Origin of the sequence: Prevotella sp. P4-51 (assembly GCF_002251455.1) — a bacterium.
Classification (GTDB): domain Bacteria; phylum Bacteroidota; class Bacteroidia; order Bacteroidales; family Bacteroidaceae; genus Prevotella.
Map to the genome: position 1 here is coordinate 1 of NZ_NPJM01000069.1, position 115343 is coordinate 115343.

Here is a 115343-nt window from a genome sequence, read left to right on the forward strand (position 1 = left end):
TGCCCTGACAAGACAAGAATCGACCAAAATTACGATAAAACTCCGAAAATAAGCAAACGATGGCAACCTCGGAAGGCATACCCTCGTCTATAGATATTGAATTCTTAGAATTAAACGACAACCCCTAAAATAAAGGCGTTTAGAGCTGCTTTAAGAGGAGTAACGGATATAAAGTTCTTTCTTTTCAGACTTACAAAACTATATGCCTAATCCCCTTGGTTTATCGGGTGAGCCCCGAAGTTGGCGTGTATAATGTCATTGAAATTACACACATAAAAAAGACGTGGAGCAAGTCCTGTCACTCGTTCCACGCAATAGAGGCTCTCGCATTGCCCGAATAGTCGAAACGAGCAACGTCCAGCCCCACGCTGTGCGTATATGTAGTTGCCATTACATATCTAAGAGTCATCATGAATGATGACAAAAGGATACAATTCTGGCTGTGTACAATACACCCGATGGGGCGTTTCGTTGCTTTGTCTTTGACTATTCTGAGAAATTTGCGAGATTTCTATTGCGTCAAAACCAAAGCGCAGTAAACGCCTTTATATGTATGCGCCCACCCATAAACCGCTCCACCTTATCTATAATTAGACTTAGTGGCACAGTTGGCTGGACGATGCAAAGTTAATTATTATAATTGAATTAGCAATTTTTTTTGGGGAAAAAATTCGGTTGTCATTGATTTATTTTCTCAATTTGTTTGATCCGACAAATGCGTAGGTATGATGTTGAAAGAAAATGATTAAAGAAGAAGGTAGCCAAAATCTTATTTCTATCCTTGGTTACCCCTAACTAAAAAATGGAAGGTTTTCGTTAAGCCAGATGAGTAGAATAAAGCTCGCTTGTCTATGCCTCTATGGTGTGGGTCGTCGCTGCAGATGTGTCGGTTGTTGTTTCTTGGAATTGGAGCATCCATCTGCGAGCTGCTTATGAGACATGCACCACTATCCTAATTAAGCATGTGTCAGGCATACAGAAAAAGCGCATCGCAGACTTAGATAGCCTGCAATGCGCTCCATGCACGCCCGTGGTCACACGGGCAACTTTTTACTATTTTATGTATTTACTATTTACCCTTTTGCCTATCGGTTGAGATAGCGCTCGGCCTCGAGCGCGGCCTTGCATCCGCTGCCGGCGGCTACGATGGCCTGACGGTAGGTGGGGTCGGCACAGTCGCCGGCGGCAAATACGCCCTCGACATTGGTGCATGGCGATGCGCCCAGGGTCTTGATGTATCCCTGCTCGTCCATGTCTATCTGTCCGCGGAACTCGTCGGTGTTGGGCTTATGGCCGATGGCGAGGAAAAAGCCGTCGATGGGCAGATCGTAGTGACGCTCATCGGCTTCGCCACGTCGTGCCACCAGGTGGGCACCCTCTACACCGTTGTCGCCATAGAGACCTTCGGTGTTGTGCTCGTAGAGGATTTCTATCTTTGGATTTTCCTCGACGCGGCGGCGCATGATGTCTGATGCGCGGAGGTAGGGCTTGCGCACAATCATATAGACCTTGGTGCAGAGGTTGGCCAGATAGGATGCCTCTTCGCAGGCGGTGTCGCCGCCGCCCACTACAGCCACCACCTTCTTGCGGTAGAAGAAGCCGTCGCAGGTGGCACATGCCGACACACCCATGCCGTTGTACTTCTGCTCATCGGGCAGACCCAGGTATTTGGCGCTGGCGCCGGTGGCTATGATGATGGTGTCGGCCTCTATCTGAGTGCCGTCGTCGATGGTCACGATGTAGGGACGCTTGGACAGGTCGGCAGCCGTCACCACGCCGTCGCGGATGTCGGCACCGAATCGCTCGGCCTGCTCGCGCAGTTCCATCATCATCTGGTTGGCATCGACGCCTTCAGGATAGCCGGGGAAGTTTTCGACGATGGTGGTCTGGGTGAGCTGACCACCCGTCTGCAGACCGCAATACTCGATGGGCTGCAGATTGGCGCGGCCGGCGTAGATGGCGGCTGTATAGCCGGCGGGGCCGCTGCCGATGATGAGACATTTGGTATGTTCCACGTTGTTATTGGGCTAAGAGTTTTTCTATTTCCTTGCTGATGTTGTCGAGGCTTTCGGTGGGCTCGAAGCGGGCTACCACCATACCGCGCTTGTTGATGAGGAACTTGGTGAAGTTCCACTTGATATCGCTCTTCTGCTTGTAGTCAGGGTCGGCCTCGCTGAGCATCTTGTCGAGGACTGGGGTGAGGGGATGGCTCTCGTCCCAGCCGGCAAAACCGCGCTGCTCCTGCAGAAAACGGAAGAGAGGGTCGGCATCGTCGCCGTTGACCTTGACCTTCTTGAAACGGGGGAAGTCGGTGCCGTAGGTGAGTTTGCAGAAATTGTGGATAGACTCATCGGTGCCGGGGGCCTGCTGGCCAAACTGGTTGCAGGGGAAATCGAGGATTTCAAAGCCCTGGGTGTGATATTCCTGATAGAGGGCTTCGAGTTCCTCATACTGAGGAGTAAAGCCACACTTGGTAGCGGTGTTTACTATGAGGAGCACTTCGTTGGCATACTCGCGCAGCGATACCTCCTTGCCTTTTCTGTCTTTGACAGCAAAATCGAAAACGGTTTTCATCTTGTTTACTATAAATATCAGTTATATGGCGACAAAGTTACTTATTTCTCACGAGACGGAGAAGGCGTAAAGCAGAGATTTTTAGATTATTTAGGGTTTTCCCCACAAAGTGTAGGGATAAGCCCACCAAAGAATATCCATTTTCCATTGGCATTGTCAGGATATAATGCTAATTTTGCAGCATAACAATAAGCAATAACAACTAAAAATATACGATTATGAAAAAGTTAGCAACCTTGATGACAGCCGTGGTGCTGGTGATGATGTCGGCGACGATGGTGTCGTGTGGTGAGAGCGACGACTATGACTACTATTTCGACCTCGACAGAGCTTTGACTGAGTATTTCAACCGTTATGGTGACTTCGGTACCGACGACCGTACCACTGCCGACTGGTTTGACCACTATTATCCCTACGCTTCGGACTATGACTACCGCTCGTTTATCAATGCGGTAAATGCCGACATAAACAACTCGCGCACCACCATGGCGCGCTATCTCAACGGCGAATGGGAGGGTCCGCTGCGCATGTACTTCAAGAACCAGGCCGGGCAGACCGTGTATACCGACTATCAGGTGATATGGCACTTTGAGCTCAGTACCTCGTCAGACGTCAAGGGCCGCGGCACGGAGTATCGCTACAACGAGGACGAGGGCGAGACGCGCACCAATTTCTCTTGGTGTGTCAACGGATATGGCGGCATTGAAATCTCCTACGACCCCAGCCAGTCGGGCCAAGACCCTGTCAATATGCTCATCGCCTACAACAATCTGGACAAGCTGAGCACCACCCAGTTTAAGGGTACGAGCGTGGGCGTGAACATCGAAGAGGAGGACGACTTCAACCTGACCAAGCGTCTGCCCCAGCGCGTCAAGGGCGAGACCACCGCAGTGGCCGCAGGAAAGACCTTCGGCGGCAAGAAGGCCGATGGCAAGACCGCTCCCGTGGAGCGCAACATCACGATAAATAACGGACACAGATAGACCACTGCAGACCACGACGACCAGGGCGGCCATCCCGATGATGAGGGATAGCCGCCCTGTCTGTTGTTAGGGACTGCGGGCAGAAACGCAGCCGCCATACCGACAGTGACAGCTGTCACGGACATAGCCACAACCGTTATGCTGATAGCGGTCGGGGCTGTGGACTATCAGCCGGCGGCAGAGGAAAACACTGGGATAGTGGTGCTGAAAGTGGATGCAAACCGTGAAATGGTGAAATCGCGGTGCGCAATAATCCTGTCAAGCTATGAAATGATGAAATCAAGCCACGCAACGAGGTCATTTGCGGTCGCCATGCAGAATGGCTCGTAGGCCGACCGGGCGGGAATGATGGCGGGGAAGAAAACGGCAAGCGCTCCTTCGCCGGCATGGTGCCTGGGCGAAGGAGCGCTTATGGTTATGTCTGTCCGTCGGGGCAGGGGAGTGTCAGAGTCCCCAGCTGATGGGGCTAATCTTGCCCTCTACGCGGTTTTCGATATCATCGGGCAGATTGCAGAAGAAGTCGATGCCGGTAAGGTTCTGGAGTTCCTTGACGGTGATGGCATGGTCCTTGACGGCCGATGTGTCCACCTTCTTCTGGTGCTCTACCCAGAGCGCAATAGCCTTGTATTCGGAGCCCGTCTTCATGAGCAGCGCCATGTAGAAGTACTTGGGCACGATGAGTTGGCCCTTGACGCGCTCCATAATCTGGCTTTCCTTGTCGATGGTTCCGCCTTTGCACACGAAGAGGGTGTCACCGTCCTTGAGCGATTCGGCCTTCTTGCGCACCCAGCTCTCCATACGCACCCAAATGCCCTCATAATTCTGTCCGGCATTGAAGTCGTAGTGCTGGGGCTGGATGTTGCTGTAGTAGAATGTAGTGTGGTTGGCTTCGCGCGAGTATTGGATGTCGGCAGAGGCAATCAGATGGCCACGGGTGTAGCCCGAGCGGGTGTACATCGCATTGGTGTCGCTGAAGCGCATGGCTGTGGGCAGGTTGGGGTCTTCCTCGAAATCTCCCACGCGACCTGCGCCGCCCTTGATGGTCTTGTTGGTCATGGCGCAACACGACCAGCGGTTGGACTTCTTCTTGTAGTCCCACTCGCAAGAGTAACTCACGTCCTGCGCACCCGATGTGTGATGGACGAGAACAATGCTGTTTTCGCTTGCCAGCTTGGGAAACTCCAGGCGGGTAATCTCTTTGGGGGTCATCGATGTGGGGATGTTGCGGTTGGTGTTGACCACCTTATTCTGTCCCTGACCTGGGTCAGACGGTCCGTCATCTCCGCCACATGCGACAAGCGTCAGCATGATGACAGCCGCGGAAAGAAAGGAAAGGAATTTGTTCATTGTTATAAAGTTAATAGATAGAAATGGCATGAAAAAAAGTGCTGTCTAACGCATATGCAACTACGTTAGAACGCACTTTAGCATGGAATGAATATATTCGAAAGATATATTACTTCTTCAGCTTACCGTAGCGGTTCATGAAGCGGTCAACGCGACCTGCGGTGTCAACAAGCTTGCTCTTACCTGTGTAGAAGGGGTGAGAGGTGCTTGAGATTTCAATCTTTACCACTGGATAAGTCTCGCCTTCAAACTCTACTGTATCATTAGTCTTGCATGTAGACTTTGTAAGGAACATATCGCCGTTGGACATATCCTTGAATACGACGGGGCGATAGTTTTCTGGGTGAATACCTTGTTTCATTTCGTTTATTGTTATTTGTTTATAAATTGTCCGAATACGTTACGGAGTGCAAAATTACTGCTTTTTCGCTTAACTGCCAAATGTTTCGAAATATTTTTTGTCTCCGAGGGTGATAATTGGCGTGGCTATGGGTGCGCGGGCGTCGAAGAGGGTGGCGCAGACTGTCGCAGCGGGCGCCATGGGCGTGGGCTCCTGGTGCAGGACGGCTCTGGCAGAGGCACCGGTGGTCTCCACTGATTCGGCATGGCCCCTATATATATAATAAGGTGTAAACAAAATATCCCGTATCATCGCTGAGGATGATACGGGATATAGTATGATTCAGGATGCTGTGTCCTTACTTGGCAAATGTGATTTGCATAGACTTGATACGCAACTGCTTGGGCTGACCTGTACCCTCGGCAGCGTCGGTGATGGTCACCTTGGCTGCATTGATTTCGCTGAAGGTGTAGGTGAGGTTGTTGAGAGTAGCCTTGCCAGGAGAACAGGTGGCCTTGCCCTCTGCGGTGTAGTTGACACCGTTGTAAGCGTCGCACTCTACCACGATCTTGGCAATCTTCTTGCTGCCGGCGTTGATGGTAACAGAGTTGCTGGGATACATACGGATGGTACCGCCACCAGCTGTATAGTACTTAGGAGCGTTGGCGCCTGAGCCCTTGCTGAAGGAGAAGCCGATGCCGTTGACGGTCACCTCGGTCACGTCGGCAGCATTGGTGCTGGAGATGTCGCCAGCCTTGATGGTCACGTCGCTGCCAGTAGCTTCGCCGCCACCGCCTTCACCGCCGGTGCTTCCGCCATTCTTGGTCCATGAGTAGATGTAGCTGGCTCTTGAGGCAGTCTCGAGAGTACCGTTGTAGTTGGTCACCTTACCCAGGATGACTACATCGTCGCCTACGCTCAGCAGGTCGCCAGCAGTGTACTTCTCGTTGTTGAGGTAGAGAGTGCTGTAGATAATAAACTCGTTGGCAGCCTTGCCATCGTCAGAGATATTGAAGGTGGCTGTACCGAACTCTGCAGAGAAGTTGTACTTGATGCTTGAAATCTTACCCTTGATGTATACCTCTTCGGTAGAAGTCTGGCCAGACTCCAGCTTGCTGGCAAAAGCCTTAGCGCCCAAAGCGTTGTAGGGGTTGTTCTTGGTACCGTCGCCCTTGGCTTCGCCAGTAGTGGTGCCACCGGTTTCGCCGCCGCCTTGGGTCTTGCCGTTGAGAGAGTAGATGTAAGATGTACCCTTGCCTACGGTCTCGGGGGTATTGCCCTTGAAGTTGACAAACTTACCATAGATGATAACCTCGTCGCCCACCTTGATCTGGTCGGCAGAAGTAAACTTCACATTGCCCAGATAGAGGCTCTGGAAGATAAGAATCTGTCCGTTCTCGGTGCCGTCGTCAGAGATATAGTAGTTGGCGTTGCCGAATGTGGCAGTCTCTACGCTGTTGATCTTGGAAATCTTACCCTTTACATAGAGGGCGTTCTCTGTGGGAACGTCGGCAGGCAGAGCGCTGACCAGCTTGAGGGCTGCAGCCACGTTGTAGGGGCTCTGCAGGGTACCCTCACCTTCGGGAGTGCCGGTGGTGACAGATGACTGGCCATTGCGTACTACAATCTTGCTGCCCTGTGTCACCTCGTACTTGCCGCTGTAGTTGATGAGCTTACCCATAACTACAACTTCGTCGCCTACCTTGAGGTCGTCGGTAGAATTAACCTTGGCGCCACCGAAGCCCATGCCACGGTAAACCAAGAGCTTGTTGGAAGCGTCGGCCTTGTCAGAGATGTTGTAGGTGACATTGCCAAAAGAGTTGGGGAAACCGTCGGTCTCATCGATAGAGGTAACGATACCCTTGATGTAGAACTGCTTCTCGGGGTCGAAGTCGCCGCCGGCGATTACTGCGTTGGCAGCAGCCACATTGTAGGGAGACTCGAGTGTACCCTCACCCTCTGCGGGGAGGTCAGGATTGGTGGGGTCGGTAGATCCCTGTGGATAGCCGTAAGGCATAGGAACGTCTTCGCAGCTACAGAAGCCAAAGGCGATAGTGGCCAAGGCAAGCATTGAATAAATAAGTTTTTTCATATCTTTGTTTCTTTTATTTCTTAATGATGTGTTACTTTATGGATATAATCTTGTTGCCAGCGTTCATCTCTGGCTCGGTGCCGTAGAGGGTGAGCGTACCGGCAACGACAACCTTCTGGCCTACCTTGATCTGGTCCTCGGCGGTGAATTTCTCTCCACCGATGTTGTAACCACGGAAGACGGTGAGGTTGTTGGCGTCCTTGCCATCAACAGATATATAATATGTGGCATTGCCATAGTTGCCGGTATCGACCTCCTTGATTTTTGAGATGATGCCTGTCACATAGTACTCCTTGGTGGCTTCGTAGGCGCTCTTGGCGATGAGGCTCAGGGCGCGTGTCACGTCGATAGGTGACTCGGCTGTGCCCAGACCAGTGCCGTCGATGCCTGCAAATGGATCGTCGGCCACAACATCGTCGAGCGAACGTATCTGGATCTGCCAGGTGTCGTTGAAGCGAGAGAAGATACCGGTAATCTTAACCTTGCCAGTGGGCAGAACGGCCTTGGCAAACTTGGCATAAGTGCTGGTACGCACTACGATGTTCTTCTCATCGAGGCCCTTGAGGCCGCGGTTGGCGCAGTTGCTGGTCAGAGTCACGCTGCCGTCATCGGGAGCATAGACAGCCTTGCCGTCGGCGGCAGAGAACTCCACGCCACTGATGGTCATCAGTCGGCTGGCGTTGGCGTTGATGTAGCTTGCGTCGGCAATCTTGGTCACATCAAACTCGGTGGGAACCACCTGAGAGGGGTCGGCGGTGCCGATAATCTTGTAGTGCTGGGCCCACTCCTGACGGTTCATGCGGCCGATGCCGAGAGTACCGTTGGCGCTGGTATATACAGTGCCAATCTGAGCCTTCTTGCGGTAACCGCCGATGTAGAGACCCTTGAGCTCTACGAGCACTTCCTGACCTACGGGCATGAAACCGCTGGTTCCACCCTGGCCTACGGAAACCTCGATGGCTCCAGTGGCGTCTTCGATAGAGATGGTGTTGTAGAGGTTGCTCTGAGCATCGTTTCCGGTCACGCGGCCCTTAATCTGGATGCTCTTCTCCACCTTCTTGTAAGCACCATTGGCGATGATGAACTTGAAGTCTTTGCTTTCCTTCAAGTCACCGATATTCATCACATTGGTTTCGGCAATCTGGCTGTTGCCGAAGGGGTTTTCTGTCATGTTAGGGTCTGCATAGTCGCTGCCCATACACGAAGCGAGCAGGGCGCAGAAGCAGGCGGCCAATATCTTGTTCATATATTTCATATCGCTGGTGAGTTTTAGAATTTGTATGCGATGTTCAGCAATCCGTTAGGACCAAAGGCATAGAACTTCTTGGGGTTCTTGGAGAATCGGTAAGCTCTTACCTTCTCGTTAGAGTAGTCGCTTCGGCTCTGCTCGAAACCACCGGTAACGATATCGCGGTTATTCAGGATGTTGGTTATAGAGAAGTTGATTGAAATCTGACCCTTCTTCAGACGGATGAGACGGCCCACGCTACCATCGAGCATGAAACCACCCTTGCCTTCTTCCTGGCTGATGGCCGACTTGCGCAGATTGCCTTCGTTGTCATACACGTCACCATAGATGTTCTGACGCTTCTTGAGCGAAGACTCGTAGCGGTAGCAGGGAGAGTAAGAGAGGTAGATGCGGTCATAGTAGTTACCGTTGAGGTCGATAAACCAACCTTTCTGGTGGTAGCTCAGACCGAGGCTGAGAGCGGTGAGAGGTGTGCTGGCCTCGTGCATATCTTTATTATATACGGTCTCGGTCTCGCTGTATGCACCCTCGGTAGAGATGAGGTAGCGAGCCTGTGCGTTGTTGATGTTCTTGGCCTCGCTTACGGTTCCGAGCATGTTGATGTCGAAAGCCGAAGAGAGCTTGAACTTCAGTCCAGCCTCGACGCCATAGAATTCTTTCTTGATACCGGTCATAGACACGTAAGAGAATGAGTTGATATCGTCGAAGTAGAAGTTCTGCCACTCGCTGACGTGGTCCATACGGTTGTAGTAGGCGTTGATGTTGGCGTGCAACCAGCTGTTGTTGAACTGGTAGCCGATTTCGCTTGTCAGCACATGCTCGTCCTTGAGGTTGAGCACGAAGTCGTTGTTCATCTCAGGTGAAGCGAATGCAGCGTTGGCCTTGGGGGCGTTCCACTGATAACCCATACCTACGAGGAATGTGTGCCCGTTGCCGGCATTGTAGGTCAGGCTACCCTTGACACCACCTTCGCCGAAGCGTGCATATTCTCCCTTGCCGTAAGAGTTGTTGGCAAAGAGACCATTGCGCATGTGGCCTTCGCGGCGCATCATGACACCACCCAGGCGGCCTGCTACCATCATGTGCAGACGGCCTACAGACTTCTGGTAGTTGGCCCAGACGTTGGCCTTGTGTACGAAGATGTTGTAGTTGTAACCGAAGATGTCGCCATTGTACACCAGACGGCCCAGGTTGTTGGGACCTGCGCTGTTGAGGTCATACTGAGTCTCGTCAGAGCCGGGAGCATACTTGCCCACAGCATAGGTGTTGATGTTATGGTATGACTTGGCACCCAGCAGGTCTTCCATGGTCTGGTAGTGGTGACCGTTGTTGGTCGAGAGTACCAGTCCCACGTTCCACGAAGCGTTCTTGCTCTGCTTGGCAGCCAGAGTAGAAGCCAGTGTGAGTGTGGCGTTGTCTATGTTCTTGGCTTGGATGAAGTAGAGGGCGTCGGCGCCGTTCTTTGATACCTGACTGTTGGCATAGTAGAGCTGGTTCCAGTTGATTTGCTGGTTGATAGGGTTCTGCCAGCTGTCATAAGCCTGCTTCCAGTTGTTGGCAGCCGACTCCGTGCGATAAGCGCTGTACAGAGGGTCGTCGCCCCATACATAGAAGTATGAGCTGGGCAGATTCTTCCAGTAGTCAGGATGGGGGTTGTCAGCATTGTTGTAGTTCAGTCGGGTACTCTTGTACATACCGTAGCGTCCAAATACGGTAGTGGTGAGCTTCATGTCCTTGTTGATGTCCCAGTCCCAGGTGAGTACTGCCGAGGGAGAGTATTCTGTCACCACGCGTGAGTTGCGCACATGGCCGTTCTGATAACCCCAATAGGAGTTATAGTAGCGGTTGTCAGTGAGCCAGTATACCTCATCAGTAGCACAACCCTGTGCGCCACGTTCAGTGGGGTTACCCCATGTGGCAAACGACAGAGAGTGGTTGTCGCCTAAGAGCTTTTGGACGCCGAAGAAGTAAGACAGGGCATTGTAGAATGTACCCTCTACATATCCGCGCTTGGCCCAACGATAGGTGAGGCTTGCAGATACAGCCCAACCGTTCTTGTTGAAGCCTGAGTTGTAATTGTACATTCCGCGGAAGTTGTAGTTGCGGTTAGCTGCCGATACGGTTGCTCTATGGCCTGCTGCCATGTTGCCCGAACGGAAGTCGTAGTTGTTGCTGCCGGCCATCGAAGGCATGCCAAACTGGCAGTCCTCAAAGGGAAGAGCAAAATCTACATTCTTGGTCTGCTGGTTGAGACCGCCAATCTGAGAGTAACGGAACTGTCCCGATTCCATGTCGTTGACAGGAGCCCCATTGATGTAAATCTCATTGTAGCTCTGGTTTAACGCACGGTAACGGAATCTTACGGGTGAGAACAGATATCCCACGCCGCTGGCATAGAGGTTGGAGTTGGAGTTGAGGATGCTGATATTCTGTGTCATATCATCATCGTCTCCCAACTGTGCCTCTGTAAATGTGAATGCCGATTCGTCTATGGGCTTGGTGGTCTGCTTCTCGCCTGAGGGCGTTTGGGCGAAGGCCAACGGAGCATAGCACAGGGCAATCACTGCCAATTTAAGCTTTCTTTGCATAGTTGAATATATTTATAATTATGTGTTATATGTTTGCAAAGTAACTAAATATATTTGTAATGGGAAAGTTTTTTCAAATAAATATCTATGAAAATGGGCATTATGTCAATAATAATTCCGATATTTGCAGAAAATAACTAAAAAATGATGAAAAGATACTTGTTTTTGGCCGTGATGGCATGTATGATTTGCCTCATGAGTTCAGCTCAGAAGAAGCTGTTGGTTTACGGAGTTGGCTTCTACAATCAGGAGAACCTCTTTGACACCATCCATGATGAAGGCAAACGCGATTTTGAATTTCTTCCCAATGGAAGTTACCGTTGGGACGGCTTGAAATATTCGCATAAACTGAAGAATATGTCCAAGGCGCTTGCCGATATGGGTACCGACATGCTCCCCAATGTGGGTTGCGCCATTATCGGAGTGAGCGAGGTCGAGAATGCCCGTGTGCTTACAGACCTCTGTGCCCAGGAGCCGCTCAAGGCGCGTAATATGCAGTTCTGCCACATCGAGGGCCCCGACAAGCGAGGTGTAGACTGTGCGCTGCTCTACAATCCCGCGCTCTTCAAGGTCAATGATGTGAAGCTCCATCCCTATGTAACCGAACAGGAGAAGGACAAAAGATTCATTACCCGTGGCTTCCTCACCGTCAAGGGTGAACTTGCCGACGAGCCGGTGGTGGTTATCGTGGCCCACTTGCCCAGCCGCTTCTCTACCTCTTACTATCGTGAGCTCGGAGCCCGCCAGATGCGCGTCATCAAGGACTCGCTGCTCCGCGAGAATCCCGCCTACAAGTTCTTTATCATGGGCGATATGAACGACGACCCCTTCGACAAGAGTATGGTCGACGGTCTGGGTGCCCGAGCCGACAAGGACAAGGTGGGACCTGGCGAGATGTACAGCCCATGGATTAATATCCACAAGCAGGGTAAAGGCACCCTCTTCTATGGTGGCTCGTGGAATCTCTTCGACCAGATTATCATGACCCCCAATCTGCTCATGCCCAAGGATGCCAACGACCCCGACGCCGGCATGCTCAAGTACCGCAAGGCCCAAATCTTCCGCCGCGACTATCTCTTCCAGAGCACCGGCAAGTATAAGGGCGCTCCCAAGCGAACCACCGCTGGAGGCGTATGGCTTGATGGCTATTCAGACCACTTGCCCGTTGTGGTGTATCTCTCCAAGCAGAAGTAAATTATGGATGTCGAGACACATCCTTTTCAACCTTTTCTCCCTGCCAATGCACGCTTGCTGATGCTTGGCACATTCCCCCCTGCGCCCCGTCGTTGGTGTATGGATTGGTATTATCCCAATTACACCAACGATATGTGGCGCATTTTCGGTCTCCATTTCTTTGGCGACAAGATGCACTTTGTCGATGAGGCCAGGCACACCTTCCGCCTGACCGAGTTGCAGACCTTCCTGTCCTCCCTCGGTGTGGCCATCTACGATACGGCTGTCCGGGTGAGACGCACCAAGGGCACTGCCTCCGACAAGGACCTTGACATCGTAGAGCCAGCCGACCTCGATGCGCTCCTCGACGCTCTGCCCCAGTGTCGGGCTGTGCTCACGGCAGGGCAGCTTGCCACCCAGGTCTTTTCCTCCCACTTCCACATCACCGCCCCGCCCGCCATGGGCCAGTCGGTGCCCTTCAGCTATGCCGGGCGCGAACTGATGCTCTACCGGCAGCCCAGCAGCAGTAGGGCCTATCCCATGAAGGTGGAGCTGAAGACCGAGTATTACAGCCGCATGTTCGACGAGCTGTTTGGCGATGACGTCGCAGCGGCCCGTGCTGATACAGAATAAGAAAATGATGGGGTGGGGCGTTGCCGCGACCTTTGGGCTGGCGATGGTCTTACCCCTTGTAAAACAAACAATAATGAATAGCGAAGTAACCATTATCGGTATTGCCGGCGGAACAGGCTCGGGCAAGACCACTGTAGTGAAGAAAATCGTTGAGGCTCTGCCGCCCCATTATGTGGCTGTGGTGCCGCTCGATTCGTATTATAATGAAAACAAAGGCATGACCGATGAAGAGCGCCATGCCATCAACTTTGACCACCCCGATGCTTTCGACTGGAAGCTGCTCATCAACCATGTCAACGAGCTGCGCCATGGCCGTGCCGTAGAGCAGCCCACCTACTCCTACATCATCTGCAACCGTCTGCCAGAGACCATCCATGTCGAGCCCAAGAAGGTAATCATCATCGAGGGTATCATGACGCTCATCAACAAGAAGTTGCGCGACATGATGGACCTCAAGATATTTGTCGATGCCGACCCCGACGAGCGACTCATCCGCAACATCCAGCGCGACACCATCGACCGCGGCCGTACCGTGTCCATGGTTGTCGACCGCTATCTCTCGGTGCTCAAGCCCATGCACGAGCAGTTTATCGAGCCTACCAAGCGCTTTGCCGACATCATCATCCCACAGGGGGGAGAGAACGCCAAGGGCATCGGCATCATCTGCGACTATATCCAGGGTATCGTAGAGCGCTGATGCGTTCCACTCCCTGCGATGACGCTTGCTTACGACAGCGTCGGCGTGTCACTCAGCGTTATCGGCTGGCGCGTCGGCGCTGTCGGAGTTTCTGCGGTCCATCATCTGCTTGTAGGCGCGCCGGGCGGCGTGGGCCTTGAGCGTGTTGACCGACTCGCTCACGCCGTAGACCACCATCGCCCAACCTATGATGATGAGCGGTGCCGAGGCTATCCATTCGGGCCGTATCAGCGCGGTCAGACCTATGAGCATCACCACCGAGGGCACCACCCAGTAGAACAGCCCTATGCGCACAATCTGCCGTATGTGGGCCAGACCGATAAACTGGTTGGCTGCAGCCATAATCAGGATGAGGGCGAAGATATAGGTGATGCCTGTAATGAATGTGGTGGGCATCAGCGCCAGTATCACTCCCAGCGCCATGCTGCCCAACCCTACGACGGGGAATACGGGGCGGTAGAGGTTGAGTCGGTTGCCGTCGGTATCATACATAATCATGCCCTTTTCGGGTTTGCGGTAGGCGTAGTAGGTTGTCACCGAGAACACGCCAGACAGGAAGAACATCACGCCTATCAGTATGGTTATCCATCTTACCGTCTCTTCGTGAAACGTGATGAGCAGCAGACCCACGATGATGGCGACGAGCGCACGGAACTGCGAACTTAGCAGATTTTTCATTAATTTGTAGCAATTATCGTTTTCTGCTGCAAAAGTACAAACAATCATTGGGTCATGCAATTATTTTGACCACAAATTATATTATGACTATGACAACATTATATCTTGTACGCCACGGCGAAACCGTCGACAATGCCCGCCAAATCATGCAGGGGCAGACCCAGGGCGAGCTCAATGCCACCGGCATCAGCCAGGCTGAGGCGCTGCGCGACAAGCTCAGCGACATCCACATCGACGCCTTCGTCTCCAGCGACCTCTACCGCTCCATCCAGACCTGCCGCATCCTCGCCCAGGGGCGCCAGGTGCCTATGGTGGAGACCCCGCTGCTGCGCGAGCGCGACTGGGGCGACTTCACCGGCGAGTACATCCCCTCGCTTGCCGACCGCGAGTGGCCCGCCAATGTCGAGTCGGCAGAGCGGTTGCTCGCCCGTGCCCGCAACTTCCTCACCTGGGTGCGGGTCACTTATCCCGACCAGGTGGTGGTGGCTGTGGGCCACGGTATCATCAACAAGGCCATACAGAGCGTGTATCATCAGCGCCCCATGAGCCAGATTATGAAGATGACCAATGCCGAGATGCGGGTGCTGATGCTCTGACCGTGGCGGCGCCATGCCGCTCTGCCGGTCGCTCTGATGGCCTGCAGTGCCGTTGTTAGCCGCTTCTGCCGGTCTGCTTGCCGTGTTGGCTGGTTCGTAACAATAATTACGAGGGCTCGTGTCGTAAGATACGAGCCCTCGTGACATTTGATACGAGCTCGCGTTTCTTATGATACGAGCCGGCAGTGATGGTAATAATCTGTGTGTAAGTGGCTTCCGGCTTCCTGGAGATGTCCTCCGTTCCGATTAGTTTATGCCGAATTTGGTGTACATCTGCTGAAACACGTGGCTTTCTTCATTGGCTTCGATGCAGTCATTGCCCACGTAGTCGATGACCTGGTCATTCACCTCGCAGTTGGCATCGCCGATGAAGCGGTACACCACCCGGTTGTTCTCCTTGTAGAAGTGGGGCAGCAGGGCGCCGTTTATCATATCCATCATGGGGTTCATGCTCACGCCGAAGTCGATGTGGTTGTCGTAGATTACGATGCGTGCCGTTGGGTTCTCGGTGAGCAATATGCCATATTCGATGGCCAGCGACAGATACATACATGCCGCTCTTGTAATGCTCTTGACAGACTTGTCAATCGTGATATTCAGATTATCCAGTTGGTCGTACATACTTTTGAGTTGTTTTTTAGTGTTTGTCAATGTCAGTCTCTGGTTCTTTCCCTTTATCTCCGCCCGCAGTAGTCAGTACGGCGTGGAGTCAGTCTTTGTTCCGCCATCGCATGAATGTCGGCTCTCATTGTTTGATGATTACAAATTTACTCATAAAGCCGCTTCTCAGCAAGAAAACCTTCATGCGCGTGAACCTATCTGTCATTTTTAGCCACATAAAAAGCAGGAATATGATAAAAATGTGCATGCTTGTCATTTTTATCATATTCCTCTGCGATTGCTTTCGCTCTTGCCTTTCCGGCATTTATGCCCTCGCCGGTCCTCTTTTCCCCCTTTCTGCTGCCAGAGACAGTGGCGTCAGTTGGCGCGTTGGGTCCAGTCTTCCAGCCGAGCCTGGCTTTCCACCTTGTCCTCTATCTGGTCGGGCAGCGAGGCAAAGAAGTCTATGCCCGTGATGCGTTCCACCTCGTCTATCGAGTTGACATACTGCGTCTGGAGCCGTCGGCGGGCGTCGTTGCGATAGATGAAGCCTATGCCGCGTGGCTCTCCCCGCAGACATACGATGACCTTGAAGAAGGCTTCGGGCACTGTCACCTTGTTATTGCCTATCCGCTTGTGGCGCTGTCTGGTCAGTACGGGTCCGCACACGATGTACAGGTCGCCCCAGTCATCAGCCCAGTCGCGACACTGCTCCTCCAGTATGCGCCAGTCGCCGTCGTTGAGCGCATGGAGCTGTTGGCAGATGTTGGTCAGCAGGAAACAGTCGGCCTGGGCCTGCTCGCTCCATCGGTTGTCGGCCGAGGGACACATGTGTCCGCGGTCATATCCCGAGCGCTGGTAGTCATAGGTGTTGGCACGCGGCTCTTCCACCTCTTCATCTTCGGTGAAGGCGCGTCCCTTGCGCTTGAAGGGGCCGTTGGTGTGGTCGGCTGTGAGATGCCAAGCCACCCAGTTGGGCAGCCTCAGTTCATGATTGTACGAGGCAGTGTACCCCGCACGGTGCAGTATCTGCTCGGGCCTGTCGTTGAGTGGCGCCGGCAGCAGCGCGCCCGTGTCTTCGACCTCGGTCTGTTGCTGTGGCGCGTCGTCCATCAGCCGTCCTGTCAGTCGCTTGTGGTCTCTGGACAGATTGCATCCAGCCAGCAACAGCAGCGCTATCAGTGGGCAGAAAATCCTCTTCATCCTCTGGCGTTGATTTTGTCGTATGCGTCAAAAGCGTATCTGCGCGCCAGCACGAGGGTGAGCGCCAGCTGGCCTGTGGCTGCCGAGATGAGCAGTCCCGTAAACAGCAGCTGTATCACGAGCGCGCTCATGATGTCTGTGCCGCTCATGGTCATGGCCCACATCATCACCGGCGCGGTGCCCATCCCCATGATACCCATGCGCTGCAACAGCGGTATGAGCGACCGCTTCATCGAGCGTCGGGCCAGATAGTTGGTGGCTTCGCGATGGGTGGCACCATTGGCGGTGAGATAGTAGTAGAGTCGGGCGTGGTGGTGCAGTCCGTCATAGTATGCGCCCATCGCCTTGACGTTCGACTCAGCCACCGCTCCCGTGGTGATGGCCACGACGGGCAGCAGCAGATGCGGCGCCAGCGGGTTCATGCCCAGCACCAGATAGACGAATATCAGCGAGAGAGGCAGTATGGTGAGCGTCAGCCCCAGCATGATGGGCACTATGTAGTTGGCCTGTCGTATGCGTGCCTTGATGCGCATGTACCAGGCGGTGGCAGCCAGCAGCACCAGCGCGCACAGCAGCGTCACGCCGATGTGGCCAGCCCGGACGGCCAGCACAGTGAGCAGTGCGCCGAGGGTCAGCGCCACAGCCATCGTGGCCAGCGCCTTGAGCGTGCGCCTCCATATCTCTACCTTGAAGGCGTAGAGCGCATATAGAGGTATGATGAAAAACAGGGCACCTATAATCAGGTTGCCAAAGGAGAGATGTATGGTCTCTATCATTGTAGTTCCTCCAGATTGATATGGTTGTCAAAATAATCTGCCAACGCGCTGTTGGCTGTCGTGGCTATGACGACCGAGTCTTCGGCTGCCATCTCCCTCAGCCGCTCAGCCGTCGCCTCGTCGGCCACCTCTTCGGCTATCACCACCTGCTTGCGCAGCCAGTGGGCCAGGCAGAGCATGCCCGTCGTCACCTCTGTTGCGGCGATTGTCTCGCAGGGCGCGTCGATGTGCTGCTCGCTTATTCCAGCCGCCATCCAGATGTCTATCAGCTGGTTGCTGTCCTTCCGGTATTCGCGATGGATGTCGAGCCGCAGCAGCGAGTCGGCCATCTGTCGCAGCGAGTACTGGGGCTGTGGCGGCAGTGCGGGTACGTAGCCTATCTGCCGTCGCATATAGCGCGAGGCAGCCGGAGTGAGCACCTCGCCGTCGTAGGTGAGATAGCCCCCAGCCACGGGTCTGAGCCCCAGCAGCGCCTCCGCCAGACAGTGGCGTGTGGCGGCATCGCGGCCATAGACCAGCAGCGAGCGGCCGTTGGCCACCACTGCCGACGCCTGCCTGATGTCTGTGCCGTCGTCGCAGTGTATGTCTACATTCTTGAGTTCTATCATCTTGCGGGCTGTCTTTCTGTCATTTGACCTCGGTGAGCTTGCCTGTCACCGAGTCGATGATATATCCATGGAGATTGACGTCGCGCGGCACCAGCGGGTGGTGGCTTATGGTGTTGATGGTATTTCTCACCGAGTCCTCGGTGTCGTGAAAGCCCTCAAGCCAGTGGTCGAGGTCTATGCCGCAGAGCGCGATGGTGTCTATCACGTCCTGGTGTATGCCGCGCTCCAGCATCAGTCGTTTCATCTCGGCACCGTTCATGTGGCAGGCGCCGCAGTTGGAGTGGGCCACCACCATGATTTCCTCTACCCCCAGTTCGTAGATGGCCACCAGCAGACTGCGCATGGCAGAGTCGAAGGGGCTGATGACCAGTCCGCCGGCGTTCTTGATGATTTTTGCGTCACCGTTTTTCAGTCCCAGTGCTGCCGGGAGCAGTTCGGTGAGTCGTGTATCCATACACGAGAGTATTGCCAGCTTCTTGTCGGGGTATTTGCTGGTAACATACTGTTCGTAACCGCGTCGGGCTACAAACTCTTCATTATATTTTACGATTTCTTCGATAATCATGGTTGTCTTCTGTTGGTTCTATGGGGTGCCGGGGCTGTCCTACAACGTGTCGTCGTCAATGGGCGGATGCTCCAGTTCTTTCAGATGCAGTATGTCTGTGGTCAGTTTGCTTAGTGCGTCCATCGGTATGCCTTCGGGCGAATACTTGAAGAACAGGTCGTTGTATATCACATCCTCCAGGAACTCAAAGAGCTCGTGGATGATGGTCCTGTGGTCGAAGGCGAGCACTGGCAGGTTGTCAATGTCAAACCACTGTGCCTCTGCGGCATCGTCGCTGCCCTTGACCTCGGCGAGGGCCTCAAAGGCGAAGTGCACTACGGTGATGACGCGCTCTCGTGGGTCGCGGTCTACGGCACTGTAGCTGCGGAATTGGAACACCTCGCCCAACGCCATGCCCGTCTCTTCCATCACCTCGCGCCGGGCGCAGGTCTTCAGGTCTTCGTCTATCTCCATAAAGCCGCCGGGAAACGCCCAGCAGTCCTTGTAGGGTTCGTTGCGCCGCTTGACGAGCAGCACGCGTAGCGTCTTGTTGGGGTCGTAGCCGAAGACGATGCAGTCGGCAGTGATTGCCGCATGCGGATATGGATAGCAGAATTTTGTCGGCTTGTTGTCGTTGTCCATGTCTGTCCTTTCTTTGTATATTGGTGAGACAAAGGTAGATATAAACCATCGAACTGCCAATCATTTTGCAGGGAAATTGTGTCTGTGCCGACATTTTTTTGCTGTCGCCAGATGCGGTGGTTGCCATTTCGACCTAAAAAACCATCGCGCTTTCTTTGTATTGTCTATGGTTTGCAGTACCTTTGCATAGGGTAGCGCCCACCGCGCCATGACCGACGGGCAAGTCGGCGAGGGCGAGGTGCAGGCAGACTGCCCTGACAGACATAATTCTACGTACACCGATGAACAACGACAGACTATACTTGCCTGCCGAATGGGCAGTGCAGAGCGGGGTGCAGCTTACCTGGCCCCACGCCGGTACCGACTGGGCTCCCTATCTCGACGAGATTACCGAGACCTATCTCCAACTTGCCGACGCCATCACCCGCCACGAGGCGCTGCTGGTGGTCTCGCCCGAGGTTGAATATGTGCGCGAGCTTCTTGAGGCCCGTCTCGGTCGTGCCCGCATGGCCCGCGTGGTCTTTGCCTGCTGCGACACCGACGACACCTGGGCGCGCGACCATGGCGCCATCACCCTCATGGGCGGCGACGAGCCCGTGCTGCTCGACTTCCGCTTCAACGGCTGGGGCGAGAAGTTCGGCTGGCAGCACGACAATGCCATCACCCGCCACCTCTGCGAGCAGGGCCTGCTCCACGGCAGCCGTGAAGACCATGACGACATGGTGCTCGAGGGCGGTAGCATCGAGAGCGACGGCCGGGGCACCGTGTTTACCACCAGCCAGTGTCTGCTGGCTCCTCACCGCAACCAGCCCCTCTCCCGCGAGGAGATAGACGCTGAGCTGCGGCGTAGGCTTCGCGCCCGACGCGTGGTGTGGATCAATCACGGCAATCTGGTGGGCGACGACACCGACGGCCACATCGACACCACGGTGCGCGTGGCTCTCCACGATACCTTATTATATATTAAGTGTAGCGACCAGGCCGACGAGCATTATGCCGACTTCTGCGCCATGGAACGCGAGCTCCAGGCACTGCGCACCGACGACGGGCGCCCTTACCGTCTCATCGCCCTGCCTATGGTCGACGAAATCAGATACGACGACGAGCGGCTTCCGGCTACCTATGCCAACTTCCTCATCGTCAACGGCGCCGTGATTTACCCCACCTACGACCAGCCCCACAATGACCAGGCGGCTGCCGAGGCTCTGCACCAGGCTTTCCCCGATCACGAACTCATCGGCATCGACAGCCGTGTCATCATCCGCCAGCACGGCTCCATCCACTGCCTCACCATGCAACTGCCCGCGGGCGTGCTCTGCCGATAAGCGTCATCACCCATCATCCCAGAAGAAATATAACACAGATAGATATGAAAGAACTGAAAGTAGGAGTGCTGCAACAGCACAACACCAGTGACATAGCCGACAACAAACGCCGCCTGGCCGAGGGCGTCAGGGCTCTGGCTGCCGACGGTGCCCAACTCGTGGTACTTCAGGAACTCCACAACTCACTCTACTTCTGTCAGGTAGAGGATGTAGACAACTTTGACCTGGCCGAACCCATCCCCGGCCCGTCTACCGAGTATTTCGGCCAGCTGGCACGCGAACTCGGCGTGGTCATCGTCACCTCGCTCTTTGAGCGCCGTGCCCCTGGACTCTATCACAACACCGCCGTGGTGATAGAGCGCGACGGCTCGATAGCCGGAACCTATCGCAAGATGCATATCCCCGACGACCCGGCTTATTATGAGAAGTTCTATTTCACCCCCGGCGACCTGGGCTTCCGCCCCATTGACACCTCGGTGGGCCGGTTGGGCGTTATGGTGTGCTGGGACCAGTGGTATCCGGAGGGAGCACGGCTTATGGCGCTCCAGGGTGCCGAGCTGCTCATCTATCCTACGGCTATAGGCTATGCAGCCAGCGACTCTGCCGACGAGCAGCAACGTCAGCGCGAGGCGTGGACCACCGTACAGCGCGGCCATGCAGTGGCCAACGGACTGCCTGTGGTGGCGGTCAACCGCGTGGGCTTCGAGCCCGACCCCAGCGGACAGACTCCGGGCATAGAGTTCTGGGGCTCTACCTTCGTGGCTGGCCCCCAGGGCGAGCTGCTCTATCGCGCTTCTGCCGACGGTGAAGAGCGCCGCATCGTAGACCTCGACCTTGGTCATAGCGAGCAGGTGCGTCGCTGGTGGCCCTTCCTGCGCGACCGCCGCATCGACGAGTATGGCGACATCACCCGTAGATATATCGACCGTTGACACCAGCTGTCCCATAACAAAGGCGCCGACTCTCTTGCGAGGGTCGGCGCCTTTGCCATTGGTGGTGGTGATGGGTCTATTCCTGATAGTCGTCTTGCTCGTCGGTGGCTTCGGCTTCGTCGTTATAGCCCTTGATGCCGAAGTTGGGGTCTATCTTGAGCATGGCGGTGACGATATAGGTCACCACGCAGCTTATCACCACGATGATGAAGAACATGCGGTAGCCCACAGCCTCCTGCAAGGCTCCAGCGAAGAAACCGGGAAGCATCATCGACAGCGACATGAAGGTGGTGCACAGCGCGTAGTGGCTGGTCTTGAACTCGCCACGGCTGTAGTAGATGAGGTACATCATGTAGGCCGTGAAGCCAAATCCATAGCCAAACTGCTCGACAAACACGCATACGTTGACGATGGCAAGGTTGGGCAGCACGTAGCTCATGTAGATATATACCAGGTCGGGCAGCGTGATGGCGAGTACCATGGGCCACAACCAGCGCTTCAAGCCGTCCCGGCTCACGCACAATCCGCCGAGTATGCCTCCCAAGGTGAGTCCTATCACGCCCACCGTGCCCTGCACCAGTCCATACTCCTGCGGCGAGAGTCCCAAGCCGCCATTGCTCTCGTTGTCTACCAGGAAGAGTGCAGCCACCTTGGCCAGCAGACCTTCGGGCATGCGATAGAAGAGCATGAAGAGTATGCCTGTCACCACCTGCTTCTTGCAGAAGAATGTCCTGATGGTGTGCGCCAACTCGCCCATAATCTGCTGCGGCGTATTGGCGGTGTGTGCCTTGTCCGCCTTGGGCCTGGGCAGCACATAGCCATGCCACAGCCACAGGCCGATAAACAAGCCGGTGACGCCATAGAACATCAGACTCCACGAGAAGGGGATGCTGTTGCGGTAGATTACCTGCAGATTGCCGGCTACCATCACCAGCACACCCTGGCCGAAGATGGTGGCCAGGCGGTAGAACGTGGAGCGTATGCCCACATAGAATGCCTGGTCGTTGGGCGTCAGTTCGAGCATGTAGAATCCGTCGGCGGCGATGTCGTGGGTGGCGCTCGTGAAGGCCATCACCCAGAAGAAGAACAGGGTGCCCTGCAGCCAGAAGTCGGTAGGGATGGTGAATGCCACGCCGCCAAAGGCTGCGCCCACCAGCAACTGCATGGTGATTATCCACCATCGCTTGGTTTTTACCAGGTCTACAAACGGGCTCCATAGAGGTTTGAGCATCCACGGGAGATACAGCCAACTGGTGTAGAAGGTTATCTCGGCATTGCTCAACCCCATCTGCTTGTACATGATGACAGAGATGGCCATCACGGCCACATTGGGCAGTCCTTCGGCAAAGTACAGCGAAGGCACCCAGCTCCATGGCGATTTGCTATTGTTCATATCCAGTGTTTTAGTATATCTTTTTGATTTCGGCACCACGATAGTAGTGGAGCAGTATCTTGTCATAACTGTAGCCCTGTTCGCTCATGACGGCGGCGCCTATCTGGCAGAGGCCGACGCCATGACCCCAGCCTGCGCCGAGGATGTCGAAGCGCTCGGGCACACCATCAATGTCGCCGTGGGGTTCAACCACAAAGGCCGAACTGTAGAGGTGGCTCTCGCTGAGCGTACGGCGTATCTCGAGTTCCTTGCCGATGATGTACTGGCGCTTGGTGCCCACGATGCGCAGACGCGAGATGCGTCCGCTGGCGCCACGCTCCAGAGGCTCGAGCGCCACGATGTCGCCCATATCCATCTTCAGACGGTTGGCTATGAGTGTCTTCAGCTCCTGTTGAGAGTAGCTCACGCGCCAGCGGTAGAAGTCTTTGGTCTCCTGGTCATAGTCGTTGAGCACTTGAGAGAGTATGGTGGCGTCGGTGGTGTTGCAGAATGCGTCTGGGCTTTGCCTTATCCATGCCTCGGCGTTGGCCTCTATGGTCAGGTCTGGCTCTACAGCGTCGGTCTCCACGCCCTCGGCATTGTCGCGCACCGCCATGAGATAAGGTTTGTCTATATCCTCCCAGCAGTAACGGTAGCGTTCGGTGATGCCGCCACAACACTTGGAGAAGCGGGCATCGCATATCTCGCCGTCGTGTTGCAGTATCTGTCCGCCGGTGGCAGCCACAGCCTGTCGGGCCTTGTCGCTGGTCTCGCGGGTGATGCCCTGGTAGCGCTGGCAGTGGTCGTCGGCACACACGTCAAAGATGGTGTGGTCTTCGCGGTCATACCAGCGGGTGAGTTCATCATCGGTCTTGGTGAAGGAGAAGAATCCCGAACCGCTCTTGCCGTCCATCTGCTGTCGCTTGTGCATCTGCGCGAGCAGCCAAGAGCGCGATATCACCGCGTGGGCTTTCAGCAGTTCGATATTGGATGTGGCGCTCATCTCGCTCGATATGACGCTCTCCAAGTAGCGTTCCACGGGCAGTTCGTTGATGGCACATATCTTGTCTTCCTCGACCACCAGTCTCAGCGTGCCGGCAAACACCTGCGTCTCGGTGCGCTCCCAGTGGAAGTTGACGCCGATGGTCACGTCGCTGAGGGCAAACGACGCATCCTCATGCTGTGGATGGAAGGTAAGTTGGCTGTACAGGTTGCCGTTCCAACTGATGCCGCCCTCGGCGAACTCCACTTCCTGTCGGCCCTCAATCTGCTGGCCCTTGGCCATATAAGGGCGGTTGAGGTCGAAGCAGATGCGCTTGGCGCTCACGATGCCTACCGACACCATGGGTTCGGCTGTGGCTTCGGGCTCGGCAGCTGCCTCGGCGGCGGCAGTGAGGCGGGCGGTGATGCGTCCGAATTGCTCAGCTCCGACACCACACTCGCGGAGGATGGCAGCTGCTCTGTCGGCGTCGATACGGTCAAAGTCTGTCTGGCGTGGGGTGATGATGAGGCCGGCCATGTCTATAGCTCCCGGGCTGACCAGATACTGGGCGTCGCCCTCGGCCGTGTAGCAGTCGGGACGATGCTTGGCGCGAGGAATGACGACAGTGACGTGGCTCTCGTCCTGCTGCCATGAGATGACGTTCATCATGGGCTCGCCGCTATCCTTGTGGAGAGGCATAGCCTTGTAGATACGGTCAAAGAGAGCCTTGTCGGCGGTGGCGTCGGTGCTGACGATGGCCAGCAGCGGCACCACATATCCGCCCACGGCATAGATATGGTTGTCGTTGTCGTATTCATACACCATCTCTCTGCTGTTGGCCAGCCGTGCCCAGTCGTTCTGCAGCGGCAGACGGCCAGAGCATACGGCTTGCAGATGAGCGTGGTCGGGGGCAGAAGCTCCACAGTGGGGGCCGTTGTAGAATACGGTGAGTTCGGGATAACGCTCTACCATGCGGAATATCTCGCCATAACACGTGCGTATGCGCTGCGGGTTGTGGCGGTTGAGGGGGATGGTAAAGTGGACGGGCAGAATGGGGAAGGGGTTGACCAGCAGCGTGAAGTCGTTGTCCAGGCGTTTGGCCATTTGCTCCTGCGGACGGTTGTCGGCGCAGAGGAAGCAGGGCCGATGGGCTATGCTGCGGGCATCGATACACGCACCGGTAGAGACCATGCGGGCAGGGTTGAACTGCACCTGCAGCAGCGTGTCGCCGCTACAGAGGTTGCGCTGCTCTACATTGTTGAGGTCGCGGAAGCGCTGGCGGGCGTCGCTCCAGAGCTCCAGCTGGCGGTCAATGAAGCGGTTGAGCTCGCGGCAGTTGCCCTCGGGCTGGCTGTTCAGCTGCTGGCGGGCTTCGAGCTCGATGGTGCGCAGCCGGTCTTTATAGAGATTGTTGGCATTCTGGCGTTCTATGCTGAGGGCGGCGTCTGAGTTGCCCTCCCAACGGCGGCAGAGATAGAGCTCGTCGTAGATGCGGCCTATGCGGTAGCGGCGGCTGATGGCCAGACCCATAGCATAGTCCTCGCCATAACTGGTGTTGGGGAAGCGTATCTCTCTGACCACTGGGGTGAAGAAGGCGCGAGGCGCCCCGAGCCCATTGATGCGCAGCGCATTGTTGGGTCCGTTGTGGTCTGTCCATTCCCGGTGGTCTATGATGCCCGGTGGCAGGGTGTTGAGGGCAAAGTCGCACATGCGGTAGGCGCCGATGACCATGGCGGCAGGTTGCTGGCGGAACTCGTCGACCACGCGCTGCAGCGTGGAGGGCGAGGCATAGAGGTCGTCGCTGTCCAACTGCACGGCGAAGCGGCCGCAGCGGCTGTCGTTGACGGCGGCGTTCCAGCATCCGCCGATGCCCAGGTCGTCGCGTTCGGGGATGAGGTGTATCAGTCTGTGGTCGCTGCGCGCCAGGTCATTCAGTATCTCGGTGGTGCCGTCGGTAGAGTGGTTGTCGACCACGATGACGTTGTAGTCAAACCGTGTCTGCTGGGCCAGAGCCGACCCCACGGCGTCGGCAATGGTGCGACAGCGGTTGTAGACGGGGATGACCACCGAGGCTTCGACGTCGAAGTCCTGCTCGTCCAGGTCTACAGGCTCGTAGCGATGGGTGTCTACTATCGCGCCCACAGCTTCGAGATGCCGGGTGGCTGCATCCTCCATCTCTATCTGGCGGTCGCGGTTGCGCGGGTCTACATAGTCAAACTGGCGCACACCGCTGGCGCGGCTGTCGGTCTGCTGCTGGGTGTAGAGATACTCGTTGAGGTGGGTGATGGCGGCTTGGCGCGAGATGTAGAGGCGCAGGTCGTACCACGCAGCCCATCGGTAGTCGGGGGCGGCGGGCTGCTGGGCCATATAGCCCTTGAGCAGCGCCGTGCTCACAAGCACAGCCGGTCCGAAGTCGAAGTCGTCGCGCAGCGCACCCTTCTGATAGTCTATCGCGGGGTGTGCCACCAGTTTGCCGTCGGCGGTGGCCATGCGGCTGTCGGCATAGACCATGCCCGCGCCGGTGTCGGCAGCCGTCTCCACCATGCGCTCTATGGCGTGGTCGCCCCATAGGATGGGCTGGGCCTTGAGCGTGAGCAGCACGTAGGGTGCCGTGGCACGGCGGGCTATCTCTGCCAGCGTGGCTGTCGACGTGAGCGACTCTGTTTCGATTACTTGTGCTTGGGGGTATGCCTGTGCTGTCTGCGGCTCTATCATCAGGGTGATGTCTCTTACCGAGACGCTCCGTGAGAGGGTCTCTATCGTCGCCTCGGCGTCGCCAGCCGAAGCAATGGCTACAAAACAGTCTATCTGGTTTCTCATCATTTCTGTTTCTTATATATTAACAATATGTAAAGGTCGTATTTTTCGCCGAATTAAGCAAATTTTCGCGGCTAAAAAATACGACCTCGGTCAATATTGTGGCTCTGATGAGCACAGCGTCAAGCAAAGGGGAAGAGCAGGGGCAGTATGAAGGTCATCACGATGCCTATGATAATCTGCAGAGGCAGACCCACCCACACGTAGTCCATGAAGGTGTAGCGGCCCGCCTTCATCACCAGCGCGTTGGGCGGTGTGGAGAACGGCGAGGCAAAGCACATGCTCGCGCCCAGCGTCACGGCAAACATGAAGGAGTAGGGGCTCACGCCGGTCTGGGTAGCGGCAGCCATGGCTATGGGTGCCATGAGCACCGCCGTGGCGGTATTGCTGATAAACATGGTCATGAGCGATGTGGTGAAGTAGATGCCTGCCAGCAGGGCGTAAGGCCCGATGGCGCCCAGGCTGCTCACCAGATTTTCTGACACGATACTCGACACGCCCGTCTTCTCCAGTGCTATCGACATGGGCATCATGGCGGCTATCAGGATGATGCTCTCCCAGTTGATGGTCTTGTAGGCGGCGTCGACGCTGCGGAAACAGCCCGAGAAGACCATGAGCAGTCCAGCCATGACCACGGCGATGACGGGGATCACGGGGATGAAGTCGAACACCATGACCAGTATCATCAGCAGCATGATGGCTGCCGCCACGGGTGCCTTGAAGTCGAGCGACACCTTCTCCATCTGCTTGTCGGGGCGTCCCAGCACCACCCAGTTCTCGTTCTCGTGGTTCATCTGCATAATCTTGTCCCACTGGCCTTGCACGAGCAGTATGTCGCCATTGCGCAGACGGTGGTCGCTCAGCTCTTCCTTGATATAGTTTTCGTCGCGGCGTATGCTGAGGATGTTTACCGAATAGTCTTCGCGCAGTCGGGAGTCGCGTATGCGCACTCCGGTGAGCCGCGAGGTGGGCAGAACGATGATTTCGGAGATGCCGATGTCGTAGAAGTCCAGTCGGGTGGTCTTCATCCTTATCAGGTGATAGTCGCTGGCAAACCGCTCCATGGCATCCTTGTCGCCATAGAGGTAGAGTATGTCGCCCTGGGCGATGACGGTGTCTGCCCACGCCATACTCTGGCGTATGTCCATGCCGAGAGCCTTCTTCTTCTCGTTGCGTATCTCGAGTATGGTGAGTCCATACCTGTTCTGCAGGTCGAGCTGCTGCACACACATGCCTGCGAGCCCATTGTTCTTGTAGCCCACACGCAACTTGTACAGGTTGTCGTGCAGCTGGTACTGCTCGGCGAGGTCGTTGAGCGTCTTGCCGGCAGTTCCCTTGTGGTGCTTGCCCTTCTTCTTGATGAGCAGCAGACTCATGGGCAGCAGCACGGCTATGCCCAAGGCTATCACTATCAGACCGATGGGGAGGAAGGTGAAGAATCCGAGCGGTGCGAAGCCATGCTCTTCGAGGGTCTCGCTGATTACGAGGTTGGGAGGCGTACCTATCAGGGTGAGCATGCCGCCGAGGCTGCCCGCAAAGGCCACCGGCATGAGCAGACGCGAAGAGCGTATGCCCGAACTGGCTGCCATGCTCATGATGATGGGCATCATGATGGCCACGGTGCCGGTGTTGCTCACAAAGGCGCCGATGAACGAGGTGGCGAGGACCACATAGATGAAGGCGCGCGTCTCGTTGCCCTTGGCCATGCGCGATATGCTGTTGCCTGCCGACTGGGCAAGACCCGTCTGCAGGATGGCGCCGCCCACGACGAAGAGGCCGGCCATCATAATGACTATGGGAGAAGAAAAACCGCTTAATGCTTCGCTGGTGTTAAGAACTCCGGTAGCGGTAAGTACCATCAGGGCCGACAGGGCTACGACATCGCCACGTACGCGTCCCCAGACAAACATGGCTATAGTTACAATCAGAACAATTATAGTTATGATCATGAATCAAACACAGATTAGTGGAATACAAATATACAATAATCCCGCCACAATCACGAACGCCGCTAAGGCGATGGCGTCTGATTTAATAAAACCTTAATAAGTTTTAGCAATTATTATTGTTTGGTTTGTGGTGATGGTCGTGACGGCAGCGAAGGTTGGCGTCGTCTCTTCTGCGTCTGTTTTCATCTCTCTGGTGACGGATATCATCTCGCTCATTTCGGATGTCATCTTTCCGGTAGCGAATTTCATCTCTTCCGAGTCGGATGTCATCTTTTCGGTGGTGAATGTCATCCCTTCTGCGTCGGATGTCATCTCGCTGGTGATGCCGTTAAAGATGATTTCAGGGTTTGAAACGGTGATTTCACGCTTGGATATTATTGTTGCAGACACTGAAATCACCATTTCATGCCTTGCAATTATCCTGAAGGGCCTCTCCACGAACTTGCGGATGGTCGGCGTGGGCACCAACAAAAACTCTCTCCCGCTGGGGCTGACATCGTGTGCCGTGTTGACCCCAGGGGAGAGAGTGGCTTATTTTACTAATAACGCTAAGTCATTATCTGTGGCCACCGCCGAATGAACCACCGCCAGAACGGCTGCTTGAAGAGTGGCTGCCGCCAAAGGAGCCTCCTGCACGACTGCTGCCGCCACCGCGGTTGCCACCGCCGAATGAGCTGCTGTTGCTGCTGCCGCCCGAGCGTCCGCCGAAGCTGCTGCCCGAAGAGCGAGAGGGCTGCGAGGTGGATGGAGAGAAAGTGCGGCTGGGCTGGCTATTGGCGCGTCCGCCGAACGAGGGCGAGTTGTAGTCGCTGGAGCGGCGCTCTACGGTGGTGCGGGTCGAGCTGCGCACGCCTCCGTCGGCTCGGCTGCCGAATGTACGGTTGCTGCCGCTCACGCCCGAAGACTGCCGGTTGGCTCGTCCGCCAAACGAAGAGCTGCTGCTGTTGCGGTTGTACATCGGGTCGCTCTGCTGCGAGGCACGGCTGCCAAACGAGCGGTTGCTGCTGGAAGCGCCGGCAGACTGCTGGTTGGCACGTCCGCCAAAGCTGCGGTTGGCATTCTCACGATTTATGTTGGAAGAATTGTTGTTGCGTCCGCCAAAGGAACGAGTGCCGTTGCCGAATTCGCCGCGGTCAAATCTGTCGCGCATACCGAAGCTCCTGCCGTTGTCACGGTTGATGTGTCCGGCAAAACTGCGTCCGCGATACCAGCTGCGGTTGCCGTTGTTGTGCCAGCTGTGTCCGCCGCGATATACGGTGACAAAGTGGGGACAACCGAAGTAGTAATAGTCACGGTGGGGGTAGCGGGCGTAGATGCCGAAGTGCCAGTAGTAACCGTCCCAGCTGAGCGGGCGGTAGAAGTAGTGGGCGGCGCAGAAAGCCCGGTACTGCCAGTCGAGGAGTATGTAACTCAGGTCCATATTGCGACGGGTCCAATAGACTCCGTAGAGGTCGTCATAAGTATTGATACCCATCAGATAGTCAAGGTTTATCTCGTAGGCAGCCTCATACTGAGCGTCGTTGAGATTGAGCTCGTAAGCCATCTTGTCTGTCAGGAACAGAGCCTGCTCGCGTGCCTGACTGTAACTCATTGCGCTGGCTGAAACGACCATTGTCATCATTGCCATCAGGGTGAATATATACTTTTTCATAATCGTAAGGATTTAGTTGTTTACTTTATCTGGTGCAAAGAAACAAAGAAAAAGCAAGGTGACAAAGGGTTTTTCCCTAAAGAGGGGGAGGAAAATCCCTACAATGCCGTATCGTTATCCCCGAGGTGGCTGCGGCTGGCGCAGGGATGACTGGAGCAGGGCGGGAGAGGAGATGGGCTTTTTTCGGGTTGGTTATAATAAATGTCGGGTCTGTGCGTTATATATATAATAAGGTGAAAAAATATCCACAGATGAAGATACTAAGACTTATAGTGGCGCTGATGCTGCCTGTGGCTGCCCATGCCCAGTATGTCTGGCAGGACGGCGCCGAGGCAGGTCGTCTTGACCTCTCTCGCGATGCCTCATGGCAGGTGGAGATGCAGGGCGGCTATGCCAAGGGCAAGACTCCGCTATGGCTCAATGCCAACCGTTATGGTCTGAGCACGCTGGACCGCGGCAATGGCTATCTGCGTGCCAGCGTGGTGCGCCCGTTGCAGGCAGACTCTGCCCGCCGCTGGGGTGTGGGCTATGGCCTTGACCTCGTGGGTGGTGTCAATTATGGCACCAACCCCATCGTGCAGCAGGCTTACGCCGAGGTGCGCTGGTTGCATGGTGTGCTCACCGTGGGCAGCAAAGAGTATGGCATGGAACTCAAGAACAACCGGCTCAGCAGTGGTTCGCAGACGCTGGGCATCAATGCGCGCCCCGTTCCTCAGGTGAGAGTGGCGCTGCCCGAGTATTGGACGCTGCCCTTCGGTGGTGGCTGGCTGCAGCTCAAGGGTCATATCGCCTATGGCATGATGACCGATGACAACTGGCAGCATGATTTCACTCATTGTAAGACCGACTATACCGACCATCTGCTCTATCACAGCAAGGCTGGTTATCTGCGTATAGGCAAGGACGAAGACCTCTATCCCCTGTCATTGGAACTGGGACTCGAGATGGGTGCCCAGTTTGGCGGTACTACCCACAAGCCCGAAGGGAGCGATGACATCAAACTAATCAAGGGCAAGACGGGACTGCGCTCGTTCTGGAATGCCTTTGTCCCTGGTGGTGGCGACGTGGGCGAGGGTGAGTATGCCAATGTCGAGGGCAACCAGCTGGGCAGCTGGCTCATGCGTATCAACTACAACGCCGATACCTGGCGGCTGGGGCTTTACGCCGACCACTTCTTTGAAGACCATTCGGGCATGTTCATGCTCGACTACGACGGCTATGGCGAGGGCGACGAGTATATGGTGAAGAAGGACCGCCGCTTCTATATGTATGACCTCAAGGACATCATGCTCGGTGCCGAACTCAATCTCAAGTACTGCAGCTGGCTCCATAATGTGGTGGTAGAGTATCTCTATACCAAGTATCAGAGTGGCCCTCTCTATCACGACCATACCATGAACATTCCCGACCATATCGCCGGCAACGACGACTACTACAACCACGGCACCTATCCCGGTTGGCAGCACTGGGGTCAGGTAATGGGCAATCCGCTCTATCGTTCGCCCATCTACAATGACAACGGGCGCATCCATGTAGCCAACAATAGGTTTATGGCTTTCCACCTGGGCGTCGATGGCAATGTGACGCGGACGATAGACTATCGTCTGCTCGCCACCTGGCAAGACGGACTGGGCACCTATGACCAGCCATACCTCAAGAAGCGCCACAACGTGAGTTTTCTCGTTGAGGCTGGTTGCCGGCTGAAGCACAACTGGCAGCTGCGTGGTGGCTACGCCATGGACTTCGGTTCGATACTGGGCCACAATGCTGGCGTGCAGTTTACCCTGAGCAAGGGCGGTCTGCTGGAAAAGAATACTAAGAAAAGAAGATGATGAGAAGACATATACTATCTATAATGATGGCAACAGCCCTGGCTATGGGTGTTGCCTCGTGTGAACTGGAGCGCGACCACAACGGCGCCCTCGCCGGCTATTGGCACCTGGAACGAGTAGATACGTTGCAGACGGGCGGCGTGAAGGATATGAGCAGAGACCGTGTGTTCTGGGCAGTGCAGGGCAAACTGCTCTATCTGCGCGATGCCGACCATCCCGACAGTTGCTACTTTATGCGTTTTGTCCACAGCGACGGCCATCTCACCCTTTCCCAGCCCTACTACTATGGCTGGCATCAAGATACGGAAGATGGCGGTGACCATCCCGTAACCGAAGCCCGTTGGCTTTCCCGCTTTGGCATCAATGCGCTGGAAGAGAAGTACAATGCCGAGCAGCTCACTGCCTCGCGCATGACGCTGGCGACGGACAGGCTAAGGCTGCATTTCAAGAAGTTCTGATACGTGGCTCTATTACAGCAAAGAGGCGACACACTCGTTAAGTACAGTGTGTCGCCTCTTTGCTTTTAATGTTGTCATGACCCCATGTGCGATAATGACTTGGACAGGCTCCCTGAGTATAAGCGTCGACAGATATTATTCCCTTTTGCTTATCCTGTAATTGAGTGCCAGATTATACGCCGTATAGAGTGTGATGTCTATCAATACCACTCCCGTGATGCCCATTAGGGGGAATAGCCATAGATTGAGCGGAATGTAGAACAGTGCCAGTGCCAGTATAGCACATAAAGCCTGGTGCATGGTGCATCCCGCGCGCATCAATTTGTGATGGATGTGGCTCTTGTCAGCCGAAAATAGGGGAGAATGATGATGCAGGCGGTGCAGGATAACTCTGACGACATCGAATACAGGGATAATAAGTAGTGTATAAGCCAACAGCAGACGATGGGCATCGACGGGCATGGCATGGCCATTGACCATCACAAACTTGATGACCAGGAAACTGAGCAGGAAGCCCAGGGTAAGGCTGCCGCTGTCGCCCATGAATATCTTGCGGTTTTTCTCGGCTTTGCCAAACAAGTTGAAATATAGATAGGGAATGAGTACTCCAGCCATGCCTGCTATGATGATGCAGTAGGAGTTGAGCCCCTGCTGGTCATAGCCATACAGGAGTCCTAACAGCGCAATAAGTGAAAGGCTGGCAGCCAGTCCGTCGATACCATCTATCAGATTGATGGCGTTGCTGATAAACACGATGACAAAGACCGTAAGCAGGGCGCCGATAAAAGCCGGTATCTCGTAGATGCCGCAGAAACCATGCAGATTGTTGATGGTAAGACCGGCAAGGGGCATCAAGGCGGCGGCGACAATCTGGGCGACAAACTTAATGCGGGCACTGAGGCCAAATAGGTCGTCGATGATGCCCACGACATAGATGATGAGCAGGCTGAAGAAGAAGATTATCGTCCACAGGTTGAGCGGTATGCGCTGCTCCAATGCAGGGTCGCTGTCCAAGGTGGATATAGCCACGAGGGCGGCTATCACCATGCTTGGAATGAAGGTAATTCCTCCAAGCCGGGGGATGAGGTTGTGGTGCAACTTGCGGCCGTTGGGAATGTCATAGAGCCCTTTAGCTTTGCAGAAGTTGAGAGTAAGCGGTATAAACAGGAAACCGCAGAGTATGCTGATAATAAATGTACCTATATCGAGTAGTCTATCAATAGCCATTTAATAGTCTTTTTATAAGAATAACCGCATAATGGCAACAATTATTGTGTAAACTCTAAAAAAAAGCAATAAAAAACAGATTATTGAGTTATCAATAAAATGAAGAGACAATAAAAACAATGAGAATAAGTATTGTCACTGTAGCATACAACAGTGCGAAAACTATACAGAAAACGATAACATCGGTATTGGAGCAAAGCTATAATGATATAGAATACATTATAGTTGATGGAGGTTCTACCGATATGACTCTCGATATTATCTCACATTACGAACCGCTTTTTGACGGCCGTATGAAGTGGAAATCTGAAGCAGACAAGGGTATCTATGATGCCATGAATAAAGGTATCAGCATGGCGACGGGTGATGTTGTCGGCTTTCTCAATTCGGACGATTACTACACGTCGTCAACTGTAGTTGAACGGATATGCGATGCTTTTGATTCTGAAAGCACTGATGCTGTCTATGGTGATATTCACTTCATACGCCGTTCTAATCCAGACAAGATAATACGCTATTATTCTTCAAGTAAGTTCAGCCCAGTCTGGTTGCGTTTCGGCTTTATGCCAGCCCATCCATCATTTTATCTTCGGCGAAAGAGGTATGAACAGGCTGGAGGATACAGTACGGATTATAGAATCGCCGCAGACTATGAAATGATGGTACGTCTTTTTCATAAATGGCATATTCGGGCAAAATATATCCCCGTAGATTGCGTCACAATGTGTACGGGAGGTGTAAGCACCCGTAATATTCATAGCAAGATAGTGCTATTGAACGAAGATGTAAGGGCTTGTCGTGAAAATGGAGTCTACACCAATATCTTTATGGTGTCCTTGAAGGTGTTGTATAAAATATTTGAATATCGCAGGTGGTGATTTCTCGCTTACTTGTGATGTGACAACAAACTGCAGTAGAGTTTGAAATAATCATGAAATTTCTGTTCGGAATTGAAATTATCTACGATGTGTTGTCTGCATAGTTCTCCGGGAACAGGATTGTGGCTATATAATCGGATACTATCCAGTGCTGCGGAGATGTCGCCTTGGTCAATGACCTTACCAATCTGTTGAGTCAGGGATTCTGAGCTGCCACCGGTGTCGTAGGTTATTACTGGCGTTCCACATGCCAAAGCCTCTAAGTTGGTGGTCGGGAAATTGTCTTCCCAGGTGAGGTTCATATATACATCGGCGATGGAATACAACTTACGCATATCGTCTACATTCTGAGTGCGCTTGATGCCGATGATACCAGTGGGCAACTGCTTGAGCATCTTATCCGTAAGTCCCACCAACACGATGGTGTATTCGTCATCGAGCATGTGTCTCAGCTGGATGAAGTCTTCAAATCCTTTGCGGAACCAGTTAGAGGCTACACCCAAAACAATTTTCTTATCGTGGGGAATGTTGTATTTAGTATATATACCGTCTGTATCTCTGTCTATGTAAAATGTATTGGTGTCAATGCCGTTGTGGATATGATACAAGGGCAGGTCTTTGAGAAAAGACTGCTTGACATCGTTTTGCAGCCATTGGCTTACTGCTATGAGCGTAAGGTTGGGAACAGAACAAAAATAATGTTTCTTCAAAAGATAGTTTCGTTTTGAGCGGTCTAAGATGATGCTTTTAGGATAAGTATCCTTCTGTGGGCAATGTTGGCATAGGGTTTTCCACTTGTCGCATCTGGCAAACATGTAATGTGCGCAATGTCCTGTATATGCCCAACAGTCGTGCAGTGTCCAGACTATGGGTTTGCCTGTTTTGGCCAAATAATCGAAAAGGATGGGATAATTGAGATAATAACCATGAATGTTGTGAAGATGGATAATGTCCGGATTGACAGTTTCTATATAGTCGATGAGCCGTCGAGTGGCTCCGCGTGACATCAGTCCATGGTTATCCATGATGCGTGAGGTAACCCCATGTATTTGTTCGTCGCGTATGCTGCCAATCTGATAGAGCTCTGACTGGCTTGGGTTATACCATCGTCCATAGGCGATGATGCTGCGCCATCCATTGGATAATGCTATCTTTCCTATTCCCTCAGCAATTTTGCCATGAGAGCCCCAGTTGGCTGTAATATTTATTTGTAAGAGTGTGGGCATATTAGAAGTTGGCTTGTGGTACAAATGTGGCTTTGGTTTTCCAATAATAATCTCCCATTTCGTCAAGCGATTCTTGTGACCAGGTATGGAATATGCAACCGGCAGGAGTGAGAGTCATCTCTCCAAAATAGATATGCTCTCCGGTATCATACAAATCTATACGCACCAGTTCAATGCCTTTTGCCAAATCAGAGGCAATACGAACCATTCTATCAAGATTCTTTGGTCTGGCGATAGTATACGAACATCCGTTCTTGTTATAGTTGGGCAGTGGCTTCCAATCCAAAGTAAGAGGCATGTAGTTAGCTTCTCCATCAATTCTGTCAAAGCAGACTAATACGCAGAATGGTTCCCCGTTAATACATATGAATTTGTAGTCTGTTAGGGAAGTTTGGTTGCTGTCGCCTATATATTCTTCACAGATGACCTTACGTGTAATCAGATTATAATGATTCTCTGAACAAGGATAACCTTTACGATTATAAAACCATTTATGCAATAGAGAAGACACTGTCTGATAACTAAGTGTGTCTTTGTGTTGACAAATGATGTTCATTCCTGCTCCATAATTCATCTTCAGAGCAAATGAATCGGGCAATTTGTCGAATTCAGTCTTCGTTATGGGTTTATCCCAAACTCCTAACAGATTGGGAAGAATGTCGGAATGTCCTCTCTCTCTTACGAATTCTCTTACAAGAAACTTGTCTGCCAATTTGTATAACTTCAAAGCGTTACCCTCTAATACATATTTTATCCATATCTCAGACAGGTCTTTAGGATGACTGAAGTGTGGAAGGCGATGGCGATTATGTAAATATGCAATGACAAAGAATAATCGGGGAGATATCTTTGAAATCAAATGATTGAGTCTGTCTTTGAGTTCTTTCATCTTTCTATCTTTTATTACAACTGAGGAAATAACGCACATGGCTGATAGGCCAGAATGGTTCGAAGTGGCGTCGATTGATTACCCTGCCTTCAAAAGAGAAATAATGCTTGTGGTCTGACTGCGAGAAAACATACTTGTAGCAGTTGCAGGCAATATCTATTGCCTGATTGTTGGCCTGTGACAGCTTGCCATAGGGAAACGCAAAGTATTCGCACTCGGTACCCAGCTGATTTTCGATGATATGTTTGCAATCGCATATCTGGTGATGCAGAATCTCGTGGTCTTCGCTGTTAATCATAAAGTGGTCCAAAGTATGGGCTCCGATGATATGCCCTCGCTGTGAGAGGTCTTTGATATGATGCCAACGCATGGGATTCTTGCCAGGAGTCATGACAATATTATCATTGAAGTTGCGTATATATTGCTCGTCACCATCTACATAGTTGGGATTGATGAAGAACATGGCGTTGGTGCCAAACTCTTCCAAGAGAGGTGCAAAGAGTGTATAGCATTCCATAAATCCATCATCAAATGTAAAGGCGACAACTGGCTTATCAGGATGCTCTCTGTTGACAATCATCTTGACGGCCTCTTCTATACGTACGAATCTGACTTGTCCAGACAGTTGGGTTAGCAACCGTCTGAAGGTGTCGGGTTCTATTTCTTTTTCAATGCGATGGGCATTGAGAATATGTATTCCTGGAGCAGGAGTGGCTATGCAGCCCAATGTGCTTAAAACACAAGAACGAAGCAGGCTTCTGGTATTTGCAGTTAATGATGAATTCATAGTCTTGTTAATCGTTGGTTATTTTCCGTATAATATCCAATTGATAATGGATATTCCATTTGCTGTCGATTTCATCGAAAGCGGCGCTGCGTGTCTGGTTACGTTGGCAATCATTTTGTCCGAGCCATTTCTTTAATACGCGTACCAGGTCATGGGTGTCGTTGTGGTGAAAGAAATCACCTGTTATGCCTGGTTTGATGGCTTCAAATTCAGGGGCTTGGTAAGCAAAGTTGTCATGAGTGATGACAGGGCAGCCAAAACTGAGTGCATGAATGGCAGTGAGACCTACGTGGCCAGGCGAAACACAAATGGCAGCATCGTAGAACAACTGGCCTAAAACGGTGTCATCGTAACAGGGGCCATACATCCAAATCTGTTGGCTGACACCACGCTGCAAGGCATAGCGGTCTACATCCACTTGTTCTGTATCTTTGCCCACGAAGATGATGTTGGCATTTATGCCTTCTGCCTTTAGCTCGACAAGAGCATCGATAAGCATATCCAACTTCTTGATTTTCTGTAATCGCCCACAATATATAATGGTGGGGTCAGAGTTGTTGAAATGTTTAGAGTATATATCTGTTGGGCCAAGTTGCCGCCTGATTTCCATATCTTTGTCAGAGTCCAGCGAGTTGGCTATACACACCATCTTATTTCGGTCTATACCTTCCTGCTCCATCAGGTTGATGGAGTATTCATTATATACCATCAGTTTGGAGTGAAGGGCGTAATAAAACTTCTTGACAACTCTCTTCACAGCCCCCTCTCTGCCATACCATCCATGTGTCCAGGCTATGGCCTTTTTTCCCATCAGCCGAGCAAGCAAAATGATGACCCAGGACGAAAGGCAGAAAGGCTCACCATCAAGAATGAAATATTTGTAGTGTCCAAATAATGGGCGGAGAGAGCCTTTTTGCCAATAAAACTTGTTGATAAAGATATTGTGCAGCGTCTTCTTATATCCCGTAAGCGCATGATAATCGAAAGTCTTGATTTCAAACTGCAGGCGGTCGCCTATATAGAAGTCTGTATTCAACGCTTCTCCTAAGAGGTTGAATATCGGATATCGGTAATGAGGGCCGATATTGGTAATCATACAGATATTGGATTGCTTCATAATGAAATCACTTGGTTGTAGAGTTGTTGGCTATTTCTCCTTTTTCGTTGTATCTTGAGAGTAGAAAACCATATAACATCCATAGGCTGAAGCATTTGACGCCTGGGCCAAATGGGGGATAGGCTTCAAAGAGTCCATTAAGCAGAAAAGCGATTAGAAGTATATAAGAGGTCAATGCCAATTTGCTTTCGTCTTTGTGCTTTCTTACCTGATAGATGAGGTGTATCACAAAAACAGCAAACAGGGTCAGACCAATGACACCGAACTCAGTCAGAATGTTTAGTGGCAGACAATCAACATAATAATTACCCGAACCTATCCATAGATTTTGTGGAATGAGCTTGAATGCGATTGAAAATGCCAAAAGTCGGTTTGAACTTAATGAGTTGATGTCTGTTGTATCTCGTCCACCAAGGATGATGCCGTTGATGATTAATTCATACAGATTGGCATTGACAAGGATGATTATGGATGCAAGAAGAAACAATGCCACCATCCATCTTTTGGTTTTCTTGCTGCTCAGGTGAGCGAACAGATAATAGATAATGAAAAGGGCGCTTATAAATGTGGCGCGCGACCTCAGCATGACAATCACTATAAAGATGAAAATGCTACTTATCCAGATGACTCTTTGTATGTTTTTGTTGTTGGGCTTGTAAAACATAAACGGCAGGAATATGCAGCACAAGAGTATCTGGCCTATAGAGTTCTTGTCTTCGTAGGCGTATGACTTGCTGGACAAGTCGGCGCTTTGAAGAAAGTTCAGATACAACTCGGCTGAGAGCAGAATACCGCATACTATCATGATGATGCAGATGTTCCGCATTACGGTGTAATTGCCGTAATGCAGCCAATAGTTGTATGACGCCATGGTTATAATGAGAGATATGAATATGTTGTATATGTCTGGGGTAAAATGTTGGTTTCCCGTCAGCACTTGGCAAAAGCCGGCATAAAGCACCATCATAATAATAAAAGCGTAGAAGGGAAACAATCTGTTGCTCAAAAATGATTGAGGGGTTGTCAGCATCAGGAATGAGAAGGGCAAAATCCATACGAGCTTCAGTATCCTGTCTGCACCAGTCTCCAGCATAAATGGCGATTGGGACAGAAGGCTGAATGTTATAGACATGACAAACAGCAGAGTAGCTATATGGAAATTCCAGTTACGCATTCTTTGATGATTGGGTTATCTTGCTTTTCTTATTGATGTAATATTGGGTTATTATGTAAATGACGATAAAGAATATAGCTGTGTATGTCAATGTTATCGTGGCATAATCCCTTGCTGCGTATTGGCCGTCATTCCCTCTTATAACGATGAAGCCGGTGACGACCATTGACAGGTCGCGGATAAATCTGATGGTAAAGAGGGTCCAGGTCTTTCCCAGTGCTATAAGTTCCGAGGTCAATACGTTTGAACAGCATGTAAAGAGGGTTGTCATGACCGAAATCTTCAGCACGGGTTCCATGCCAGTAAACGAGGGGCCGTATATGTTCAGTATCAATGGAGTCGCTATATAGACAGCGATAAGAGGAACGATAGTGCAGCAGATGTTGACTCCTATCATGACATTTACGCTCTTCTTGTGTTTGTTGTAGTCGTCTCCTAAGGCGCTGAGATGGGATAATATTACATTGGATAGGAATGTAGGTACGGTCAGTATGACAGCATACCATAATTCGCTTGCAGTATAAATGCCTACCTCGCCTAAGGTAGCGTATTTGGTGATGATTAATATGCCAAGCCATTTGCTCAGCGCGAATGTAAACTCTTGTAAAGCTATAGGAAGGGAGAACTTGGCAATAGTCCATGAATGCCGACTTCGGGTCTTGAACAACGAATAGTGTGCATGACAGTTGATGCAGTAGGCGTTGTAGACAGCGGCAATCACCTGTGAACAGACCAGCGTTGTCAATGCCCCCGTGATTCCCAAATAATAGGTAAGAGGGATGCATCCAACAATCATGACTACTCCGGAAAGCGTATTGCTATAGGCTATACGCTTGAAGTCGCCGAATCCGGCAAGGATGCCATATTGGGTTGTGCTGATAGCACGGACAATGATGAGCAGTCCTAACGCCTGAAATGTCGAGGCCAATGATGGGGCATTGAGAAATGTGGATAGGGGAGTGGCAAAGACTATCAGCAGCAGGGCGATTGATGCACTGGCTACCGTTGTGATGTCTATCGATGCTTTGACAATGCTGTCTATATCTGCCTTTTGCTTTTCCTTGCTTTCTGCGACAAACTTTGTCGATGAATATCCTAATCCCAATGTGGCAAAAGCCGCGAATTGGAACATCGTTGTCTTGACAAATCCATATTCTCCATACAAGTCCTTTCCAAGCATTCTGGCTATGATGATGCCAGAAAGAAGCATAAGGCCATAGCCAATGCCATTTCCAAAGACGGCCCATGACGAGTCTTTGAAGAAGTTGCTTTTGAAGATGGAATGGATTGTGGATTTAATATGAGAAGCCATAATTGGATGTGGTTACTTTCTGGTAAACAGTCCGACAAACAAGTCCTTGCATATCACGACGGTGGTGACAATCCAACTCAGGATAATCATCAATGCCACAAATATCATGCGCTTGGGGCCGGCGGGCAACTGGGGTACCGAGGCTTCCTTGATGATGGTGAAGGCCGGGGTATTCTCCTGTACCTTGGCCTGGGCTTGCTGCAACTGGGTGTTCAGCGTGCTGTAGGTGTTGTACTTCAGCTGCATGTCGTTTTCCAAGTCGCTCTGCTTGGCCTTGTAACTCTCCAGTATCACGTCCATGTTGGCATCGGAATAGCTACCGTATATCTGCCGTGCCTTCTCATACTGGTGCTTGGCTTCGGTGGTGAGCTTCTTGTAGTATTCATAGTCAACCTTTGCCTTGTTGGTGCGGTAGCGTGTGATGGCATTCTGCAACTCGGCCATTGCCTTGTCTGCTATCGTGGCCGCAATCAGTGGGTCCTGGTCTTCCACGGTGATGTTGATGACACCTGTCTTGGGGTCTATACCACAGGTTACATTCTTACGTATCGCACCCAATATGTCGTCCTGCTCCTCTGTGAGCCAGAACAGGTTCATGTCTTTTGTAGAGTCTTTGGCCTTCTTGCCGAACAGCTTTTTGGGTAGGTTTTTCAACCAGTTGAATGGCACAGCCAGCAGATATGGCTTCTGATGTTTGAGCAGATAGTCGTAGTAAGTGGTATTGACGCTACCGTCCTTGCTCTTGACCTTGCATTGTGTAAGATTGATGGCAAAGTCGTTGGTGTTGATTAGCGCGGGATACAGGTCGGGGTATATGGCATCGCCCGTAGAACTGTTGCCGAGGTTGAAACCGAATGACGAGGCCAGCGACGACAGGCTGTTCTTGCCCATGATGTCTCCTATCTCGGGAGCCAGCACCACGCTGCTGGTATAGTAACGTGGCACGGGGAATATGATGATACAGGCTACGGCAAAGGTAGCAAGCGACACCTTGAGAAACAGCTTCTTCCTGCTGGTTACTCGTTTGGCGACTACTATGATGTCTATCTGATTATCTCTTTCGTTCATAATGGTTATTGTCTTACTTCAACAGATTGGCGAGCGAGGCTATCATGGTGGCGAGCGAGGCTACCGATGTGCCTATTCCGAGCCACTGGCCTACGGCCGAGGCATTGCGCTTGGGCTTGCTGGGCACCACGATTTCGCATCCGGGGCGTACCTTGGCGTTGTGGGCCACACGACCTACGGTGCCGTTCATATATATAATAATGGTACGGCTCTTCTTGGCGCGCTGGCCGAATCCGCCCGCCTGGTCGATGTAGTATGAGTAGCGGCGCCCCTTCTCGTAGGCCACAGTGTTGGGGAACATCACGTCGCCGCTTATCTTCACCGTTCCGTTGTATTGGGGGATGATGATCTGGTCGCCTTCGCGCAGCACCAGATCGGCATCGCTGCCGGGGTTGGCCAGCGCTTCAGCCAGTTCGATACCCACGGGATAGGTGTCTGAGAGCTGCAGCAGCGCCACATTGATGGAGTCGCTGTTGGCGCCCTGTCCTGCCAGCAGACGGGTCACGGCCTGCATCTTGATGCGCTCCGATTCGGTGGTGCGGCGCATCAGTCGCGCACCGTTGATATAGGCCAGGTCGGTCACTCCGCCAGCCTTGCGCAGCACGTCGCTCAGTCGCTCGTTCTTGTGCGACAGGGTGTAGGTGCCGGCAAACATCACCTCGCCTTCGATGGTCACGTTCTGTGGGGTGGCATAGCCAGGACTGCGGCGTACATAGATTTCGTCGTAGGGCATGAGGTGGAATCCGGCCTGTCCGTCGATGACGAACCCGTCGCGCAGTGCCAGACTGTAGGTGCGGGCGATGATGCTGTCGGTCTGGGTGGCTTTGGGGTCGCGTATGCGGCGTGCCACGTCTACCTTGACCGTCGAGGCCTGGTCGTTGAGTCCGCCCGCCTGGAGTATCAGGTCTTCGATGGTCATGTTGGCGGCATAGCGGTAGATGCCTGGATAGTGTACCTCGCCGTGCAGGGTGAGGGTCTGTTCCTGCATCAGCTCCTGGCGTGTGGGCACAAAGAGTATGTCGTTCTTCTGCAGGGCTATGTCGGCTACGCGTCCTTCCATGATGCCGTCTATGTCAACGGGGATGACCTCGAGACTGCGGTCGGCGCGCATGCGGTGCATCACGGCATGGGCGGTGAAGGCTTGTTCGGTCACTCCCTCGGCATGCTCGAGCAGCGAGCGCACGCTGGTAATCTCGCCGCCCACCTGGTATTTGCCGGGACGGAATACGGCTCCCTTGACCTCGACCATGTTTTCATAGCGGTTCAGGATAGAGTCGACGGTGATAGAGTCGCCATCGGCGATGTGGAAAGAGTTCATGTCAAACTCGCCCACGTTGTAGACCGAGTATTCGCGGCCGGTCTTGCGTATCAGGCGCACCGAGCGGGTATAGGCGTCGCCGGTAAACGAGCCGGCATATTTGAGCAGGGTGCCCACGCTCTCGCTCTTCTTCATCTCATAGTACATGGGGCGCTTCACCTTGCCGGTGATGTTGACCAGACAGTCGTAGGGCCCCACCACGATGACGTCGTTGTCGGTGAGGTGGATGTTGCTGGCCTTGCCGTTGAGTATGTAGTCATAGACATCGACATGGGCGATGAGGCGGTTTGCACGGAATATCTTGATGTCGCGCAGCGTACCTATGTCGTTGGGGCCGCCTGCCATGTAGAGTGCATTGAACACGGTGGAGAAGGCCGACAGGGTGTAGGTGCCCGGCATGCGCACCTCGCCCATCACGTTGACCATGATGGTCTTGGTCTGTCCCACGGTCAGTCTTACCTTCGAACTCTGGTAGCGGCTGCCCAGTGTCTGGCGCAGTCGGGCATTGGCTTGTGCCACGGTGAGACCGCTTACCTGTACGGGGCCGAAACCTTCGATGGTCACATCGCCGTCGGGCGATACGGTGTATTGGTAGCTCTTCTGCGAGGCACCATAGATGTCTATGATAACGGCGTCGCCCGGACCCAGACGGTAGTCGCTGGGGGTGGCGATGTTCATATTGGGCTCGAAGGTGAGCTTCTTGTTGTTGAAGATGTCGCGGCCGAACACTTTCTTCGTCTTCCGCTCGGCCATCAGTTGCCGGTAGAGGGCAATGGTGTCTGTGGGCAGTATGGCCGACAGTTCGCGCTGAAACTCAGCCGTCTGCTCGTCGTCTTCTATCTCTGTGCGCAGATTGTTTTCCTGCTGTATCAGCGTGCTGGTCTGGCTCTTGGCCTGGGCAGCCTTCTTCTTTTCGCCGTTGGCTGTGCGCATACGGCTGTTTGCCTTCTCCACTGCCTGGTCGGCTACTACGCCCATACCTTTATTCTGTATCTGGCGTTCATACTTGTCTCTCACGCGGCGTATCTGCGTGATGTTCACGCCACGCTGCATCAGCTTGGTCACTATCTGTGCCTGCGATGTGCCGGCATTGTGCTCTTTTACCACAAACTGCATTACCTGGTCGTCGGTCATTGACGACTGTGCCGATGTGGTGGCCGCAAAGGCCATGAGCGCGATGAGTAATATAACGTATTTTTTCATATTTCTTTTAGAATTTCCTCCCTGTCACGATGCTCAGGGCTGTCTTGATGATAATCTTGGTGTCGAGCCAGAGCGAGCGGTGCTCCAGATAGCTGATGTCCATGTCCAGCCGGCGTAGCATCTTCTCCATCGTGTCGGTGTAACCGTTGTAGAGCGTAGCTTCCGACGTGAGTCCTGGCTGCATCAGGTAAATGAGGCTGTAACGCGCATCCTGCTTCATAATCTTGTCTATGTAGTATTTGCGCTCGGGGCGTGGCCCTACCAGCGACATGTCGCCTCTGAGCACATTCCACAACTGTGGCAGCTCGTCGAGATGATGGCCGCGCAGAAACCGCTCAAGTCTTGTCGATGTCAGCTCGTCGCCTTGGGCAATAAGCTGCGGCCCTTCGTTCTCGGCTTCGCTGCTTAGTGTGCGAAACTTGAATATCACAAAGGGTTTACCGCCTTTTCCTATGCGCACCTGGCGAAAGAAGATGGGGCCATTCTGTTGTAGTCTTATCGACATCGCCACTGCCAGCATTACGGGCGAGAGAACCACCATGCCCACCATGGCGAACAGGATGTCGGCTGTCCGCTTGATGCCGAGTTCCATTTTACCCATTCCGTCTGTAGCCTGTTGTTGAGTCATTTGTTGGTTGTCCTACATTATATAATATAATAACTCGTTTTTTGCCGATTTGTTGCATGATAGCCCAATTATTTTTTGCCATCTTTCATGGCGGTTGCGGTTGCCACCACGTCGTTGTGTATATCTTTTTAGGGTATAGGCGGTTATAAAAATGGAAATGGAGGCTGCCTGTGCCTCCATTTCCTTTGACTTTTTATCTTACTATGACCTTTTTGACACTACCATCGCTCATGCGGATGATGTTGATACCTTTCTGTTTGTTCTTTAAGCGTTGCCCATTGATAGAATATATGTCGCATTCGTGTGCTTTCCCGGGTGTCGATGGCGTTGCCACACCTACAGTGGCATCGAAATAATGGAGTCTTTTTTCAAGTTTTTTCCATTCGGGATTGCTAATATATGCATCCTTTGCATCGATAGGAATGTATAGCTCTTCATTGAGATACACATTTTTCAACTTACAAGGTGTGGCAGAATAAAAATAGATATTTGTATGCGAGCTCGAAGAACAAAAAGGGCTACCTTCTAAATCAGGACATCCATATACATGAATGGTTCTGTTCACTCTCTTTCCGTAATCTATCTTAAATGCTCCATCTCCAATATATTTTATGTTTTTGGGAATATATATAGTGGAAAGAGAATCGCATCCTCTAAATGTTTCTTTATATATACTGTCTATTTTTTCGGGGATGTTAATGCTTTTCAGGTGTATAGAAAAGCTGAAAGCAGAGCTTCCCAAATAACTTAAAGAGTTAGGAAGATGGATTTCCTCTAAACGTGAATGATAAAAAGCACCTGCTCCTATGTATTTGACAGAATTAGGAAATGTAATATGAGTGGCATAGGTTCCTTTAAACGACCAATTACTTATGGTGTCAATAGATGCAGTCAAGGGTATTTCCGTTAAACCTGAATTTGCAAAAGAACCATACCCCGTGCTGTGCATGTAGTTGGGTAAATGCACTTTTTTCAAGTTTTCGCAATTCTCGAATATATTCCGAGGAAGCGAGTTTATGTCGTCAATTGTTGCATAGTGTACCAGCATCGTAGGATTGTTTACAGGAGGGAGTTTCTCATAATACCGATATTGGTTTTGCTCTTCATTGTTGCTCATAAGGAGAGTGGCTTCCGACAAATCTATTTCATTCAGCGTGTTGGTATTGTTGTCCTTGTGCCATGCAAGTTTTTTATCCGGAGCATCGTTACCTGGAAAATAATGGGAAAGAAATTTTTGGGAATACATGAATGGAGCCAGATATAGCAAGTCTGAGGAATATATGTTGCCAACAATCTTCAGGCTGGTTATATTAAGAGGTTTGTCGCCCAAGACCTCTTCCAGAGTTCCGGGTTGCTCCATGACTACAGTGAATTGCTGGCTTGGAGAGTTGTCGTCAGCCAGGGCATTGCATGTCAGCGTGATGGCGAACAGGCAGGCAAAAGTGCGTAATGTAAGAAAAAAGTTACTCATAGATGAAATCATTTAAAGTGTTCTGCATGCAAATATAGTTATTTTTTTGATTGCCAACAATTTTTTCCGTTTTTTTCTTGTTGGAATCAACCTTTTTAGTTAGTTTTGCGAAACTAACTAAAATATATATATCTATGGATTATATTACTCCCCTTATGTTTGGTGCCGTCGGTAATGGCAAGGTAGATGACACCGTAGCGTTGAGAAAAAGCATTTCTGCTTCCCATTCTTCTGGAATTCCAATTCTTATCCCCAGTGGTTATACATTCTATGTTACGGAGCCTATTAACGAGAATCGTGAAGTTAGACTATATATCGTTGGAAATTGTATCCATGGACTTAAAATCAAAACGGGAGACGAGGTAAAAACAGGATGTATAAGATTGGGTAACAGCACCCATCTGTTTCAAGATGCTACCGAAATATCGGGCTTTATTAAGGGTGTGTATTTCTATTGCGAAGACTGTAAGGATTTTAACTGGAGAGGAAATGGTGCGCCTAAACACAAGGAAAATACCGTCCATTTTTTTGACAACTGTACGTTGCACTCACTTACTATACGTGATTGCTATTTCTGCAGAATGGAGGCGTTCTTGTACGATAGTTCTCTTTATAGCATTTGCAATATTACATACAGTATGTTCTTGACGTGTTATTGGTTTGCCAAATTTGGTAGCAAAGAGATGATAATGTGCGATTCTACCATTGCCAATAATTATATTAATGGCGGTCAGGAATTGTGTGATAATGAGTGCTTTGAGTTTGGCTATTACAATGCAGCGACTATCACCCATAATTTCATTGACTACTACCGTACTATCTACCACCCCAAGGCTCCCCATCCATGTGGATTTGCAGGCCCGCTTTCTCAAGGCAACCAATACCAAATGTTCAAGTATTTTTATTATTTTGAAGAGCCCCAATTCTCTGATATGACATTTATGAGTGATTGTGATGTATTCAATCACACATTCAGGGAGGACAATGCAACTGGAGTTGATGCGGAAAAATTAGAAGGTTACCAATCTCTTAAGGTTTATAATCAAGACAAAACTGTTAGTACAGCAATGCCCTCCTGTATTGCATATACCAAAGAGACTGGAATTATCAGCATAACCAATATGAAAATTGAGAGTTGGGTGAAAACAATCCTGTTTATCAAAGACAGCATTGTCAATTATGAATATTCAAAATTCACATTGACTATCGCTTGTGGAGATGTGTTCGCCCGCGATAATGTGGTGCAACTTGAAACTGATTGGAAGGTTTATAATGGAGGACATTATCGCTTCACGAACAAGATAGAGACCAATCTGGTGAAGATGTATTCGTTAGAAGAACTACCCGAAATTACTGAAGGATGGGTGTCGGAAGGGGCAACTTTTGGAATGAATGCGTGTTGTCTTGTTGATAACGGCAGCGGAGGCAAGGAGAAACTTCTGCTTAAAGCATCAATCGCTTATTTTCCAGACGGATGGCATTGTTGCTGGTTGACGGAGCAAGGAATGCCTTTTAGAATCTATTGAGCAGAGAACAACGGTCATTTGCATAAATTCTATAATATAATTGGTTATAAAAAAGGAAATGGAGGCCGCCTGTGCCTCCATTTCCATAGACCTTTTATCTTACTATGACCTTTTGACACTACCATCGCTCATGCGGATGATGTGTTGTCTTTCATGGCCAGCATGGGAGTTGTCATTATAGTCGCCTTTTAACCTGAGTTCGGGATAAGAAAGTCTTTGTAAAAGTTGGTAATCTCAATAATTTTTAGTACCTTTATGGTTGTGAATCAATTAATTATAAAATTAAAGGATACTATAGTTATGGAGATTACCAAGAACAAAATTACGGAAATTTTCTGTATTATCGATGATTTTTGCCAAGAATATGATATGGAAATTGCCCGCATGTCCATTTGTGAGTCAGATGGGCGTAAGCACCGCAATCGGAAATGGACTATGAGCCGGTCGGAAATCATGACGATACTCATCTACTTTCATTTCAACACTTTCCGCAACTTCAAGCATTATTACCTTTTTTATGTCAAGGTTCACCTGCACGACCTGTTCCCCAAGCTGCATTCATATAACCGCTTTGTTGAACTCGAGTCCAGAGTCGCGGTTGAGATGATGCTGTTCCTCCAACTGTTTTGCTTTGGCAGATGCACGGGTATAAGTTTCATTGACAGCACATGCATTCCTGTATGCCACAACAAGCGTATAACAAGAAATAAGGTATTCCGTGATTATGCAGAAAGAGGTAAAAGCACCATGGGATGGTATTTCGGTTTCAAGTTACACCTGATATGCAATGAGAGAGGTGAACTGCTTAACTTTATGCTTACAAAAGCGAATGTTGACGATAGGAATACAGATGTTTTTAACAGATTGAGTGATAATGTGTTCGGAAAATTATTCGCAGACAAAGGATATATTTCGCATGGCTTGTTTGAGAGATTGTTTAACAACGGTATAGAAATTGTCACTGGCTTGAAATGCAATATGAAAAACAAGCTTATGCCATTGTATGACAAGATTCTGTTGCGCAAAAGATCTGTCATAGAAACCATCAATGACGAACTTAAGAATGTTGCACAACTTGTACATTCAAGACATCGTAGCGTGTTCAATTTCGTAATGAATGTCCTTTCTGTTTTGGCTGCGTATAGCTTCTTTGAAAAGAAGCCATCCATCAACATTGACTATTGCATAGAGAATGTTGACGGACAGCTTGCTGTTATAAAGTAAACTTCATTTGGACTTTACAATTCTGCATTTTGCCATCCATATTGTTTGGAGGGCAAATGTAATATGCACCTATCGGAAATCTGGCATAGCAAGAAAAACGACAGTCGCTTATCCCGAACTCAGGTTTTTAGATATAAGGAGTGTGCCTTGATGCTACAAGCCAGACGTTTGTCTGAAACGTTTGTTTACGACATCATTTCTCTTATGACAGCCTCTGCCATTACCCTATCGACGAGCGCATAGTAGCGCATTTTGGGCGTGAAAATGGATTTTTTCCGCTTTTTTCTTGTTGGTTTCGCAAATAACCCTTATCTTTGCAACTCATATATCATTGGGGTTGACTGGATTTGACGGCGGCTAAGATGGTATGTAAGCACGCGGAGACTCGTTGGCTATCTCCTTAATCAGAGTCATCGACAAATTAATTGGCGAAAACAATTACGCTCTCGCTGCCTAATCGAAGCATAGTAGATTACTGGCTTTATCCCGCCACCAGGTGACGGGACGAGACATCGCTCAAGGGCTCTTTTTCCGAAACTCCTTGGTCAAGCGGTGCAGTACAGTCGGAAATAGTCTCTCGAAAGCCTCGCATCGGAGATGAAATCTTAGAGGATAAGGCATTGGTTGGTGGTCCGGGTCTTGCCAATGCACGAAAACCGAAGGCCGGAATAAGCGTGTAGAAAGCATATGGTTTTACTGTGCGGACGAGGGTTCGAATCCCTCCAGCTCCACTCCATCAATAGCATTACGTTGGCAGGATTGTGTGCCGGGGTAATGCTTTTTTTATGCTTGGGAGTAAAAAAGTGGGCGACAATGGCTACTCGCAGCGTTTTTTTGCTTATTTTTGCAATGTTATCTTAATCCTTAACATTAAAACCTATTACTGCTATGTCTCCAGAAATACCCAAAGAGGTGAATGCCGATGAGAGAGTGACGCCACAGACTGACCCTGTAGCTCAGCCAGACGATGCCCAGAAGACCATAACCATAGATATCGTGCGCCACAAGCGCCTCTTTGAGCTCCTTGAGAGCCCGAGGTCGCTGTGGAAGGTGATAGCCTCGCTCTTTGTGATAGTCATCGTGCTGTTTGTAGGTCTGGCCTTTGTGGTGCTGGTGGTCAAGAGTTTCTATCCCTACAATGTCATCAAGACCAATACCTATGGCGCCACCATCATGCAGACCGAAGACAAGGAGGTGATATACTGGCTGTTCAACACGGCAGAACTGTGGGCCAACTCGGGCATCGAGGTCAAGAAGAACGAGCGTATATCCATCCGGGCATCGGGTGCAGCCAATACCGCCATACACTATCTGGTCGACGCAGCCAACGAGGACCGCCAGCCTGGCTTCGGATGGGTGGGCACCGAGGGCTTTGAACGCAAGGGAGGCCACAATGACTTCAGAGACAAGTACAAGCTGGCGCCCGACGAGCCTTTCGGCGTGCTGCTGATGCAGGTCATCCCCTACGAGCACAGCAAGAAGGATATAGGCTGGTACAAGAACCCCGACAATGATGTCTATCTCGATGGTCTGGAGCGTGGCAGCCTGCACACCACCATCTCTGTCATCTCTAAGGAGCGTGTCGACTATGTGGTGCCCTGCGACGGCGTGCTTCACTTTGCAGTCAACGATGTGGTGATGACAGATACGGTCATCCGAAGCATGTATCTTGCCAGCATGAAGACGCTGAGAGACTCGCTTGCCACCCCCGACGCCTCTCTCGACTGGGTCATCGCGGCGGTAGAGCAGCACGGACTGGACGCCACGGTGAAGGAGACCCACACCATAGCCTTGCCGCTCAAACTCAAGGACGGCACCGTGGCCGATGCCGCTGTCCTCAAGGCCCGGTCGTATGGTATGGGATATTATTACAATGGCAGGGAGGTCGACAAGACCAATTATCCCGTCAACAACGAACTCTATTATTATAAGGAGAAGAAGTTCCGCGACCCCTGGTTTGCCGACAATGTGGGTTCGTTTCTTGTAGTCATCGAACGTAATACGCAGCAAAAATGAATGTCAAATCGCTTATTGAGACCATTACGAGTGCTATCACCACCACGGGCTTGGCGCGATACGTGATTAATGACAGGTCGTTTCTTGCCGAGTTGCTGTCAGACAAGCGCCCCACGCCGTCGGGCCCGCAGACCGATGCCGAGGTGTTGGGCATCAAGCCATTCATAGACTACCGCCCCACCGACCGGCTGCCGGTGACCATGCTCGTGGTGCGCATGGTGTGGAAGACGCTCATGCTCCTACCGTGGCTCTGCTATAGAGGCGCAGCTGTGGCGGCAGCTCTCATGTCTGGGGCGAGGGTGAAGCGGCTCGCCGACTGCCCGTCCAAGGTGAGGTCGGCACGCGTCAACTTTGTCATCTTCTTTGTCTCGCTGGTCTTCGCCATCGTCTTGCTGCTGGTCATCCTCTCGTTCTTCATCCGGGGCGTGCTCTTCTTCGACCCCTCGCAGCGCATCAATGAGCAAGGAGCCATCACCATGGCCCAGCCTTGTGGCAGCGAGCGCAATGTGTTTCTCTACAACACCGGACAGTGCTGGGCCAACACCGGCATACAGGTGGTGCGGGGCGACCGAGTCGAGGTCACGGCGTCGGGTGCCTACTATGGCCGCGTGGCCGACCTCTACCATTGTGCCAAGGACAACTGCGTGCTGCCTTTCGACATGGTGATGCCCGGACTGTCCTATGATGTCGCCGGCAAGGACAAGCAGGACATGCGCTCTGCCCAACTCACGCGGCTGTGCATGTACAAGGGTGAGACCCGGCGGCTGCTGGGCATGGAGTGGACGGCGGTCGAGCCAGTCTTTGGCTCGCTGCTCTACCAGATACGTGCCTCCAACGAACCGTTGCTCTACGACAGCGACCGCGATGCCGACCACCGGCGCATGATACAGGGCAACCACGACCGTGGCCGTGTCTTCAGCTTTGAGGCCCGCCACTCGGGCGACCTCTATGTCTCGGTCAACGACATCTATCTGGACCGCCGCGTACTGGACATCATGGACTCCTGCCGTAACACGGTTGTGGTCACCTCGCTGCTCGAGCGCTACGGCCCCGCCATGACCAATGGGCAGAAGATAGCCATGCTGCGTGCCGGACTGGGCAGGAAGTATCTGCCCGAGATGTGGTTTGCTGACAATATGGGCGAGATATTGTTCAATATCACCGTCCACCGCAATGTCATCCGCGAAGCCAATACGGCAGAGTCGTTCTTCGCCCACGTCTACCGCCACATCGACCGCTTCTTCGACCAGCGTCCGGGCGCCATCCTGATTCAGGTGGCTGTGGCACTGGCGGTTATAGTCCTGCTGTTGTGGGCCGACAATAGGTTCATGCACCGCAGCCCTAAAGAATAAACAAAAGTAACGACAATAAAAACAATAGTAATCATGCAAGAAAATGAAAAAGACCCTGAGGTGCAGCCTGTAGCAGAGCCAGTGGCAGCCAAGGCTGTAGCACCCGTAGAAGAAAATGCCGGCAATGGTGCAGAGACGACGCTCGAAATTATCGCCAACATCGTATTGGTATGTGGCATCATCGCTTCGATTATCTGCTTATTCAACATTGTCTGGGTACAAAATCCCGAGTACCAATACATCGACGACAAGATATTCAGTCCCAGCGGATTTGTGACCACGGTCATGGTGCTTGCCTCCTCGCTGATTAGCTGGAGCTTTATGCGGGTTCTGGCCAATATCTCGGTCACATTGAAGGCTATGAACAAGAAGATGAAGTAGTCTGCTTCTCCGATTGCCGGCAATCCCCATCTTTCCCGTAACGGGATGGATGGGGATTGTGGTTATGGGGCTGCCGCTGACCGCGTCATCGCGCCCGTTGTCAGGGTTGCGCTGCACGGAGGTTGTGCTGTGGTCGTTAACGGTCAGCAGGACATTGGTTGTGAGTGTGTTCGGCGGTGTGGTGACCATCATTGTTGGCGCGTATCGGACGGCGCGGATGTACGTATCGGACGGTACGGATGCGAGTTTCGGACGATACGAAAGCTCGTATCGTCCGATGCGCGTTGCCCGAGGTGGTCAGCAGCTGCGTGGAGGTACCCTCCAGTTTTGCCGGGACGCCCTCCAGCTTTGCCAAGGTACCCTCCAGCTTCGCCGGGATGTGCTCCAGGCGGGGTGGGGTGCTTCCGCGTCTTGCGGGGACGATAGCGGTGGGACGGAGTCGGGGCTTGGATGTAAACGGGATGTGCTCGGCTGTGCGCGGGATGTGCTTGGCTGTGCGTGAGATGGGCTCGGCTGCGTGCGGGATGTGCTCGGCAATGCGTGAGATGATGTTGGTAGTGCGTGGGATGGGCTCGGCTGCGTGCTTGGCTGATTGGGGGAAACAAAAAAAGCAGTTCCGAAGAACTGCTTCTTATGGGTGGCAGATGGGACTCGAACCCACGACATTCAGAACCACAATCTGACGCTCTAACCAACTGAACTACAGCCACCATTTAGAGCTTAATCTCATTAAGCGAGTGCAAAGGTAATGGAAATATTTGTTTCCTGCAAATTTTTTGCCCATTATTTTCGCGCCGCCTTGTATTTTCTGCTTCCACGGGGGCTGCGCAGCCTGGAGGCTGTGCCTTCTCTTGCGCCCGTCGGCGTGGACGGCTACAATAAAGCCCGCTCTGCGTCGGGCAGAACGGGCTCATATTGCGTACCGTCGGTAACTCTTACTTGTTGTTCTCGGCTGCGGGGGCAGCGGGAGCCTGCTGGGCATTGCCCTTGGTAGGCTGGGTTGCGCCGAAGCCAGGCATGTTGGTAGGATTGGTAGTCTCTGTCTGGGTAGCTGCCTTCTCCATTACGCTTTCCTCGGTGATGGCCTTGGGAGCGGTGTGGGCGCAGATTACGCTGATGACAACCATAACGGCGGCCAGGCCCCATGTGATTTTCTCTACCAGGTCGGTAGTCTTGCGAACACCCATGAATTGGTTGGAAGAAGAGAACTGTGAAGAGAGACCTCCTCCCTTAGACTCCTGGATGAGCACGATGCCAATCATCAGGATAGATACCAGTACGATAAGTACTACGAATAATGTGTAAATCATCTTGTTGTTTATTTTTTTTGTTATTATTTGCTCTATATCTTATGGCTTTTTGGCCTTGCTGTTCAGTATCAGCTTCTCCAAGAACCGTATTTGGTCTGCAAAGTAAGCATTTTTTTTTGGAAAAATCAAATTTAAGCGCGTAATTATTTCCAAAGCCTTCTCAAAACGGCCTTGTTGGATGTAAATTCGTGCCAAAGTCTCGGTGCAGTAGCTTCCGTCCACCATATTTTCGCTGTCTTTTGTGTCATTGCTTTCGGGCACATACTCAGGTTCTTCCTTGAGTTCTATCTTGCCCTTGTCGTTGTTGATGAAGTCGTCTATGAGCGACTGTCCTTTCATCAGCGGAGTCTCGGGGCTCTCTTCGTCTTCGCTCTCGGTGTCGAGCAGGAAGCTCACGTAGTCTATCGCTGCGTCGGCAGCCGTTGGCTTGCGTTTCTTCTTCTTCGGCTCTTCCTCATCGGTGGCGGGGATGGTGTCCAGAAAGTTGTCAATGAGCGAGATGGTGCGGTCGGCGCCTGGGGCGTTCTTTGTCTGGCTGTTGTCGGTGGTGGCACTTTTGAGCTTGTAGTGTGCTGCCTCTATCAGCCTGAATATCATCTTGCGGTCGGTGATGTATATGGCTGCCTTGCGCAGTTCTTCATCAAACGAGGGATCGTGCAGGATGTAGAGGTTTTGCAGCATCAGCAGACGTGCGGTCTGGAAGTAGGGATAGAGCGCAATGAGGCTTCGGAGGTCGTACAGGGTCTCCTTGTCCATGGTCTGCGGATGCTTGATGAGTTGCTCTAAGTCCAGTTGCATATCTGTGGTGGTTGGGGTGGTTTACCAGTTGGCCACGGTGGCGTTGAATATCTGTTCTACGAGGTCCTTGGTCATCTGGGTGACCAGTTCTTCCTGTACCGAGTTCAGGTTTTGGGTCGACTCGTATGTCTGCGAGGCTGAGAACTGACGTTCAAAGTCTTCCTTGTGGTTCACGTTGTTGGTAAACCTTACGCTGACGGTCATGGTGAGCTCTACCTGTGCTGAGTAACCTTCGCTCGACACCGACTTGTTGCGTTGCGTGTATTGTATGATTTCTCCCTCTATCTTGAGATCGCCGTTGCGCTTGACCTGTACCAGACGGGTATGGTTGGCAAATTCGTCTTTGAGGGCGTTGTTGAACAGAGGGCCCATGGGTCCCCATACATAACTGCTGCGTATGGGAAAATCGTTGATTTGTATGGTCTTGGTCTTGGTGTAGTCTATGCTGGCACCGTTGAACTTGTAGCCTTTGAAGGCGCACGCGGTGATGGTGGTCAGCACGAATGCCATCAGTGCGAGGTGTATGTATATGAGTTTTTTCTTCATTGTCATCGTTTAGTCGAGTCCGTATTGTTTGAGTCTGCGGTAGAGTGTACGGTCTGAGATGCCCAGGGCTATGGCAGCTTCGCGTCGTCGGCCGTTGGCCTTTTCCAGTGCTTCCATTATTTCCTTTTTGTCGTGCTCTTCGCGCGTCATGGGCTCTGCGGGTTCGTTTTTTATCTCTTCTGCCACCGCGTCTTCTGCCTGTACTGTCGCCATCTGTCCGTTGGCGATGTGTGGGAGCGAGTGGCCGTATTGCTGGGCGGTCATCGTGCCGTGCTCTCCCAGTTGCTTCTTGAGCGCGTCTATCTCCTTCTTCAGCTCGGTCACATTGCCGCGCAGCTCGTATAATACCTTATATAATAGTTCGCGCTCGCTCTCGTAGGAGTGCTTGCCTGCCTTTTCGACAGTGGCAAGCTCGGTACTCTCTGGGTCTTGCGGGATAAACTGCGACAGCGTCTCGGCGTCTATCTCGCGCTTCTCGCTGAGTACAGAGATTTGCTCGGTGATGTTCTTGAGCTGTCTCACGTTGCCAGGCCACTTGTATTGCATCAGCAGGAGCTTGGCCTTGTCGGTGAGCGTTATTTTGGGCAGCTTGTACTTCTCTGCCGTCTGCAGGGCGAAGAGGCGGAAGAGCAGGGGGATGTCCTGGCCGCGCTCGCGCAGTGGCGGCATCTGGATGGGGATGGTGTTGAGGCGATAGTAGAGGTCTTCGCGGAACTTGCCTTCGCTGATGGCCTTGCGCATGTTGACATTGGTGGCGGCCACGATGCGCACGTTGGTCTTCATGATTTTCTGACCGCCCACGCGGATATATTCGCCCGTCTCGAGCACACGCAGCAATCGTGCCTGGGTGGCTATGGGCAGCTCGCCCACCTCGTCCAGGAAGATGGTGCCGCCGTCGGCGGTGCCGAAATAGCCTTCGCTCTCGCCTATGGCGCCGGTAAACGAACCCTTCTCATGTCCGAAGAGCTCGCTGTCTATCGTTCCCTCGGGGATGGAGCCACAGTTGATGGCAAAGTATTTCTCCTTGCGTCGGGGGGAGTTGTCGTGGATGATGCGGGGTATAATCTCCTTACCCACACCGCTTTCGCCCACGATGAGTACCGACAGGTCGGTTGGGGCTACCTGCAGGGCGATGTCGAGTGCACGGTTGAGCCCGTCGCTGTTGCCGACAACATTATACCGTTGCTTTATCTTTTGCAGTTCAGAAGTGTCCATTGGAGTACAAAATTACTCATTTTATTCAACATAATGGTCGTTTTCGCCGTTTTTTTTATTGCTGGCATCCAAAAACTTATGCCCGCTTTGGCCGTGGTGGTTTCCCTTGCATAGGCTAAGCGGCCCACAACCGTGAGTGTGATAGCTCTCGGTTGCAGGCCGCTTGAGTTGATGCGTGTTGTCGCGCGTGTTGTCTTAGAGATGTACTACCTTTCCCATAAACAGGATGGTGCCAGTTGTATTCTCACGGATAGCGAAGAAGAAGGGCTTGTCTATCCTGCGCGGAACGTAAGGGGATATATACATGCCTTCATTGCCAGATGTGGAGGTTACGGCTTTGGTTCCGTTTTCCTCTACCTCTATGATGGCAGTTTGTGACAGTCCCCACATCTGGCGTGCTGGTTTTGTGGCTTTTACCATGTCGGCGTAGGCAACAGACTCGTCCAATCCCAGTTTACTGAGTATGCCAGTAGCGCTATTCTCTTCATTCTTGAATAGTGTTGTCAAGTCTGTAGAGATCGAGAACCTGGGCATGTAGAGTTCCAACTGAGCGAGATGGGCCTGCTCGTGAACTGCCCACCAGTCGGTATTGGCGCATATAGAGTCCAGCTTCTCTGCTTTACGCGGTATTCCCAACATCATAGTGTAGTATCCTTTGCCATAAGGCAGTTCCATGATATAGACATCTTCATTGGAATAGTCGAAGGCCATACCTACATTGGCTTCCATCATATCTACTTCTGACACGGTGCCGTCTATGTTGGTGAAACTGTCCTTCTTGGTATGCAGGGCGTTGAACGGATAAGTCCACTTGGCGTCAAAGGATGTGGCATTGACCCATGCATTCTGTGTAAACGTATAGTCGCCCACTTTCAGGTGAGCATCGGTTATCCTGCCATCGGTCTTGTCGGCAACCCAACCGTTTATCATACTCTTGGCAGCCTGTGGGTCTTTGAAGTTGGTCTCTTTGGTGTCAGCCAGATAGTATGTCTGTATCTTCTCGGCGAATGATGGGATTATCTCTTTGCTGTTGGCCTGTTGCCACAGTCCATTGACCATTGCCACTTTGACATATTCGTCGTCCTCATTGAAAAGGGCCAGCAGTTGACGGCTGCTCTCGTTGACTTGGTCCAGTGTGCCCATATCCAGGAAGTCCACCACCTTCTGCGCCTGTTCGTCAGCCAAGCCGTTGGCGTAGATAGAGAGTATATACTGCATACTGATGGGCGATATACACAGGTTGGTGTTTGTGCCCTCGACCTCCTTGGCTGCCGTAGCGAAAAACTTGTTGGCAAACTTGTTGCTCTGCTTGGCAAATGGCGTCTGCTGCACCTTGCTGCACTCCATCTGAATAGGCTCAAGACCAGTAGTCTTCTCTTCGGGGGCAGTTGTCTCAATGTTGTCCGTACATCCTGTCAGCAACCATGTGGTAGGCAACAGCAACCACGCAAGAATAAAACACTTCTTCATAATCGTATCGTTTTATATGTTAATAATTGTCATTGTTCACGTCTGAAATAATAGTAGTTTTTGGTATATTGTCTAAAATTACCAATCGCATAATAAGTGTTATCCTCATCACGTGCATGGATAAAGTCATTGAGATCCCATCCCCAATTCATTTGGTAACCATAGTTGCAATATACTTGCCGACGTTCGCGTATGATAGTACCTTCGCGTGGAACATTTGGGTCTATGTAGATAGTGTCTTCAAAAAAGCGCCAAATGTCATCGTATTCCTCAATATCATACTTATATCCATCAATTAACCACATGTGACCATCTTCGTTTGATTTTTCTTTGTCAGCGGCAAATAATACGGGTAATCCAAAGTCAATCTCGTCTTTTATATAGCCTGTCCCAGAAACGAATTTGCCCTTTATGCCATTTTTGTTGAGGACTGCTGCAACGCCCCTCATAGTTCCTCCAGAATTATCCGGTTCGAAAATAACATTTATTTCATGTGCGAGATGCGTTAAGAACTTTGCGGTGTACACCCCCTTTGGGTTTCCATGGAGGCTAATATACCATTCCCAAGGTGCAAGGAGTAATAGAAATACTTGTTTATACATTTCTTTGGGTTTTTAATTGATGTTCTTGTGTGCTAATTTACGAAGTGGTTTTCATTCCGCCAAATTTTTCTCTGATTATTTTCAAAAAAATATTGATGGCGGTGTTGCTGGCGATGATGATTGATAGTCATATAGTTGAGAGTATATCCCGTATGCAGCCATACCCATGAGGCGTCACTGGTTTGCACAATTATTGCGCAAGTCGGTGACGCCTCAGGTGGCAACTGCCGTCGTGTGGCAGGTAGGGGCTGTATGCCCTATGGTTGTCTTGGGATGCCATCTCTATCCTCTGGCGGTGGCAGATTGATGGCGACGGGCTGTAGAGTGGTGGGGTTGCTGACGAGTGAGGTGAATAATGTGACCATTAGAACGGATAACCCACCGCCAGATGGAGGCTCTGCGCATCGGCAAAGCTGCTGACATTATAGAAACCGCTCTTGCCAGTGTCGTAGGGCACGTGGAGACCTATACCCCAGTCTACGCGCAGCACGAAGATGCCCACATCGTAGCGCAGACCCACACCGGTGCCCACAGCCATCTGCGAGAAGAGGTTGCGGGCTTCAAACTTGCTGCCGGGGCGATTGCTGCTGTCGCGCAGTGACCACACGTTGCCGGCGTCGAGGAAGAGGGCGCCGTAGAGCGAGCCCCAGAGCTGCGGGCGGTATTCGAGGTTGCCCAGTATCTTCAGGTCGCCCGTCTGCTCGATGTACGAGAGCTTGGCGTCGCTGGGATGGTAACGGCCTGGGCCGATGCTGCGCACGTTGAAGGCACGCACGCTGTTGGCACCGCCTATATAGAACTGCTCATAATAGGGCGCACTCTGCGCGTTGCCATAACTGATTACGGCGCCGGCATTGACGTGGCCCAGCAGCGACGACTTGTCGGTGACGCGCCACTTCTTGACAAAATCGGTCTGGAGCTTGACAAACTGGGCGAAGGGGTTTTTGAACATCGTCTTGTTGCGCTCGGCCCATCGTTCGCCCATCATGGTATACGCCGCAGCCAGCAGGTTGCCCGCCTCGCTGGCAGTTATCTCCCAGCTGATGGGGTGGCGCATCGTAGAAGGGCTGTTGTAGGTATAGGTATAGGACATCTTGGGCACAAACTGGTCGCGCATGGACACGCTGAGATACGGGTTGCGCTCCAGCAGGTCGATAAACGCCTGGGTCTGACGCTGCATGTACTCATAGGACAGTATGAGCGGGCTGAACTGATGGCGTGACTGTGGCGACGACTGGAACGCGTAGGTAAGTTCGCCCGAGAGCACGTGGCGCTTGAAGTACCCGCCACGGTGGAGCACGTTCTTGGACGCCTTGATGGTGGTAGTGGGCACACCGTAGCGATACCAGCGTCCGATGCGGCGCATGCGCATCTTGTTGGGAGTGAAGAGGCTGCGCAGGGTGAGCATGCGGGGGAAGACCAGAGCCACGTCGCCGCCATATTCATACGACTTGATGCCGCTCTGGCTGCCCTCGGCGCTGTGTCCTGTCTGCATCTCGTAGGAGCCGTGGATATTGATGTCGAGGCGCTCGCCGCCGCGGAAGGCGTTGCGCTTGACGAGACCAGCCACCAGCTCGGGTCCCATGCGTCCGGTGGTCTTGCCCTTGGCGTTGGCTTCGATGTAGAAGTCGTAGGGCTTGTCCATCACCAGGTCGAGCTGCAGGTCGAGGGTGTCGTTGTCGCGTGGCGTAAATCTGAGGGTGCTGTAGCTGAAGAGTCCCGTGTTCTGGATGGCCTTCATCGTCTGTGCCTCGTCGTCGCTGCTGTAGAGTCTGCCGTGGCGCAGCTTGACATCGTGCAGTATGGCACCGAGACGCACGGGCGAGCGGCGTCCGTTGAAGCGTGCGGTGAGGTGGCGGAAGTGGATGGAGTCTTGCAGCACGTCGCCAAACTGTCGGCGGAAGTCGATGCCGATGTTGCCGATGTGCCATTGCTGCATCACCTGCGGCGACAGACTGTCGGCCAGCTGCAGTCTTACGTCGACCTGGCCCGGCTTGTTGATGGTGTCAGCCAGATAGGTGGCGTAGCCGGGCTGATAGTAATAGTAGCCGTGGGTGCGGAAGAGGGTGCTGAGCCGCTGGCGTTCCTGGTCGAGCGAAGCCACGCTGAAGGGGTTGCCCCTGCCTATGAGCGCCTGGTCGTCGGCGCTGTGGAGCAGGCTGTCGGCATGGGTGGGGAAGCCCACATACTGGATAGAGTCGTAGCGCCACAGACGACCCATATCCACCGTGTAGGCCACCTTGGCCTTCTTGGGGTTGGAGCCGGTAATCTCCTGGGCGCTGACATGACTGTTGAAGTAACCGTACTTCTTCAGTTGGTTCTCGGCCACCGACACGCGCAGGGCGGGGTTGACCTCGCTCATCAGCTTGGGCTTGGTTCCGAAGGCGCGCGTAATCCACCGCGCCAAGGGCGAGCTGCTCTGCGAGAAGGCGTTCCATACCCACAGCTTGGGTTGGAACGGCGAGCGGTAGTAGCTGCTGCCAAAGAGGGCGCCGTTGGGCGTAGAGGCAAGCACCGACTCCATCTCTATCTTGGTGTCTTCGGCATGCTGGCACGGCTCGTAGTTGGTATACTCGATAGGCTTGAGCCCGGTGAAGAGCTGTTCGCCCTCGGGCAGCGCCCGGGTGGTGGAGCAGCCAGCCGCCATCAGTGCCGCCACAGCCAGCGCCATGCCGACGGTCATCTTATTTCTTGTCTTTCTCATTGTCTTCCTGATTAGTGGGTTGAGGGGGTGTGGGTTGCTTGCCGTCGGTCTGCTTGGGGGCGGGGGCGGGCATGGTCTCCTTCTTGTCGAGGAAGAAGATGTCGCGGAAATGGCGCAGCTTGCGCTTCCATACGAAGCCTACGCCATACTCACCCAGCGGGCCTTCGAGCCAGTCGTACTTGTTGTTGTCGTAGAACACGCGCAGATACTTGCTGGCATTGCGGTCCAGGCGGTATTCGAGCTCTACCTTGTTGAAGAACATATCGTTGTTGCCCTGCTGCATGTCGATGTCGGCGCCGGTCGACACTTTTCCGCCCACGTTGACGCTGAAGCGGTTGTTCCACAGACGCTTGGAGAACTTGAAATTGTAGTCGGTGTGCATGCCGTCCGATGTGTTGGTGTTGTCGATGCTCATGCCGAGATCGAGTCCCATCGAGCGCATCGCCTTGCCAGCCACATTGTTGATTTCGTTCTGGAGGAACGACGACAGGGCGTTGTTCATCGTAAACTGGTTGGTGTTGCCGTCGGTGAGATACATGCCCGAGGCGAGCATGGTCACCGCCACCTTGCTGCGACCCTCGGTGGTGAGCGTCTTGAGCTGGTCGCTGATGGTCATGTCGTTAGGGGCGTCGATAATGAACTCGAGGCCCAGATTGCTGAGCGTCTGGGTGAGCTTGACACCACAGTCAAAGTCTACGGCACGGCTGCTGCTGCCCTCGCTTACGGTGGTCTTGACGCTCTCGGTAGCGGTGATGTGCAGTTGCGGGTTCATGGGGTCGCCCGTGAACTCGATGTAGCTGCCATCCTGTATGGCAAAGGTCTTGAGCGGGATGATGGGGAGCGAGTATTTCATCTCGCCGCTGTAGAGGGTGTAGCGGCCGGTGAGGGTGAGCTCGTCGGTGGGGTTGTAGCCCATGCGCAGGTCGCCGCCGCCTATCAGAGAGATGTAGTTGGAGTGGTCGGCGTTGAGCATGCACATGATGTGGGCCGACTCGTCGACCGACATGCTCAGCTGCATATCCAGGCCGCGAATGGCGGGGCGCTGCACGGGCTCTGACTTGGTGGTGTCGCGGAAGTTGGTAAACTGCACCAGCTCGTCGAGCTGCGTGTCGGCGGTGAGTTCGGCGTCGCGCATCACGTAGGTCATATCGGTGTTGCCCAGTACGTCGAGCTTGCCGCGCATGCGCAGGTTGTCTACCGGGCCGTTCATCATGCCGTAGAAGTTGACGAAGGCCTTGCCGTAGGCTTCAGACCTGGCGTTCTCCTTGGCGTCGATAATCTTGAAGTTTTCGGCGCGCATACGGATATCGAGCATCATGTTGCCGAGGTCGGTAAAGTCGAGATTGCCCGAGATGTTGAGCGGCGCGTCGTTGTTGGCAAACATCTCAAAGTTTTCAAACAGGAGCCGGCTGCCGACGATGCGCACGGGGTCGTCGGCAAAGCGCATCTGCACGCCATAAGGTTCGCTGAAGAGGTAGGTAGAGTCGAGATATACCTCGCCATCGACGATGGGGCTGTCGAGCTGGCCGCGCACGGAGAGGGTGCCGTCGCCATAGCCGCGCAGACCGATGAGGCGGTCGGGGATGAAGCCGTTGACGAGCTGCATAGGCATACGCTGCAGACCCATGGTGGCATCGAGCCATCCGTCGCCCTCCGACTTGTACGTACCCTGTATGGTGCCCACCTCGTTGCCGTTGCAGAGCAGCATGCCGTCGACATAATGAGAGCCGTCGTTCTTGGGCATGTAGACAAACTCGCTGCCGAGATTGCCCATGTCGCACTTCTCGTACTTCATGTTGTCGACCGTCACGGCAGAAGATACCGACAGCTCGGTTTCGGTCTTGACGATGTGGAAGTCGCCGTTCATCATGCCCTCAATGTCGGGCATATAGGGGATGACCGAGAGCACCTTGTGCAGGTCAAACTTGGCGAGCGAGAGCGTGAGGTCCTGCTGGGCGTCACTGTTGGTGTCGTCTGAGTAGAGCTGCACACCCATGCCGTCGGCAGCGGTGAGCTTGAGGTTGGCCTTTATGCGCTCATTGTCGCCAAAGAGTATAAAGTTGTCCTTGTTGGCAGCAAACTGCTTGTAGCCCAGCACGGGCGGCTCGCCATAGAGGTGCAGCAGTATGCCCTCGGTCTGCATGGCGGCAGCCAGTCCGAACCGCAGTCCGAGCCGGTTGCGGGCATCGAAGACCTGGGCGGCGGCATAGGCGCCACGCTCAAACACGCCGCCATTGAGCAGCGCCGTGAAGGTGTAGTCGGGGTTGCGCTTGTTGTTGCTTATCCGCGCCTGGTAGCGGGTGCGCACCGAGTCGCTCGTCACCGCCACCCTCACGGTGTCTATCAGGAATTTGGCAGCCACCACCGAGTCGGCGTCTATGTGTCCGTTTATGCCCTGTACAGGCGAACAGTTTACGTCGACCAGCAGCCTTGCGGTCTCGTAGCCCTTCCACTTGAGGAAGCGCGAGAAGGCGTTGTTGCGCCCGCTGCTGAGGAAGATGCGCGCCTCGGGCAGCTGCTGGCGCAGGCGCACTTGGTCGATGTATCTCTCACGGGTCTGGCGTTGCATCTCCTGGCTTACCAGTTGGATATGATGCAGCAGCACGTTGTAGTCGCCACACGCGTCGGCATCGAGTCTGAAGTCGCCGCTGCTGATGAGCGCATGGGTGGTGTCGCGGGTGGCGAGCACGTCGAAGTCTATGTCTTCGGGGCGGAAGGTATGGTTTCTGGAGTGGATGCGTATCTCGCCCACGTTGCCCAGGATGCTGAGATGGTCTTTGAGATTGGTGTTGATGTCGATGTGGGAGCATACGCCCAGGTCGAGGGCATTGTCGGCGATGCCCAGACGGTGCAGGTCGGCCTTGTCGAGGTCGCAGGCAAAGGTGCCACGGATGCGGCTGCCGTTGGCGATGCCGGCAAACGACAGCTGGCCGTCGAAGAGGGGATTGTTGCCGGCGGCGTTGAGGTGGATGTGGCCTCCCGCCATGTCGATGGTGGCGTGGGTGTCGCCGATGCGCTGTCCAGCCACGTCTATCTGGCCCAGCTCGGCGCGCGCCTGCAGTCGGGTGCGCGGACTGAGCATGTCGGTGCCCGTGCCCCGTGCCGTCAGCGAGCCGGTGAGGGTGCCTACGCCCGCTGAAGGTACAAAGTGTGCCACCTGCAACCCACGTGCTGCCATCCGTGCGCTGTATGCCATGCGCCGTGTGTCTATCTCTGCCTTGCCCTTGAGCGCTCCACGGCCCTCGGTCATGTCGAGGGTGGCGGCATAGTGGGGGCCGTCGGCGGTGATGTGGCTCTGCAGCCGCACGCCGCTGGGGATGCGTATCTGCCGTGCCACTGCGGGCGCGAGGGCTTGGGTGATGAAGTTGAGCTGGTGGGTCTGGGCCTTGACCTTGATGTCGGCGCTGAGACGGTCGGTGTCGTTGAGGTTGCCCACAAATCCGTTGGCACTCAGGTCGACCACTGTGGGCCACGTGATGTCCATGCGAGAGAGGCGCGCCTTCTGCATGTTGCCGCTCATGGCCATACTGATGTTGACTGGATGGTCGGGCAGACTGCGCAGCAGCGCCTTGGGCATCAGCGACGATGCGCCACAGACGATGTCGCCACGGCCAAGCGAGGCACGCAGGTCTATGTTCATCTTGCCGGGATGGCGGCTGTCAAAGGCGTTGAAGGCCATATCCACGCGCCCCTTGACGCTGGAGTGGGTGGTGGTGAGGGCGAGAGTGGGGAGGTGCATCGTCAGCGAGTCGATGGCTATGCGCGTGGCGAGCGAGGTAAGGCTGAGCCCGCTCTTTTCGGCAAATGCCGCGCTGCGCACTACCGCCTCGATGCGTGGAGCGCAGTAGAAGACCGAGTCTACAGCCAACGACAGATGGCTGAGGGCGAGGTGGTTGTAGTCGAGCCCCTCGACGGGGTCTATGGCGCGGTTGTCATAGCTCACGCCACTGTCGTCGAGGCTGAGGCTGCCCACACGGTAGAGGCCCTTGCCCAGGTCCAAGTAGCCCTGGCGCGCCTTGAGAGCGGTAATCTGTGCCCCTATGCGCAGGGTGTCGCCGGGCATGTGCAGGGTAAGCGCCGAGCGGTTGATGTCGAGTTTCTCCACGGCAATCTTCCACACATTGGCCGACGGTGTGGTGTCGGGCGGCACGGTGTCGCTCAGCTCGATGTCGAGCAGGGCGCCGTCGAGCAGGGCGCGGTCTATCCTCATGTCGCTCCGGCAGAGGTCTACGCCATGGGAAGCCAGGGTGAGGGCGCCGATGCGTCCGCTCACCCGCGCCTCGTGTATCAGGGTGCCGGTGTTGAGCAGCATCTTCTCGAGCGCCAGTTCATCTACATTGACCACACCCGTGAGCAGCGGCCAGAACTGCACATCGACCACGGCGCGGTGGATGTAAGCTATGGTGTCGGCGGCTTGGGTCGAGTCGTTGGGCTGTACCACGTGTATGCCCTTGGCTTCGAGGTCGAGGGGGAATGCCAGCTGCACATGGTCGATGCCGATGTCCATGCCCGTAGCCTCGGAGGCGTAGGCAGAGACCTGGCGCACCGCCCAGTTCTGTACGGGTGGCAGGTAGAGTAGTATGGTGATGAGCAACAGCAGTGCCAGCAGCGAGGCGACGGCTATCCCCGTCGCGCGCAGCACCCGCCGTGTGTAGTGTTTCAGTGTATCTGCGTGAGTCATACTTCTTGTTTGTTGAAATTCTGTGAAAGCAGTCGCCGTAGTGGCTTCTTTCGCATTGACAGACAACCTATCAAATTACAAAATTAGGTATTTTTTTCCTAATCATAGGCCCTTTGCCGCCGAAAATGTTGGCGATGATGGAGATTGGGGCTGTCGCGAAGGTAAAAAAGCGGGCGTCAGTTGTTGGTCTTGGTGCTGCGGTCGGCGACAAACATGCCCAACAGGATGCAGGTGGCTCCGGCGAGGAAGTAGGGAGTAATCTTCTCACCCAGCACCCACGAGGCGAAAATCATGGTGGTGATGGGGTTGAAGTATACCCAGTTGGTGGCTTTCACCGCGCCCAGCTTGGAGATGCACCAGTTCCAGGTGAGAAAGCAAATCATCGACGCCAGACAGCCCAGGAATGCCAGGTTGCCCATTACCACGGGTTTGGTGAGCACGGCAGCGGTGGGGAGCGTGGGGTAGAATATATAATAAGGTAATATGGTCAGCACGCCGTAGAAGAAGACCTTGCGGGTGATGAAGGCGGCACCATACTTGGCTGATACCCACTTCATGAGCAGCGAGTAGACCGACCAGCTCAGACAGGCGGTAAACGCCAGCGCGTCGCCAAGGGGCGAGAGGTGGAGCACAAAGCGCCCGTTGAGCACCACGATGACCATGCCGGCAAAGGCGAGCAGCGAACCGCCCAACTGCATCATGCTGATGCGCGTAGTGGAACGGTAGACCAGCCTCACCAGCAGCGTGGCAAAGAGCGGACACGAGCACACGATGAGCGAGGTATTGGTGGTCGAGGTAAAGTTCATCGCCTCGTTTTCGCTGAGGAAGTAGAGCGAACCGCCGCTGATGCCGAGCAGCATCATCTTGAGTTCGTCGCGCCACGAGTCGGCCCACAGCCGTGAGTGATACACAGCGAGCATCATCACATAGGCGATGAGGAAGCGCAGCGTGAATATCTGCGCCGGCGAGAGCCCGTTGAGCATCAGTACCTTGGTAGATACGAAGGTGCAGCCCCATATCGCTACGGTGGCAAAGGCCACGAGGTGGTATATCCATGTGTTGTTGCGTGCCATGACTGTTAACGGTGTATGAATTGGTGTTGCAAAGTTACTTATTTCCCTTTAGGCAGACAAGCAAACCGCCCCTCTTTTTGCCGTGGCAGGATATAAGTGGGTGGCAGCAGGCGCCAGACCGCTGCCCATGACAATAAAACCACAACCGGTTGAACCCACCGCGAATGACATGCCCATAAAACCACAGCCCATGACAATAAAACCACAGCCCATGCCCATAAAGCCACAGCCCATGCCCATAAAGATGGTTTCGTGTCGTGAAATCGTCATTTCGTACCTTGCCACGATGATTTCACACCCCGCAATAGTCATTTCGCGCCCTGCAATCAGGATAGAGGACGTCACGGCGCTTGGGGCGGCAAGCCCCGACGGGTTGGGGTGGCGCCGCAGTCACTTCGCGGTGATGGCGGCACGTGGGGAAACAAAAATCCCTCTGCCAGGGTGGGGCAGAGGGATGGCGTATGTCAATCGTGTCTGACGGTTACTTGTTCTCGGCGTCGATGGCCTTAATCTTCTGACGGATAAGTTCGAGGTCGTCCTTCAGCTTGTTGACCTTGCGGTTCATCTCGTCTATCAGGCTGTTGCCCTTCTTGCTGCTGGCGTTGAGGAAGCCCAGGTTGTTCTCGTATGTCGTTATCTCCGACTTGAGCTGCTCGTATCTGCGCATGAGTCGTCCACGCTCATTGTCGAGCATATCTTCGCCCTGCTTGGCCATACTCTTGATGCTGGACTTGAAGTTGTCAAGCCGCTGCTTGCTGGCAGAGATGTTGAGCTGCTTGTAGAGGGCGTCGACCACCTTGTGGTATTCCTTGAAGAGCTTGTCTTTCTCCTTGAAGGGCACGTGGCCTATCTTGCCGTATTCGTCGATGAGCTGCTGGAGCGTGGCCTGCACGTTGTCGGCGGTGCTGTCGAGCAGTTCCTTGAGCTTGGCTATGATTTCCTTCTTGCGGTCCAGGTTCTGCTGTTCCTCGTTGCGTGTGCCGGCGGTGGCGGCATTGCGGGCTTCAAAGAACTTGTTGCAGGCGGCTACAAACTCGGCCCAGAGCTGGTCGCCCACCTTCTTGGGCACCATGCCGATGGTCTTCCACTCCTTCTGCAGCTTGATGAGCTTGTCGGAGGTGGCTTTCCAGTCGGTAGAGTCCATGAGGGCCTTGGCCTGTTCTACCATCTCCTTCTTCTTCTTGGTGTTCTCGGCGAATTTCTCCTTCAGAGTCTTGAAGAACTCAGCCTTGCGGCCGAAGAAGTCATCGCAGGCGGCGCGGAAGCGGTCGAATATCTTGACATTCATCTTCTGCGGAGCAAAGCCGATGGTCTTCCATTCGGTCTGGATGTCTATAATCTGCTTGGTGTGGTTCTCCCAGTCGGTGGCGTTCTTGTTTTCCTCCTTGGCAATGGCTTCCACCTTCTCGCAGAGTGCGGTCTTGCGTGTCAGGTTTTCCTCTTCCTTGGCGCGCAGCTCTTCGAAGTGCTGCTGGTGGCGCTTGTTGATGACGGTAGAGGCTGCCTTGAAGCGTGCCCAAATCTGCTCGCGCAGCTCCTTGGCCACGGGGCCTATCTCGCGATACTGCTGGTGGAGCTCCTGCAACTGATGGAAAGCGCTGACGGCATCGGGCTCGTCGGCGAGCTTCTCTGCAGCTTCGCAGAGCAGTGTCTTCTGCTCCAGGTTCTTCTTGAAATCATACTCGCGCAGCTCGCGGTTGAGGTTGAGCAGGTCATAATACTGCTCGACATAGAGCTGGTAGTTGCGCCACAGCTCGTTGGCCTTCTCGGCGGGCACTGCCTTGATGTCTTTCCATTCCTGCTGGAGCGCCTTGAAGTCGTTGTAAGACTTGTTGGCCTCTTCGGGTGATGTAGACATCATCTTTATCTTTTCTATGATCTGCTGTTTGCGCTGCAGATTTGCCTTCTTTTCCTCTTCCTGTTGCTGGAAAGCCTTGGCTCTCTTCTCTTTGATGAGTCCCATCTCGGCCTTGAACTGCTCCTCGCTGTCGTCGGTCTTCATCACGTAGGCTTCGGGGTCGCCACCGTTCTCGATGAATGTCTTCTGGTCGGCCTCGCGCTCGGCAAAGAGCAGCTTGTAGAACGCCGTCTTAAGATGGTCTACCTCGTCCTTGGCGGGAGTCTCGTCGCTGTGGGCCAGCTCCTTGACACGTTCGAGTACCTCGTGCTTGGAGGCATACATCTTCAGCGGTGCAGCCTCGGTATCGGGCTCGCTGTCCACTGCCGTTGTCGCGGGGGCATTGCCGGCTTCGGCCACGGTGTCGTTGTCTACGTTGGCAGGCTGGGCTGCCACTGCTTCTTCAGTAATGTCCTGTTTCAGGACGTTGTCTTGAGAGTCCATCATATCACTGTTTAGTTTATGATTATCGGTTTCCACTATATTTGTTATTATGTAGGTTGCAAACTTAATGAAAAAGTTCCTAATGACCTAACAAATATTAATATTTCTTATCGTTTTGGGGTTATAATAGTCGTTTGAAGCGCAATATCCACCACGTGAAGCCCGAAACGAGTATGGAAATGATGATGGCGATGATGAAGCCATAGGGGTAGTTTTCCATACCGTTGATGAGGTTCATTCCGAAGAGTGAAGATATCAGCGTGGGCAACATCATGACGATACTGATGGAGGTCAGCGTACGCATGGTGGTGTTCATGTTGTTGTTGATGATGCTCGAATAGGTGTCCATCGTCGACTCGAGGATGTCGGAGTAGATGTTGGTGGTCTCGCGTGCCTGCGACATCTCGATGTTGACATCTTCGATGAGGTCGGCGTCGAGCTCGTCGACCTGCAGCTTGAATTTCAGCTTGGACAGCAGCGTCTCGTTGCCTCGGATGGATGTGATGAAGTATGTAAGTGAGTCCTGGAGACGCGACAGGCCGATGAGGCTTTCATTGTTGACGCCATGGTCCAGGTTGTGCTTGGCCTTCTCAATGAGCAGACTTATCTGCTTAAGCCGCTTCAGATACCAGACGGCACTGGAGAGGAAGAGGCGGAAGATAAGGTCGACATAGTCGGTGAAACCCTGTCCGCGCTTCTGCTGGTAAGAGACGAAGTCAATCATCATGTTGGTCTCGTAATAGCACACGGTGATGGTCACATCGCGCTTGTGGATGATACCCAGTGGCACGGTGGTGTAGGGAGTGCGTGAGCGCACCTCCTTGACATAGGGAATACGCAGGATAATGAGCATCCATCCGTCGTCGTACTCATAGCGGGCACGCTCGTCGGTATCGCTGATGTCGGAAAGGAAATAATCGGGGATATTAAACCGCTGTTCCAGCTCTTGCTGGTCTTCATCGGTGGGACAGGTTACTTGTATCCAGCAGTTGGGCTGCCACTCCTTGATGGCAGTCAGATTCTTGTCTATATTCCAAAATGTCTTCATGTCGTTCGTCTCCGTGTTAATAAATGGGTAATGGGTCGGAGCATAGGCACATGAAGCTTACTCCGGCTTACAGATTAGAATTTTCCGCGTGATAATCGTCCATATAATGTTAATAATTGATTTGTTGTCTGCAAAAGTACTAAAATTCTCCGTAATGGAACGGCGTTTCTCGATTTTTTTCACTGTCGCCATCAAAAAAAGTGTGACAGGAACGGTCTGCTCCTGCCACACTTCAGTGGTTGTATGCCTGTTGGGGCTTGTTATTTCTCGGCTATCTGCTCCAGAGTTGCTGTCAGCAGCTTCCAGAAAGGAAGCATGGTTGATATCTGACAGCGCTCACCGGTAGTATGGGGTGAGCAGAGGGTTGGGCCAAGGCTCACAACGTCCATATTGGGATATTTGCCCAGGATGACAGAGCACTCCAGACCTGCGTGGTCTACCTGTACCAGTGCATCCTTGCCGTTCTGCTCCTTGTAAATCTTGCGCAGCAGGTTCAGGATTTCGCTGTCGGGGTTGGGGTCCCAGCCGCCGTAGTCGCCGCTGGTCTCTACCTTGATGCCGGCCATGTTGAAGCAACTCTGCAGCATGTTGACGGTGTACTCCTTCATGTCCTCGCGCGAGCTGCGAACCAGAATCTTGAACGAAGCCTTGCCTCCCTCGATGTCGATGATGGCGAGGTTGCTCGAGGTCTCTACCACGGTGGGGTAGACGGGTATCATGCGCACCACGCCGTCGTGGCAGGCGTAGATGACATCTATCAGGTTGTCCTGGATTTCTACAGGTACCTCGGTCTTGGGTGTCTCTACATCCTCGGTGTAGAGTTCGATATTGTTTTCGATGGTCTTGTACTCGTCTTCGAAGTCAGCCTTCCACTCGGCTACCAGTTCCTTGAGTGCCTCTACGTTCTCCTTGGGGAGGGTGAGCACGGTCTCGGCCTTGAAGGGGATGGCGTTGCGCATGTTGCCGCCATGCCATGTTGCCAGGCGTGCTTCACATTCCTCGATGGCTTCACGCACCAGGCGCACCATCAGCTTGTTGGCATTGGCGCGGCCCTCGTGAATCTCCAGTCCGGAGTGTCCGCCACGCAGACCCTTGAGGGTAATCTTTACCGCCACGTCTTCGGGGTCGGTCTCCACCTCCTTGTAGGCGAGAGAAGCGTCGATGTCTACGCCGCCAGCCGAGCCGATGACGAACTTGCCCCAGGCTTCAGAGTCGAGGTTAAGCAGGATATCGGCGTTGAGGATGCCCTCTTCCAGGTCGTTGGCGCCATACATGCCCGTCTCTTCGTCGGCGGTTATGAGCGCCTCGATGGGGCCGTGCTTCAGGTCTTTGGCTTCCATTACAGCCATGATGGCTGCGATGCCCAGACCGTTGTCTGCGCCCAGCGTGGTGCCTTTGGCCTTAATCCAGTCGCCGTCTATATAAGTCTCAATGGGGTCGGTCTCAAAGCAGTGCTGGCTGTCGGGCGCCTTCTGGGGCACCATGTCCATGTGGGCCTGCAACACTACTGTCTTGCGTGTCTCCATTCCTGGTGTAGCGGGCTTGCGCATGACGATGTTGTTGCCTTTGTCCTTGAAGGCTTCAACTCCGGCTTGTGCGGCGAAGTCCAGGAGAAACTGCTGTACTCGTTCCAGATGACCAGATGGACGGGGAACCTTGGTGAGGGCGTCGAAATGCTTCCAAACGCACTCGGGTGTCAAATTCTTAATCTCACTCATGATATTTTAGTGTTAAGTTGATTGTACAATGATACGTCGCCGGGTAAACATCAGCGCTATCCAGGCGTAAACTCCTATCAGCACGACGAGCAGGGTCTGCACCGAGTGGACGATGAGCACGAAGTAGAGTGCGTCGGTATCGGTTACGCCATAGAGGATGAGCATGGTCTTGACGGCGAAATGCCAGGGGCCGGCGCCGTTGGGCGTGGGCACGATTACTGCCACCGAGCCGACCACGAAGGTCACCAGCGCACACGAGATGCCCAGGTGTGAGGTGGCGTCGAAGCAGAAAAACGTCAGGTAGTAATGCAGGAAATAGCAGCCCCATATCGCCAGGGTGTAGACGATGAAGAGCACGCGGTGGTCCATCATGCGCAGCGACGTGATGCCTGTCCACATGTCGCTGATGGTATTCTTCACCTTATTATATATAGTATACTGACGCAGCAGTGCCAACGTGGAGATTATCGCCACCACGCCGCAGATGGCGGTGACGATGTAGCCCGTGGTCGAAAACTGGCAGAGCATGGTGTCAAGCCTTGTGCCGGTCTGGTTGAAGAAGGTATGGAAGATGGGGAACTGATAGAGGAAGGTGGCGAGTATCAGCAGACCGATAAAGAGCGTGTCGATGACGCGCTCGGTCAGCACCGTGCCCAAGGCTTTGGCAAACGACACGCCGTCGTAGCGCTTCAGCACGCCGCAGCGGGTAAACTCGCCGATGCGGGGTATGAGCAGGCTCAGCGCGTAGGACAGGAAGACCGAGTTGACGCTCGTGGAGTTGCGCGGATGCTCGCCCAAGGGGTCGAGAGCCAGCTTCCATCGCCAGCCACGGAATGCCTGTGCCAGTATGCCAAAGGGTAGCGACAGCAGCATCCATGTCCAGTCCATCTGATGCAGCATCACGTCGCCCAACTTGGCAAAGTCGAAGCCGCGGTACATCCAGTAAAGTATGGCCCCGCCCAAGATGAGCGAGAACAGTATCTTCAATATGTCACTACTTGTCTTCTTCAAAACCTCGTTATTTTTATTGCAAAGGTAGTGCAAGCTGAGAGAAATACAAAATAAAATTCCCTATTTTTTGTGTCCGACTTGCTGTATGATAAGTTATTCTGCAGGCCGACGGCGGTCATCTCCGCCCCGAGCGAGGTGGCAGCCGTGCTGACAAAGTCTAAAACCGGAGTAGGAGAGATGCTGTCTGTCTCCCTCGCTTGGCTCATTGTCGCCGCGTCATGAAGTGAAAGCAAATTGTATGAAGTATACGGCGCGAGCCAAGCGAGTAGTCTGTGCAATTCTCAAGTGTTTCAAGTTTTTTATGGTCGTTTATACTGGTTTGTTCTGTATGTCTGATGTCTTGGAGTGCTGCAAAATTAATCAAACGGTGGTTAAAAAGAAAACCATGATACCCTTAAAAATGGTCAAAATGATAGTTGAGGTCAAAAAAAGTGCCTTAAAAACAGTCAATGTCCGTAAAAATGTTTAATTTTGGGGACGCAAAAAACAATCGCAGTCACAATGAAACCCTTCTCAACCGACGACCGAGAGTCTGCCACTATCCGTAGCGGCATCAGCGGGCTTATGCATCGACGCGAGCCTTCCTATATCGGTCACCACCGCCTGGTTATCCTCTCAGTCTATTACATTGCCCTCGTCCTGCTGCTCTCGTCCAACATCCTGGGCATCTCGGGCGCCTTCCATCATTTCTTCAGCGTGAGCAATATGCTGCTGCTCGTCACGGCGAGTGTGGTGATGGCAGCCTATCTATGGCGCAGGATAGAGATAGTCACCACCCTGTCGCTGATGACCGTTGCCACCCAGCTCTCGCTGTCGGCCGATACGCTCTACAGCGCCTTCGAGCCGGCGATGGACCACAAGTATATGGTCATCATCATCAACATGCTGCTGCTCTCGGGCAATACCATCGTGGGGCTCTCCACCTATCTCACCCGCATCACCCAGGTCAATACCGCCATCATGTTTGTGACCTACACCGTGTGCATCATTACGACCAATAACTCCACGCTCATCGACTATTACTTCATGCTCTTTGTGGTGCTGGTGTTCTTCAGTTTTCTGGGCTTCCATATCGCCAAAAACGCCCGTCGCCTCCAGGTCGAGAACACCGAACTGCGGCGCGACGAAGCCGAACTGATGCAGATACTGCGCCTGAACAAGAAGCAGATTAGGGCCTATGTGCGACTGGCGTCAGACCGCTATGGCGCCGAGCATACCCGCAATCTGCTCGACATCCTGGGCGAGACTTCGCAGAAGAACCTCCTTGCCAACGTGGCTGAGTTCATGCGCATAAGCGATACCGAGAAGTCGCGCATCGACGAAATCTTCCCCGAGCTTACCACCTCCGAGAAATCCATCTGCCAGCTCATCCTCCGTGGCAAGAAGTTGGGCGACATCTGCAGTCTCCTCGGCAAGACCGAGAGCAATGTCAACACCCAGCGAGCCCACATCCGCCGCAAGCTGGGGCTCGCCACGACCGACAACCTGCGTGAGGCGCTCGAGGAGCGTATGGCCCGAGCGAGCGACCGTTAACACCCCGCGCCAGCCATCAGTCCCAGGCGTCAGCCGTTAGAAGTGGGTGACCACCTCTATGACTATCTTGTCGCGCTCGGAAGGCTTGGCGATGGCGCCTGTGGCGTAGAAATACTTCTCATAGTTGATGCGGATGTCGCTGACGAAGGGCTTGTCGAGGCTCAGCGTCACGCCACCCGTGACACGGCTGCGGCGGTAGTCGTTGACGATCAGGCTGCCGCCCTCGTCCTTTTTGCCGTCAAGATACCGGTGTCCGTCGCTGTGGTCGGTCATGTAGTCGTAGCGCAGCAGCGGCGAAATCTTGGTAAAACATCCTTTCTTCATCGCGATGTCGTAGTTGACGAAAGCATCTACGGCGTGTACCGGCTTGAAGGCCCCGTCGTCATAGTGCTTGTAGAGATATTCGGCCTCCACCACCCATCCGCGGCGGTGGAAGTTGAGTCCGGCGTCATACATCATGATGCCCGTCGCCTCGGGCTTGATTTTCTGTGCGCTCAGCACCACGTTGAGCCCCACGGGGAGCATCGCCTGCATCTTGGCAGAGAAGTTGATGCCCTTGGTCCAGTAGTCTTTCTGGTCGGTAAGTCCCGAGCCGTTGTACAGACCTGCCTCGATGACGACAGGGAAGCCCATCCTGAAGTTGTAGCCAGCCTTGGCACCCACATCGCGGATGTTGCCCACCTGCTTGGCGATAAACGACCTGTTGGCGAAGTACTGCTGGTGGGGCGAGCGGTGGGCGTCTATCGTGAACGGCACGCGCATCTGGCCTATCGTCAGTGCCCACCGGTCTGAGGGAGTGATGGTGGTATAGGCGTCGAGCATCTTGATTTTTCCCTCGTCGCAGAGGTCTATCTCCGCCTTGTACGACACCACCGGCGAGAGCGTGCCCGACACATTTACACGTGCCGTGCGCACCTGGAAACGGCCCTCCCCCTCGCTGGTCTGATATTCATACTTGGAGCGCAGGGTACCGCCAATCTTCATACTTCTTTTCTGGTTGTCTTGAGCCACGGCTTCTGCGGTGGCAGCCATGCCACATACCGCCGTGCATAGCGTAAATATGAGAAATTGCTTTGTCATAAGCGTTTTAGAATTTTGCGCAAAGTTACGACATGGTTGTTTCAGCCGTGTTACAACCATGTTGAAATGCAGTTTCAGCACCATGGCTGCCGTGAGCTTCGTCCCGACGGGGCGGGAGACCCACGATGGACCCGTGGCTGACACCATTACGCCTCTCCTGACCGGCGTTGGCGGCTCGTATCGTAAGTTACGTGCCCCCGTGCCGTAAGATACGTGGGCACGTAACAATAGGCACGAGCCTTCGTGACAGATGTTACGCGCCGGCAGAGGGCATCGGCAGGTCGCCGTCTGTGGCCTCTGCGGTGACGGGAAGATGCTCTGCGCCTTGCCTGGCGAGACATTGCCTTTGCCGGGGGCACCCCGGTGCTTCGCTCGTGCCCATAGAGCGGGGTAGAGGTGGTCTGCGCCGCTCCAAAGTCCCCGGCGCTCAGTCTGATGTGCCACCCCTTATATATATAATAAGGTGTAAAAAGGCGGAAGAAAATGAATATTACACGCAAAAAAGTTGCGTAAGTGGCGGAAAAATATTACTTTTGCGCCCAAATAGCATTTAGCGAACACAATACAATAAAGATAACAGACAATGAATATTTCTTATAAGTGGCTGAAGGAGTATGTTGACTTCAGTCTTACTCCGCAGGAAACCGCAGCAGCCCTCACCTCTACCGGCCTCGAAGTGGACGCCCTCGAAGAGGTACAGTCTATCCGTGGTGGTCTGAAGGGTCTCTATGTGGGTAAAGTGCTTACCTGCGAGGCCCATCCCAACTCGGACCACCTGCATGTGACCACCGTAGACCTGGGCAAGGAAGCTCCCCAGCAAATCGTCTGCGGCGCCCCCAATGTGGCTGCCGGCCAGAAGGTAATCGTTGCCGACCTGGGCTGTGTGCTCTATGATGGCGACAAGGAATTTACCATCAAGCGCAGCAAGCTGCGTGGTGTAGAGTCGCTCGGTATGATTTGTGCCGAAGACGAGATAGGAGTAGGCAACAGCTACGACGGTATCATCGTGCTGCCCGAGGACGCCCCTGTGGGTCAGCCTGCTGCCGAATATTACCACCTGGAGAGCGACTGGCTCATCGAGGTGGATATCACCGCCAACCGTTCTGACGCCCTGTCACACTATGGTGTGGCGCGCGACCTCTATGCCTGGTTGCGCCGCAACGGCTACGAGACATCGCTCCACCGCCCCAGCTGCGATGACTTCAAGGTAGACAACGAGTCGCTGCCCATCGAGGTAGAGATTGATAATACCGAAGCCTGCAAGCGCTATGCCTGTGTGAGCATCACCGGCTGCGAGGTCAAGGAAAGCCCCCAGTGGCTCAAGGACAAGCTCAGTACCATCGGTCTGCGTCCTATCAACAACATTGTCGATATCACCAACTACGTGATGATGGCCTACGGCCAGCCGCTCCACTGCTTCGACGCTGATATGGTCAAGGGTCACCGCATAGTAGTGCGCACCCAGCCCGAGGGTACCCCATTCGTCACCCTCGATGGCGAAGAGCACCTGCTGGGCGAGCACGACCTCAGCATCTGCAATGCCGAAGAGCCCATGTGTATCGCCGGCGTCTTTGGTGGCAAGGGCTCTGGTACCTATGACACCACCACCAACGTGGTGCTCGAGAGTGCCTACTTCCACCCCACCTGGATTCGTAAGAGCGCCCGTCGCCACGGTCTCTCTACCGATGCCTCTTACCGCTTCGAGCGCGGCATCGACCCCAACGGCACCATCTATGCCCTCAAGCAGGCCGCCATCCTCTGCTGCCAGTTGGCTGGCGGTAAGGTGTCCATGCAAATCAACGATGTCTATCCCGCCCCCATCGCCGACGCCCAGGTGCGTCTCGACTATGAATACTGCGACCGTCTGATAGGCAAGGCCATCGGTCACGACATGATACGCCAGATAGCCGAAAGCCTGGAGATGAAGGTGGTGGCTGAAGACGCCGAAGGCCTCGTGCTTGACGTGCCCGCCTACCGTACCGACGTGCAGCGCCCCTGTGACGTGGTCGAGGACATCCTGCGTATTTACGGCTACAACAATGTCGAGATTCCCACCCAGCTCAAGTCTTCGCTCACCGTGCAGACCGAGCAGGATGCCGAGTATCGTCTGCAGAACCTTGTCGGTGAGCAGCTCGTGGGTTGTGGCTTCTATGAGATTATGAACAACTCGCTCACCAAGGTGAGCTATTACGAGCAGGCCGGCCTCAACGCCTATCCCTGGGAACAGACCGTCAAGGTGGTCAACCCGCTGAGCGCCGACCTCGGCGTGATGCGGCAGACGCTGCTCTTCGGTGGCCTGGAGAGCATCGTGCGCAATGCCAACCGCAAGAACGCCAACCTGCGCTTCTTCGAGGTGGGCAACTGCTACCACTACCATCAGGACCGCTGGAGCTATGAAGACCCCAGCAAGGCATACGTCGAAGAGGCTCACCTCGGACTGTGGGTTACCGGCAAGCGCGTGTGTGGCTCGTGGGCCCATGCCGACGAGGACAGCTCGTTCTGTGAACTCAATGCCTATGTGCAGAATATATTTGCCCGTGTGGGCCTCACCAAGAACATGATGGTGGTCGAAACGAGCGACAACAATATCTTCGCCTCCGGCCTGAAGGTGATGACACGCGGCGGCAAGACCGTAGCCGAGCTGGGAATACTCTCCCACAAGCTGCAGCGGGCTGCCGACATCGCCAACCCCGTATACTATGCCGACATCCACTGGAATACGCTGATGAAGGCAGTGCGCAAGAACAAGCTCGAGTATCAGGAAATCTCCAAGTATCCTGCCGTAAGCCGCGACCTGGCACTGCTCATCGACAACAGTGTGAAGTTTGCCCAGATAGAGGAAATCGCCTTCCAGACAGAGAAGAAGCTGCTCAAGCGCGTGGAACTCTTCGACGTGTATCAGGGCAAGAACCTGCCCGAAGGCAAGAAGAGCTATGCCGTAAACTTCATCATCCAGGATGCCACCCGCACCCTCAATGACAAGGCCATAGACGCCATCATGACCAAACTGATTAATAACATTAAAAATAAACTTGGAGCCGAGCTCCGATAAAACACTAAACCCAATGGGAAGAGCATTTGAATATCGTAAAGCTACGAAATTGAAGAGATGGGGTCACATGGCCCGTACGTTTACCAAACTGGGCAAGCAGATTGCCATTGCCGTAAAGGCCGGTGGCCCAGAGCCCGAGAACAACCCTACACTGCGTGCTATCATAGCTACCTGTAGACGTGAGAACATGCCCAAGGAAAACATCGAGCGCGCCATCAAGAACGCTATGGGTAAAGACCAGAGCGACTACAAGGAGGTGCCCTATGAGGGATATGGCCCCCACGGTATCGCAGTCTTCGTAGACTCACTCACCGACAACACCACCCGCACTGTGGCCGATGTACGTTCGGTGTTCAACAAGTTCAACGGCAACCTGGGTACCCAGGGCTCGCTCAGCTTCCTCTTCGACCACAAGGCAGTCTTTACTTTCAAGATGAAAGACGGCATGAGTATGGACGACCTGATACTCGAACTGATTGACTTCGGAGTGGATGACGAGTTCGACGAGGACGACGAAGAGGGTGAGGTTACCATCTATGGCGACCCCAAGAGCTTTGGCGACATCCAGCACTATCTCGAGCAGAATGGCTACGAGATTACCAGCGCCGAGTTTACCCGTATCCCCAACGACCTCAAGGACGTCACTCCCGAACAGCGTGAGACCATCGGCAAGATGGTAGAGAAACTCGAGGAGTTTGACGATGTGCAGAACGTGTACACCAATATGAAACCCGCTGAGGACTAATAGACGATGAAGCATTATAGCTATATCACCCAGGGCACCTGTAGCCGCCAGATAGACATCGATGTCGATGACAATGGCTGTGTGCAGAATGTCAGTTTTATGGGTGGTTGCCACGGCAATCTGCAAGGCATCTGCGCCCTCATCCGCGGTATGAAAGCCGAGGATGTCAAGGCCCGTCTGCAGGGCATCCGCTGCGGCGCCAAGCCCACCAGTTGTCCTGACCAGTTGGCTACGGCTCTGGAAGAGATGGGATTCTGACACGGAGACCCTGATAACGGAAACGGAAAAAGCGAACGCTGATGATTAGGCGTTCGCTTTTTTGTTATTAATGCAGCTATCATTGTTCCGGTTTGGGCTCCCGGTAGTCGTCGGGACCGAAGCTGTCGTGGTAGAGGGTGAGGTCGGGGTTCTGGTCAGACTTACATTCGTAGACGAAGATAAAGCCAGCCTGCTTGTAAGCCATGATGTCGGTCGATTGGCGCAGGCCCTCCAGTAGATGGTTATGGATATACTGGCGGTTGCGGTCTATCACCTCTACATTGTCCATCTCGTCGGTGATGGTACAATAATATATGTACTCACGCGTGGCCCGACGGAACACGATGCTGTCTGTGCGTATATAGTCCTTGGTCGGGGTGGGGCAGAAGCGGCGGGTAAACTCGCGAGCCTCGCGCTCGGCCCTGTCTTCTATCGACTCGTGGCATGCCGCGAGCGTCATAGCAAGCATTATGACAATCAATACTCTCTTCATGACACTATATATAATATATAAATAGGTGTGCAAAGTTACGAATATTATCATTATAATCGTCAGGAAAGTGAAAAACTTATTCGTGAGGCTGATATTTTTTTTGTGGCAAACCGACAATATATCACCGATTTTCAGTAACTTTGCACTCTAATCAGGAATTATCACAATGAAGCATATACGCAACTTCTGCATCATCGCCCACATCGACCATGGCAAATCTACCCTCGCCGACAGACTGCTGGAGCGTACGCAGACCATACAGATTACCGAAGGACAGATGCTCGACAATATGGACCTCGAGCGCGAGCGCGGTATCACCATCAAGAGCCACGCCATACAGATGGAATATCTGTCGGGTGGCGAAAAATATATCCTCAACCTTATTGATACTCCCGGACACGTCGACTTCTCTTACGAGGTGTCGCGCAGTATTGCCGCCTGTGAAGGCGCTCTGCTGGTGGTCGATGCCACTCAGGGCGTGCAGGCGCAGACCATCTCCAACCTCTACATGGCTATCGAGCACGACCTCGAAATCATACCCGTCATCAACAAGATAGATATGCCCAGTGCCATGCCCGACGAGGTGGAAGACGAGATAGTGGAGCTCTTGGGATGTAAGCGCGAGGACATCCTGCGTGCGTCGGGCAAGACCGGAGAGGGTGTCGACGAGATTCTCGAGGCCGTGGTCCAGCGCATCCCCAGTCCTACGGGCGATACCCATGCTCCCCTCCAGGCTCTGATATTCGACTCGCTGTTCAACTCCTTCCGCGGCATCATCACCCTCTGTAAGGTGGAGAATGGCTCTATACGCAAGGGCGACAAGGTGAAGTTCTTCAATACCGGCATGGAATATACCGCCGACGAGGTGGGTGTGCTCAAGATGGACATGATTCCCACGCAGCAGCTCTCTACCGGCGAGGTGGGCTATATCATCAGCGGCATCAAGAACGCCAAGGAAGTCAAGGTGGGCGATACCATTACCCACGTCGATGAGCCCTGCGATAAGGCTATCGCCGGTTTCCAGGAAGTCAAGCCTATGGTGTTTGCCGGTGTCTATCCCATCGATCCGTCTGACTATGAGAACCTGCGCACCTCGCTGGAAAAGCTCCAGCTCAACGATGCCTCGCTCACTTTCATGCCCGAGTCGTCGGTAGCCCTCGGCTTCGGTTTCCGCTGCGGCTTTCTGGGCCTGCTCCACATGGAGATAGTGCAGGAGCGCCTCGACCGCGAGTTCAATATGGACGTCATCACCACCGTGCCCAACGTGTCGTATATGGTCTATGACAAGCATGGCAATGCCAAGGAAGTGCACAACCCATCTGGTCTGCCCGAGCAGACGCTGATAGAGCATATAGAGGAACCCTACATACGCGCCACCATCATCACCGACGCCAACTATATCGGTCCCATCATGAAACTCTGCCTCGACAAGCGTGGCGAACTGCTCAAGCAGGAGTATGTGAGCGGCAACCGTGTGGAACTCCATTTCATGATACCTCTGGGCGAGATAGTGATAGACTTCTACGACAAGCTCAAGTCTATCAGCAAGGGTTATGCCTCGTTCGACTACCATATCGACAGCTTCCGCCCGTCCAAGTTGGCCAAACTCGACATTCTGCTCAATGGTGAGTCGGTCGATGCCCTCTCCACGCTTACCCATGAAAGCAATGCCGTGACTCTGGGTCGCAAGATGTGTGAGAAACTTAAGGAACTCATTCCCCGCCAGCAGTTCGACATTGCCATTCAGGCAGCTATCGGTGCCAAGATTGTGGCCCGCGAGACGGTGAAGCAGGTGCGCAAGGACGTTACAGCCAAGTGCTATGGCGGCGACGTGAGCCGTAAGCGCAAGCTGCTCGAAAAGCAGAAGAAAGGAAAGAAGCGCATGAAGCAGATAGGTAACGTGGAAGTGCCCCAGAAGGCTTTCCTCGCCGTCCTGAAGCTCGATTGATACGATACGGGCAAAGAACGCAATATTCACCCACATCATGTCGCGTGGCCATACTGTCAGCCATCCCATGGTGTGGGTTTTCGTTTCCGTATTGACATTACAAAACTATTGCAAGAGTATAAAAATATATTAAAATGCGTTGAGTAATAGTTTTTTTTATTATCTTTGCATTAAAGAGTGTAATATGCACCGAAAGAATGTAGTTCTTGGCAACCCCAGGGTTCGTGAATGAAATTTTCGTCTTAACCTTCTGATGTTAACGGAAAATCTTTCTGTACTACTATACTTATCAACAATTAAGTTAACTCCTTATTATGGAAAAGTTTAATTCAACACGTGACGTAGCCCGTGAGTTGGCACGTAAATACAGTACAATGACCCATGGAGAACTGGATATTCTGGAGAGTATTCTGGTACCTCGCAAATACCTTAAGGGACAGATGATACTGTCCGAGGGCGATATATGCAGAGAATTCCTGTATATATCCAAGGGTATGACGCGCCAGTTCTATTTCAAGAACGGCAAGGAGCTCACCGAGCATATCGCCGTCGAGGGCGGAATCGTCATGTGTATAGAGAGCCTGTTCAAAGAGGAACCCACACAACTGCAGATAGAGGCGCTGGAGCCCACATGGGTCTACGCCCTGCCCAAGGCACGCCTCGAGGAGGTGGCTCTGCACAATGTGAATATCCAGATACTCTATCGCAAGATACTGGAAGAGAGTCTTATCACCTCCCAGATTCATGCCGACTTGGTGCGCTTCGAGACATCGCAGGACCGCTATCAGAAGTTGTGCAAGATTATGCCCCAGGTGATACTCCGCGCGCCGCTCACCTATATCGCCAGCTATCTGCAGATGACTCCCGAGACGCTGAGCCGTGTGCGCACCGCAGCGCTGAAGAAGTAGAAACCGCTATCCCTTATAATGCCAACAGCCCGACACGCTATCATCATGCGTGCCGGGCTGTTGGCTTTGTTGGGGATGTCAATAGACCCGCTCGCCAAAGATGGCGGTACCTACGCGCACCATGTTGGAGCCGTGGTGGATGGCGATGGGGTAGTCGTCGCTCATGCCCCACGAGCGGTAGCGGAACGAGGGCTGGTCGGCAAAGTACTTGCCCCGGACCTCGTCGAAGAAGCTGTGGGCGGTGTCCATCTCGCGGGCTATCTGGTCGTGGTCATCGGTGTGGGATGCCATCATCATGAGTCCGCATATCTCCACATGCTCCATCTGCTGCCATTCGCCGTCGGCGAGCAGACTGCGGCAGTCGTCGGGGGTAAGTCCGTACTTGGTGGCTTCCTCTGCGATGTGCAGTTCCAGCAATACGCGGATGCGGCGACCGCATCGGGCTCCCTGTTTCTCTATCTCGCGGAGCAGTCGGATCGAATCTACCGACTCTATCATGCTGATATAGGGAGCTATATACTTCACCTTGTTGGTCTGTAGGTGTCCGATAAAGTGCCAATGGATGTCTTTGGGCAGCGAGGCGGCCTTACGGGCAAGTTCCTGCTCATGGCTTTCGCCAAATATGCGCTGCCCCACATTGTAGGCAGCGGTGATATACTCGTCGGGGTGGAACTTGCTGACAGCCGTCAGCTCCACTCCTTCGGGCAACTGGGCCTTGATGGCCAGCAGGTTTTTTGCCACGTCCACCATTATTTCTCCTCCTCGTATTCGGGCTTGTCGTCGCGTTCCTGCTTCTTGGGAGCGTTGTGCTCGTAGACATCCATGATGCGTGTTTCGCTGATGTTGGCGATGACATAGTCTATCATGGTTCCGCCCATCACTGTGTCGATGTTCTTGATGGCGCCGTTCATGTTGGCAGCCTGTACCAGATAGTTTACGTTGCTACGCTTCTCCTTGCCGCTCTTTTCGTCGAGGGTGATAAACTGCAGCTTGGCCTTGTACCAGCGGTCGTCGTTGCCGTTCTCGCTGAAGAATATCTCGCCATAGGCAGCAGGGTTGATGTTCTTGATTTCGAGTTCGCCGCTTACGTATGCCGACATCTCGCTCGCGATGGACTTCTCGGCGTCGCCGAAGCTGACAGCGTCTACCACATAGAGTTCACTTATTTTTTTCTGCATTCCGTCCTCCATAGTCTTCTCATAGCGGACGGTGGTTTCATACCAGTTGGCTGTTCTACTTCTCATATTCTTTATTTCTGTTGTTGTCATGCAAAGGTAGTTACTTTTTTTCTATACGCAGCCAGTTGCGGGTAAAAAAATGTGAATACCCCCTGGTCGGTTGACGCTTGTCTTCGGCTGTTGGAGAGCTTCGATTCCTGCGACGGCTGTCAGCCCTGTCACGCCTTATACCTTTATCTTATATGTGTCTCTTTATCAGCTTATGCGCTGTGTGTGGCTTCATTTCGGTGATGATGACGTTGATATTGGTTGCAGGTTTTGATTTCTTGGTTGCAGGGTCTGGTATCACCGTTTCAGCCCTCTGGTTGATTGATTCACGCTTTGGAATGATGTTGTCGGCGCTTGCGGCGGTCGTCATCCTATGTGCCTCTGATGCCAACCCCTGTGCGATGAATTTGAGACAGGTCTGCCTGTCGTCCAGACTGGTCTGCAACTCGTTTTGAAGGTTTGGCGCACAAGCCTTTGCGGTGAGTGGAAGTTTATTAGTAAAAAATAACTACCTGATGCATGCATAATAGCTATTAGTATTATGCCCTCTATTTCTATTCGCAGACTTGAAATGCCCGAATCTCCAATCCGTAAATTGGCACTGTTGGCTGTTGCAGCCAAGGCCCAGGTGCCAAGGTCTATCACCTCAATATCGGTCAGCCCGACCTGCCCATCCCTCAGTACGGACTTAGATGTGCCATCGCAAAAAAAGTTGAAAAAATATTGCATTGGTAAAAAATATTTGTAACTTTATGGCCACCAAGCATAATACCACTGTATGAAGGCATTAATATCTCTGAAAAGCGTATTTGAGTTAGCCATCGTCCTGTTGGCTACCAGTTGCCATGAAAGTGAAGGGATGCGGAGTCATGCAGACTTGCAGACTATGCCCTCAGACCAGATACTCGCTCGGGTGAAGGCTTATGTGCAAGCTCACGAGCAGCAGATAGATTTTCTCACCGGGCGCAATTTTTTAAGCAAGGACATGAAGGTTCGGCATACTATGTATCATATCAATATATAACTATAAAATATTGTCCATGATTATGAAAAGAATTATTCTGTTAACTGTTGTTTCCTTTGCCGCAATTATAGCGAGGGCGCAGAGTTTTCATTATTACCCCTTAAAGGAGGTGGGAGACACGATAGAGTATCTGAAACTCAATTTTGACAAGCAGGCAGATTATTTCGTGGGGCGCACCTTCGATGAGTTCTGGCAGATAATAAGGCGCGATATCACACCAAAACTTCTTAATATTAAAGATACATCTCCTTTCGTGGATCCCCATGGTGTGCGCTATGTGTGTGGTGCGTATGTGGCGTGTATGGATCTTAGTGGTGTGTCGCCCGATACGGTTAGGACACCAGCTGCTCATATCAGAATGTATTTTAAGCCGCCATTTAAGGTCAATGCAGATAGGCTGTTTTATAAACTCCCAGAAAATATGACTGTTGATGGTCGGGCCAAATATTTGGCTAATTTTGTTATAGACGATATATGGGTGTTTGTCGTTGATCGCAGGCGCAGTCGATAAGACAGTTGTCTGGTACAGGCTGTCAATGTGCTGGTAAAGTTTAAGCCTCCTTATACAGTCTGTCTATACAAACTTTTTCTCGCCGCTGCCATACAATGTCACCGTTGACACTCGCGCAAAGTTGCTATGCAATTATGTAATAGAAGAAATTTGGGTATCTACAATAGACCGAAGGAGAGGATGGTAGTTATATACGCATCTTAGAGTCCAATAAACCATATATGATAAAAAATACTATGCGACGTATAATTCTTTGGATGTACCTGTTGCTTGCCACCACGTCTCTGCTGGTTAGCAGTTGCTATGAGCGTGAAGGGGCGATTGGACAATCGGACTTGCAGACTATGCCCTCAGCCCAGATACTTGCTCGGGTGATGGCTTATGTGCAAGCTCACGAGCAGCAGATGGATTTTCTCACCGAGCGCAATTTTTCGAGCAAGGATATGAAAGTTCGGCAGGCTATGTATCGGCAGACGAAAGACACGACATGGTTGCTTATACCCATCGTGCGCACTTTGCGCGACTCTATGGCCACAGCCGATAGCCTCTATTTCGCTCCCCGTCGGCTCTTTGCCCTCTCCTTGATAACCCGAGACAGTGCTCGGCCACGGCTGTGGTTTGTGGAGCAAGAACCCACCAGAGAATTTCATAAAGCCAACCGCACCGCCTTCCTTTATCGCCACTTCACGGGGCGGCAGGACACTTACACCGAAGCAGGGCAACTGGTGCATGCCATCAAGATATACAACGGATGGTATGACACACAGTTAACCATAAAGCCCGCGGATAGCAACGATAGTACCTATGCTAAGAACTACGATGGGCAGGTGGCTGCCCCTTGGAGAAGAAGATGAGTGTGGCCGTTTGGTGGTGGATAATGGCTGCGTCTGTAAGTTTTTTGTGACAGGATGTAAGGCTATTACAAAAAAATAAGTAACTTTGCATCCGTATTAGCAATTAGAGTTATGCCAGAAATTTCTATTCGCGGACTTGAAATGCCCGAATCGCCAATCCGTAAGTTGGCACCGTTGGCAGCTGCAGCCAAGGCCCGTGGCACCAAAGTTTATCACCTCAATATCGGTCAGCCCGACCTGCCCACCCCTCAGTGTGGACTTGATGCCCTCAAGAATGTTCACCGTCAGGTGCTCGAGTATTCTCCTTCGCAGGGTTATCTCAGCTATCGACAGAAACTTACAGAGTATTATCACAAGTATGACATCGAGGTTACTGCCGACGATATCATCATTACCTCCGGCGGTTCTGAGGCCGTGCTCTTTGCCTTTATGAGTACCCTCAATCCCGGCGACGAGATTATCATCCCCGAGCCCGCCTATGCCAACTATATGGCCTTTGCTGTGTCGGCAGGTGCCACCATCCGCACCATCGCCACCACCATAGAGGAAGGATTTGCACTGCCCCGTGTCGAGCGGTTCGAGGAACTCATCAACGAGCGCACCCGCGCCATACTCATCTGCAATCCCAACAACCCCACAGGTTATCTCTATACCCGCCGCGAGATGCACCAGATACGCGACCTGGTCAAGAAGTACGACCTCTACCTCTTCTCCGACGAGGTCTATCGTGAGTACATCTACACCGGTTCGCCCTACATCAGCGCCATGCACCTCGAGGGCATCGAGCAGAACACTATCCTCATCGACTCAGTGTCCAAGCGCTACAGCGAGTGCGGAATACGCATCGGAGCCCTGGTCACCAAGAACGCCGAGGTGCGTCGCGCGGTGATGAAGTTCTGTCAGGCCCGCCTCTCTCCACCCCTTATCGGACAGATTGTGGCCGAGGCGTCGCTCGATGCTCCCGAGGAGTATTACCGCGATGTCTACGACGAGTATGTGGAGCGCCGCAAGTGTCTCATCGACGGCCTCAACCGCATCCCCGGCGTCTATTCGCCCATCCCTATGGGTGCCTTCTACACTGTGGCCAAGCTCCCTGTCGACGACAGCGAGAAGTTCTGCCGCTGGTGCCTCGAAGAGTTCAGCTACGAGGGTGAGACCGTGATGATGGCTCCTGCCCAAGGCTTCTATACCACCCCCGGTGCCGGCCGCAACCAGGTGCGTATCGCCTACGTGCTGAAAAAGGACGACCTGGAGCGTGCCCTCGTGGTGCTGCGCAAGGCCCTTGAACTCTATCCCGGTCGCGACGACAGCGACGAATAACCCCACGCGCCACACTTACGCCCATGAATTTCCCACTCTACATAGCCCGCAAGATATACAGCTATACCGGCGACAGACAGAAGGTCTCCAAGCCTGCCGTGCGTATAGCCATAGCCGGTGTGGCCATTGGTCTGGCGGTCATGATTATCTCCGTGAGTGTAGTCTTCGGCTTCAAGCATACCATCCAGGACAAGGTCATCGGATTCGGCTCCCACATCCAGGTGGCCGACTTCATGACGCTGCAGAACCAGGAACAGTATCCCATCCAGATGAACGACTCCATGGTGCGCGTCATCCGCGACATCCCCGGAGTGGCCCACGTGCAGCGCTATGCCATGAAGCAGGGCATACTCAAGACCGACAAGGACTTCCTGGGCGTCATGTTCAAGGGCGTAGGTCCCGACTACGATACCACCTTCCTCCACAAGAACCTCGTGGAAGGCACCATTCCCCGCTTCTCCGACCAGAAGAGCAGCAACCACATCCTTGTCTCGCGCAAGATGGCTGATATGCTTCAGGTCAAGTGTGGCGACAAGATTTTTGCCTATTTCATCGACCAGCAAGGGGTGCGCGCCCGCCGGTTTACCATCCAGGGCATCTATCAGACCAATCTTACCCAATACGACCGCACCACCTGCTTCATAGACCTTTATACCGCCGTGAAGCTCAACGGCTGGGAGTCCGACCAGGCATCGGGTGCCGAGGTCACCGTCGCCGATTTCAGTCGCATCGATGATACCGAGTCGCTCTTCATCGACCGCATCAACCGCTCCATGGACAGCTATGGAGCTACCTATTCCTCCAAGACCATCCAGGAGATTAATCCGCAGATTTTCCAGTGGCTCAATCTGCTCGACCTCAATGTCTGGATTATCCTCGCGCTGATGCTGGCGGTGGCAGGAGTCACCATGGTGTCGGGCCTCCTTATTATAATATTGGAGCGCACCACCATGATAGGCGTGCTCAAAGCCCTCGGTGCGCGCAACAAGACCATCCGCCACATGTTCCTTTGGTTTGCGGTGTTCATCATCGGTCGCGGACTGCTGTTGGGCGACGCCATCGCCCTGGGGCTGCTTCTGCTGCAGCGCTATACCGGCGTGGTCAAGCTCGACCCCACGACCTATTATGTCGAGACGGCTCCCGTCGAGATCAATGTTCCCATCATCATCGCCCTCAATGTGGTAACCCTCGTGGTGAGCGTCTTCGTGCTCATCGCCCCCAGCTACTTTGTCTCCCACATCCATCCCGCCAAGAGCATGCGTTACGAGTAGCGTGCCCGAAATAGCCACCAATCCACCCGTAATAAGGTAGAGAAAAGTACAAATTATCGTGATTTGTGTAAAATACTGCACAATATGTTTTGCAGTGTGCAAATAAGATAGTATCTTTGCACATAAATTACTCTTATGTGCAATGGATTTGACACCGAGCTTTATTGAATATATTGAAAAGGCTGTCGTGGAGAACTGGGATAGAGACGCCCTCACAGACTATAAAGGAACCACTTTACAGTACCACGATGTAGCCCGCAAAATCGAAAAACTGCACATTCTCTTTGCCAATAGCGGTATAGAGAAGGGCGACAAAATAGCCCTGTGTGGTCGCAACAGTTCCAATTGGGCTGTGGCGTTTTTGGCTACACTTGCCTATGGCGCTGTAGCCGTTCCTATACAGAATGAATTTACTCCCGACCAGATTTACAACATTGTCAATCATAGCGAATCCAGACTGCTCTTTGTGGGCGACGTGGTGGCTACGCAGATAGACGCTTCGCAGATGCCCGCATTGGAAGGCGTGTTCTATCTGCCCGACTTCTCGCTCACGCTCTCGCGTTCCGAGCAGCTCACCTATGCACGTGAGCATCTCAACGAGATGTTTGGCAGCAAGTTCCCCAAGTTCTTCCGTCGCGAGCATGTGGCCTATCACCACGGCGATGCCGAAGACGTGGCGCTCATCAACTATACCAGCGGTACCACCGGCTTCTCCAAGGGCGTGGTGCTGCCTTATCGTGCGCTGTGGAGCAACTTCGACTTCCTCAATGGGATGATGGGCAAGCATATCCCCCGTGGCAGCAACTGCGTGTGCATCCTGCCCATGGCCCATATGTATGGACTCATGGACGATGTGCTTTTCCAGTTCTGTTTGGGCAGCCATATCTTCTTCCTTACCCGCATGCCCACTCCCACGCTCGTGGCCGAGGCTTTGGCCGAGATACGTCCGCGCCTCATCTGCTCGGTTCCCCTTGTGGTCGAGAAGATTGTGCGCAAGATGGTCTTCCCCGAATTCCAGACCAGTATGGTGCGCCTGCTCATGAATATGCCCCTCCTTCGCGACAAGGTCAAGGAGCGTATCTGCGAGCGTGTGCGCGAGGTATTCGGCGGCAACCTCTACCAGGTTATGGTTGGTGGCGCCAGTCTTAGCCGTGAGGTCGAAGAGTTCTTTGTCAGCATCGGGTTCCCCATCACTGTGGGCTATGGCACCACCGAGACCGCCCCGATGATTACCATGAGCAACTGGGACGACTTCGTGCCCGGCTCTTGCGGCACCCCTGCCACACACATGGAGGTGCGTATCGCCAGCGAAGACCCCGAGCATGTGCCCGGAGAAATCATTACCCGCGGCTTGAACGTGATGCTCGGCTATTATAAGAACGAGGAAGCCACCCGCGCTGTCATCGACGCCGACGGATGGTTCCATACCGGCGACCTCGCCACCATGAGCGCCGACGGCCATGTCTTCATCCGCGGCCGCATCAAGAACATGCTGCTCGGAGCCAACGGCCAGAATGTCTATCCCGAAGAGATAGAAGACAAGCTCAACTCTATGGCCCTCGTCGGCGAGAGCCTTGTGGTGCAGCGTGGCGACCAGCTCGTGGCTTTGGTTCACCCCGATGTCGAGGAGGTCAAGAGCATGCGCTTCGACGATGCCGACCTGCGTGGCGTCATGGAGCAGAATCGTATCGAGCTCAACAGCAAGCTGCCCCATTTCTGCAAGATTGCAGCCATTCAGCTCCATGCTACCGAGTTTGAGAAGACACCCAAGAAGAGTATCAAGAGATATAAATACCAACAATCTATATAACCAATTAATAAGAAGCATTATGATGGAAATTCCAAGCTTCAATGCTCTCATTGAGAAGAGCATCATCGACCATTGGGACAGTGATGCACTGACCGATTACAAGGGCATAACGCTGCAGTATCATGACGTGGCGCGCAAGATAGAGAAGCTGCACATCCTGTTTGAGAACAGTGGTGTGCAGAAGGGTGACAAGATAGCCCTCTGTGGCCGCAACAGTTCGGCCTGGGCCTGTGCCTTTCTGGCCACGCTCACCTATGGTGCCGTAGCCGTACCCATCCTGCACGAGTTTACCCCAGACCAGATATACAACATTGTCAACCACAGCGACGCCAAGCTGCTCTTCGTGGGCGATGTCGTTGCTACCCAGATAGATGGCACCAAGATGCCCGCTCTTGAGGGCATCGTCTATCTCCCCGACTATTCGCTGGTGCTCTCGCGTACCGACAAGTTGACCTACGCACGTGAGCATCTCAACGAGATGTTCGGTCACAAGTATCCCAAGTACTTCCGCAAGGAACATGTGTCCTATTACAAGGAGCAGAGTCCTGAAGAACTGGCGCTTATCAACTACACCAGTGGCACTACAGGCTTCTCCAAGGGAGTGATGCTGCCTTACCGTTCGCTTTGGAGCAATGCCGACTTTGCCCGCACGGTAATCGGCAAGCACATTGCAGTGGGCGACAAGGTGATAAGCATCCTGCCCATGGCCCATATGTATGGTATGGCCTTTGAGTTCCTCTTCGAGTTCCTCTCTGGCTGCCATGTCTATTATCTCACCCGTATTCCCAGCCCCGCCATCATCGCCCAGGCCTTTGCCGACGTGCGTCCACGCATCATTATTGCCGTGCCGCTCATCATCGAGAAGATTATCCGCAAGAAGGTGTTCCCCAAGCTGCAGACCAACAAGATGCGACTGCTGCTCAATATGCCCGTCATTAACAAGAAGGTCAACGAGAAGATTTGCGAGCAGGTTACCGCTGCCTTTGGAGGCAACTTCTATGAGATTATCGTAGGTGGAGCCGCCTTCAACCAGGAGGTAGAGAACTTCCTCAACCGTATCGGCTTCCGCTACACGGTGGGCTATGGCGCTACCGAGTGCGGACCCATCATCTGCTACTCCGACTATGCGTCTTTCGCCAAGGGCAGTTGTGGCCGTGCAGCCCTCCACCAGGAGGTGCGCATCGTGAGCCCCGACCCAGAGAATGTGCCTGGCGAGATACTGACCAAGGGCCCCAATGTGCTTCTGGGCTACTACAAGAACGAGGACGCCACCCGCGCCGCTATCGACGAGGACGGCTGGTTCCACACCGGCGACCTCGGTACGATGGATGCCGAGGGCAACGTGTTCATCAAGGGTCGCTCCAAGAACATGCTGCTCGGTTCCAACGGACAGAACATCTATCCCGAGGAGCTCGAAGACAAGCTCTCTTCGATGCCGCTTGTCGCCGAGAGCGTAGTCATCCAGAAGGGCGACAAGCTGATTGGCCTTCTCCATCCCGACTATGATGAGGCCAAGGTTATGGGTCTCAAGCCATCAGACATCGAGAGCATCATGGAGCAGAACCGCCAAGACTTCAATGCAGTGATGCCCGCCTATGCCCGTCTTTCGGCTGTCCGCATCCAGGAAGAGGAGTTTGAGAAGACTCCCAAGAAGAGTATCAAGCGCTATCTCTACACCGAGTAGCAATATATAGACAGAGACCGAAGGGCCACACCTCCTACTTGCAGACGAGTAGGGGTGTGGCCCTTTTTTGTTGCCTGTCAGCAAATTTGTTGGTAAAAATATTGCGTAATTAGGCGGAAATACCTAAATTTGTCGTAAAGAACAAAAACACTAAGATTATGATAGACGTAAAGCAGACTTTAAGCGACGCCGAAGAGCGTATGGAGATGGCAGCGATGTATCTCGAAGAGCAGTTGGTACGCATCCGTGCCGGCAGAGCCAATGTGGCTCTCCTCGATGGAGTGAGAGTTAACTCTTATGGCTCTATGGTTCCCCTCAACCAGGTAGCTACCGTCACCGTGCCCGACGCCCGTACCATAGCCATCCGTCCCTGGGACAAGAAGGCCATCAAGGATATCGAGAAGGGTATCATGGACAGCGATGTAGGCATCACTCCCGAGAACAATGGCGAGGTGGTTCGCCTCAATCTTCCACAGCCCACAGGCGAGCGCCGTCAAGAGTTGGTAAAGCAGTGCAACAAGATAGGTGAACGCGCCAAGGTAGAGGTGCGCAACGTGCGTGGAGAAATCAAGGACAAGCTCAAGAAGGCCATCAAGGACGGCCTGTCTGAAGACCTTGAGAAGGACGCTGAGAACGATTTGCAGAAGGTTCACGACAAGTATATCAAGAAGATAGACGAACTGCTCGATGCCAAGCAGAAAGAGATAATGACCGTATAGTGAAGGGACTCGTCATCAAGAACACCGGCAGCTGGTACACTGTGCGCACTGACAATGGCGAGACGGTCGAAAGCAAGATTAAGGGCAATTTCCGTCTCAAGGGCATACGCAGCACCAATCCTGTGGCTGTGGGCGACAGGGTCGAGATAGCGCTCAATCAGGAGGGAACGGCATTCATCACCGCCATCGAAGACCGACGCAACTACATCGTGCGCAAGTCGCAGAACCTCTCCAAGCAGAGCCACATCATTGCCGCCAATGTCGATCAGGCGTTCCTTATCGTCACCGTGAGCCATCCGCAGACCTCCACCACATTCATCGACCGTTTCCTCGCTTCAGCTGAGGCTTACAGTGTGCCGGTGGTACTGGTCTTCAACAAGACCGATCTGCTCTCTCCCGAGGAGTTGCACTATCAGGCGATGATGGTGAGCCTCTATGAGACGGTGGGATATGAGTGCCGCCAGATTTCGGCTGCCACAGGCGAAGGAGTGGCTCCGCTCGTCGACCTGCTTCAGGGCAAGGTGACCGTGCTCAGCGGCAACAGCGGTGTAGGCAAATCCACGCTTATCAATACTCTCGTGCCTGGCGCTCAGTTGCGTACCGCCGAGATTTCCGATGCCCACGACGCCGGCATGCACACCACCACCTTCAGCGAGATGTTGCAGCTGGCCGATGGCGGATATATCATCGACACGCCCGGCATACGCGGCTTTGGCACCTTCGATATGGAGCCCGAAGAAATATCCAGCTACTTCAAGGAAATCTTCCGCTTCTCCAAGGATTGCAGGTTCTCCAACTGCACCCACACCCACGAACCCGGTTGTGCTGTGCTTGATGCGGTAGAAAATCACTATATAGCCGCGTCGCGCTACCAGTCCTACCTCTCCATGCTTGAAGACAAGGACGATGGCAAGTATCGCTCGGGCTATTGAGTTCACATTTATCTGATAAGACCGCTGTCTGTCACGACAGCCATTCCATACTGTCCGCAGTGCCGATACCTTTGGCATTGCGGACAGTGTTTTTCTCCCCGTTCTGATGGCGCGCGTCCAGCGCGTCCAGCCCTCTTCATTCAGCCTGATAATATCCACGCTTGGGCGACGCCACTCTTCCCTCGGCCTTCAGCCGTCGCAGCGCGGCATCTATCGTCTTGCGCTCTTCGCCCATGAGCTGGGCCAGGTCGGCAGCCTTGATGGGGCTGTCCAGTTGGCGCATACGGGCATAGACTATATCTGCCGCTTCCATATAGTAAGGGTCGTCGCCGTCGCCGAAGAGTTTGATGGCGATGGCAGCACAGGCTTCGGCGTCGGCCAGTGCGTGGTGATGGCGCGACAGGTTGTAGCCACACCTCTCGGCTATGACATCAAGATTGTGATGCCCTGTGGGCCATACGCGTCGCGACTTGACGAGCGTGCAGCAGAATGGGTAGTCGGGATAGTCCATCCCATAGCAGCGGAAGACCGCCTTCAGACAGTTCTCGTCAAACGCCTTGTTGTGCGCCACCAGCGTGAGCCCCTCCAAGCGTGGCGCTATCTCTGCCCAGACTTCAGGGAAAACGGGAGCCTTGCGCGTGTCGCTCTCCGTGAGCCCGTGCACCTGGCTGCACCAGAAGTCGTAGTACTCAGGCACAGGCTTGATGAGCGAGTAGAAGGTGTCTGCCACCACGCCGTCGCGCACGATGACCACGCCCACCGAGCATACGCTTGTGGGCTCCGAGTTGGCTGTCTCAAAATCTATTGCTGCAAAGTCTTTCATTGCTTACATGGTTTTTTGTCATGCAAATATAGCACATCATTCTATCATTTGCCTCCGTCGGGATAGTTTTTTTCGCGAAGAAGATAAAAAACAGGCAGATTGCAAGCCGTTTTCGTCATTTATTATTACATTTGCAAGGCAATAAACAGTTTACCTATATGGATATGACATTCACGCTGCACCCTGGCGACAATCTTCAGGGTGGCAAATACCGCATAGAGAAAGTGCTGGGTCAGGGTGGCTTCGGCATTACTTACCTCGCCATTCAGGGCGGGCTGGAACGTACGGTGGCTATCAAGGAGTTCTTCATGCGCGAAGCCTGTTGTCGCGCCAGTGACAGTCGTGGCGTGACCCTTGGCACCGAGGGCAACCGCGAGACGGTAGACCGCTATCGCCAGAAGTTTCTCAAGGAAGCCCGCAGCATAGCCCGGCTCAACCACCCACACATCGTGCGCATCATCGATGTGTTTGAGGAAAACGGCACAGCCTACTATGTGATGGAGTATGTCGCCGGTGGTTCGCTGTCCGATAGGGTTGGGCGCCAGGGAGCCCTCTCTGAGTCCGAGGCCACGCGCTATATCCGTCAGGTGGCCGACGCCCTGACCTATATTCATACCCAGCGCATGACCCATCTCGACGTCAAGCCAGCCAACATCATGCTCACCGATAAAGACGAGGTCGTGCTCATCGACTTCGGTCTCGCCAAGCAGTACGACTCTGCCACGGGCCACCAGACCAGCAGCACCCCAGTGGGTATCAGTGAGGGCTACGCTCCGCTGGAGCAGTATATGCAGGGCGGAGTGGGCGAGTTCTCGCCCGAGACCGATGTCTATGCCCTCGGAGCTACATACTATAAACTGCTCACCGGACAGACGCCGCCCAGTGCTTCGTCTGTCAATGAGGACGGTCTTCCCCTCGAGCCGCTGAAGTCTCGTGGAGTCACCCCTCAGGTCATCACCGCCATCACCCATGCCATGGAGGGTCGCCGGCGCGACCGCCCCAAGACCGTTGCCGAGTTCCTGGCCGAGTTTGATGGCGTGGCCGGGCAGGCAGCCAACCCCAAGCCCCGTACCGATACCTCGCATGAGGCGTCGGGTTCGGGCGACGGCGATACCACTCTCAAGAAGAAAATTCCCGCTCCCCAGCCCAAGTCTCCCGCACGCCCCGTGGTCAGCCGGAAGACGATGATGGTGGCAGCCGCTGTCTTGGCGGCAGTCCTCGTTGTGGGTGGCATCGTTGTAGCCATTTCCCAGGCATGGCCATCCGGAGAGACGGCGACCGAGACTCAGGACAAGCCTGCCTTTGTAGCCAAGAAGATTACCAAAGACTCGGAGATGTTCTTTGTCGGTGACGTGAATTTTACTATGCGCTATATAGAGGGAGGCTCTTTCGACATGGGCGCCACGGCAGAGATGGATACGGTCGGCTTTAGTCTGGCAGAAGAGAAGCCCGTGCATAAGGTATATGTTGAAAGTTTTGCCATAGGCGTCTTTGAAGTGACGCAGGAACTCTGGCAGGCAGTAATGGGCACCAATCCGTCTTCTACCAAGTCCGCGTATTGTCCTGTTGAGAGTGTCAGCTGGAATGATTGTCAGGAGTTCATCCAGAAGCTCAATGCGATTACCGGCAAGCAGTTCCGACTGCCCACCGAGGCCGAGTGGGAGTATGCCGCTCGTGGCGGCAAGTATGCCAAAGGTTACCGTTACAGCGGCAGCAACAATCTCGGCGAGGTGGGCAGTTTCTACCATGGCTCTTGGCCAGCCTGGGCAAGCCGAAAGCCCAACGAGTTGGGGCTGTATGACATGAGTGGCAGCGTCAATGAACTGTGCAGCGACTATATGGGCGACTACTCTGCCGAGGAGCAGGTGTGTCCTGTTGGACCGGCTGCAGGCAGCGAGCGTGTGATGCGTGGCGGCAGCTTTGGCGATGAGCCTATCAACTGTCGTATCTCAGCCCGCTTTGGTATAGCGCCCGACAAGAGGGCTTCCAACGTAGGCCTCCGTTTGGCCCTTTCGCTCTGACATTGCTTCTACCGGCAGACAATAGAAAGCCGCAATAGCTCCTGCTTGTGCAGGGATGGCTATTGCGGCTTTTGCTGTTTGTGTGGTTGTGTTATCCGATGCGGATGGTGTATTCGCTCATGAAGCTGGCACCGGGCTGCAGGCGGTTGATGAGGTATTTCTCGCTCAGGTCGCCCGTAAACTCAGCCCAGTCGTGTATGCCGTACCAGGGCTCTATGCACACGAAGGGCGCGTTCTTGGCGGTGGGGCTCCAGATGCCTACTGCCGGCGAGCGGAAGCCTATGGTCACCACCGGACGGCGCTCGCGGTCGAGCAGAGCCACCTCGTGCAACTGCGACTCGTCGAAGATGAGAGCGTCGTCGTCGAAGTCGGCGCAGGTGAAGTGCCACACGTTGCCATCCATCTCCAGCGGATGATGACCAGGGGTGATGCAGCCGTGGGTGTTGCCATAGAGACGCTCGGCATTGGGGTTGTCGAAGCGCAGATAGCCGTCCAGCGGGTCACCGTCTTTCATTCCGGGCACGTTGAATGCGGGATGGCCACCGATAGAGAACAGCAGTTCGCGGCGGTCGGTGTTCTCCACGTGCCAGATCACGTGGATGGTGTTGCCGTCGAGCCGGTAGGTCACGCTCAGATTGAAGTGGAAGGGATAGACCTTGAGTGTCTCTTCGCTCTCGGTGAGGGCAAAGGTGACGCGGTGGTCGTTTTTGGCTACGAGAGTGAAGTCGCTCTTGCTGGCAAATCCGTGGCGAAGCATGTGATACTCCTTGCCGTCGAGATGATAGGTGTCGTTCCAGAGTCCACAGACGATGGGGAAGAGGGTGGGCGAGTGCTTGGCCCAGTATTTAGGGTCGGCCTGCCACAGATACTCGTGTCCCTGCGCGTCGCGTATGCTCTGCATCTCTGCACCACGCTCGGCGATGGTGACAGAGAGAATGTCGTTGCTTAGTGTCTGCATATATGTATGGTTTATATCTTGGGTCTGAAGTTGAGTATTCTCAGTCGGGTGGTCTTGCTGCGGTCGCGCCGTCTGTACACGCAGACTACGGCTGCTGCCGCATTGGTGGCCATGGCAGCCAGACAGATGATGATAGCCGTCTCGGCGGCTGGTCTGCAGGGGATGTAGAAGGCTGCCAGCACGCCGCTCACCATTGCTGCCGCCAGGCATACGCCCATCGCGCGGGTGTAGGTGACCATCACCCGCAGCTGCTCTGCCGCCGTGATGGTCATGGGCATCTCTATGCGTGAGAGCGGGTGATAGGCTGCCCACAGGGCATAAAGCGCCAGATAGGTGTCTATGCCGCCGAAGGTCACGGCGCCAGCCCTGTCGCGGAAGGTGAGGCTGGTGTCGAGCCATGCCTCGGGGCCGGTGCTGAGCGAAGCGGGGCAGACCAGTGCCGTCAGGATGAGGCCCCATGCCACAACCAGCATGACGATGGTGGCAGCCTCTGAGAGAGTGCCTGTCAGGGTGCGGTTGACCGTGAAGAACGGGCCGTCAGATGTTGTCGTTCTCTTCATCGTTGGTAGCATTCGATAGTTCACCGTTGCCCCCGTTCTTATGCTTGGGCAGCCTCCTGGCCTTGCGTAGCGCCTCGTTGACAATCCATTGCAGTTGTCCGTTGGTGCTGCGAAACTCGTCGGCAGCCCACTTCTCGACAGCCGCCATCGTGGCGCTGTCGAGTCGCAGTACAAAGGGTTTGGTTTTCTCTTTTGCCATGTCTGCCTATTACATGTTGAGCGTGCCTGTGTTGACTACTGGCTGCGCCGTATCGTCGCCGCAGAGCACTACCATCAGGTTGCTAATCATGGCAGCCTTCTTGTCGTCATCGAGCTCTATCACGCCGCCTTCTGCCAGTTTGTCGAGCGCCATCTTGACCATGCTCACCGCACCTTCCACTATCTTCTCGCGGGCGGCGATGATGGCGTCGGCCTGCTGGCGGCGCAGCATCACGGCAGCGATTTCGGGTGCATAGGCCAGATAGTTGATGCGGGCCTCTACCACCTCGATGCCAGCCATGGTGAGCCGCTCTTCCAGCTCGCTCTTGAGCACCTCGTTGATTTCGTCGCCACCGCTGCGCAGTGTCAGTTCGTCCTTGTTGTCGGTATTGTCATAGGCATACTGTCCGGCCATCTGTCGGAGGGCGGCGTCGCCCTGTATCTTGACAAAATTCTCGAAGGCGCGCATCATGCTGTTTACGTTGACACCTACCGAGGCTGCGTTGCTCGCCATGGTCTGGGCGTCGATTTCAAACATGGCCTTGTAGGTGTCTTTGAGTTTCCACACCAGCACCATGCCAATCATCACGGGGTTGCCCTGCTTGTCATTGACCTTGATGGGTTCGGCGTCGATGTTGCGGGCGCGCAGCGACAGCTTCTTTACACTGTAGAAGGGGTTCACCCACGAGTATCCCACCTTCTTGAAGGTGCCGTGGTACTTGCCGAAGAACAGCATCACGCGGGCCTCGTTGGGCTCTATCATGATGAAGCCGCACATGGCGACGATGGCAGCCAGCAGCAGTACGCAGCCAGTGACAATCTTGAACGCATTCTCATACTCGATGCCGAAGCCGAGCAGCAGGCCGGAAATTACCAGTGCAGCCACAATGGCAAACAACATCACGAAACCATTCAGGGAAAATCCCTTGAAGTCAAACTCTTGATTCTTCATAATTATAGCTGTTTAGAAAGTGATATTAATTTGATATTGCAAAGATAGCGACTTGCGTGATAACTTCCAAGCATTTTTCCAACTTTTTTTCAATTATTTTTCCGACCGTGCCTACTGCCCTCCCGATGACGGTGGTCGTCACTGCTGCATCGCAAGGCCCAGAGGGAAGCGTGGGAGGGTGGCTTGGCGTCATTATGGTCGTCATCGCATCCGCCGTAACCTCATCTGGCGGCTCGTAACGTAAGGCACGAAGGCTCGTATCATTTGTTACGTGGGCTCGTGCCTTACGATACGTGTCCACGTAACATACGATACGAGCCGCCAAAGGTGGTTGGCACGGTTCTGAAAGCCATGACTGCCAGGAATATAAATAAAGAAACCGAGACCGCCCGTAAATTCGGGACAATCTCGGTCGATACACACGTATATAAATATAATCCTATGGGCAGACATCTGCGCCCGGTATGTCGGGCTGTGGTCTCGCGGTCATCGCATCTGTAATGCCTGTCTCTGCCCGGGCTTGCGCGCCGGGCGATGGTTGGCCAGACGCTTCATCATCCGTCGTTCGAGAACGTAGACACGCTTGATCTGGTTTTGGGTGAGAAACTTGCTGTATTCGGCATAATACTTCTGGCGAATCTGCAGCAGCTTTTCGCTACGCTCAAACTGCCGGGCGATGTCCTGTTTGGCCTCGGCTTCGGTCTGCTGCTGTGCGTTGGCCTGTTTGCGAGCGCCCTTCATGCGAGTGCCCAAAGCCCAGATTTCTTTCTGGCAGGCAGTATAGGTCTCGACAAACTGCTTGGTGGTGGCTTCGTCGAAAGCCATGGTCTGGGCGATGTGCCGTGCCTGCTTGTCGGCCAGTTCTTCGCGCGTCAGACGCTGGCGCTGGTTGTTCTGTGCGCTGATAGTGGTTGTGCCCATCAGCATCAAGGCTGCTACGAGCCATAACTTCATAATGGTCTTCATCTTGTTATGTTTTTTATTCGTTGATAAATATGTCTTCCTGATACACCGAGAGGATGTAGGTCTGGTCGTCGTTGCTCAGATTGTCGAACGCCTGCTCCACATGGGCATAGTCTGTCGTGGATAGGGTAGACCATCTGCCGCCTATCATCACTACTATGCCCGTCACGGCTGCAGCTGCCAGCAGACCGGCTATCGAGCGGCGCAGGGTCATTGAGCGGTGGCGCCTGGGGCGCGATTGTGATAGGTTGCGGGCAAGTATCTGGCGTTCCATGTCGTCGAAGAAACCTTCGGGCACGCTGTAAGGCATGCGTTTGCCAATGTTGTCGAAATCGAATTGATGTTCCATATCTTTAGTCATGATTGTTCATATATCTGATGATTTTCTCCTTGGCGATGTGATAGTTGGTCTTGGCCGAGGCGGGCGTGGAGTCTGTCACGTCGGCAATCTCGGCAAAACTCATGTTATCGTAGTAGCGCAGGTTGAAGGCCAGCTGCTGCTTGTCGGGCAACGCGAGGATGGCACGTTGCAGTCTGACGGCTTCGGCGTCGCTGTAGTCGATATAGCTGTCGGCTGCGCGCTCGTCGAGCAGCGCCATCCTGTCGTCGGCCGAAACCTCATCCTGCTTCCGTTGGCCGATGATGCGCAGCGCCTCGTGGGTGGCAATCTTGTATATCCACGCCGACAGCGAGCGGATTTCATCGTAGTTTCCCACTGAGCGGTAGATGCGTATGAAGGTCTCCTGCATGGCGTCCTGGGCATCGTCGTGGCTCACCACCATGCGGCGTATGTGCCAGTAGATAGGCTCGGTGTAGCGCTTTACCAGCAGGGCGAACCCCTTGGCAGTGTCTGCCTTCAGCTGCTTTACTATGTAAGTGTCGTCGATGGACATGGTCGTCTTCTCTCGTTGTGAGGTTTGGGTGATTATATCTTGCTATATACCTTTTTGCTACCTGCGGTCTGGCATTTCAGCATGCCGTTGGCTCTGGAGCAGAAGGAGTCGAGCTCGGCTTCGGCCATCTGCTTGCTGAGTCCCGTCATACGGGCGTAGTGCTTGATGGTGAGGTATCTGTTGTTCTGCAGATAGGCCAGGGCCATGTGCAGACGCTGGTTCTGGGTGAGGTGGTTGCTCACACGGGTGGCCGTTGTCGGCACCGTGCGTACTACGACCATGGGTCTCGGAGTCCACAGGCGATGATGGCAGCCTGGGCGGCGATGGCCCGAAGCCGGCAAGCATAGCAGCATGGCCATTAGTGCTGTCATCGATACGATGGTTGTTTTGTAATGTCTCATATTCGTTGTCGTTTGAGGTTGAAATTGGGTCCGTTGTATGAACGCCGTTCATATATATAACCCCGAGAAGTGGGAAAAGTAAAATGGGTAACCGTCATTTTATTCATTTTTCTCTTTTTTACTGTTTTTTCCGTTTTCCATGTCCTGACTGCAGAGTACAACGATACGTACAGGCAATACGAATGCCTGCACATTATATAAATATATGCGCTCGCGATGTAATTAATAAGGTAAAAACCAATGCAATTTCGTTTTTTTTGAGTACTTTTGCAGATGATAATGTGCGTATGTCCCGTTACTGCAGAGGCGGGCGGGGCAAAGGTGCATGCCAGTATGAATGGAAAGTAAATAAAAACAATATATATGAACGTATTAGAACTTAGCGAACAAGAGATTGTACGCCGCCAGTGTCTTGAAGAGTTGCGACAGATGGGTATCAATCCCTATCCCGCAGACGAATTTCCCGTAAATGCTTATTCGACCGATATCCGTGACAACTTCGTGGATGGCGAAGAGCGCGAGGTAGTTATCGCCGGCCGTCTGATGGGCCGCCGCGTGATGGGTAAGGCCAGCTTTGCCGAGCTGCAAGACTCCAAGGGTCGTATCCAGGTGTATATCACCCGTGATGACGTGTGTCCTGGCGATGACAAAGACTTGTACAACAAGGTGTTCAAGAAACTGATGGATATCGGTGACTTCATCGGTATCAAGGGTTTCGTCTTCCGTACTCAGACCGGTGAAATCAGCGTTCACGCCAAAGAACTGACGCTGCTGAGCAAGAGCCTCAAGCCTCTGCCTATCGTGAAGTATAAGGACGGTGTGGCCTACGACAAGTTTGAGGACCCCGAGCTGCGCTATCGTCAGCGCTATGTAGACCTCGTGGTCAACGACGGTGTGAAGGATACCTTCCTCAAGCGTGCCACCGTGCTGCGCACCATGCGCCGCTTCTTCGACGAGGCTGGCTATACTGAGGTAGAGACCCCCACGCTGCAGAGCATTGCCGGCGGTGCCAGCGCCCGTCCGTTTATCACCCACTTCAATGCGCTCAATATAGATATGTACATGCGTATCGCCACCGAGCTCTATCTGAAGCGACTCATCGTGGGCGGATTTGAAGGCGTCTACGAGATAGGCAAGAACTTCCGCAACGAGGGTATGGATCGCTTCCACAACCCTGAGTTTACCTGCATGGAGCTCTATGTGCAGTACAAGGACTATAACTGGATGATGTCCTTCACCGAACAGCTGCTCGAGACCATCTGTGTGGCTGTCAACGGCAAGCCCGAAGTGCAGATGGGCGACAAGACTATCAGCTTCAAGGCTCCCTTCCGTCGTCTGCCCATCCTCGATGCCATCAAGGAGAAGACCGGATATGACCTCTACGGCAAGAGCGAGGACGAGATACGCCACATCGCTGTAGACGAACTCAAGATGGAAGGCATCGACGCGAGCTTCGGCAAGGGCAAGCTCATCGACGAAATCTTCGGCGAGTACTGCGAGGGTACCTACATTCAGCCTACCTTCATCATCGACTATCCCGTAGAGATGAGCCCGCTCACCAAGATGCACCGCAGCAAACCCGGACTGACCGAGCGCTTCGAGCTGATGGTCAACGGTAAGGAGCTGGCCAATGCCTACTCTGAGCTCAATGACCCCATTGACCAGGAAGAGCGCTTCAAGGAGCAGATGAGACTGGCCGACAAGGGCGACGACGAGGCAATGGTCATCGACCAGGACTTCCTGCGTGCGCTGCAGTACGGCATGCCCCCCACAAGTGGTATCGGTATCGGCATCGACCGTCTGGTGATGCTCATGACCGGCAAGGAGTACATCCAGGAAGTTATGCTCTTCCCCCAGATGAAGCCCGAGGCCAAGATACCTCAGAGCAGCATCAAGGAGTGGGCTGCCATTGGTGTGCCTGAGGACGAGGTGTATGTGCTGCGCAAGGCAGGCTTCAATCTCATCAGCGACATCAAGGACCAGAAGGCTCAGGGACTGCAGCAGAAGTTGGGCGAGATACACAAGAAGTACAAGCTCGAGTTTGAAAAGCCCGGTGTCGACGCCATCCAGCAGTGGATAGACAGCGCACAGGCCTGAGAACAGCATAAAATAACCCCAAAACAAGATTTATGTTTAGCGTAGGAAAAACAGCCATCATCGGTGGAGGCTCGTGGGCTACAGCTATCGCCAAGATAGTGATAGACCACACCCACCACCTGGGGTGGTACATGCGCCGCGACGACCGCATCGAAGACTTCAGAAGACTGGGTCACAACCCCGCCTATCTCACAAGTGTGCACTTCGATGTGGACGAAATCTTCTTCTCTTCAGACATCAACAAGATAGTTGAGGCTTACGACACGCTCGTGTTTGTCACTCCCTCGCCCTATCTCAAGAGTCATCTGAAGAAACTCAAGACCCGTATCAAGGACAAGTTTATCATTACCGCCATCAAGGGTATCGTGCCCGATGAGAACCTGGTGTGCTCTGAATACTTCCATAGGGTCTACGACGTGCCTTACGACAATCTTGCCGTCATCGGCGGTCCGTCGCACGCCGAAGAAGTGGCGCTGCAACGCCTCTCTTATCTCACTGTGGGATGTGCCGACCAGGAGAAGGCCCAGGCCTTTACCGAGGTACTCTCGTCGGAGTTTATCAAGACCAAGGTGGCGTCGGATGTGCTTGGCATAGAGTATTCGTCGGTGCTGAAAAACGTCTATGCCATCGCCGCGGGCATCTGCTCGGGCCTGAAGTATGGCGACAACTTCCAGGCGGTACTCATATCCAACGCCGTGCAGGAGATGAACCGGTTCATGACCGCCGTCAATCCCATAGAGCGCAATGTCTATGACAGCGTCTACCTGGGTGACCTGCTGGTCACGGGCTACTCCAACTTCTCGCGCAACCGCACCTTCGGTTCGATGATTGGTAAGGGCTACAGCGTGAAGAGCGCACAGATAGAGATGGAGATGATAGCCGAGGGATACTTCGGTACGAAGTGCATGAAGGAAATCAACCGCCACATGCATGTCAATATGCCTATCCTCGACGCGGTGTACAACATTCTCTACGAACGCATCAATCCCCAGATTGAAATCAAATTATTAACAGACAGTTTTAGATAGACTAAAATGAAAAGTATTTCTTTAGACTTTACCAAAGCCGCTTCCTTCCTTGGTGAGGGTGCGGTAGAGGCGTATGAACCCAAAGCTAAAGCCGCTCTCGAGGCATTGGAGAACAATACTTGCCCCGGCAACGACTTCTTAGGATGGCTTCACTTGCCATCAAGTATTACTCCTGATTTCCTCGATGAAGTCCAGGCTGTTGCCAACACCCTCAGAGAGAAGTGTGAGGTAGTAGTGGTAGCCGGTATCGGCGGCAGCTACCTCGGCGCGCGCGCTGTCATCGAAGCCCTTAGCAACTCGTTTGCCTGGCTCATTCAGGACAAGAAGAACCCGCAGATTCTCTTTGCCGGCAACAACATCAGCGAGGACTATCTGGCTGAGCTCACCGACTATCTGAAGGGCAAGCGCTTCGGCGTCATCAATATCTCCAAGTCGGGTACCACCACCGAGACCGCCCTCACTTTCCGTCTGCTCAAGAAGCAGTGTGAGGCCCAGATGGGCAAGGACGTGGCTCGTGAGGTGATAGTGGCTGTTACCGATGCCAAGCGCGGTGCCGCACGCACCTGTGCCGACAAGGAAGGCTACAAGAGCTTCATCATTCCCGACAACGTGGGTGGCCGCTTCTCTGTGCTCACTCCCGTGGGTCTGCTGCCTATAGCCTGTGCTGGTTTCGACATCAAGGCTCTCGTGGCTGGTGCTACTGATATGGAGAAGGCTACTGGCGTGAATGTGCCTTTCGGCGAGAATATCGCTGCACAGTATGCTGCCGTGCGCAACGCTCTCTACAATGAGGGTGGCAAGAAGATTGAGATTATGGTCAACTACCAGCCCAAGCTCCACTTCATCGCTGAGTGGTGGAAGCAGCTCTACGGTGAGAGCGAAGGCAAGGATGGCAAGGGTATCTTCCCCGCATCTTGCGACTTCACCACCGACCTGCACTCTATGGGCCAGTGGATTCAGGATGGCGAGCGCTCTATCTACGAGACGGTCATCTCGGTAGAGACTCCCAACCGCGAACTCGACTTCCCTCATGACGATGAGAACCTCGACGGTCTCAACTTCCTCGCCGGAAAGCGTGTGGATGAGGTCAACAAGATGGCTGAACTCGGTACACGTCTCGCCCACGTGGATGGCGGCGTACCCAATATCCGCATCAGCGTGCCCGTGCTCAACGAGTATTACATCGGTCAGCTTATCTACTTCTTTGAGATAGGTTGTGGTATCAGCGGCAACATCCTTGGTGTCAATCCGTTCAACCAGCCCGGTGTTGAGGCTTACAAGAAGAATATGTTTGCCCTGCTCAACAAGCCTGGCTATGAGGCTGAGAGCAAGGCTATCCAGGAGCGTCTGCAGAACGAGAAGTAATCGCAACGCCTCTGGGCTTGATACAATAACAAGGGGGGAGTAACTTCCTCCCTTTATTATTATAATAATGTACGAGAGAGAGATTAACAGATACCTGGACCGTATGGTCGATGGCCATCAGCTCGCCAGCAAGGACGAGTGGAAGGGATTCCGCTGCGTGCTCTTCGATATGGATGGCGTGCTCTACAACTCCATGCCCAATCATGCCGTGGCATGGCAGCAGGCTATGAGCGCCAATGGGCTCCACTTCACCGCCGAAGACTCCTATGCCACCGAGGGCATGAAGGGTGTCGACACCATACGCATCTATGCCGAGCGCCAGACGGGAAAGAAACTCACCGAGGCTGAGGCCCAAGCCATCTACGACGAAAAGGCGCGACTGTTTCACCAGATGCCCGAAGCCGGGATATTCGATGGCGTCGTAGACCTGATGAAGCAGATACGTGAGGCTGGACTGACCATCTGTGTGGTTACCGGGAGCGGACAGAAACCCCTCATCCAGCGCCTTGTCTACGATTTCGGAGACTTTATCGACGAACAGCACATTGTGTCGGCATACAACGTGAGCCACGGAAAGCCAGCCCCCGACCCCTATCTGAAAGGTCTGGAACTGGCAGGCAACATGAAACCCTGGGAGGGTATCGTGGTAGAGAATGCGCCGATGGGCGTAAGAGCCGGCGTGGCAGCCCAGATATTCACCATCGGCGTCAATAGCGGTCCGCTGCCCGATGAGGCCTTGGCCCGCGAGGGCGCCAATGTCATTCTGCCCAGCATCCGCAGGCTGGCCGATGACTGGCAGCAGCTGATGGCGTATGGCCCGGCCAAAAGGGGATAAACAGCTGCGCCTTGCCAAATTAATTATAAATTGGTAGGGTAGTGGGTTAAATCATCTTAATAACCCATTGGGCTAAAGCAGCAATATACTATCTTTGCAGACAAGAGACTCAGGTCTATAACCAACAAAGATAAGAATATGAAGAAATCGTTTTTCTTTGCCGGCATTCTCGCCATGACTGCCTTGGCAAGTTGCGGCAACAAGCAGAATGCCCCTGCAGAAGGCGAAACCATAGAGGTGGCTGCCCCTGTAGACGATGATGTAGTAAGTATGCTTGATGCCCAGCTTAAGAGCAAGGACCCCAACGCGCTGATGAAGACCCTCGCTGCCATCAAGGAGAAATATGCCCAGCTGGTCAAGGCGGGCAAGCTCGAAGAAGCCAAGGTATATATGGCCAAGGCCCAGACATATCTGAAGGAGCATGCGGCACAGATTACTGCCATCGCTGGCGAAGACAGTGAGGTGAGCAATCTGGTAAACAGCGTAACAAGTATGCCCGAAGCCGCGCAGAATGCTGCCGAAGAGGCTGCCAAGAAGGTAGATGCCAAAGCCAAAGAGGCTGTCGAGGCTGCCAAGTCTGACGCCAAAGCCAAGGTCAACGAGGCTGCTGCCAAAGCCAACGCCAAAATCAATGAGAAAGCCAATGAGGCTGGACAGAAGGCCCACGAGGCTGTAGGCAAAGCAGCGGCAAAGGCGATGAAGGAAATGGGACTCGAATAGAGCCTGATACATACCTAAAAGGCGGCAGTGCGAGTTCCGCATGGGCCGCCTTTTGCAGAATTACAAACTCAATAGTAAGATACTTGTCATGAACTATCGTGTACTCTTTTCGCTGCTATGCCTGTTCTCCGTGTCGGCCTACGCCCAGAAGAAAGTGGTGATTTATGACCTGGAGACCCGGGTGCCCATCCGTCAGGTGAGGGTAAGGGTCGACAAGTCCAGAACCTACACCACGCCCTATACGGGCCAACTCGTTCTGCCCGAGAAGTTTGATACCATCACGGTGAGTCATCCCAAGTATCTCACCCACTCGATGGGCTTCAAGGAAGTGGGCGACTCTATCGGTCTGATTCCCCGCACCCGCACCCTGGGCGAAGTCGAGGTGGTGGGCGAGGACTTGTCCAAGCGTCTGCGTGAGAATGTGGAGCAGTGGGGTGTCACCGACCCAAAGGAACGCCAGCTGCTCAATCCCAAGACGAGTGTGGTCGATTTTGATCTCGTGAAAATCTTTGACTTCAAAGGCCGGTCCCGTCGCCGACGTACGCGCAAAGTCAAGCAGGCTCTGCAGAAGATGGACGAGAAGGACCCCGTGAAGCGCGCCTATGAAGCCACGGTGAAAGACAAGGGTGAAAAAAAAGAAGAGACTACTACAAAGTAATCTCTCCTGAACCATAACAGCGGTGGTGCTCGTGGTCGTAGATGACGCAGAACTGACCCGGCGCCACGCCATGTATCTTCTCAGCCGAATAGACCATATAACAGCCATCCCCACATTGTCGGATGGTGGCGTGATGGTAGTCGGGAGTATGGCGAATCTTGAACGTCACGTCGGTTTCATCTTTGTCGAAACCGACTGTGAGGAAATGAAAATCATGTATCTTGAATTCTTGCTTGTACGCAGTCTCAGGGTCGTAACCGTGACTGACGTACAGGATATTCTTTTCCACATCCTTCTTGATGACAAACCAGGGACCGCCGCCCAGCCCGAGGCCCTTGCGCTGGCCGATGGTGTGGAACCAGAGTCCACGATGGCCGCCAATGCGCTTGCCGGTTTCCCATTCTATCACGTCTCCGGGGTTCTCACCCAGGTATCGGCGTATATATTCGTTGTAGTCTATCTGCCCCAGGAAGCAGATACCCTGGCTGTCGCGACGTCGGGCGTTGATCAGATGCTCGCGTTCGGCTATCTGGCGTACCTCGTCTTTCTCATAGTGACCTATGGGGAAGAGCGCCTTGCGCAGCTGCCAGTCGTAGATTTGGGCAAGAAAGTCGGTCTGGTCTTTGACCGGGTCGGGGCTGGTGCAGAGCCATTTGCGTCCGTCTATGATTTCCGTCTGGGCGTAGTGGCCGGTGGCAATCAGGTCGTAGTTGTGCCCCATCTTCTCGTCGAAGGCGCCAAACTTGATGAGCCTGTTGCACATCACGTCGGGGTTGGGCGTATAGCCCGCCTTGACTTTCTCCATGGTGTATCGCGTCACCTGGTCCCAGTATTCGCGGTGGCAGTCTATCACCTGCAGGCGGCATCCGAACCTTCCGGCCACAGCCGTGGCCATCTCCAGGTCTTCCTCAGAGGTGCAGTCCCATTCCTCCTGTTCCTCTGGCCCTATCTTGATGTAGAAGCAGTCGGGCTTGAGCCCCATGCGGGCCAGCTCGTATACCACCACCGAACTGTCGACGCCGCCCGAGAGCAGCACGGCTATCCGCTTGTCCTTTATCTCGTTTATGTCAATCATATTGCAAAGGTAGTGCAAGCCGAAGACAATACAAAGGAAAAACGAATGTTTTTTCAATTTGTATTGTTGAGGCGCCGCCTACCTTCATGGTGAGCCATAGAGTAGTGCAAGCCGAAGACAATACAGCGAATGTTTTTTCAATTTGCATGGTTGAGGCGCCGCCTGTCTTTGTCGTAATCGCCGTGATGACCGAAATCGATGCAAGCCGCAGCGTGGTGGTTGGCAAGATTTCGGACATTACAGACAAAAATAGGACGATGGCATAAATTATCAGTAAAGGTGCTGTGTATTCCGATTTTTTTTGATTACTTTTGCATGGTGACTATAACTTAACACATTATTATATAATATGAAACCTACATTGTTACTTCTTGCGGCTGGTATGGGAAGCCGCTACGGTGGGCTCAAGCAGCTCGACGGTCTGGGTCCCAATGGTGAGACCATTATGGACTACTCTATCTACGACGCCATCCAGGCTGGTTTTGGCAAAATCGTCTTCGTAATCCGTAAGGACTTTGAGCAGGATTTCCGCGATAAGGTTCTTTCCAAATATGAGGGACATATCCCCGCCGAGATATGCTTCCAGTCTATCGACGCGCTGCCCGAGGGCTTCAGCGTGCCCGAAGGCCGTCAGAAGCCTTGGGGTACCAACCACGCCGTGCTCATGGCCAAGGATATCATCAAGGAGCCTTTCTGCGTCATCAACTGCGACGACTTCTACAACCGTGATGCCTTCATGGTGATTGGCAAGTTCCTGTCAGAGCTGCCCGAGGGCGCCAAGAACGATTATGCTATGGTGGGCTTCCGTGTAGGCAATACGCTGAGCGAGAACGGTACCGTGGCTCGCGGTATCTGCTCTAAGGACGAGGCTGGTCACCTTACCACCGTGGTTGAGCGCACCGAGATTATGCGCGTCAATGGCCCCGTATGCTACAAGGACGAGCAGGGCCAGTGGGTAGCTGTCGAGGACAACACGCCCGTAAGTATGAATATGTGGGGTTTCACTCCCGATTACTTCGACTATAGCGAGGCTTACTTCAAGGAGTTCCTCAGCGACAAGAAGAATATGGAAAACCTGAAGGCAGAGTTCTTCATCCCATTGATGGTCAACAAGCTCATCAACGAGAAGACCGCTACCGTCAAGGTGCTCGATACCACCAGCAAGTGGTTTGGCGTGACCTATGCTGCCGACCGCGATAGTGTGGTAGCCCGCATCCAGAGCCTCATTGACGAGGGCGTTTATCCCTCACACCTGTTCTAAAGAACCCATCATCGGCTTGCCTGCTACCGCAGCCATCAAGCCGTCAACATCTGCGCTATCCGCATGGCCCACAGCGCTCTCCACAGCGCGAAAGAGGCAGTACGGATAGCGCCTTTTTGTTTCGGGATGTTTCGGGATGACCGATAATAGAACTGTTGCTATATTATGGCTCACCCGATATATATCTGGGCCTTACTGTCCGACCCCTGTACGGGTGTATATACGAAAAACGTCCGAAAAGCCTTGGTTATTTGCTTTTCGGACGTTGTAGTTGCGGAGGCAGGACTCGAACATGCGACCTCCAGGTTATGAGCCTGGCGAGCTACCAACTGCTCCACTCCGCGATATTTCTCATTTGCGAGTGCAAAGGTAGTGCTTTTTTCTGAGTCTTGCAAATTTTTGGGCATGTTTTTTATCCCCATGGGTCATTTATGGGTATCTTTGGCATGCCCGGGATGATGCTATTTCTTCTTTTTCAACTCATTATCAGGCGTATAGTGGAGTTTGGTACCAATGAAGGCCACTTCCTTGAATTCTTTATAGTTGTTGCGGATAATCCAGTCTATGTAGGTCATGAATACACGTGCCGTGTACTCGTAGCCCATCGCATTGAGGTGGCCTCCTACGTAATAACGGTCCTGGAAATCGGCGTCATAGAGTGGGGCGTGCTTGAAGAGGTCGATGACATATACGTTGCTGAACATACGTGCCAGCCCGCGCACCACCTCGTTGAACTCGTCATAGGCGTTGTTGCCCTTGTCGGTCTGCGGGCGTGTCACCACAAATATCTTTGCCTTGGGCTGTATGCTTTGCAGTCGCTGTATGATGCCAGCCATATAGCCGGCATAGGTCGGGGCATTGTTGTTGTAGTCCTTGAGGTCTACGTCGGTATCCAGACTGCCACACTTCAGGTTGTTGCGCTTGCGGCGTGTATAGTCGTTTACACCCATAGCCACGATGTAAGCCTGCTTGGGGTTCATCTTGCAGTATGCCCATCCGCGCTTGGTGTCGTCGGCTATCCATCCCTTGGCGGTCTGACCTCCGCGGCTGAAGTTCTCGCCCTCGGCGCCACAGGCACGGCACAGGAACTGGCCCCACGAGTATTCGTACATGTCGTGATGACCCAGCTTGCCATTCTCGTCGCGACTCTCCATCTCGCCGCTACACAGGCTGTCGCCTATGAAGCCCCATGTGCGGAAGATGGCGCAGAGGCCGGGCGTGTTGTTGATGGTCTGCAGCGGATTTTCTTCCGCCGAAACGTTGGGCATAGGATTGCCCATGGTCTGTGCCGATGCTCCTATCGAGATGCAGAGCAGGAGCGCTGTGATTACATTCTTCATGATTATGTTTTTTAGGGTTAGAATACTTCATCTGCCGCTTCGTCAGCCGAGCTGGTGTCCAGGCGTGTGTCTTTGCTCACAGAGACACTGCCCGTGCGTCCTATCTTGATGAGCAGGGGCACGTAGTCGTCGCTCGACTTGTCTGGCGAGCCCACGCTGACAGCAAAGGTGAGGTTGTCGCCATCGATTTTGTCGTACACGATACCCACCAGCGCACTGTTATCCAGATAGCCGGCATCGACATGGGCGGAAAAATCGTTTTTGGTAAACTCGCGGTGCAGAAACTGTGTGCCGTCTTCGCGGTCGATGGTGAGCGCGATGCGGTTGTCATAGTATTTGCGTGTGCCGTCGCTCACCTTGTCCAGCGTCGAGTCAGCCTTTGCCGCTACCGTTATCGTATAGTCCTTGCCCAGCCACTCTACGTGATACTTCTGCACATAGTCGCCTATGGCCAGAGTCTTGGTAGACTTGGGTGCCTGCTCCTTCTTTACGATGATGTTGTAGGGCTGCTTCTTCTCCTGACAGGCAGTCAGCATCAGTCCCATGGCGGCTATCATGAGCCATTTTCTTGTTTTCATTTTATCTCGAATTAAGTTTATTTCAGCTTGTCGGAGAAGTCCATGATGGCTTCTCTCACAGCCTTCTCTGCCTCGTCCATCGTGCAGCAGAGCTTGCCACCGCTGGCGTTGAGGTGTCCGCCACCGTTGAAGTGTCTGGCAGCCATCTCGTTGCAGGGGAAGTCATCGACCGAGCGCAGACTCACCCATATCAGATTGTCGTGGCGGTCGTCTTCGCGCAGCGAGATAGAGAGCTTCATGCCCTTGATGCGCAGCGGCTCGTTGACCAGCCCTTCGGCGTCGCCCTTGATGAAGTGAAAGCGCGCCATATCGCTGCGGGTGATGGTGAAGTAAGAGGAGTGATAGTCTTCAAAGTAATTGAGCTTCTGCGAGATGATATATCCCCTCAGCCTCATGGCCCAGCAACTGTAGTTGTTGTACACATTGCGGTAGATGCGGTCTTTGTCGATGCCCTTGGTGAGCAGCTGACCTATTATATAATATATCTCCGGACGGGTGGAGTTGTAGGTAAACCCTCCCGTGTCGGTCATCATGCCGCAGTATATCTGTGTGGCGCAGCGGCGGGTCATCATGTCAAAACCACCCAACTGCCATACCACGCGGAACACCACCTCAGAGGCGCTGCTCAACTCGGGATGCGACACCATCAGCTCCATGCCCTCCTTTTCGGGGTTCAGGTGATGGTCCATCATCACCTTGTGGCCTGTGGCTTCGGTGAGCACCGTTGTCATTTCGTCTACGCGCGACATAGCATTGAAGTCGATGCAGAATATCAGGTCGGCGTGAGTCATGATTTCAGCCACCTGGTCCTTATGCTTGTCATAGCGCACCACGCGTTCTGTTCCCGGCAGCCAATGCAGAAAGTCGGGATAGGCGTCGGGCACTACCATTGTCACTTTTTTATCACGCTGGGCAGAGAGATAGTCTGTCCACGCCAGGCTTGCACCCATAGCGTCGCCGTCGGGCGACTTGTGGCAAGTCACTACTATCTGTTGGGCGTTGTCAATAAGCTCGTTCAGCTTTTCGGCTTCCGCCGTAGTAAGAAGATTTATTTCCATATAGATGCAAAGGTAGTGCAAGTCGAAGACAATGCAAAGAAAAAACGAAAGTTTTTTCATTTGGCATTGTTGAGACGCAGCCTACCTTATCCAAAGGTAGTGCAAACCGAAGAGAATACAAAATAAACTCGTTTATTTTTATTCTTGAGGTGCCGCCTACCTTCACAGCGGGAGCCGTAAATAGTGCAAACCGAAGCAAATACATCCCCACCTTATTTATATATATCCCCCAAACT

104 protein-coding genes, 2 tRNA genes, 1 other RNA gene and 3 pseudogenes (1 of these 110 running past the window's edge) are annotated in these 115343 nt (G+C 53.3%); 46 read left to right on the top strand and 64 right to left on the bottom strand.

The window, feature by feature from the left end:
* Window positions 1-126: 126 nt before the first annotated feature.
* A pseudogene (locus CIK94_RS14790) lies at window positions 127-210 on the top strand (ISL3 family transposase); the annotation flags it as partial.
* An 875-nt stretch (window positions 211-1085) separates the two neighbouring features.
* Here CIK94_RS14790 and trxB read toward each other — a convergent pair.
* Window positions 1086-2015 carry a thioredoxin-disulfide reductase gene (trxB, locus tag CIK94_RS12600; protein ID WP_094387382.1) on the bottom strand — a complete coding sequence of 310 codons (930 nt, stop codon included), beginning with the start codon at window positions 2013-2015 and terminating at the stop codon, window positions 1086-1088.
* Between the two features lie 4 nt (window positions 2016-2019).
* Window positions 2020-2574 (bottom strand): glutathione peroxidase, encoded by a 555-nt coding sequence (locus CIK94_RS12605; protein WP_094423239.1) that lies wholly within the window; start codon window positions 2572-2574, stop codon window positions 2020-2022.
* Window positions 2575-2792: 218 nt separating this feature from the next.
* Between CIK94_RS12605 and CIK94_RS12610 the strand changes: the two genes are divergently transcribed.
* Window positions 2793-3557 (top strand): hypothetical protein, encoded by a 765-nt coding sequence (locus tag CIK94_RS12610; RefSeq protein ID WP_144008404.1) that lies wholly within the window; start codon window positions 2793-2795, stop codon window positions 3555-3557.
* 138 nt (window positions 3558-3695) lie between these two features.
* On the top strand, window positions 3696-3887 hold the full coding sequence (locus tag CIK94_RS12615; RefSeq protein ID WP_144008405.1) for a hypothetical protein: 192 nt from the start codon (window positions 3696-3698) through the stop codon (window positions 3885-3887).
* A 114-nt stretch (window positions 3888-4001) separates the two neighbouring features.
* Here the strand turns inward: CIK94_RS12615 and CIK94_RS12620 are convergent, their stop codons facing one another.
* The 6 genes from CIK94_RS12620 to CIK94_RS12640 form a co-directional block, all read right to left on the bottom strand.
* The gene (locus CIK94_RS12620) at window positions 4002-4904 is read right to left on the bottom strand and encodes a DNA/RNA non-specific endonuclease (RefSeq protein ID WP_158214754.1); all 903 of its coding nucleotides are present in this window, start codon (window positions 4902-4904) and stop codon (window positions 4002-4004) included.
* A gap of 109 nt (window positions 4905-5013) precedes the next feature.
* The gene (locus CIK94_RS12625) at window positions 5014-5265 is read right to left on the bottom strand and encodes a type B 50S ribosomal protein L31 (RefSeq protein WP_022309912.1); all 252 of its coding nucleotides are present in this window, start codon (window positions 5263-5265) and stop codon (window positions 5014-5016) included.
* A gap of 69 nt (window positions 5266-5334) precedes the next feature.
* A complete protein-coding gene (locus CIK94_RS14195) occupies window positions 5335-5556 on the bottom strand; it encodes a hypothetical protein (RefSeq protein ID WP_144008406.1) in 222 nt (73 codons plus the stop codon).
* 46 nt (window positions 5557-5602) lie between these two features.
* Window positions 5603-7336 carry a hypothetical protein gene (locus CIK94_RS12630; RefSeq protein ID WP_144008407.1) on the bottom strand — a complete coding sequence of 578 codons (1734 nt, stop codon included), beginning with the start codon at window positions 7334-7336 and terminating at the stop codon, window positions 5603-5605.
* A gap of 31 nt (window positions 7337-7367) precedes the next feature.
* On the bottom strand, window positions 7368-8582 hold the full coding sequence (locus CIK94_RS12635; protein WP_254046224.1) for a DUF5689 domain-containing protein: 1215 nt from the start codon (window positions 8580-8582) through the stop codon (window positions 7368-7370).
* Window positions 8583-8605: 23 nt separating this feature from the next.
* Complete coding sequence (locus CIK94_RS12640; protein ID WP_094387375.1) at window positions 8606-11173, bottom strand: TonB-dependent receptor; 2568 nt, start codon at window positions 11171-11173, stop codon at window positions 8606-8608.
* Window positions 11174-11320: 147 nt separating this feature from the next.
* Between CIK94_RS12640 and CIK94_RS12645 the strand changes: the two genes are divergently transcribed.
* The 3 genes from CIK94_RS12645 to udk all read left to right on the top strand — a co-directional run bounded on the left by CIK94_RS12645 (window position 11321) and on the right by udk (window position 13676).
* Entirely contained in the window at window positions 11321-12367 is a 1047-nt protein-coding gene (locus CIK94_RS12645; RefSeq protein ID WP_094423300.1) for an endonuclease/exonuclease/phosphatase family protein, read from the top strand.
* A 3-nt stretch (window positions 12368-12370) separates the two neighbouring features.
* Window positions 12371-12979 carry a uracil-DNA glycosylase family protein gene (locus CIK94_RS12650; protein ID WP_022309907.1) on the top strand — a complete coding sequence of 203 codons (609 nt, stop codon included), beginning with the start codon at window positions 12371-12373 and terminating at the stop codon, window positions 12977-12979.
* Window positions 12980-13052: 73 nt separating this feature from the next.
* On the top strand, window positions 13053-13676 hold the full coding sequence (gene udk, locus CIK94_RS12655) for a uridine kinase (RefSeq protein WP_094423245.1): 624 nt from the start codon (window positions 13053-13055) through the stop codon (window positions 13674-13676).
* Window positions 13677-13724: 48 nt separating this feature from the next.
* Here udk and CIK94_RS12660 read toward each other — a convergent pair whose 3' ends face one another.
* On the bottom strand, window positions 13725-14354 hold the full coding sequence (locus CIK94_RS12660) for a DUF308 domain-containing protein (RefSeq protein WP_254046225.1): 630 nt from the start codon (window positions 14352-14354) through the stop codon (window positions 13725-13727).
* Between the two features lie 89 nt (window positions 14355-14443).
* Between CIK94_RS12660 and CIK94_RS12665 the strand changes: the two genes are divergently transcribed.
* The gene (locus CIK94_RS12665; protein WP_094388634.1) at window positions 14444-14950 is read left to right on the top strand and encodes a histidine phosphatase family protein; all 507 of its coding nucleotides are present in this window, start codon (window positions 14444-14446) and stop codon (window positions 14948-14950) included.
* Between the two features lie 246 nt (window positions 14951-15196).
* Here CIK94_RS12665 and CIK94_RS12670 read toward each other — a convergent pair whose 3' ends face one another.
* The 6 genes from CIK94_RS12670 to CIK94_RS12695 form a co-directional block, all read right to left on the bottom strand.
* On the bottom strand, window positions 15197-15571 hold the full coding sequence (locus CIK94_RS12670) for a hypothetical protein (protein WP_094423246.1): 375 nt from the start codon (window positions 15569-15571) through the stop codon (window positions 15197-15199).
* Window positions 15572-15928: 357 nt separating this feature from the next.
* Window positions 15929-16753, bottom strand: a complete 825-nt coding sequence (locus tag CIK94_RS12675; protein WP_094423247.1) for a DNA/RNA non-specific endonuclease — start codon at window positions 16751-16753, stop codon at window positions 15929-15931.
* Entirely contained in the window at window positions 16750-17529 is a 780-nt protein-coding gene (locus CIK94_RS12680; protein ID WP_094423248.1) for an ABC transporter permease, read from the bottom strand. Before CIK94_RS12680 ends, CIK94_RS12675 begins: the two co-directional genes overlap by 4 nt.
* Window positions 17526-18137 carry a hypothetical protein gene (locus CIK94_RS12685; protein WP_094423249.1) on the bottom strand — a complete coding sequence of 204 codons (612 nt, stop codon included), beginning with the start codon at window positions 18135-18137 and terminating at the stop codon, window positions 17526-17528. The genes CIK94_RS12680 and CIK94_RS12685 overlap by 4 nt, the downstream gene beginning before the upstream one ends.
* A gap of 19 nt (window positions 18138-18156) precedes the next feature.
* Complete coding sequence (locus CIK94_RS12690) at window positions 18157-18699, bottom strand: carbonic anhydrase (protein ID WP_094387425.1); 543 nt, start codon at window positions 18697-18699, stop codon at window positions 18157-18159.
* A 42-nt stretch (window positions 18700-18741) separates the two neighbouring features.
* Window positions 18742-19323 carry an NUDIX hydrolase gene (locus CIK94_RS12695; RefSeq protein ID WP_094423250.1) on the bottom strand — a complete coding sequence of 194 codons (582 nt, stop codon included), beginning with the start codon at window positions 19321-19323 and terminating at the stop codon, window positions 18742-18744.
* 281 nt (window positions 19324-19604) lie between these two features.
* On the opposite strand from CIK94_RS12695, the gene CIK94_RS12700 reads away from it, so the two are divergent.
* Window positions 19605-20648, top strand: a complete 1044-nt coding sequence (locus tag CIK94_RS12700; RefSeq protein ID WP_094423251.1) for an agmatine deiminase family protein — start codon at window positions 19605-19607, stop codon at window positions 20646-20648.
* A gap of 44 nt (window positions 20649-20692) precedes the next feature.
* The gene (locus CIK94_RS12705; RefSeq protein ID WP_022309896.1) at window positions 20693-21580 is read left to right on the top strand and encodes a carbon-nitrogen hydrolase; all 888 of its coding nucleotides are present in this window, start codon (window positions 20693-20695) and stop codon (window positions 21578-21580) included.
* 76 nt (window positions 21581-21656) lie between these two features.
* Here CIK94_RS12705 and CIK94_RS12710 read toward each other — a convergent pair whose 3' ends face one another.
* The 3 genes from CIK94_RS12710 to CIK94_RS12720 form a co-directional block, all read right to left on the bottom strand.
* Complete coding sequence (locus tag CIK94_RS12710; protein WP_094423252.1) at window positions 21657-22973, bottom strand: MFS transporter; 1317 nt, start codon at window positions 22971-22973, stop codon at window positions 21657-21659.
* A gap of 10 nt (window positions 22974-22983) precedes the next feature.
* Window positions 22984-26754: a DUF4922 domain-containing protein gene (locus tag CIK94_RS12715; protein WP_094423301.1), complete on the bottom strand. Its 3771-nt coding sequence runs from the start codon at window positions 26752-26754 to the stop codon at window positions 22984-22986.
* Window positions 26755-26873: 119 nt separating this feature from the next.
* Window positions 26874-28700, bottom strand: a complete 1827-nt coding sequence (locus CIK94_RS12720) for an SLC13 family permease (RefSeq protein WP_094423253.1) — start codon at window positions 28698-28700, stop codon at window positions 26874-26876.
* 139 nt (window positions 28701-28839) lie between these two features.
* Between CIK94_RS12720 and CIK94_RS14200 the strand changes: the two genes are divergently transcribed.
* Window positions 28840-29280 carry a hypothetical protein gene (locus tag CIK94_RS14200; protein WP_144008408.1) on the top strand — a complete coding sequence of 147 codons (441 nt, stop codon included), beginning with the start codon at window positions 28840-28842 and terminating at the stop codon, window positions 29278-29280.
* Here CIK94_RS14200 and CIK94_RS12730 read toward each other — a convergent pair.
* Window positions 29257-30351, bottom strand: a complete 1095-nt coding sequence (locus CIK94_RS12730; protein WP_022310885.1) for a hypothetical protein — start codon at window positions 30349-30351, stop codon at window positions 29257-29259. The genes CIK94_RS14200 and CIK94_RS12730 overlap by 24 nt on opposite strands.
* A gap of 251 nt (window positions 30352-30602) precedes the next feature.
* Here CIK94_RS12730 and CIK94_RS12735 point away from each other — a divergent pair, with 251 nt between their 5' ends.
* Both CIK94_RS12735 and CIK94_RS12740 read left to right on the top strand, forming a co-directional pair.
* Window positions 30603-32183, top strand: coding sequence for a capsule assembly Wzi family protein (locus CIK94_RS12735; protein WP_094423255.1), 1581 nt, complete (start codon window positions 30603-30605; stop codon window positions 32181-32183).
* Complete coding sequence (locus CIK94_RS12740) at window positions 32180-32641, top strand: lipocalin-like domain-containing protein (RefSeq protein WP_094423256.1); 462 nt, start codon at window positions 32180-32182, stop codon at window positions 32639-32641. The genes CIK94_RS12735 and CIK94_RS12740 overlap by 4 nt, the downstream gene beginning before the upstream one ends.
* 135 nt (window positions 32642-32776) lie before the next feature.
* On the opposite strand, the gene CIK94_RS12745 is transcribed toward CIK94_RS12740, so the two are convergent.
* Complete coding sequence (locus tag CIK94_RS12745; RefSeq protein WP_094388623.1) at window positions 32777-33868, bottom strand: glycosyltransferase family 4 protein; 1092 nt, start codon at window positions 33866-33868, stop codon at window positions 32777-32779.
* A gap of 119 nt (window positions 33869-33987) precedes the next feature.
* Between CIK94_RS12745 and CIK94_RS12750 the strand changes: the two genes are divergently transcribed.
* On the top strand, window positions 33988-34746 hold the full coding sequence (locus tag CIK94_RS12750; RefSeq protein WP_094388622.1) for a glycosyltransferase family 2 protein: 759 nt from the start codon (window positions 33988-33990) through the stop codon (window positions 34744-34746).
* An 8-nt stretch (window positions 34747-34754) separates the two neighbouring features.
* On the opposite strand, the gene CIK94_RS12755 is transcribed toward CIK94_RS12750, so the two are convergent.
* The 10 genes from CIK94_RS12755 to CIK94_RS14795 all read right to left on the bottom strand — a co-directional run bounded on the left by CIK94_RS12755 (window position 34755) and on the right by CIK94_RS14795 (window position 46939).
* Window positions 34755-35972 (bottom strand): glycosyltransferase, encoded by a 1218-nt coding sequence (locus tag CIK94_RS12755; RefSeq protein ID WP_094423257.1) that lies wholly within the window; start codon window positions 35970-35972, stop codon window positions 34755-34757.
* A gap of 1 nt (window position 35973) precedes the next feature.
* On the bottom strand, window positions 35974-36861 hold the full coding sequence (locus tag CIK94_RS12760) for an ATP-grasp fold amidoligase family protein (protein WP_158216581.1): 888 nt from the start codon (window positions 36859-36861) through the stop codon (window positions 35974-35976).
* Between the two features lie 4 nt (window positions 36862-36865).
* The gene (locus CIK94_RS12765) at window positions 36866-37648 is read right to left on the bottom strand and encodes a polysaccharide deacetylase family protein (RefSeq protein WP_094423259.1); all 783 of its coding nucleotides are present in this window, start codon (window positions 37646-37648) and stop codon (window positions 36866-36868) included.
* A 7-nt stretch (window positions 37649-37655) separates the two neighbouring features.
* A complete protein-coding gene (locus CIK94_RS12770) occupies window positions 37656-38765 on the bottom strand; it encodes a glycosyltransferase family 4 protein (protein ID WP_094423260.1) in 1110 nt (369 codons plus the stop codon).
* A 7-nt stretch (window positions 38766-38772) separates the two neighbouring features.
* A complete protein-coding gene (locus CIK94_RS12775; RefSeq protein WP_216821946.1) occupies window positions 38773-39636 on the bottom strand; it encodes an O-antigen ligase in 864 nt (287 codons plus the stop codon).
* A gap of 295 nt (window positions 39637-39931) precedes the next feature.
* Window positions 39932-41251 carry an oligosaccharide flippase family protein gene (locus CIK94_RS12780; protein ID WP_094388617.1) on the bottom strand — a complete coding sequence of 440 codons (1320 nt, stop codon included), beginning with the start codon at window positions 41249-41251 and terminating at the stop codon, window positions 39932-39934.
* Between the two features lie 12 nt (window positions 41252-41263).
* Window positions 41264-42319, bottom strand: a complete 1056-nt coding sequence (locus tag CIK94_RS12785) for a GNVR domain-containing protein (protein WP_094423262.1) — start codon at window positions 42317-42319, stop codon at window positions 41264-41266.
* 13 nt (window positions 42320-42332) lie between these two features.
* Window positions 42333-44840, bottom strand: a complete 2508-nt coding sequence (locus CIK94_RS12790; RefSeq protein WP_094423263.1) for an SLBB domain-containing protein — start codon at window positions 44838-44840, stop codon at window positions 42333-42335.
* 7 nt (window positions 44841-44847) lie between these two features.
* Window positions 44848-45468, bottom strand: coding sequence for a sugar transferase (locus tag CIK94_RS12795; protein WP_094423264.1), 621 nt, complete (start codon window positions 45466-45468; stop codon window positions 44848-44850).
* A 193-nt stretch (window positions 45469-45661) separates the two neighbouring features.
* Window positions 45662-46939 (bottom strand): leucine-rich repeat domain-containing protein, encoded by a 1278-nt coding sequence (locus CIK94_RS14795; protein ID WP_216821947.1) that lies wholly within the window; start codon window positions 46937-46939, stop codon window positions 45662-45664.
* Between the two features lie 134 nt (window positions 46940-47073).
* On the opposite strand from CIK94_RS14795, the gene CIK94_RS12805 reads away from it, so the two are divergent.
* From CIK94_RS12805 to CIK94_RS12830, 6 genes are all read left to right on the top strand, one after another.
* Window positions 47074-48465, top strand: a complete 1392-nt coding sequence (locus CIK94_RS12805; protein ID WP_094423266.1) for a hypothetical protein — start codon at window positions 47074-47076, stop codon at window positions 48463-48465.
* Window positions 48466-48765: 300 nt separating this feature from the next.
* Window positions 48766-49689 carry an IS982 family transposase gene (locus CIK94_RS12810; RefSeq protein WP_094423302.1) on the top strand — a complete coding sequence of 308 codons (924 nt, stop codon included), beginning with the start codon at window positions 48766-48768 and terminating at the stop codon, window positions 49687-49689.
* 333 nt (window positions 49690-50022) lie between these two features.
* Window positions 50023-50423, top strand: a transfer-messenger RNA (tmRNA) gene (gene ssrA, locus CIK94_RS12815).
* Between the two features lie 154 nt (window positions 50424-50577).
* On the top strand, window positions 50578-51705 hold the full coding sequence (locus CIK94_RS12820; RefSeq protein ID WP_094423267.1) for a hypothetical protein: 1128 nt from the start codon (window positions 50578-50580) through the stop codon (window positions 51703-51705).
* The gene (locus tag CIK94_RS12825; RefSeq protein ID WP_094423268.1) at window positions 51702-53057 is read left to right on the top strand and encodes a hypothetical protein; all 1356 of its coding nucleotides are present in this window, start codon (window positions 51702-51704) and stop codon (window positions 53055-53057) included. The genes CIK94_RS12820 and CIK94_RS12825 overlap by 4 nt, the downstream gene beginning before the upstream one ends.
* Before the next feature lie 33 nt (window positions 53058-53090).
* The gene (locus tag CIK94_RS12830) at window positions 53091-53438 is read left to right on the top strand and encodes a hypothetical protein (RefSeq protein ID WP_094423269.1); all 348 of its coding nucleotides are present in this window, start codon (window positions 53091-53093) and stop codon (window positions 53436-53438) included.
* Between the two features lie 636 nt (window positions 53439-54074).
* On the opposite strand, the gene CIK94_RS12840 is transcribed toward CIK94_RS12830, so the two are convergent.
* From CIK94_RS12840 to CIK94_RS12910, 15 genes are all read right to left on the bottom strand, one after another.
* A tRNA-His gene (locus CIK94_RS12840) sits at window positions 54075-54148 on the bottom strand.
* Window positions 54149-54373: 225 nt separating this feature from the next.
* A complete protein-coding gene (gene secG / locus CIK94_RS12845) occupies window positions 54374-54748 on the bottom strand; it encodes a preprotein translocase subunit SecG (protein WP_094423271.1) in 375 nt (124 codons plus the stop codon).
* Window positions 54749-54787: 39 nt separating this feature from the next.
* Complete coding sequence (locus CIK94_RS12850; RefSeq protein ID WP_094423303.1) at window positions 54788-55540, bottom strand: hypothetical protein; 753 nt, start codon at window positions 55538-55540, stop codon at window positions 54788-54790.
* A 27-nt stretch (window positions 55541-55567) separates the two neighbouring features.
* Window positions 55568-56056, bottom strand: a complete 489-nt coding sequence (gene lptE / locus CIK94_RS12855; RefSeq protein ID WP_371327089.1) for an LPS assembly lipoprotein LptE — start codon at window positions 56054-56056, stop codon at window positions 55568-55570.
* A 45-nt stretch (window positions 56057-56101) separates the two neighbouring features.
* Window positions 56102-57307, bottom strand: coding sequence for a sigma-54-dependent Fis family transcriptional regulator (locus CIK94_RS12860; protein WP_094423272.1), 1206 nt, complete (start codon window positions 57305-57307; stop codon window positions 56102-56104).
* Between the two features lie 195 nt (window positions 57308-57502).
* Window positions 57503-58777: a serpin family protein gene (locus CIK94_RS12865; protein WP_094387777.1), complete on the bottom strand. Its 1275-nt coding sequence runs from the start codon at window positions 58775-58777 to the stop codon at window positions 57503-57505.
* A 29-nt stretch (window positions 58778-58806) separates the two neighbouring features.
* A complete protein-coding gene (locus CIK94_RS12870) occupies window positions 58807-59379 on the bottom strand; it encodes a C10 family peptidase (protein ID WP_094387778.1) in 573 nt (190 codons plus the stop codon).
* Between the two features lie 364 nt (window positions 59380-59743).
* The gene (locus CIK94_RS12875; RefSeq protein ID WP_094423273.1) at window positions 59744-62083 is read right to left on the bottom strand and encodes a BamA/TamA family outer membrane protein; all 2340 of its coding nucleotides are present in this window, start codon (window positions 62081-62083) and stop codon (window positions 59744-59746) included.
* Complete coding sequence (locus tag CIK94_RS12880; RefSeq protein ID WP_094423274.1) at window positions 62064-66764, bottom strand: translocation/assembly module TamB domain-containing protein; 4701 nt, start codon at window positions 66762-66764, stop codon at window positions 62064-62066. Before CIK94_RS12880 ends, CIK94_RS12875 begins: the two co-directional genes overlap by 20 nt.
* 176 nt (window positions 66765-66940) lie before the next feature.
* Window positions 66941-67837, bottom strand: a complete 897-nt coding sequence (locus CIK94_RS12885) for a DMT family transporter (protein ID WP_094386310.1) — start codon at window positions 67835-67837, stop codon at window positions 66941-66943.
* Between the two features lie 48 nt (window positions 67838-67885).
* Window positions 67886-68182, bottom strand: coding sequence for a hypothetical protein (locus CIK94_RS14205; protein ID WP_144008410.1), 297 nt, complete (start codon window positions 68180-68182; stop codon window positions 67886-67888).
* Window positions 68183-68318: 136 nt separating this feature from the next.
* Window positions 68319-70181, bottom strand: a complete 1863-nt coding sequence (locus CIK94_RS12895) for a DUF349 domain-containing protein (protein WP_094423276.1) — start codon at window positions 70179-70181, stop codon at window positions 68319-68321.
* 118 nt (window positions 70182-70299) lie between these two features.
* Window positions 70300-71226, bottom strand: a complete 927-nt coding sequence (locus CIK94_RS12900) for a magnesium transporter CorA family protein (RefSeq protein ID WP_022310858.1) — start codon at window positions 71224-71226, stop codon at window positions 70300-70302.
* 260 nt (window positions 71227-71486) lie between these two features.
* The gene (locus CIK94_RS12905; RefSeq protein ID WP_094423277.1) at window positions 71487-72944 is read right to left on the bottom strand and encodes an aminoacyl-histidine dipeptidase; all 1458 of its coding nucleotides are present in this window, start codon (window positions 72942-72944) and stop codon (window positions 71487-71489) included.
* Window positions 72945-72956: 12 nt separating this feature from the next.
* A complete protein-coding gene (locus CIK94_RS12910; RefSeq protein WP_094386318.1) occupies window positions 72957-73955 on the bottom strand; it encodes a lysylphosphatidylglycerol synthase transmembrane domain-containing protein in 999 nt (332 codons plus the stop codon).
* A gap of 501 nt (window positions 73956-74456) precedes the next feature.
* Between CIK94_RS12910 and CIK94_RS12925 the strand changes: the two genes are divergently transcribed.
* Complete coding sequence (locus CIK94_RS12925) at window positions 74457-75488, top strand: hypothetical protein (protein ID WP_094387787.1); 1032 nt, start codon at window positions 74457-74459, stop codon at window positions 75486-75488.
* 36 nt (window positions 75489-75524) lie between these two features.
* Here CIK94_RS12925 and CIK94_RS12930 read toward each other — a convergent pair whose 3' ends face one another.
* Window positions 75525-76568, bottom strand: coding sequence for a porin (locus CIK94_RS12930; RefSeq protein WP_022310853.1), 1044 nt, complete (start codon window positions 76566-76568; stop codon window positions 75525-75527).
* Between the two features lie 58 nt (window positions 76569-76626).
* On the opposite strand from CIK94_RS12930, the gene CIK94_RS14510 reads away from it, so the two are divergent.
* The 4 genes from CIK94_RS14510 to CIK94_RS12945 all read left to right on the top strand — a co-directional run bounded on the left by CIK94_RS14510 (window position 76627) and on the right by CIK94_RS12945 (window position 80623).
* Window positions 76627-76776, top strand: a complete 150-nt coding sequence (locus CIK94_RS14510; RefSeq protein WP_158216582.1) for a hypothetical protein — start codon at window positions 76627-76629, stop codon at window positions 76774-76776.
* A 375-nt stretch (window positions 76777-77151) separates the two neighbouring features.
* A complete protein-coding gene (gene pheT, locus CIK94_RS12935; protein WP_094423280.1) occupies window positions 77152-79620 on the top strand; it encodes a phenylalanine--tRNA ligase subunit beta in 2469 nt (822 codons plus the stop codon).
* Window positions 79621-79633: 13 nt separating this feature from the next.
* On the top strand, window positions 79634-80365 hold the full coding sequence (locus CIK94_RS12940; RefSeq protein WP_022310851.1) for a YebC/PmpR family DNA-binding transcriptional regulator: 732 nt from the start codon (window positions 79634-79636) through the stop codon (window positions 80363-80365).
* Between the two features lie 6 nt (window positions 80366-80371).
* Window positions 80372-80623 (top strand): TIGR03905 family TSCPD domain-containing protein, encoded by a 252-nt coding sequence (locus tag CIK94_RS12945; protein ID WP_022310850.1) that lies wholly within the window; start codon window positions 80372-80374, stop codon window positions 80621-80623.
* 79 nt (window positions 80624-80702) lie between these two features.
* On the opposite strand, the gene CIK94_RS12950 is transcribed toward CIK94_RS12945, so the two are convergent.
* A complete protein-coding gene (locus tag CIK94_RS12950) occupies window positions 80703-81116 on the bottom strand; it encodes a hypothetical protein (protein ID WP_216821948.1) in 414 nt (137 codons plus the stop codon).
* Window positions 81117-81282: 166 nt separating this feature from the next.
* Between CIK94_RS12950 and lepA the strand changes: the two genes are divergently transcribed.
* Window positions 81283-83064 carry a translation elongation factor 4 gene (gene lepA / locus CIK94_RS12955; RefSeq protein WP_022310848.1) on the top strand — a complete coding sequence of 594 codons (1782 nt, stop codon included), beginning with the start codon at window positions 81283-81285 and terminating at the stop codon, window positions 83062-83064.
* A 314-nt stretch (window positions 83065-83378) separates the two neighbouring features.
* On the top strand, window positions 83379-83972 hold the full coding sequence (locus tag CIK94_RS12960; RefSeq protein WP_094386335.1) for a Crp/Fnr family transcriptional regulator: 594 nt from the start codon (window positions 83379-83381) through the stop codon (window positions 83970-83972).
* 78 nt (window positions 83973-84050) lie between these two features.
* Here CIK94_RS12960 and CIK94_RS12965 read toward each other — a convergent pair whose 3' ends face one another.
* From CIK94_RS12965 to CIK94_RS12975, 3 genes are all read right to left on the bottom strand, one after another.
* The gene (locus tag CIK94_RS12965) at window positions 84051-84725 is read right to left on the bottom strand and encodes a YggS family pyridoxal phosphate-dependent enzyme (protein ID WP_173823811.1); all 675 of its coding nucleotides are present in this window, start codon (window positions 84723-84725) and stop codon (window positions 84051-84053) included.
* Window positions 84722-85216, bottom strand: coding sequence for a DUF4494 domain-containing protein (locus CIK94_RS12970; protein WP_022310845.1), 495 nt, complete (start codon window positions 85214-85216; stop codon window positions 84722-84724). Before CIK94_RS12970 ends, CIK94_RS12965 begins: the two co-directional genes overlap by 4 nt.
* Before the next feature lie 172 nt (window positions 85217-85388).
* Entirely contained in the window at window positions 85389-85643 is a 255-nt protein-coding gene (locus tag CIK94_RS12975; RefSeq protein WP_144008411.1) for a hypothetical protein, read from the bottom strand.
* A gap of 96 nt (window positions 85644-85739) precedes the next feature.
* On the opposite strand from CIK94_RS12975, the pseudogene CIK94_RS14805 reads away from it, so the two are divergent.
* From CIK94_RS14805 to rsgA, 10 genes and pseudogenes are all read left to right on the top strand, one after another.
* Window positions 85740-85888: pseudogene (locus CIK94_RS14805) on the top strand (pyridoxal phosphate-dependent aminotransferase); the annotation flags it as partial.
* 88 nt (window positions 85889-85976) lie between these two features.
* Window positions 85977-86222 carry a hypothetical protein gene (locus CIK94_RS14515; protein ID WP_094385849.1) on the top strand — a complete coding sequence of 82 codons (246 nt, stop codon included), beginning with the start codon at window positions 85977-85979 and terminating at the stop codon, window positions 86220-86222.
* Window positions 86223-86244: 22 nt separating this feature from the next.
* Entirely contained in the window at window positions 86245-86733 is a 489-nt protein-coding gene (locus CIK94_RS12985; protein WP_144007760.1) for a hypothetical protein, read from the top strand.
* Between the two features lie 236 nt (window positions 86734-86969).
* Window positions 86970-87587 (top strand): hypothetical protein, encoded by a 618-nt coding sequence (locus tag CIK94_RS12990; RefSeq protein ID WP_144008110.1) that lies wholly within the window; start codon window positions 86970-86972, stop codon window positions 87585-87587.
* A gap of 111 nt (window positions 87588-87698) precedes the next feature.
* Window positions 87699-88907, top strand: a complete 1209-nt coding sequence (locus tag CIK94_RS12995) for a pyridoxal phosphate-dependent aminotransferase (protein ID WP_094385855.1) — start codon at window positions 87699-87701, stop codon at window positions 88905-88907.
* Window positions 88908-88930: 23 nt separating this feature from the next.
* The gene (locus CIK94_RS13000) at window positions 88931-90178 is read left to right on the top strand and encodes an ABC transporter permease (RefSeq protein ID WP_022310840.1); all 1248 of its coding nucleotides are present in this window, start codon (window positions 88931-88933) and stop codon (window positions 90176-90178) included.
* A 142-nt stretch (window positions 90179-90320) separates the two neighbouring features.
* Window positions 90321-91988, top strand: coding sequence for an AMP-binding protein (locus tag CIK94_RS13005; RefSeq protein ID WP_094423283.1), 1668 nt, complete (start codon window positions 90321-90323; stop codon window positions 91986-91988).
* Between the two features lie 19 nt (window positions 91989-92007).
* Complete coding sequence (locus tag CIK94_RS13010; protein ID WP_094423284.1) at window positions 92008-93672, top strand: AMP-binding protein; 1665 nt, start codon at window positions 92008-92010, stop codon at window positions 93670-93672.
* A 158-nt stretch (window positions 93673-93830) separates the two neighbouring features.
* Entirely contained in the window at window positions 93831-94391 is a 561-nt protein-coding gene (gene frr, locus CIK94_RS13015; protein ID WP_022310837.1) for a ribosome recycling factor, read from the top strand.
* Window positions 94391-95323: a ribosome small subunit-dependent GTPase A gene (gene rsgA, locus CIK94_RS13020; protein WP_094388562.1), complete on the top strand. Its 933-nt coding sequence runs from the start codon at window positions 94391-94393 to the stop codon at window positions 95321-95323. The genes frr and rsgA overlap by 1 nt, the downstream gene beginning before the upstream one ends.
* A gap of 340 nt (window positions 95324-95663) precedes the next feature.
* Here rsgA and CIK94_RS13025 read toward each other — a convergent pair.
* Window positions 95664-96146: pseudogene (locus tag CIK94_RS13025) on the bottom strand (3'-5' exonuclease); the annotation flags it as partial.
* 158 nt (window positions 96147-96304) lie between these two features.
* On the opposite strand from CIK94_RS13025, the gene CIK94_RS13030 reads away from it, so the two are divergent.
* A complete protein-coding gene (locus tag CIK94_RS13030) occupies window positions 96305-98167 on the top strand; it encodes a bifunctional serine/threonine-protein kinase/formylglycine-generating enzyme family protein (RefSeq protein WP_094385865.1) in 1863 nt (620 codons plus the stop codon).
* A gap of 91 nt (window positions 98168-98258) precedes the next feature.
* Here the strand turns inward: CIK94_RS13030 and CIK94_RS13035 are convergent, their stop codons facing one another.
* The 8 genes from CIK94_RS13035 to CIK94_RS13070 form a co-directional block, all read right to left on the bottom strand.
* Entirely contained in the window at window positions 98259-99125 is an 867-nt protein-coding gene (locus CIK94_RS13035) for an aldose 1-epimerase family protein (RefSeq protein ID WP_094423286.1), read from the bottom strand.
* Window positions 99126-99136: 11 nt separating this feature from the next.
* Window positions 99137-99685 (bottom strand): hypothetical protein, encoded by a 549-nt coding sequence (locus CIK94_RS13040; protein ID WP_094388560.1) that lies wholly within the window; start codon window positions 99683-99685, stop codon window positions 99137-99139.
* On the bottom strand, window positions 99663-99884 hold the full coding sequence (locus CIK94_RS13045) for a DNA-binding protein (RefSeq protein ID WP_094388559.1): 222 nt from the start codon (window positions 99882-99884) through the stop codon (window positions 99663-99665). Before CIK94_RS13045 ends, CIK94_RS13040 begins: the two co-directional genes overlap by 23 nt.
* A gap of 9 nt (window positions 99885-99893) precedes the next feature.
* Window positions 99894-100835: an SPFH domain-containing protein gene (locus CIK94_RS13050; RefSeq protein ID WP_094423287.1), complete on the bottom strand. Its 942-nt coding sequence runs from the start codon at window positions 100833-100835 to the stop codon at window positions 99894-99896.
* A 486-nt stretch (window positions 100836-101321) separates the two neighbouring features.
* Entirely contained in the window at window positions 101322-101801 is a 480-nt protein-coding gene (locus CIK94_RS13055; RefSeq protein ID WP_094385876.1) for a hypothetical protein, read from the bottom strand.
* 13 nt (window positions 101802-101814) lie between these two features.
* Window positions 101815-102147, bottom strand: a complete 333-nt coding sequence (locus tag CIK94_RS13060; protein WP_094385878.1) for a hypothetical protein — start codon at window positions 102145-102147, stop codon at window positions 101815-101817.
* Between the two features lie 4 nt (window positions 102148-102151).
* Window positions 102152-102691: an RNA polymerase sigma factor gene (locus tag CIK94_RS13065; RefSeq protein WP_094385880.1), complete on the bottom strand. Its 540-nt coding sequence runs from the start codon at window positions 102689-102691 to the stop codon at window positions 102152-102154.
* 32 nt (window positions 102692-102723) lie between these two features.
* A complete protein-coding gene (locus CIK94_RS13070; protein WP_144007758.1) occupies window positions 102724-103092 on the bottom strand; it encodes a hypothetical protein in 369 nt (122 codons plus the stop codon).
* A 363-nt stretch (window positions 103093-103455) separates the two neighbouring features.
* Here CIK94_RS13070 and lysS point away from each other — a divergent pair, with 363 nt between their 5' ends.
* The 6 genes from lysS (at window position 103456) to CIK94_RS13100 (ending at window position 109795) form a co-directional block, all read left to right on the top strand.
* Window positions 103456-105189 carry a lysine--tRNA ligase gene (gene lysS / locus CIK94_RS13075; protein WP_022310827.1) on the top strand — a complete coding sequence of 578 codons (1734 nt, stop codon included), beginning with the start codon at window positions 103456-103458 and terminating at the stop codon, window positions 105187-105189.
* A gap of 32 nt (window positions 105190-105221) precedes the next feature.
* Entirely contained in the window at window positions 105222-106217 is a 996-nt protein-coding gene (locus CIK94_RS13080) for an NAD(P)H-dependent glycerol-3-phosphate dehydrogenase (RefSeq protein WP_022310826.1), read from the top strand.
* Window positions 106218-106223: 6 nt separating this feature from the next.
* The gene (locus tag CIK94_RS13085) at window positions 106224-107582 is read left to right on the top strand and encodes a glucose-6-phosphate isomerase (RefSeq protein WP_022310825.1); all 1359 of its coding nucleotides are present in this window, start codon (window positions 106224-106226) and stop codon (window positions 107580-107582) included.
* Between the two features lie 67 nt (window positions 107583-107649).
* Window positions 107650-108417: an HAD family phosphatase gene (locus tag CIK94_RS13090; RefSeq protein WP_094423288.1), complete on the top strand. Its 768-nt coding sequence runs from the start codon at window positions 107650-107652 to the stop codon at window positions 108415-108417.
* Window positions 108418-108555: 138 nt separating this feature from the next.
* Window positions 108556-109137 carry a hypothetical protein gene (locus tag CIK94_RS13095; RefSeq protein WP_094423289.1) on the top strand — a complete coding sequence of 194 codons (582 nt, stop codon included), beginning with the start codon at window positions 108556-108558 and terminating at the stop codon, window positions 109135-109137.
* Window positions 109138-109225: 88 nt separating this feature from the next.
* Complete coding sequence (locus CIK94_RS13100; RefSeq protein WP_094385889.1) at window positions 109226-109795, top strand: hypothetical protein; 570 nt, start codon at window positions 109226-109228, stop codon at window positions 109793-109795.
* Here CIK94_RS13100 and mnmA read toward each other — a convergent pair.
* Window positions 109785-110870 carry a tRNA 2-thiouridine(34) synthase MnmA gene (gene mnmA / locus CIK94_RS13105; RefSeq protein WP_371327106.1) on the bottom strand — a complete coding sequence of 362 codons (1086 nt, stop codon included), beginning with the start codon at window positions 110868-110870 and terminating at the stop codon, window positions 109785-109787. The genes CIK94_RS13100 and mnmA overlap by 11 nt on opposite strands.
* A 104-nt stretch (window positions 110871-110974) precedes the next feature.
* Here mnmA and CIK94_RS14520 point away from each other — a divergent pair, with 104 nt between their 5' ends.
* Together CIK94_RS14520 and CIK94_RS13115 are read left to right on the top strand one after the other, a co-directional pair.
* Window positions 110975-111136: a hypothetical protein gene (locus tag CIK94_RS14520; protein WP_158214750.1), complete on the top strand. Its 162-nt coding sequence runs from the start codon at window positions 110975-110977 to the stop codon at window positions 111134-111136.
* Between the two features lie 83 nt (window positions 111137-111219).
* Window positions 111220-112131 (top strand): nucleotidyltransferase, encoded by a 912-nt coding sequence (locus tag CIK94_RS13115; RefSeq protein WP_094385894.1) that lies wholly within the window; start codon window positions 111220-111222, stop codon window positions 112129-112131.
* 271 nt (window positions 112132-112402) lie between these two features.
* On the opposite strand, the gene CIK94_RS13120 is transcribed toward CIK94_RS13115, so the two are convergent.
* The 4 genes from CIK94_RS13120 to CIK94_RS13135 form a co-directional block, all read right to left on the bottom strand.
* A tRNA-Met gene (locus CIK94_RS13120) sits at window positions 112403-112475 on the bottom strand.
* A 117-nt stretch (window positions 112476-112592) separates the two neighbouring features.
* Window positions 112593-113471 (bottom strand): SGNH/GDSL hydrolase family protein, encoded by an 879-nt coding sequence (locus CIK94_RS13125; RefSeq protein ID WP_022310818.1) that lies wholly within the window; start codon window positions 113469-113471, stop codon window positions 112593-112595.
* Between the two features lie 17 nt (window positions 113472-113488).
* Window positions 113489-114049 carry a DUF4738 domain-containing protein gene (locus tag CIK94_RS13130; RefSeq protein ID WP_094423290.1) on the bottom strand — a complete coding sequence of 187 codons (561 nt, stop codon included), beginning with the start codon at window positions 114047-114049 and terminating at the stop codon, window positions 113489-113491.
* 17 nt (window positions 114050-114066) lie between these two features.
* On the bottom strand, window positions 114067-115107 hold the full coding sequence (locus CIK94_RS13135) for a bifunctional oligoribonuclease/PAP phosphatase NrnA (protein ID WP_094423291.1): 1041 nt from the start codon (window positions 115105-115107) through the stop codon (window positions 114067-114069).
* Between the two features lie 183 nt (window positions 115108-115290).
* Here CIK94_RS13135 and CIK94_RS14215 point away from each other — a divergent pair, with 183 nt between their 5' ends.
* Window positions 115291-115343: the start of a hypothetical protein gene (locus CIK94_RS14215; RefSeq protein WP_144008112.1), read on the top strand. 235 nt of this gene lie beyond the right edge of the window; 53 of the gene's 288 nt are visible here — the first part of the coding sequence; its start codon is at window positions 115291-115293; its stop codon lies off the right edge, out of view.

What these genes read in the sequence shown, in the direction of transcription:
- CIK94_RS12605 (WP_094423239.1), bottom strand. Translation starts at nt 2,574, where the DNA reads ATGAAAACCGTTTTCGATTTTGCTGTCAAAGACAGAAAAGGCAAGGAG.
- CIK94_RS12610 (WP_144008404.1), top strand. Translation starts at nt 2,793, where the DNA reads ATGAAAAAGTTAGCAACCTTGATGACAGCCGTGGTGCTGGTGATGATG.
- CIK94_RS12615 (WP_144008405.1), top strand. Translation starts at nt 3,696, where the DNA reads ATGCTGATAGCGGTCGGGGCTGTGGACTATCAGCCGGCGGCAGAGGAA.
- CIK94_RS12620 (WP_158214754.1), bottom strand. Translation starts at nt 4,904, where the DNA reads ATGAACAAATTCCTTTCCTTTCTTTCCGCGGCTGTCATCATGCTGACG.
- CIK94_RS12625 (WP_022309912.1), bottom strand. Translation starts at nt 5,265, where the DNA reads ATGAAACAAGGTATTCACCCAGAAAACTATCGCCCCGTCGTATTCAAG.
- CIK94_RS14195 (WP_144008406.1), bottom strand. Translation starts at nt 5,556, where the DNA reads ATGATACGGGATATTTTGTTTACACCTTATTATATATATAGGGGCCAT.
- CIK94_RS12630 (WP_144008407.1), bottom strand. Translation starts at nt 7,336, where the DNA reads ATGAAAAAACTTATTTATTCAATGCTTGCCTTGGCCACTATCGCCTTT.
- CIK94_RS12635 (WP_254046224.1), bottom strand. Translation starts at nt 8,582, where the DNA reads ATGAACAAGATATTGGCCGCCTGCTTCTGCGCCCTGCTCGCTTCGTGT.
- CIK94_RS12640 (WP_094387375.1), bottom strand. Translation starts at nt 11,173, where the DNA reads ATGCAAAGAAAGCTTAAATTGGCAGTGATTGCCCTGTGCTATGCTCCG.
- CIK94_RS12645 (WP_094423300.1), top strand. Translation starts at nt 11,321, where the DNA reads ATGAAAAGATACTTGTTTTTGGCCGTGATGGCATGTATGATTTGCCTC.
- CIK94_RS12650 (WP_022309907.1), top strand. Translation starts at nt 12,371, where the DNA reads ATGGATGTCGAGACACATCCTTTTCAACCTTTTCTCCCTGCCAATGCA.
- udk (WP_094423245.1), top strand. Translation starts at nt 13,053, where the DNA reads ATGAATAGCGAAGTAACCATTATCGGTATTGCCGGCGGAACAGGCTCG.
- CIK94_RS12660 (WP_254046225.1), bottom strand. Translation starts at nt 14,354, where the DNA reads ATGAAAAATCTGCTAAGTTCGCAGTTCCGTGCGCTCGTCGCCATCATC.
- CIK94_RS12665 (WP_094388634.1), top strand. Translation starts at nt 14,444, where the DNA reads ATGACAACATTATATCTTGTACGCCACGGCGAAACCGTCGACAATGCC.
- CIK94_RS12670 (WP_094423246.1), bottom strand. Translation starts at nt 15,571, where the DNA reads ATGTACGACCAACTGGATAATCTGAATATCACGATTGACAAGTCTGTC.
- CIK94_RS12675 (WP_094423247.1), bottom strand. Translation starts at nt 16,753, where the DNA reads ATGAAGAGGATTTTCTGCCCACTGATAGCGCTGCTGTTGCTGGCTGGA.
- CIK94_RS12680 (WP_094423248.1), bottom strand. Translation starts at nt 17,529, where the DNA reads ATGATAGAGACCATACATCTCTCCTTTGGCAACCTGATTATAGGTGCC.
- CIK94_RS12685 (WP_094423249.1), bottom strand. Translation starts at nt 18,137, where the DNA reads ATGATAGAACTCAAGAATGTAGACATACACTGCGACGACGGCACAGAC.
- CIK94_RS12695 (WP_094423250.1), bottom strand. Translation starts at nt 19,323, where the DNA reads ATGGACAACGACAACAAGCCGACAAAATTCTGCTATCCATATCCGCAT.
- CIK94_RS12700 (WP_094423251.1), top strand. Translation starts at nt 19,605, where the DNA reads ATGAACAACGACAGACTATACTTGCCTGCCGAATGGGCAGTGCAGAGC.
- CIK94_RS12705 (WP_022309896.1), top strand. Translation starts at nt 20,693, where the DNA reads ATGAAAGAACTGAAAGTAGGAGTGCTGCAACAGCACAACACCAGTGAC.
- CIK94_RS12710 (WP_094423252.1), bottom strand. Translation starts at nt 22,973, where the DNA reads ATGAACAATAGCAAATCGCCATGGAGCTGGGTGCCTTCGCTGTACTTT.
- CIK94_RS12715 (WP_094423301.1), bottom strand. Translation starts at nt 26,754, where the DNA reads ATGAGAAACCAGATAGACTGTTTTGTAGCCATTGCTTCGGCTGGCGAC.
- CIK94_RS12720 (WP_094423253.1), bottom strand. Translation starts at nt 28,700, where the DNA reads ATGATCATAACTATAATTGTTCTGATTGTAACTATAGCCATGTTTGTC.
- CIK94_RS12730 (WP_022310885.1), bottom strand. Translation starts at nt 30,351, where the DNA reads ATGAAAAAGTATATATTCACCCTGATGGCAATGATGACAATGGTCGTT.
- CIK94_RS12735 (WP_094423255.1), top strand. Translation starts at nt 30,603, where the DNA reads ATGAAGATACTAAGACTTATAGTGGCGCTGATGCTGCCTGTGGCTGCC.
- CIK94_RS12740 (WP_094423256.1), top strand. Translation starts at nt 32,180, where the DNA reads ATGATGAGAAGACATATACTATCTATAATGATGGCAACAGCCCTGGCT.
- CIK94_RS12745 (WP_094388623.1), bottom strand. Translation starts at nt 33,868, where the DNA reads ATGGCTATTGATAGACTACTCGATATAGGTACATTTATTATCAGCATA.
- CIK94_RS12750 (WP_094388622.1), top strand. Translation starts at nt 33,988, where the DNA reads ATGAGAATAAGTATTGTCACTGTAGCATACAACAGTGCGAAAACTATA.
- CIK94_RS12755 (WP_094423257.1), bottom strand. Translation starts at nt 35,972, where the DNA reads ATGCCCACACTCTTACAAATAAATATTACAGCCAACTGGGGCTCTCAT.
- CIK94_RS12760 (WP_158216581.1), bottom strand. Translation starts at nt 36,861, where the DNA reads ATGAAAGAACTCAAAGACAGACTCAATCATTTGATTTCAAAGATATCT.
- CIK94_RS12765 (WP_094423259.1), bottom strand. Translation starts at nt 37,648, where the DNA reads ATGAATTCATCATTAACTGCAAATACCAGAAGCCTGCTTCGTTCTTGT.
- CIK94_RS12770 (WP_094423260.1), bottom strand. Translation starts at nt 38,765, where the DNA reads ATGAAGCAATCCAATATCTGTATGATTACCAATATCGGCCCTCATTAC.
- CIK94_RS12775 (WP_216821946.1), bottom strand. Translation starts at nt 39,636, where the DNA reads ATGGCGTCATACAACTATTGGCTGCATTACGGCAATTACACCGTAATG.
- CIK94_RS12780 (WP_094388617.1), bottom strand. Translation starts at nt 41,251, where the DNA reads ATGGCTTCTCATATTAAATCCACAATCCATTCCATCTTCAAAAGCAAC.
- CIK94_RS12785 (WP_094423262.1), bottom strand. Translation starts at nt 42,319, where the DNA reads ATGAACGAAAGAGATAATCAGATAGACATCATAGTAGTCGCCAAACGA.
- CIK94_RS12790 (WP_094423263.1), bottom strand. Translation starts at nt 44,840, where the DNA reads ATGAAAAAATACGTTATATTACTCATCGCGCTCATGGCCTTTGCGGCC.
- CIK94_RS12795 (WP_094423264.1), bottom strand. Translation starts at nt 45,468, where the DNA reads ATGACTCAACAACAGGCTACAGACGGAATGGGTAAAATGGAACTCGGC.
- CIK94_RS14795 (WP_216821947.1), bottom strand. Translation starts at nt 46,939, where the DNA reads ATGAGTAACTTTTTTCTTACATTACGCACTTTTGCCTGCCTGTTCGCC.
- CIK94_RS12805 (WP_094423266.1), top strand. Translation starts at nt 47,074, where the DNA reads ATGGATTATATTACTCCCCTTATGTTTGGTGCCGTCGGTAATGGCAAG.
- CIK94_RS12810 (WP_094423302.1), top strand. Translation starts at nt 48,766, where the DNA reads ATGGAGATTACCAAGAACAAAATTACGGAAATTTTCTGTATTATCGAT.
- CIK94_RS12820 (WP_094423267.1), top strand. Translation starts at nt 50,578, where the DNA reads ATGTCTCCAGAAATACCCAAAGAGGTGAATGCCGATGAGAGAGTGACG.
- CIK94_RS12825 (WP_094423268.1), top strand. Translation starts at nt 51,702, where the DNA reads ATGAATGTCAAATCGCTTATTGAGACCATTACGAGTGCTATCACCACC.
- CIK94_RS12830 (WP_094423269.1), top strand. Translation starts at nt 53,091, where the DNA reads ATGCAAGAAAATGAAAAAGACCCTGAGGTGCAGCCTGTAGCAGAGCCA.
- secG (WP_094423271.1), bottom strand. Translation starts at nt 54,748, where the DNA reads ATGATTTACACATTATTCGTAGTACTTATCGTACTGGTATCTATCCTG.
- lptE (WP_371327089.1), bottom strand. Translation starts at nt 56,056, where the DNA reads ATGGCATTCGTGCTGACCACCATCACCGCGTGCGCCTTCAAAGGCTAC.
- CIK94_RS12860 (WP_094423272.1), bottom strand. Translation starts at nt 57,307, where the DNA reads ATGGACACTTCTGAACTGCAAAAGATAAAGCAACGGTATAATGTTGTC.
- CIK94_RS12865 (WP_094387777.1), bottom strand. Translation starts at nt 58,777, where the DNA reads ATGAAGAAGTGTTTTATTCTTGCGTGGTTGCTGTTGCCTACCACATGG.
- CIK94_RS12870 (WP_094387778.1), bottom strand. Translation starts at nt 59,379, where the DNA reads ATGTATAAACAAGTATTTCTATTACTCCTTGCACCTTGGGAATGGTAT.
- CIK94_RS12875 (WP_094423273.1), bottom strand. Translation starts at nt 62,083, where the DNA reads ATGAGAAAGACAAGAAATAAGATGACCGTCGGCATGGCGCTGGCTGTG.
- CIK94_RS12880 (WP_094423274.1), bottom strand. Translation starts at nt 66,764, where the DNA reads ATGACTCACGCAGATACACTGAAACACTACACACGGCGGGTGCTGCGC.
- CIK94_RS12885 (WP_094386310.1), bottom strand. Translation starts at nt 67,837, where the DNA reads ATGGCACGCAACAACACATGGATATACCACCTCGTGGCCTTTGCCACC.
- CIK94_RS12895 (WP_094423276.1), bottom strand. Translation starts at nt 70,181, where the DNA reads ATGATGGACTCTCAAGACAACGTCCTGAAACAGGACATTACTGAAGAA.
- CIK94_RS12900 (WP_022310858.1), bottom strand. Translation starts at nt 71,226, where the DNA reads ATGAAGACATTTTGGAATATAGACAAGAATCTGACTGCCATCAAGGAG.
- CIK94_RS12905 (WP_094423277.1), bottom strand. Translation starts at nt 72,944, where the DNA reads ATGAGTGAGATTAAGAATTTGACACCCGAGTGCGTTTGGAAGCATTTC.
- CIK94_RS12925 (WP_094387787.1), top strand. Translation starts at nt 74,457, where the DNA reads ATGAAACCCTTCTCAACCGACGACCGAGAGTCTGCCACTATCCGTAGC.
- CIK94_RS12930 (WP_022310853.1), bottom strand. Translation starts at nt 76,568, where the DNA reads ATGACAAAGCAATTTCTCATATTTACGCTATGCACGGCGGTATGTGGC.
- CIK94_RS14510 (WP_158216582.1), top strand. Translation starts at nt 76,627, where the DNA reads ATGTTGAAATGCAGTTTCAGCACCATGGCTGCCGTGAGCTTCGTCCCG.
- pheT (WP_094423280.1), top strand. Translation starts at nt 77,152, where the DNA reads ATGAATATTTCTTATAAGTGGCTGAAGGAGTATGTTGACTTCAGTCTT.
- CIK94_RS12940 (WP_022310851.1), top strand. Translation starts at nt 79,634, where the DNA reads ATGGGAAGAGCATTTGAATATCGTAAAGCTACGAAATTGAAGAGATGG.
- CIK94_RS12945 (WP_022310850.1), top strand. Translation starts at nt 80,372, where the DNA reads ATGAAGCATTATAGCTATATCACCCAGGGCACCTGTAGCCGCCAGATA.
- CIK94_RS12950 (WP_216821948.1), bottom strand. Translation starts at nt 81,116, where the DNA reads ATGAAGAGAGTATTGATTGTCATAATGCTTGCTATGACGCTCGCGGCA.
- lepA (WP_022310848.1), top strand. Translation starts at nt 81,283, where the DNA reads ATGAAGCATATACGCAACTTCTGCATCATCGCCCACATCGACCATGGC.
- CIK94_RS12960 (WP_094386335.1), top strand. Translation starts at nt 83,379, where the DNA reads ATGGAAAAGTTTAATTCAACACGTGACGTAGCCCGTGAGTTGGCACGT.
- CIK94_RS12970 (WP_022310845.1), bottom strand. Translation starts at nt 85,216, where the DNA reads ATGAGAAGTAGAACAGCCAACTGGTATGAAACCACCGTCCGCTATGAG.
- CIK94_RS14515 (WP_094385849.1), top strand. Translation starts at nt 85,977, where the DNA reads ATGAAGGCATTAATATCTCTGAAAAGCGTATTTGAGTTAGCCATCGTC.
- CIK94_RS12985 (WP_144007760.1), top strand. Translation starts at nt 86,245, where the DNA reads ATGAAAAGAATTATTCTGTTAACTGTTGTTTCCTTTGCCGCAATTATA.
- CIK94_RS12990 (WP_144008110.1), top strand. Translation starts at nt 86,970, where the DNA reads ATGCGACGTATAATTCTTTGGATGTACCTGTTGCTTGCCACCACGTCT.
- CIK94_RS12995 (WP_094385855.1), top strand. Translation starts at nt 87,699, where the DNA reads ATGCCAGAAATTTCTATTCGCGGACTTGAAATGCCCGAATCGCCAATC.
- CIK94_RS13000 (WP_022310840.1), top strand. Translation starts at nt 88,931, where the DNA reads ATGAATTTCCCACTCTACATAGCCCGCAAGATATACAGCTATACCGGC.
- CIK94_RS13005 (WP_094423283.1), top strand. Translation starts at nt 90,321, where the DNA reads ATGGATTTGACACCGAGCTTTATTGAATATATTGAAAAGGCTGTCGTG.
- CIK94_RS13010 (WP_094423284.1), top strand. Translation starts at nt 92,008, where the DNA reads ATGATGGAAATTCCAAGCTTCAATGCTCTCATTGAGAAGAGCATCATC.
- frr (WP_022310837.1), top strand. Translation starts at nt 93,831, where the DNA reads ATGATAGACGTAAAGCAGACTTTAAGCGACGCCGAAGAGCGTATGGAG.
- CIK94_RS13030 (WP_094385865.1), top strand. Translation starts at nt 96,305, where the DNA reads ATGGATATGACATTCACGCTGCACCCTGGCGACAATCTTCAGGGTGGC.
- CIK94_RS13035 (WP_094423286.1), bottom strand. Translation starts at nt 99,125, where the DNA reads ATGCAGACACTAAGCAACGACATTCTCTCTGTCACCATCGCCGAGCGT.
- CIK94_RS13040 (WP_094388560.1), bottom strand. Translation starts at nt 99,685, where the DNA reads ATGAAGAGAACGACAACATCTGACGGCCCGTTCTTCACGGTCAACCGC.
- CIK94_RS13045 (WP_094388559.1), bottom strand. Translation starts at nt 99,884, where the DNA reads ATGGCAAAAGAGAAAACCAAACCCTTTGTACTGCGACTCGACAGCGCC.
- CIK94_RS13050 (WP_094423287.1), bottom strand. Translation starts at nt 100,835, where the DNA reads ATGAAGAATCAAGAGTTTGACTTCAAGGGATTTTCCCTGAATGGTTTC.
- CIK94_RS13055 (WP_094385876.1), bottom strand. Translation starts at nt 101,801, where the DNA reads ATGAAGACCATTATGAAGTTATGGCTCGTAGCAGCCTTGATGCTGATG.
- CIK94_RS13060 (WP_094385878.1), bottom strand. Translation starts at nt 102,147, where the DNA reads ATGGAACATCAATTCGATTTCGACAACATTGGCAAACGCATGCCTTAC.
- CIK94_RS13065 (WP_094385880.1), bottom strand. Translation starts at nt 102,691, where the DNA reads ATGTCCATCGACGACACTTACATAGTAAAGCAGCTGAAGGCAGACACT.
- CIK94_RS13070 (WP_144007758.1), bottom strand. Translation starts at nt 103,092, where the DNA reads ATGAGACATTACAAAACAACCATCGTATCGATGACAGCACTAATGGCC.
- lysS (WP_022310827.1), top strand. Translation starts at nt 103,456, where the DNA reads ATGAACGTATTAGAACTTAGCGAACAAGAGATTGTACGCCGCCAGTGT.
- CIK94_RS13080 (WP_022310826.1), top strand. Translation starts at nt 105,222, where the DNA reads ATGTTTAGCGTAGGAAAAACAGCCATCATCGGTGGAGGCTCGTGGGCT.
- CIK94_RS13085 (WP_022310825.1), top strand. Translation starts at nt 106,224, where the DNA reads ATGAAAAGTATTTCTTTAGACTTTACCAAAGCCGCTTCCTTCCTTGGT.
- CIK94_RS13090 (WP_094423288.1), top strand. Translation starts at nt 107,650, where the DNA reads ATGTACGAGAGAGAGATTAACAGATACCTGGACCGTATGGTCGATGGC.
- CIK94_RS13095 (WP_094423289.1), top strand. Translation starts at nt 108,556, where the DNA reads ATGAAGAAATCGTTTTTCTTTGCCGGCATTCTCGCCATGACTGCCTTG.
- CIK94_RS13100 (WP_094385889.1), top strand. Translation starts at nt 109,226, where the DNA reads ATGAACTATCGTGTACTCTTTTCGCTGCTATGCCTGTTCTCCGTGTCG.
- mnmA (WP_371327106.1), bottom strand. Translation starts at nt 110,870, where the DNA reads ATGATTGACATAAACGAGATAAAGGACAAGCGGATAGCCGTGCTGCTC.
- CIK94_RS13115 (WP_094385894.1), top strand. Translation starts at nt 111,220, where the DNA reads ATGAAACCTACATTGTTACTTCTTGCGGCTGGTATGGGAAGCCGCTAC.
- CIK94_RS13125 (WP_022310818.1), bottom strand. Translation starts at nt 113,471, where the DNA reads ATGAAGAATGTAATCACAGCGCTCCTGCTCTGCATCTCGATAGGAGCA.
- CIK94_RS13130 (WP_094423290.1), bottom strand. Translation starts at nt 114,049, where the DNA reads ATGAAAACAAGAAAATGGCTCATGATAGCCGCCATGGGACTGATGCTG.
- CIK94_RS13135 (WP_094423291.1), bottom strand. Translation starts at nt 115,107, where the DNA reads ATGGAAATAAATCTTCTTACTACGGCGGAAGCCGAAAAGCTGAACGAG.